Source organism: Frateuria sp., assembly GCF_035944355.1.
Classification (GTDB): domain Bacteria; phylum Pseudomonadota; class Gammaproteobacteria; order Xanthomonadales; family Rhodanobacteraceae; genus Frateuria_A.
Genome location: NZ_DASZBH010000008.1, coordinates 221,814 through 334,585, shown reverse-complemented (window position 1 = coordinate 334,585; position 112,772 = coordinate 221,814). Strand labels below are relative to the sequence as shown.

The following is a 112,772-nucleotide window of genomic DNA, read 5'->3' as shown; positions in this document are numbered from 1 at the left end:
TTCGGGTCCAGCCGGCTGATCAGGTCGTAGGCGGCCTGGCCGTCGACGTTGGTGAGGAAGTGGCTGCGTAACCGTGGCGTGCGGAACGGCGCCAGCGCGGCGACCGCCAGGCGCGGCCCCAGGTCCGAGCCGCCGATGCCGATGTTGACGACGTCGGTCACGGTGTCGGGCAGGCCAAGCGCCGCCTGCTTGCCGGCGTGGACCGCGTCGACCAGTTCGCCGATGCGTTCCAGCGTCGATTCGATCTCGCGCCGCGCCTCGGCCGGCGCGGGCGAGGCCAGCGACGAGCCGCCCGCGCGCAGGGCGGTGTGCAGCACCGCGCGGTCCTCGGAGGTGTTGATCGCCTCGCCGGCGAACATCGCATCGCGCGCCGCCTGCCAGCCGCTCGCCTCCAGCTGCGCGCCCAGCGCATCGAGCGCCTGCACGTCGAGCTTCTGCCGGCTCAGGTCCAGCAGCAGAGACCCTGCGCGATGGCGCAGCCGCGCGCCGCGCGCCGGGTCGGCGATCAGCGTGCGCAGGTGGGTCTGCGCGAGGCGGCGGTGATGGTCGGCGAACAGCGAGGCATACGTCGGGACGTTGGCGGGCATGGGCTGGCGCGTCGGCTGGGTAAGCCTTGCATCTTAAGCCGAGCGGACGTTAGGAACACGTCGGTTGACCACACGGACAAGGCGGTCCCCGAGGCCCTCCCTGCGGCGCAGGAGGGTGAGCCGAGGACGGGCATTGCCGCGCCGCTCGTCGCACATGCCTCCCCCAGCGAACGCGGGGGAAGGTGCCGATAGGCGGATGGGAGCGCTCTTGGGCGGATATAAGGTGGGCCTTTCGCAAGGCCTCCCCGTCCGCCCTTACTCGCCTCGGGCCGGCTTCGCCGTTCCGCCGGAGCTCCTGCGCCGGCGGTCAGGGTCCTTCCCGTCAACGGGGAAGGACCAGGATCAGGCCGCCGCCATCTGCTTGGGGATCGAGCGGTTGGTGTGCGAGATGCGGTTGGCCGCATCCACGTACACCAGCGTGGGCTGGAACTTCTCCAGCTCCGCTTCGTTCAACTGGGCGAAGGCGGCGATGATGACCAGGTCGCCCTTCTGCACGCTGCGCGCGGCGCTGCCGTTGACCGAGATGATCCCGGAGCCTTCCTCGGCGCGCAGCGCGTAGGTGACGAAGCGCTGGCCGTTGTTGATGTCCCAGGCGTGGATCTGCTCGTACTCGCGAATGCCCGCGGCATCCAGCAACAGGCCGTCGATCGCGATCGAGCCCTCATAGTGCAGCTCGGCATGGGTGACCGTAGCGCGGTGGATCTTGGCCTTGAGCATGTTCAGGTGCATGACGGATGTATTTCCAGCAGGAACAGCCTGCGAGCGCCAATTATCGAGCCGGCGACGCTGCATCGCAACATCGAGCTCCGTGGCCGCGTTGGTCCTTACTTCGGGTCGGGTGTCCCGGCCGCCGCAGCCCGATCGTGGCCTTGCGTTTCGGCCATCCAAACACCGAGCGGCACGGCGCCGCATGCCATAATGCGCGATCCCGTCGCAACGCCCGTCTCCCATGACCCGCCGTCTCCTCGTCACCAACGCCCTGCCCTACGCCAACGGCCCGCTGCACCTGGGCCACCTGCTGGGCTACATCCAGGCCGACATCTGGGTGCGGGCACAGCGCATGGCGGGCAGCGAGGTGGCCTACGTCTGCGCGGACGACGCCCACGGCACACCGATCATGCTGGCGGCCGAGAAGGCCGGCATGACCGCCGAAGCGTTCATCGAGGTCGTGCGCGCCGACCACGAAGCCGACTTCGCAGCCTTCGGCGTGGCCTTCGACCACTACCATTCGACCCACTCGCCGGAGAACCGCGAGCTCGCCACACTGATCTACACGCGCCTGCGCGACGGCGGCTTCATCGCGCGACGAGACATCAAGCAGCTGTTCGATCCGGAAAAGCAGATGTTCCTGCCGGACCGCTACATCAAGGGCACCTGCCCGCGCTGCGGCACGCCCGACCAGTACGGCGACAACTGCGAGAACTGCGGCGCCACCTATGCGCCCACCGACCTGATCGAGCCCTATTCGGTGGTCTCCGGCGCGGCACCCGTGCTGCGCGATTCGGAGCACTACTTCTTCGAGCTGTCCAAGTTCGAGGCGCTGCTGCGCGACTGGTTCGCCGGCCGCCACACCGAAGGCCGGCCGGTGGCCAACGCCGGCGTGGCCGCCAAGCTGCGCGAATGGCTGGACGGCGGCCTGAAGGACTGGGACATCTCGCGCGACGCGCCCTACTTCGGCTTTCCGATCCCCGACGCGCCGGGCAAGTTCTTCTACGTGTGGCTCGACGCCCCGGTCGGCTACCTGGCCAGCTTCAAGGCGCTGTGCGACCGCACTGGCCTGGAGTTCGACGACTTCCTGGCGCCCTCCAGCCGCGCCGAGATGCATCATTTCATCGGCAAGGACATCATCAATTTCCACGGGCTGTTCTGGCCGGCGATGCTGCACGGCGCCGGCTTGCGCACGCCCACGGCGCTGCACGTCAACGGCTACCTGACCGTCAACGGCGCCAAGATGTCCAAGTCGCGCGGCACCTTCATCCAGGCGCGCACCTACCTCGACGCCGGCCTGAATCCGGAATTCCTGCGCTACTACTTCGCCTGCATGCTGAACGACGCGCCGGTTGACGTGGACCTTGACCTGAAGGCCTTCGAGGAACGGGTCAACTCGCACCTGGTCGGCAAGTGGGTGAACATCGCCAGCCGCACGGCGGGCTTCGTCCACAAGTTCTTCGGGGGCCGCCTGGCCGAGCGCTTCGGCGCCGCCGAGCAGGCGCTGTGGCACACGCTGCTGGAACACTACGACGGCGTCGAAGCGCTCTATGACGCGGGCGACTTCGCCGAGGTCAGCCGCCGTTTCGTGCTGATGGCCGACCTGGTCAACGGCCACATCGCGGCCACCGCACCGTGGGCGATGGCCAAGGACGAGTCGCGCCGCGGGGAGCTGCACCAGGTGTGCTCCTTCGCCATCGCCGCGTTCCGCTTGCTGGCCGGCCTGCTCAAGCCGGTGCTGCCGGCCACCGTCGCCGCGGCCGAAGCCTTCCTCGACGCGCCGATCGCCAGCTTCGACGATGCGCGCGCCGAACTGCACAACCACGCGATCGGTCCCTTCGAGCCTTTGCTCGGCCGCATCGATCCCAAGCGCATCGAGGCGATGGTCGAGGCCTCCAAGGAATCGCTCGCGCCCGTCCCCGCGACCGCCCCCAAGTCCATCAAGGAAGCCCGCAAGCCCATGACCGAACCCGTCCCGCCCGCAGCCGACGCCTCCGCCGCCGCCACCGTTTCCATCGACGACTTCGCCAGGCTCGACCTGCGCGTCGGCAAGGTGACCGCCTGCGAGTTCGTGGAAGGCTCCGACAAGCTGCTGCGCTTCGAGCTGGACGCCGGCCCGCTGGGCACGCGGCAGATCTTTTCCGGCATCCGCGCCGCCTACGGCGAGCCGGACAAGCTGGTCGGCCGCAACGTGGTGTTCATCGCCAACCTGGCGCCGCGCAAGATGCGCTTCGGCCTGTCCGAGGGCATGATCCTGTCCGCCGGCGACGGCGGCAGCGACCTGTTCCTGCTCGATGCCGACCAGGGCGCCAGGCCCGGCGCCACGGTGCGCTGAGCCGTCAAACCCGCGACGTTCCAGTGGCTGATCGCCCCACCCTCGCCGACCGCATCGATGCCCTGCTGCCGCAGACGCAATGCGAGCAGTGCGGCTTCCATGGCTGCCGCCCCTATGCCGAGGCCATGGCGCGCGGCGAGGCGCCGATCAACCGCTGCCCGCCGGGCGGCGCGGCAGGCATCGCGAAGCTGGCCGCGTTGCTGGGCACGCCGGTGCTTGCGCTCGATCCCGACCACGGCGTGGAAAAGCCGCGCATGCTGGCGCGCATCGTCGAAGCCGACTGCATCGGCTGCACCAAGTGCATCCAGGTTTGCCCGGTCGACGCCATCGTCGGCGCGGCCAAGCTGATGCACACCGTGTTGCCCGACGACTGCACCGGCTGCGAGCTGTGCGTGCCGGCCTGCCCGGTGGACTGCATCGTGCTCGAGCCGATGCCCGCCGGGCAGGTTCAGAGTACGGCGCACGCCGATGCGGCCCGCACGCACTTCGAGCGCCGCGAGGCGCGCCTTGCACGCGAGCGTGCCGAACGCGAAGCGGAGCTGTCCGCCCGCAAGGCGGCGGTCGACGCGCCGGCCTCGCCGCAGAATCCGGTACTGGCCGCGCTGGCCCGCGCCCGTGCCAAGCAAGGTGCCGGGACATGAAACGCGCCGACGTCGTCGAGCTGTTCACGCGCCTGCGCGAGCTCGACCCGCATCCGACCACCGAACTCGAATACCGCACGCCGTTCGAGCTGCTGGTCGCCGTGGTGCTCTCCGCACAGGCCACCGACGTCGGCGTCAACAAGGCCACGCGCAAGCTCTATCCGGTCGCCAACACGCCGCAGGCGATCCTCGCGCTGGGCGAGCAAGGTCTCAAGCGCTACATCAGCACGATCGGCCTGTACAACGCCAAGGCGAAGAACGTGATCGCGCTCTGCCGCATCCTGGTCGAGCAGCATGGCGGACAGGTGCCGCGCACGCGCGAGGCGCTGGAGGCGCTCCCTGGCGTGGGCCGCAAGACCGCCAACGTGGTGCTCAACACCGCCTTCGGCGAGCCCACCATCGCGGTGGACACGCACATCTTCCGTGTTTCCAACCGCACCGGCCTGGCGCCCGGCAAGGACGTGCGCGCGGTGGAGGACAAGCTGGAGAAGGTGGTGCCGGCGGAGTTCAAGAAGGACGCGCACCACTGGCTGATCCTGCACGGCCGCTACGTGTGCAAGGCACGCAAGCCGGACTGCCCGATCTGCCCGATCCGCGACCTGTGCCGGTACAAGCACAAGACGCCGCCGGCGCCGTAGCCGTCCATCCGGGGCTACCCCCGCAAGGCCTGCGCCGAACGGTAGAGCATGTAGATCGCCACCAGCACGATCACACAGGCAAAGACCAGGTTGAGCGCGCCGCGCGTGCGCGACAGACGGTGCGCCCCCAATGCGCCGAGCCAGCCGCCGATCACCCCGCCGCCGATGAACTCGGCCGCGATGCGCCATTCGACCAGGCCCGAGGCGGCGTAGTTGCCGGCCGTGGTCAAGGCGAAGGCTCCCACCGAAAACAGCGAGGTGCCGATCGCGTTGATGATCTCCATGCCGCTGGCGAACATCAGCCCCGGCACGATGAGGAAGCCGCCGCCGATGCCGAAGAAACCCGACAATCCGCCCGCGGCGAGGCCCACCGCACCCAGCCGCGGGACGGCGTGGGGCAAGGGATAGCGATCCGGCCCGCCGCCGCGGCGCCCGCGCAGCATCAGGAACGCCACCAGCAGCATCAGCAGCGCGAACAGGGCCAGCAGGCGATGCCCGTCGATCGCCTTGCCCACGCTGGAACCCAGCCAGGCGCCGGCCACGCCGGCGGCGGCGAACACGAACGCCGCGCGCCAGCGCACGTGGCCCGAGCGCGCGTGCGGCCACAGGTTGGCGAAGGCATTGGCCGACACCGCCAGCGCGCTGGTGCCGATGGCCATGTGCGGATCGCGCACGCCCACCACGTAGAGCAGCAGCGGCGTGGCCAGGATCGAGCCGCCGCCGCCGATCAACGCCAGCGAAAAACCCACGGCCGAGCCGCACACCACCGCCAGCAGCTCGCCGGCCTCGGCGGAAAGGATCATGCCGCCACCCGTGCTCGACCCGATGCGCAGGCCAGGGCCGGGGTGGTCAAGCGCCCTGCTCCGCGTGCAGTTGCGGCACGAGGCCGGCAAGGTCGTAGCCCGCTTCGCCGGCGATACGCACCAGGTCGTCCACCGGGGCGTGCCGGGCGGCCTGCAGGGCCCATAACGACGTCGAGCGCGTGCCGGTACGGCAGAAGGCCAGCACCGGTGGCGGCATCTCTCCTAGCGCCTGCGCCATGGCGTCGATGGCGGCCTGGTCGTACCGGCCGGGCACGACGGGAACGTAGCGATAGGCCAGACCCTGCCGGGAGGCGGCTTCGGCCAGCGCAGCGTGCGTGGGTTGGTCGTCCGCTTCGTGGTCAGGACGATTGTTGATCACGCTGCGGAAACCGGCGGCGGCGATGGCAGGGAGTTCCTCCGGCCGGATCTGCGGCGCGACACTGACCTGGGCGGTGAGCTGGCGGATGGGCATGGCGGCGGCCTCCAACGGGACCGGCCGGACAATAGCAGTACTGCCGTGTGCGCCGCAGGGAATCCGCAGCAGCCCAAAAAAAATAACGGCGGGCCTATGGCCCGCCGTCGTCCCTCCCTGGGTAGAACTCCTTTCCGATAACCGCTCCTTGACGCGGAGCAAATGATCCATGCTCCGCGTGAAGGTTTGCTCAAGGCTCGGCGGATGCCGTCTCCACCTTAGAACGCGACCTCGCCGTAAACGCCGATCTCGTTGGTCTTGACGTTCTGTACATGCGGCGGCACCGGCGTGGTGACCGAGTGGTCGGCCTTCTCGTGCTTCCACACGCCGGCCAGCTTGAAGCCCTTGGTCACCTGGTACTGCAGGCCGAGGTTGTAGTAGACGTCCTTGGACTGGCGATCGATGTCGCGGCTGAGCTTGGCGTTGTCGTAGCGGGCGAAAAGCGCCAGCTCGTCGGTGAGCGCCACCGAACCCCACAGCGAGTAGCCGTCTGCCTTGTCCGCCACCGGGCTCAGCACCAGGCTGCCCCAGTCCTTGGCGGTGAAGTACTCGGCACCCACGCGCACGGTCTTGTCGGCGTAGGCGACCATCACGTCGCCGCGCTGCGCGGTATGCGGCGCGCTGATGTTCTGGGTTTCCTTGCCGAGATGGCCGCTGTAGCCGCCGACCGCGACGATCATGCCCTCGAACGGCACGAAGCCGACGCGGCCTTCGACGTCCACGCCCTTGCTGCGGCTGGGGTTCTTGTAGCCGCCGCCGTTGACCACGGACACCGCATAGTTGGCGTACTTGCTCTCGCCGATGTCGCCGCCCAGGTGCAGGCCCCAGTCGGCCGAGTTGGCGTACTTCAGGCGGTCAGTGGTGGTCGGCTCGACGTAGCGGAAACCGTAGAAGCTTTCCACGAACGGGATCCACGGCATGTCGGCCGAACCGATGCGCAGCACCGCGGCCTGGTCGAACTTGCCCTGCACGTAGGCCTTCTTGATGAACAGGTTGGTCTCGCCGTCGTTGGCCGCGTAGTTGAAGTCGGTGGTGAGGTTGGCCGACCAGATGTCGTTGAACTTGTGGTCCACGCCCAGGTAGAAGCGCTTGACGTCGATGCCGGTGCCCGAGGCGTCGGTCTTGCCGGTGTCGCTGTTCTTCTGGTTGATGTTGGAGAAGTCGAAGTACATCTTGCCGGAGACGGTGGTGTTGGCCAGCGCCTTGTCCAGCGAAGAGGAGGCGGTGGTCTGCGCCTTCTGGATCGCTTCGATGTTCTGCCCGGTGCTCACGTTGATGTCGGACTGCGCATCGGTGCGCTGTTCCAGTTCAGCCACCTTGGCCTGCAACGCGGCCAGCTGGGCCTTGAGCTGCTCGACCTCGGCGTTGCGCGCAGCCGACGACTGCGCATCCTGCGGGGCCGGTGCCGCATGCACACCGGCGCCTGCCAGGCCCAAACCGGCGGCGATCGCCACCACGAGCATCTTCGAACGCATGTAATTCTCTCCACTGTTGGTAGAAACCACTCGACCGCCCCCTTCGATCCTGGATGGCCAAGCAGGGACGGGCGGCAGGATGCGGCACGCTTTTTACGGTTCGATGCCGTTTGCGTTACAGAAATTTGACACCCCGTCATGAACGGCGGCCATGCCATCGGCGGGCAACGCCGTAGCGCCGTACGTCTACACGTTCTGCCTTCATTAGCCCCACGCCTGCGACTGGCTGGCCAATGCCCGGTCAAGGAGAACCTTCGCCGACGACGCCTGCAGGGTGACCCTCGCGGCATGGGCCGGTCTGGACCTGATGCGTCGGGGCAAAATCCATGCGCTTGGCGTGACGCCGGGCCCGCTTGGGCACGGGCGGGCGCCTGCGCCCAGCATACGGATGCAAGGCGACGCTTACGTCAAGACCGCTGTTATCCTTCCCGGATGGATTTTCCCAGCAACAGCATGGCCGCCCGCATGTGCGAGCGGTTTCGCGGCTTTCTGCCGGCCATCGTGGATGTGGAAACCGGCGGCTTCGATGCCGAGCGGGACGCGCTGCTGGAGATCGCGGTGGTGACGCTGGCGATGGATGGCGATGGCTATCTGCACCCCTGCCCGGCGGTGTTCACCCATGTCGAGCCCTTTCCCGGCGCACGCATCGACCCGCGCTCGCTGGAGATCACCGGCATCGACCCGGACAACCCGCTGCGCGGCGCCCTTTCCGAGCGCCAGGCACTGGATCACGTGTTCGCGCCGGTGCGCCGGGCAATGCGCGAAAGCGGATGCCAGCGCGCGGTGCTGGTCGGCCACAATGCCGCCTTCGACCTGGCCTTTCTCAATGCAGCGGTACGTCGCTGCGACTACAAGCGCAATCCGTTCCATCCTTTCAGCTGTTTCGACACGGCAACGCTGGGCGGCCTGGCCTACGGCCAGACCGTGCTGAGCAAGGCGGTGCAGGCCGCCGGCCATGCCTTCGATGGCCGCGAAGCGCACTCGGCCATCTACGACGCGGAGCGCACCGCCCAGCTGTTCTGCTCTATCGTCAACCGCTGGCGCCGACTGGAAACGCTCGAGCGCGGCCAGGCCGGAGTGACGCTGCCTTGACGGGTGCCGGATGACGCTTGCAGGCGGCGTGTCATCAGGCTGAAACATTCATCTCATTTCATTGCAACACGCCTGACCTCAAATTGCGCCCGCCGGGAATCCGCCCGCGACGCATCCCTTCGAGAGGACCGACCGTGTTGAACGCAACCACTACCGTTACCCGTCTCGGCACGGCCGCCGTGCTGGCCGCCGCTACGCTGCTGGGCGCCAACGCCGCGCAGGCCACCGACATCACCGGCGCCGGTTCGAGCTTCGTTTATCCGGTACTGTCCCGCTGGTCGGCGCAGTACGCGCAGGCCACCGGCAACCAGCTCAACTACCAGTCGGTGGGCTCGGGCGCCGGCATCGCGCAGATCAAGGAAGGCACCATCGACTTCGGCGCCTCCGACGCGCCGATGAAGGCCGATGACCTGGCCAAGTTCGGCCTGGGCCAGTTCCCGGTGGTGGTCGGCGGCATCGTGCCGGTGGTCAACATCGCCGGCGTGCAGGCCGGCCAGATCAAGCTCGACGGCGCCACGCTCGCCGACATCTTCCTGGGCAAGATCAAGAACTGGAACGACCCGAAGATCGCCGCGCTGAACAGCGGCCTGGCCCTGCCGGCCGGCAAGATCACGGTCGTGCACCGTTCCGACGGCTCGGGCACCTCGTTCAACTTCACCAACTACCTGTCCAAGGTGAGCCCGGAGTGGGCCTCCAAGATCAAGTTCGGCACCGCCGTTGACTGGCCGGCCGGCGTGGGCGGCAAGGGCAACGAGGGCGTGTCGCAGTACGTCAAGCAGATCAAGGGCTCGATCGGCTACGTCGAATACGCCTATGCGGTGAAGAACAAGATCAGCTGGGTGGACCTTAAGAACGCCGCCGGCAACGTCGTGTCGCCCAGCGCCGACAGCTTCGCCGCGGCCGCCAGCACCGCCGACTGGGCCAGCGCGAAGGACTTCAACCTGATCATGACCAACGCCCCGGGCGCCAAGGCCTGGCCGATCACCGCCACCACCTGGGTGATCATGTACAAGAAGCCCAAGAACGCCGAGCACAGCAAGGTCGCCTTCGACTTCTTCAAGTGGGCGCTGGAGCACGGCCAGGCCCAAGCCAGCGCGCTCGACTACGTGCCGCTGCCTTCGGCCCTGGTGCAGAAGATCGAGGCCTACTGGGCCGCGGAATACAAGCACTGAGCGCCATCACCCGGCTTCCCCGCGCGGGGAAGCCGGGCCCGGCTCGCCATCACCCACCGCCGTCATTCCCGTTTTCGCGGGAATGACGTCCGGTTTTCTACGGCTCCTTTTTGATGTCGACGCTTCCAGTCACTGCCGTCACCGAACAGCGCGCCGCGCGCGACGCCCGCCACGACCGCCTGTTCGCCGGCCTGCTGAAGACCTGCGCGCTGATCGTGCTGGCGGCGCTGCTGGGCGCCGCGTTCGCCACGCTGTGGGGTGGCCGCGGCGCCTTCGGCACCTTCGGCTGGCATTTCCTGGTCAGTTCCGCCTGGGACCCGGGCAACCAGAACTACGGCGCGCTGGTGCCGGTCTACGGCACGCTCGCCACCTCTTTGATCGCGCTGCTGATCGCCGTGCCGGTGAGCTTCGGCATCGCGCTGTATCTCTCGGAAGTCGCGCCGCGCTGGCTGCGCACGCCGGTGGCCTCGGCGATCGAGCTGCTGGCCGGCATCCCCTCGATCATCTACGGCATGTGGGGCCTTTTCATCTTCGCCCCGTTCTTCGCCGACCACATCAAGCCCTGGCTGACCAACTACCTGGGCAATAGCCCGGACGACGGCCATCCCTCGTGGGTGGCCACGCACGTGCCGTTCGTGGGCAAGCTGTTCGCCAGCGACTATCCCTTCGGCGCCAGCATCCTCACCGCCGGCATCGTGCTGGCGGTCATGATCATCCCGTTCATCTCCTCGGTGATGCGCGAGGTGTTCCAGACGGTGCCCACGCGCCTGAAGGAGTCGGCCTATGCGCTGGGCTCGAGCACCTGGGAGGTGGTCTGGGACATCGTGCTGCCCTACACGCGCTCGGCGGTGATCGGCGGCGTCTTCCTGGGGCTGGGCCGCGCGCTGGGCGAGACCATGGCGGTGACCTTCGTGCTGGGCAACGCCATGGAGCTGTCTGCCTCGTTGCTCGATCCGGGCGCATCGATCGCCTCGACCATCGCCAATCAGTTCAGCGAGGCGGTGGGCCTGCAGAAATCCGCGCTGATGGCGCTGGCCTTCCTGCTGTTCGTGGTGACCTTCATCGTGCTGCTGATCGCGCGGCTGATGCTGCGCCGGCTGGCCAGCCGGGAGGGCCGCTGATGAACGCGCTGTACCTGCGCCGCCGCGCCACCAACGCCATCGCGTTGGCGCTCGGCACTGCCGCCACCCTGTTCGGACTGGCCTTCCTGGCCTGGATCCTGTGGGCGACCCTGCGCCAGGGCATCGCGGCGCTGGACTGGAAGCTGTTCACCAAGATCACCGCCTACGGCGACCAGGGCGGCCTGTCCAACGCGATGGTCGGAAGCCTGATCATCAATCTGCTCGGCATCGTCATCGCCACGCCGATCGGCGTGCTGGCGGGTACCTGGCTGGCCGAGTACGCCCACCGCACCAGGCTGGGCGAGAGCATCCGTTTCTTGAACGACATCCTGCTGTCGGCGCCCTCGATCGTGATGGGCCTGTTCGTCTACACCATCATCGTGCTGCCGAGCACGGTGCTGACCCACGGCAACACCACTTTCTCGGGCTTCGCCGGCGGCGTGGCGCTGGCGCTGATCGCGCTGCCGGTGATCGTGCGAACCACCGACGAGATGCTGCGGCTGGTGCCCTCGACCCTGCGCGAGGCGGCACTGTCGCTGGGCATACCGCAATGGAAGCTGACCTCGCAGGTGCTGCTGCGCGCGGCGCGCTCGGGGATAGTCACCGGCGTGCTGCTGGCGCTGGCCCGCATCAGCGGCGAAACCGCGCCGCTCTTGTTCACCGCCTTCGGCAACAACTTCATGACGCTCAACCCGCTGGATAAGATGTCCACCCTGCCCCAGGTGATCTACCAGTACGCCAACGATCCGGGCGAGACGATGCACGCGCTGGCCTGGGCCGGCGCCTTCGTGGTTACGCTGTTCGTGCTGCTGCTGAGCCTCGTCTCCCGCCTGCTGCTGTCCCGCAAGGTGTCCCATGATTGACCGCTCCATGAATGCAGCCGCCCTTGCCCTGGCGCCGTCGATGGCCCCGCCCGCCACCGAGCCCAAGCTCAAGGTGCGCGACCTGCATTTCCACTACGACGGTTTCCATGCGCTCAAGGGCATCGGCATGGACGTGCCCGAGCGACAGGTGACCGCGATCATCGGCCCCTCCGGCTGCGGCAAGTCCACGCTGCTGCGCGTGTTCAACCGCATCTACGCGATCTACCCCAAGATGAAGGCCACCGGCTCGATCGAGCTGGACGGCGAGAACATCCTCGACCCGGGCTACTCGCTCAACCGCCTGCGCAGCAAGGTCGGCATGGTGTTCCAGAAGCCGGTGCCGTTCCCGATGACCATCTTCGAGAACGTGGCCTACGGCATCCGCCACCACGAGCGCCTGTCCAAGGCGGACATGGAGGCCCGCGTGGAGCAGGCGCTTAGCGGCGCGGCGCTGTGGGACGAGGTGAAGGACAAGCTCAAGCAGAACGCGCTGGGGCTCTCCGGCGGCCAGCAGCAGCGCCTGTGCATCGCCCGCGCGATCGCGCTCAAGCCCGAGGTGCTGCTGCTGGACGAGCCCACCTCCGCGCTCGACCCGATCGCCACCGGGCGCATCGAGCAGCTGATCGAGGAGCTCAAGAGCCAGTTCACCATGGTGATCGTCACCCACAACATGCAGCAGGCGGCGCGCGTGTCCGACCGCACCGCCTTCATGTACCTGGGCGAGCTGATCGAGTTCGACGACACCGAGAAGATCTTCACCAAGCCGAGCAAGAAGCAGACCGAGGACTACATCACGGGGCGGTTCGGGTAAGCGTCGATGGGAGATTCGGGAGTGGGGATTCGAAAAGCCGCTCTCCCGCAAGCCCACACCGACTACCGACTACCGATCTCCGATCCGCAATCTCCAATCCGAATCCCGAATCCCATGAGCGCCAAAGACCACATCATCAAGAGCTACGACGGCGAACTGGCACGCCTGACCCGCGAAATCGTTCGCATGGGCGAACTGGCGGCGACGCAGCTGGAAGCAGCCATCGACGTGGTCGAGCGGCGTGACGACCGCGCTGCACAACGCGTGGTCGCCAACGACGAAGCCATCGATGCGCTGGAGCACGAGATCAGCCATGACGTGGTGCGCCTGCTGGCACTGCGCGCGCCGATGGCCGGCGACCTGCGCAACGTGTTCGCGGCGCTGCGCATCGCCTCGGACATCGAACGCATGGGCGACTACGCGGCCAACGTGGCCAAGCGCTCGATCCCGCTCTCCATGGTCGCACCGGTCGCCCCCACCACCGGGCTGGGCTACCTGGCCAAGCTGGCGGCGGCGGAGGTGCGCGAGGTGCTGGCCGCCTATGCCGAGCAGGACGCCGAACGCGGCTACAACGTATGGAAGAGCGACGCGGAGCTGGACGAGGCCTATACGGGCTACTTCCGCCAACTGCTGACGTACATGATGGAAGACCCGCGCAACATCACGCCCTGCACGCACCTGCTGTTCATGGCCAAGAACATCGAGCGCATCGGCGACCACGCCACCAACATCGCCGAGAACCTGTGGTTCCAGGTGTATGGCGAGCCGCTGGACAAGCAGCGCACCAAACGGGACTTCACGGCGAATCCGGAGATGCCCAAGCTGGGCGACTGACGCCGGGCCGCCCCATCCGCCTGCGGCAACCTTCCCGTGACGGGGGAAGGCCCGAACGCGCGGATCTTGGTCCCCGAAGGAGCGAGCGCCACGGAGGCGCGAGTAAGGACGGAGGGCAGGCCTTGCGGGCTACCTACACGTCCTGCCGCGTCGCCCGTCGCTTCGTGCCGCGCACGATGCCGAAGATGCCGATCGCCATCCACGCCACCTCCAGCGCGAACGCCGAGACGTTGAAGCTGCCGAACAGCAGCGAGAGCGTCACGCCGAAGGCACCGAGCACGTTCATCAACTGGTAGGTCAGCCCATTGCCGTGCAGCCGGTGCGCCTGCAGCAGCAGGAACGCCAGCAGCACCAGCAGCACGCCGATGAAGCCGGCCCAGTCGTACCAGAACAGGTGGCTCATCGCTTCTCCCGTTGGCGCAGCGCCTCGAACAACACCACTCCCGTGGCGACCGAGACGTTCAGGCTTTCCATCGCCCCCGGCATCGGAATCTTCGCCACGAAATCGCACAGCTCGCGGGTGAGCCGCCGCATGCCCTCGCCTTCGCTGCCGAGCACCAGCGCCACCGGGCCGCGGAAGTCGACCTCGTAGACGGATGTCTCAGTATCACCGGCCAGACCGGTGATCCACACGCCGGCGTCCTTCAGCTCGCGCAGCGTGCGCGCCAGGTTGGTCACCGCGACCAGCGGCACGCGGTCCGCGCCGCCGGCCGAGGCGCGGCGCACCACCGGCGTCAGGCCGACTGCGCGGTCCTTCGGCACCACCACCGCGGTCGCCTTGGCCGCCGCCGCCGAGCGCAGGCAGGCGCCGAGGTTGTGCGGGTCGGTCACGCCGTCGAGCACCAGCACCAGCGTTTCCATGCCGTCGCGCTCGATCAGGCCGGCCAGCGCGTCCTCGTGCGTCATCGGCGGCGGCTCGTACAGCGCCACGATGCCCTGGTGGCGCGCCTGCCCGGCGAGCTTGTCCAACTGCTCGCGCGGACGGTGGTGCACCGGGATGTGGCGGGCACGGGCCTGGTCGATCAGCTCCTTGATGCGCGTGTTGCGCTGCGCGGTGGCGATGTCCACCAGCAACTCGCGCACGCGCGAGGCATCGTTGGCCAGCGCACCCTCGACCGGGTTGATGCCGACGATCCAGCTTTCGCTCATGCCTTGCCCTTCGGTTTGCGTTGCCGGCCCGGCCGCTTGGGAGCGGTGGACGCGGCCTCCAGGGCCTTGCGCTTGCCGCCGCTCCTGCCCGGCCCGCTCGGGTTGCTCTTCGCGCGGTCGCCCTTCCGGTTGCCCGCCTGACCGCCGCGGGCCTGGTCGCTCCGGGCGGGCGACCTGAATTCGGGCGGGATTGCCGGCCGGCCGATCGCTTCGGAAGCGGTCTTGGTTGCCCTGCTGCGCAGTTCCGGCAGGCCGGATCCGGACGGAACCGCGGGCCGTCCTGCCGCCTCGGACACTACCTTGGCCTTCCCGCGAAGCGCGCGATTATCGCCCACGGCGGCGCCGGCCGCCGACTCTGACGGCGCCGGCGCGCCGCGCCCGAACACCCGGCCCACCGCCCTCGCCGCGCGTCCGAACATGCCGGGCGGCTTGGCCGCCGGCGCGCCGGACGGCGGCCTGGGTAGCGAATAGCGTTCCCCGCTGGCGCCGTAGTCGTAGGCCTTGCGCGGCGGCTTGGGCGGCGGCGCCTGCTCGCGCCGCGGCACCAGCCGGAAATCGATCTTGCGGTCCTCCAGGCTGGCGCGCAGCACCTGCACGCGCACGTGGTCGCCCAGGCGGAACTGCTCGCCCGTGCGCTCGCCCTTGAGCAGTTTGCGGACGGGATCGAAGTGGTAGTAGTCGTTGGCCAGCTGGCTGATGTGCACCAGGCCTGACACGCGCGACTCGTCCAGCTCCACGAACAGGCCGAACGAAGTGACGCCGGTGATCACGCCGTCGAACTCGCTGCCCACGTGCTTGGACATCCACGCGGTCTTGAAGCGCTCGTCGACATCGCGCTCGGCCTCCTCGGCGCGCCGCTCGCGCTGCGAGCAGTGCACCGCCATCGCCGCCATCTCCGCCGGCGTGTAGACGTAATCCTTGGGCTTGCCGCCGGTCAGCGCGTAGCGGATAGCGCGATGCACCAGCAGGTCCGGATAGCGGCGGATCGGCGAGGTGAAGTGCGCGTAGGCCTCCAGCGACAGGCCGAAGTGCCCGCGGTTCTCCGGCTGGTAGGCGGCCAGGCTCTGCGCGCGCAACAGCACCGACTGGATCAGCTCGCGCTCGGGGCGGTCGTGCACCATGCGCAGGACGTCGGCGAAGTCGCCGGGCGTGACCTCCTCCACCGGCGGCATGCGCAGCTTGAACTCGCGCAGGAACTGCTGCAGATCCTCGTACTTCTCCGCCGGCGGCGGCTCGTGCGCGCGGAACAGCGCCGGGATCTTCTTCTTGCTTAGGAAGGTGGCCGCCTGCACGTTGGCGGCGATCATGCATTCCTCGATCAGCTTGTGCGCGTCGTTGCGCTCGGTGGCGCCCATGGCCTCGACTTCGCCGCGCTGGTCCAGGCGGAACTTCACCTCCGGCGTCTCGAAGTCGATCGCGCCGCGGCGCTTGCGCTGCGCCGCCATGGCCTTGTAAAGCGTGTGCAGGTGTTCGAGCTGGGGCAGCACGTCGGCGACCTGGTCGCGCGCCTCCGGATCGAGCAGGCCCACCGCCTGCCACACGATGTCGTAGGTCAGCCGCGCGTGCGAGCGCATCACCGCGTCGTAGAACTTCGACTTCACCACCTCGCCGTCGGCGTCGACCACCATGTCGCAGACCATGCACAGCCGCTCGACCTTGGGATTGAGCGAGCAGATGCCGTTGGACAGCGTCTCGGGCAGCATCGGCACCACGAAGCCCGGGAAATAGGTGGAGGTGCTGCGCTCGTACGCTTCGCGGTCCAGCGCGCTGCCGACCTTGACGTAGTGCGAGACGTCCGCGATCGCCACCACCAGCCGCCAGCCGCCGCCGCGGCGCGGCTCGGCATACACCGCATCGTCGAAGTCGCGCGCGTCGGCGCCGTCGATGGTCACCAGCGGCAGCTTGCGCAGGTCGGTGCGGCCCGCGCGCTCGGCGGCGGTCACTTCCGGTTCGACCTGCGCGGCGTCGCGCAGCACGTCGGCCGGCCATTCGTGCGGCAGGTCGTGGCTGGCGATCGCCATCTCCACCAGCAGCGAGGGCTGCAGGCGCTCACCCAGCACCGAGACGATCCGGCCCAGCGGACCGCGATGCTGGGTCGGCGGGTCGGTGATCTCGGCCACCACGATCTGCCCGGCGCGCGCGCCCTGTTCTTGTCCGGGCGGGATCATCACGTCCAGATGCAGGCGCCGGTCGTCCGGCGAGACCACCGTCACCCCGTTTTCCACCACTACCCGGCCGACCAGCCGCGAGGAGCGGCGCTGCAGCACTTCGGCGATGGCACCCTGGCGACGGCCGCGGCGATCGATGCCGACCACGCTGGCGAGCACGCGGTCGCCGTGCATCACCATCCGCATCTGCTGCGGCGAGAGATACAGGTCGTCGCCACCCTCGTCGGGGCGCAGGAAGCCGTAGCCCTCGGCATTGGCCAGCACCACGCCGGGAATAAGGTCCAGCTTGCGCACCGGTGCGTAGTCGCCACGGCGGCCCTGCAGCAACTGCCCATCGCGGACCATCGCACCCAGACGCTTGCGCAGGGCGCTGATGTCCTGCTCGTCGTGCAACTCCAGCCCTTCGGCGATGCGCGCCTCGCTGAGCATCTCGCCGCGCTCGTCCAGCAGCGCAAGGATCGCCTCGCGGCTGGGGATCGGCCGCTCATAGCGCTGGGCCTCGCGCTCGGCGAACGGATCGCGCCCGCCTCTGGGCGTCGCGGCGGTCGGCGGTGCGCGGCGCGCGCGCGGTTTGGGCGCGCGGGTGTCGCGGGTATCGCCGCCCTTGCCGGTGCGGGATGTCTTCTTTCGGGTCACGTAGTGTCCTTGTGTCTTGAGCGCCGCGCAGCATGCCGCGCATCGCGATGAATTTCCTATCAACGAAGTGTTGACAAGCTTGGGGGAGGTGCCTACTCTACGCGGCTCGCGCAGCCCGAATGGCTCGCGCGACACCTGCCCAGGTGGCGGAATTGGTAGACGCACTAGTTTCAGGTACTAGCGGGTAAAACCGTGGAGGTTCGAGTCCTCTCCTGGGCACCAATTGTAGATGAAGCCCGCCGCAAGGCGGGCTTTTTCATTTCCACTTTCACGCACGAGCTTCCCGCTTCTGCTCCCTCTTCCCAAAGAGGAGAGGGCTCAGACTGCGGCGACCGGCGGGCCTTTGAGCTCCACCATGTTGCCCTGCGGGTCATAGCAGTAGATCGACGGCCCTTCGCCCTGCGCGCCGTAGCGCGATCCGATGTCGCCCATGCGCACGCCGTGCGCCTTAAGGTGCGCGACGATGGCCGCCTCGTCGTAGCCTTCCACGCTCAGGCACAGGTGGTCCATGTTGTGCCCCTCCCTGCCCGGCCCCGCGCCGCCCAGGCGGCCGAGCTTGCCATCCAGCGGCACCAGGTCGATCAGCGAGGCGCCGGCACGCAGCTGCACCAGGCCGATGGCGTCCTGCCGCCGCTCCTCGGTACAGCCGAGCACGCCGCAATAGAACGCCTGCATCGCCGCAAGATCGTGCACGCGCAGTACCACATGGTCGATCTGCTGCAGCCGGAACGGGGGCATCGGGATGCTCCGCAGGGATGGGAGAACGCCATCGTACAGGCGCCAGCCAGCGGGGCGGCCCCGGCTTTCGCGTCAAGCCGAACCGCACTGCGGACCGGTGGGCACCTGTATAATCGACCCTTCGCACGCGGCGGGAGAAGCGGGGAACAGCCCGCTGCCGAAGACGCAACGCCCGTAATCGCTCAGGCCCGATACCGCCGCGTGCAGACACTCTGGAGAGACCGGTTCAATCCGGCGCCGAAGGGGCACGAAGCAGTAGCTTCCAAACTCTCAGGCAAAAGGACAGAGGGGCGCCCCGCGTGCGGCACGCACGCGATGCTTTCGGACGCCCGTCATGAGCCAGACCAAGAACCCCACGCTGCGCGACCTGGAACACCACGACGCCTTCATTGCGCGCCACATCGGCCCCAACGACGCCGAGATCGCGCAGATGCTGCGCACGATCGGCTACGACTCGCTGGACGCGATGACCGACGCGATCGTGCCGGGCAAGATCAAGTCCTCCCGCCCGCTCGACCTGCCGCCCGCCATGAGCGAGGTCGACGCGCTGACCAAGATCCGCGCCATCGCCGACAAGAACCAGGTGTTCCGCAGCTTCATCGGCCAGGGCTACTACGGCACGCACACGCCCAACGTCATCCTGCGCAACATCCTGGAAAACCCGGCCTGGTACACGGCCTATACGCCCTACCAGGCGGAGATCTCGCAGGGCCGCATGGAGGCGCTGATCAACTTCCAGACCATGTGCGCCGACCTGACCGGCATGGAGATCGCCAACGCTTCGCTGCTGGACGAGGCTACCGCGGCGGCCGAGGCGATGACGCTGGCCAAGCGCTCGGGCAAGTCCAAGTCCAACGTGTTCTTCGTTTCCGAGCGCGTGCATCCGCAGACGCTCGAAGTGATCGCAACCCGCGCCGAGGCGATGGGCATCGAACTGCACGTGGGCAATGACCAGGACGCGGCCAGCGTCGACAGCTACGGCGTGCTGCTGCAGTACCCCGACACCTTCGGCCACATCGGCGACTACAAGGCGCTGGCCGATGCGGTGCACGCGCGCGGCGGCATCGTCTGCGTGGCTACCGACCTGCTGGCGCTCACCCTGATCGCCGCGCCCGGCGACTGGGGCGCGGACATCGTGGTCGGCAACACCCAGCGCTTCGGCGTGCCGTACGGCTTCGGCGGCCCGCACGCGGCGTTCATGGCCTGCCGCGATGCCTACAAGCGCTCGATGCCCGGCCGCCTGATCGGCGTCTCCATCGACACCGAGGGCAAGAAGGCCTACCGCCTTACCCTGCAGACGCGCGAGCAGCACATCCGCCGCGAGAAGGCCACCTCCAACATCTGCACCGCCCAGGTGCTGCTGGCGGTGATGGCGAGCATGTACGCCGTCTACCACGGTCCCGAGGGGCTGACCCGCATCGCGCGCCGCGTGCACCGCCTGGCCGCGATCCTGGCCGCCGCGCTGCGCCAGGCCGCAGTGGAGGTGGGCGACGGGTTCTTCGACACGCTGCACGTCACCGGCGTCGACGCCAAGGCCGTCCTGGCCAAGGCCGAGGCGGCGCACATCAACCTGCGTCGCGTCGACGAGGCGAGCGTCTGCATCAGCCTGGACGAAACCACCACCCGCGACGACGTCGTGGCGCTGGCGGGCCTGTTCGGCGCCAAGGCGGACGTCGATGCGCTCGATGCCGTCTGCCAGGACGCGCTGCCGGTCAAGCTGCTGCGCCGGAGCGCCTTCCTCACCCATCCGGTGTTCAACAGCCACCACAGCGAGCACGAACTGCTGCGCTACATGCGCGCGCTGGCGGACAAGGACCTGGCGATGGACCGCACGATGATCCCGCTGGGCTCGTGCACCATGAAGCTCAACGCCACCGCCGAGATGATCCCGGTGACCTGGCCCGAGTTCGGCCAGATCCATCCGCTGGCGCCGGCCTCGCAGACCCGGGGCTACAAGGAGCTGATCGACGGCCTGGAAGCGATGCTGGTGGAGTGCACCGGCTATGACGCGGTGAGCCTGCAGCCCAACTCCGGCGCGCAGGGCGAATACGCCGGCCTGCTCGCGATCCGCGCCTACCACCGCTCGCGCGGCGAAGGCCACCGCGACATCTGCCTGATCCCCGAATCGGCCCACGGCACCAACCCGGCCTCCGCGCAGATGTGCGGCATGCAGGTGGTGGTGACCAGGTGCGACGCCAACGGCAACGTGGACGTGGAAGACATCCGCCGCAACGCGGAGAAGTATTCCGACCGCCTCGCCGCGCTGATGATCACCTACCCCTCCACGCACGGCGTGTTCGAGGAGGACGTGGTCGCCATCTGCGACATCGTCCACCAGCACGGCGGCCAGGTTTACACCGACGGCGCCAACATGAACGCGCTGGTGGGCGTGGCCAAGCCCGGCAAGTGGGGCTCGGACGTGTCGCATCTGAACCTGCACAAGACCTTCTGCATCCCGCACGGCGGCGGCGGCCCCGGCGTGGGCCCGTGCGCCGTCAAGTCGCACCTGGCCCCCTTTCTGCCTGGAAAGCTGGCCGAGGACAGCCCGGTCGGCATGGTGGCGGCCGCCAATTTCGGCAGTGCGAGCATCCTGCCGATCAGCTGGATGTACATCACGCTGATGGGCCGCGAAGGCCTGCGCCGCGCCACCCAGGTCGCGCTGCTCAACGCCAACTACATCGCCAAGCGCCTGGCCGATCATTACGAGACGCTCTACACCGGCCGCAACGGGCTGGTGGCGCACGAGTGCATCCTGGACCTGCGCCCGCTCAAAGACAGCACCGGCATCAGCGCCGAGGACGTGGCCAAGCGCCTGATCGACTTCGGCTTCCACGCTCCGACGCTGAGCTTCCCGGTCGCCGGCACGCTGATGGTCGAGCCGACCGAGAGCGAATCGCAGCAGGAGCTGGACCGCTTCATCGACGCGATGATCCAGATCCGCGACGAGATCCGCGCGGTGGAAGACGGCCGCCTGGACCGCGAGGACAACCCGCTCAAGCATGCCCCGCACACCGCCACCCAGGTGTCGGCCAGCGAGTGGACCCACGCCTACCCGCGCGAACTGGCCGCCTTCCCGCTGCCCAGCCTGAAGCTGCAGAAGTACTGGTCGCCGGTGGCCCGGGTGGACAACATCTACGGGGACAAGAACGTGTTCTGCAGCTGCGTGCCGATCAACGACTTCAAGGAAGACATCGAGGCTTTCAGCGAACCGAACGTCTCCTGATCCACCGGTCATCTGGACAGCAAGAGCCCCGCCGATGCGGGGCTCTTGCGTTTTGAAGCCTCGCCGCGTTCACGCCATGGCGACACGCCAAAACCGTGCGCAAGCGGCGCGGCTGCGGCACATGGCGCCGCGCCTCTACGCGTTTTGCACACATGTCGGCTGGCTAAATCCGCGCCTCGCCGGTGTCACGGACATTCCGGCCCCCACGAAACGGACCACCGGAGCTTCCATGTTCGCGATGCCTGCCCTTCCCGCCCACGTTCCTGCGTCCGCCGAGCTTGCGGCGCGACAGGCTCCGCTGGCGCTGCAGAGCCACGGCTACCGCTACACGGTCGATGGCAACACCTTGCTCGGCGACGCCGAGATCCGTTCCGTACTGCTTGCTGCCGACACGCCGGAAGCGGCCGTCGCCGCGCTCAGGCGTGCGTATACGGACAAGGGCTACTTTCTGGTGGCGGTGGTCGCCGGCGTGCAGGGGCACGAGGTACGGATCGGAGTAACGCAGGGGCGGCTCGCGCACGTGGAGGGGCCGCCGGAACTGGCGGCCTACTTCGACGGCCTGATCGGCCGCGATACGCTGCGCACGCCGGAAGTGGTGCGTCGCAGCTTGCTGGCGCAGGCCGATGCCGCCACCAACGGCGAGCAGCCCAAGATCAGCTTCGAGCCGGCCACCGAGCACGGCGCGAGTACGCTGCGCATCGACGCCACGCCGCTCAAGGACAGCCATGCCGCCAGCGGCAGCGTGACGGTCGGCAACCTCGGCAACCGCTATGCGGGGCACGACCTGGCGCAGGTGCAGGGCCAACTGCAGGGCCACGGCTATACGCTGCAGGCCACCCACACCCGCGCCCTGACCGGCATCGACCAGGACAGCCGCGGCGCCTACTACGCGGCGACCGGCGCGACCCTCTCCAAGGTCACGCCGGCCGGCTGGTTCCAGCTCGACGGCAGCACTACCCGCTACCGCCTGGGCGTCGCCTTCGCACCGCTGGATCCGGGCGGCACGGTGAAGGTGTACGGCGCCGGCGCCACGCAGCTGCTGTTCGCCGACGATACGCGCCGCTGGACGCTGGCCGAGGGTCTGCATCGCGTCCGCGATCGCCAGACCGTATTCGACGGCGCCTTCGCATTGCGCGATCAACGCTACGACGTGTTCGACCTGGGCACGCAAGCCTCCTGGCGCATGGGCGGACTTGCCGGCCGCAACGCGACGATCAACCTCGGCGGCGGGCTGAAGTTCGGTGGCCTGGGCTCGAGCCGGGGCCTCGGCGGCGGTCCCGGCACCGCCGCCGAACACTTCACCATCTACACCGCGCGCGCCGGCGTGGAGCAGGCGCTGGCGGGTGGCTACACCGTGCAGTTGGACCTCGGTGCGCAGACCTCGCCCAAGACCCTGCCGTCCTACGAGCAATGGGTGCTCGGCGGCTGGAACGCGCTGTCCGCCTGGCTGCCCGGCACGCTGGTGGGCGACCGCGGCTACCAGGGCCGCCTCACCTTGCAGGCGCCGGCGTGGCGACTGGGCGCATTGAAGCTGCAACCGGCCGTGTTCGCCGAACATGGCGCGGCGCGCTATCACGTCGACGCCGGCCAGGGCTGGCAGCGGCTCAGCGATGCCGGCGCCAGCGTCGGACTGGACCTGCCTGGCCTGGGCGCCCATGCCCTGCTCGCCTACGCCCATCCGCTGGACAGCTCGCGCGTGTCGCCCGAACAGCGCCGGCGGCAGCGGGCGCATGCGTTCTTCTATCTGCAACTGGGGATCTGACCGCGCGGCACTTCACGCCGCCACGACAAGAAAATTGTGCGGCCACCCGGGTCCGCGCCACTCACGAGTCCGCTACGAACGCATGCGTAGCCTGCCGCGCGCAGTACCCACAACACCCACCCAACTTCATTCGAGGGTTTCCTTCATGCACAGGATCAATGGCTTTACTGTGGCCGCCTTGGCCGCTGCGGTTTCGCTTGCCCTCGCCTCCTCGCCGGCCCGCGCCAATGTGAGCCAGGGCCAGATGCCAGGCCAGGGCACCATCGTCAGCGGCCACGTGTCGGCAGGAACGGCCGGCGTCGGCACGCAGACCATCGTGATCGGCAACGCCAGCGACACGTCCGGCGCCAATGCCGTGATCAATTGGGGTTCGGGCGGCCCCATCAATCCGACGAGCCCCGCGGGCTTCAACCTGGGCCCTGGTTCGCAGCTGACCTTCAACGACGGTACCGGCGGCCACGGCGCCGCCGTACTCAACATCGACAGCAGCGGCAATCCCTCGCAGATCTACGGCCAGCTGGTCGGCAACGGCACCAGCATCTTCGTGGCCAATGCCAACGGCATCATCGTCGGCGCCGGCGCGAAGATCTCCTCCACCGCGAGCGTGGGCCTGATCGGCAACACCACGCTGTCGGGTACGGGCAGCGATTTCGGCGGCACCGCCGGCTCGATCGCCTATACCGGCACGGGCGGCGACGTCACCGTGCTCAAGGGCGCCAGCATCAGCGGCACCAGCGTGCTGATCGCCGGCGGCGGCAACGTCAACGTGGACCTCAGCGCGTTCACCGGCACCAGCGGCGGCACCAGCCTGAGCGCGGGCCTGGCCTCGTCCAACGCGGGCGCTGCCGGCGTGAACAACGCCAACGCATCGTTGACCACCAGCGGCGCCATGCCTTCCGGCCGCACCCTCGGCGGCTTCGGCTCGGGCGGCTCCGCCCTGAACACCGGCACGCTGGTGCTGGGCAACTACAGCGTGGCCGGACTGTTCACCAACCAGGGCAAGCTGACCATCCCCACCACCAACGGCGCGATGTGGAACCAGGGCACGCTGACCAGCACGGTGTCCACCACCTTCACCTCGCTCACCAACGACGGCACCTTCAACACGCTGCACGGCATCACCGTGCAGGGCGGCGGCAACCTGGTCAACAACGGCACCATCACCGGCGCCCAGCTGATCAACGTGATCGACGGCAGCATCAACAACACCGGCAACATCAGGGGCGTGGTGGGCCTCAGCACTTCCTCGGACAAGAACTGGCAACCAGGCGCGTACTACTCGATCACCAACAGCGGCACGCTCACCAGCTACGGCCAGATGACCATCGACGCCAACCGAGCCAGCCACTACGGCGGCGGCACCAACACGTCCACCGGCAGCATGATCAACACCGGCACGCTGCAGCTGGCGCAGGGCTCCAAGCTGCAGGTCAAGGGCTGGCAGGACGTCTATCTCGGCGGCCAGGTGCAGACCGGCTATGGCAGCAACGCGGCCGACCTCTCGGCAACCAACACCATCGGCCAGCTGGTGAGCTCCTCCGGTGGCTACAACGCCACCGACCCGACCCCGACCTTCAGGACCGACGGCGTGCTGACCCTGGCCACGCCGTTGTACGTGACCGGCGCGATCGTGCACGGCCGCCAGGTGAAGATTCTCAGCAACCTGATGAGTGTTGCCAGCACCGGCGCGCAGTCGGGCAACATCACCATCGTCGGCGGTAGCGAGATGGCCAACGACTACGCGGTCACCGTCGGCAGCGGCGCCACGGTTTCCGCCCATCTGGTCAGCATCAAGGGGCCGACCTACACCGTCCTGCCCACCGACGGCCGCGTGGTCAATCCCAACGTGCTGCTCAACGGCACGCTGTCCGCCGGCTGGATCTACCTGGGCGACTCGGGCCAGCCGCTCAGCAGCGTCTACAGCGGAGCGGGCGGCAACCTGAACTTCACCGGCACCGACCCGCGCCTGACCGTCGCCTTCACCGGCACCGTCGGCGCGCTGCCTTCGGCCGGCACCGACTTCCGCTACGCCTATCTGTCGGCCCGCTCCGTGCGGGCGCCGCTGCAGCTCTCGCTCAAGCCGGTGACCTACAACAAGGCCGCCGGCTCGGTGAACCTGCTGGTCAACGGCAGTGTCCTGCTGGTGCCGCCGGGCTACACCAGGTCGCCGGCGATCTACGGCAACGGATCGGCCGCCGTTTCCTCGGGCCTCCCCAACACGCACCTGGTACTACAGGCCTCGGGCAACATCGCCACCGGCACGAACAACTTCTACTGGCCCGGCTATGTCTATCTCGGCACCGTAGGCAAGAACGCTGACGGCACGGCCGCGCCGGCGACGCTGGGCAACGGCACCATCACGCTGGGCGGCAACTTCAGCAACGTGCTGCCGGGCAGCACGGCCAGCGACGGCGGCATCGAATTCATCACCGCCAACGCGCTCAACCTGGGCGGCCACACCGTCACCACCAACGCCAACAGTCCGATCAGCTTCGGCTCCGGCGCGCTGAGCCAGCAGTACACCAGCGGCGCGCTGGGCGCGGGGTCCTTCTACGGCGGCCAGCAGAACGGCAGCAAGGTGGTCTACGCCGCGCTCGATCCGTCGATGTACCAGACCGATACGCCGCCGGCGGCGAACTAGGCGCCCTGGTCCGGGCGATGCCGGCCGTCACCGCGGCCGGCGTCGCCCTCCAGGAAGCGGTAGCCCACTCCCGGCTCGGTCTTCAGCCAGCGCGGCGCGGCCGGGTCGTCGCCCAGTTTCTGGCGCAGCTTGGCGACGACGATGCGCAGGTAGTGCGTGTCCTGCACGTGGGTCGCGCCCCAGATGTCGCGCAGCAACTGCTGCTGGCTCACCACGCGGCCTGAATAGCGCAGCAGCATCGACAGCACGGCGTACTCCTTGCGGGTCAGCGCGACCGGCTGGCCGTCCAGGCTGACCTCGCGGCGCAGCAGGTCCACCGCGAGGCGGCCGTCGTCGTAGTGCGGCGCGCGCTCGGCGGAAGCCCCGACACGGCCCCGCAGCAGCGCGCGCAGGCGCGCCATCAGCTCCTGGATGCCGAACGGCTTGGTCATGTAGTCGTTGGCGCCGGCATCGAGCGCGCGCACCTTCTCGTGTTCCGCCTCGCGCACGGAAAGCATCAGCACCGGCACCTGGCTCCACTGGCGCAGCTCGGCGAGCACCTCGTGGCCCTCGCGGTCGGGCAGGCCCAGGTCCAGGATCACCACGTCCGGCGGGTGCGTGGCCGCCAGCGCCAGGCCTTCGGCGGCGGTGGCCGCGAGCGATACCTGGTAGCCCTCGGCGCGCAGGCCGATGTCGAGGAAGCGGCGGATCTGCACCTCGTCGTCGATCACCAGTACACGCGGCGCGTTGCTCATGGGTCGGTATCGGGCGCAGGTGGCAGCGGCAGGGAGACGCGGATGGTCGTGCCTGCGCCCTGGCCGGGCAAGGCTTCCACGCTGCCGCCGTGGGCGCCGACCATGCCGCGGCAGATCGCCAGGCCCAGGCCGGTGCCCTGTGGCGCGCGGTCGCCGCGCGCCACCGAGTAGAACATGTCGAAGATGCGGGCGCGCTCTTCCTCGGGAATGCCGGGGCCCTGGTCCACCACGTCGATCAGCAGCTGTCCGCCCACGCGGCGCACGCTGACACGGACCGGCGCGCCGGGCGGCGAGAACCGCGCGGCGTTCTCCAGGATGTTGAACAGGGCCTGCTCCACCAGCGCCGGATGCACGTACAGCAGCACGGTGTCCTCGGGACCGGCGATGTCCACCGTCACGCCGGGGAACAGCTTGCGCAGGCGCGCGACCGCCGCACCCACGATCTCGCCCGCGTCGACCCAGTCGCGGTTGAGCTTGAGCGTGCCGTGGCCCAGGCGGGTCATGTCCAGGAGATTCTGGATGTAGCGGTCCAGGCGCTGGCCCTCGGCCAGGATCGCCTCCAGCAGCTGGCGCCGCTCCTCGCGCGGCAGCTGCTCGTCGTAGCTGGCCAGCGTGCCGGCCGAACCGATCATGGAGGCCAGCGGCGAGCGCAGGTCGTGGGATACGGACGAAAGCAGCGCGCTGCGCAGCCGCTCGGTCTCGCCCTGCACGCGGGCACCTTCCAGCGCCTCGGCCAGCCGCGCGCGTTCGAGCGCGAAGCCGATGTCCTGCGCCATCGCCAGGGCCAGGCTGCGCTGGTCCGGGTCAGGCTCGCCCGCGCCGTGGTCGAAGCGCAGTGCCGCCACGCCCAGCGGGTTGTCCTCGCCGCCCAGCGGCAAGGTCCAGCAACTGGCTGCGTTGATGGTGTCGGTGTAGCGCCCGGCCGGCTGCGCGTGCCGATCGCTCCAATCGGCCGCCGCCAGGTCCCGCGGGGACAATTCCAGTCCCGGCGGCGACGACGCGGCCGGCTCCAGCTGTTGGGACGGCCCGCGAGCCAGGATGGCGGCGCGCACGCCCAGCGCCCGCGCCAGCGCCTGTGCGCCCACCTGGCGCACGGCCTGCGCATCGGTGCTGACGGAAAGCTGGTGCCCCAGGTCCAGCAGCGCCCTCGACCGCAGCTGCGCCGCACGCAACGATTCCACCTGGCTCGCCAGCCGCGTCGCCAGCCGCCCGCACACCAGCGCGACGACGAGGAACAGCACGACGGCCAGCAGGTCGTCCGCATTCGCCACCGCCAGCGTGTAGCGCGGCGGGGTGAAGAAGAAGTTGTAGCCGAGGAAGCACAGGATGGCCGTATAGATGGCCACCGCCATGCGGGTGCGCACCGCCACCACCAGTACCGCCGTGAGGAAGATCAGCGACAGGTTGGCGACCGAGAGGAAGCGGTCGCCCACGAAGGCCAGCGCGAAGGCCACCAGCGTCGCCAGCGTGGCGAACACGTACTGGCGGCGGCCGCCCCACCAGCCGCCGGATGCCAGCCAGCGGCGGGCCCGCGCGCGCTCCATCGGCGTGGCGACGATGGCCAGTTCAAGGTGCGCGCCCCGGCGCAACAGTTGCTGGGTCAGGGAACGCCCGAGCATGCGCGCGAGCGGCCGCTCGCGCGTGCGGCCCAGGATGATCTGTCCGACGCCTTCGCGATCGGCGTGGGCCAGCAATTCGTCGGCCACGGCGTAGCCGCGCAGCATGACGGCGTCGCCGCCCAGCCGGCGCGCCAGGCGCATGGCGGACTCCACGCGCTCGCGCCGCACCGCGTCGGCCGCGCCCCCGGTGTCGACGTAGGCGACGCTCCACGGCGCGCCGCGCCGCTCGGCGATGCGCCGGGCGACGCGCACGAGGTATTCGCTCTGCGCATGGCCGTCGATCGCGGCCAGCACGCGCCGTCGCACCGGCATGGTGCTGCCGCGCGCCAGCATCTGCTCGCGCAGATCGCTTTCGACATGGCTGGCGACCGTTTCGACGGCCAATTCGCGCAGGGCCGCCAGATTGCCGGGCGAGAAGAACGCATCCAGCGCGGCCGCCGCGGTTTCGGGAACGTAGACCTTGCCCTGCCGCAGGCGGTCGATCAGTTCGCGCGGCGGCAGGTCGACCAGCATGATGTCGCGCGCGCGGTCCAGGAAGGCGTCGGGCACGGTCTCGCGCACGGTGATGCCGGTGATGCGACGCACCTGGTCATTGAGGCTTTCCAGGTGCTGTACGTTGAGCGCGGTATAGACCTCGATGCCCGCATCGAGCAGTTCGGCGACGTCCTGCCAGCGTCGCCCATGGCGCCCGCCCGGCAGGTTCGTGTGTGCGAGCTCGTCCACCAGCATCACGGCGGGCTTGCGCTCGAGCGCGGCATCCAGATCGAACTCGGCGAACTCGCGCCCGCGATGGCGCACCGCCCGCGGAGGCAGCACTTCCAGCCCTTCCATCAGCGCCGCCGTTTCGGCGCGCCCGTGCGTTTGCGCGAGGCCGACCACCACGTCGACGCCACGCCGCTTGAGCTCGCGCGCCGCCGAAAGCATGGCGTAGGTCTTGCCCACGCCCGGGGCGGCGCCAAGGAACACCTTGAGCCTGCGATGCGCGGCCTCCTGCGTCGTGCCAAGGAGCGCATCCGCGCGCGCTTGCCGCGGGTCGACCAGCGATGGGGCCATCGGGGCCGACGCACTCGGCGCAGTGCCAGTCGGAGCTGGCCCGATCGGAGCTGGGTCAGTAGGAGCTGGGTCAATCGGACGTGGATCGGTCATGCTGCTGCCGCCGACAGGGGACGGCCTACGTTAGCGCGCCTGCAGCCCATCCAGTGCGAGATTGAGCTCCAGCACGTTCACGCGGCGCTCGCCGAAGATGCCCCATTGGCGGCCCGCGGTGTGGGCCGCGACCAGGGCCTGCACCTGGCCCGGCGGCAGGCCGCGCGCCCTGGCCACGCGCGCGACCTGGTATTGCGCTGCCGCGGGACTGATGTCCGGATCCAGGCCACTGGCGGAGGCGGTCACCAGGTCCACCGGTATCGGCGCGGGATTGCCCGGATCGGCCGCACGCAGCTGCCTGATGCGCTGCTGCACCGCCTGCCGCAGCACCGGATTGGCCGGCCCCAGGTTCGAGCCGCCGGAGGACGCGCCGTCGTAGGGACGGGGCTGAGTCGCCGACGGGCGCCCCCAGAAATAGCCGGGCGCCGTGAACGCCTGCCCGAGCAGGGCCGAGCCGACCGGCCTGCCGCCCTTGAGCACCAGGCTGCCGTTGGCCTGTGCGGGAAAGAGCAGCTGCGCGATGCCGGTCACCAGCATCGGATAGATCACGCCGGTGACGAGCGTCATCACCAGCAGCATGGCCAGCGCGTTGCGTAATGTTCTGCCCATGACCGTACCCTCAGAAGTGCACGATGGCATCCACCAGCGCGATGAGCTGGTGTTTCTTCTTGCCGCCGTCGTAGGCATTCGCCTCGTAGGAGCGCTCGTAGCGCAGCTCCGGTCGGATCTCGATATCCGATGAAACCCAGTGCGTGAGCCCCAGCGTATGGCTGCTGTATCGCGTGGCGTAGCCTGTACGCTGGCCTTTGGTGTCGTCGTAGAACTCGTTGCGGAACGACAGCATGTTGCGCGAGTCCATTTCGACGTTGAGGTAATTGACCACGCCGTACTCGGCCGCCTTGCCCGGATAGGGCGAGGAGCCCGGCACACCGGGCTCGCCGCCGGGACCGAAGCCGGCGATGTTGCGGCCATACATGTAGTAGGCCTCGGTCTGCGTGTGCACGTGCGCACTGAAGCGGTGGCCCCAGGTCGCCACGTACATCTGCACGTTGTTGTAGTTGTAATCGAAGGTGTTCCAGCTGTTGAGGCACGGATAAAGCATGTCGTTGCCGCTTGCCGATACCCAGCGCACGCAAGCCTGCAGCGTGGGGCGTGCCGAACGGTTCCAGGGCGCGGTGTCGTTGCCGGCGTTGAGGCCCAGTTGCAGCGTCCACTGCCTTCCCAGCCGCGTGGTGGTCAGGATGCCGGTCTGGGTATATGGATCGACCGTGTACAGGATCGAATGCGTGACCAGGTAGTTCTGCGGCGAGAATTGCGCCTCGATGTCCGGCAACGACAGGTAGCGCCCCACGCGGATCACCATGCCCTGCGCGATCGCCGGCAGGTACAGATCGACGTAGAACAGCATCGGGTCGATACCGTAGACCTTGCCCGGCAAGGGTTGGCTCGGGTCCGGATGGTCCAGCAGCTGGCCGCTGAAGACGCCCTTGGTGACGGTGTAGTGGTAGTCGTAGCCGTACAGCGTGGAAAGGTTGAAGCCCCAATCCACGTGGTCTTGTTGCACGGTGTCTTCGACGCGCGTGATGTTGAACACCAGCTGGTCGAACTCCGCGCGATTGGGGCGCGTCGCATAGGCCAGCGGGTAGTTGCTGAAGCTCGACGAGCTCAGGTTGACCGAAGGGTTGATCCAGCCGTTGACCTCGATGCGCTTGCGCTGCATCCAGGCACCGAGCCGGGTGCACGACAGCGCTTTCTGCAGCGGATATGGGCCATACGCCACCGGCACGCCGATGGGCGCGGCCACGCCGCCGAGCTGCCACTCGCCGTTGGGAAAAGGCGGCGAATCGAGCGGAGAAGCCATCGCCCGGCGCGGCGGTTCGGCCGCGTTCGGATCGGCCGGGCGCGCATCTTCTCGGTAGGCGGCCTGCAGACGCGTCAGGAATCCCTGCGGGCAGCCGAGGTTCCCGGCAGGCGCCGGTGCGCTGCCCTGCAGGCCCGAACCCGACGGTCCGGCCGATGCCAGCGCCGTGCCCGGCAATGCCATCGCGAACAGGACCACAACCGGAAGACTGTTCCTTTGCATCATGGGTCGTTCCTGAGTGTGTATCGGCCGACCGCGGCCATCGCCGCGGCGTCGCAGCCGGATCATGCAAGACCGCCCAGAACCAGCAGCAGGTCGATGAGCTTGATGCCGACGAAGGGCGCGATCACGCCGCCCAGCCCGTAGATCAGCAGGTTCCGCCGCAGCAGCGCGCCGGCACCCAGCGGGCGGTACTTGACGCCCTTCAGCGCCAGCGGGATCAAGGCGACGATGATCAGCGCGTTGAAGATCACCGCCGAGAGAACCGCGCTCTGCGGCGTCGCCAGGCGCATCAGATTGAGCGCGTCCAGCGCGGGATAAGTGGTGGCGAACGCGGCCGGGATGATCGCGAAGTACTTGGCGATGTCGTTGGCGATCGAGAACGTAGTCAACGCGCCACGCGTGATCAGCATCTGCTTGCCGATCTCCACCACTTCGATCAGCTTGGTCGGGTTGGAATCCAGGTCGACCATGTTGCCGGCCTCCTTCGCCGCCTGCGTGCCGGTGTTCATGGCCACCGCGACGTCCGCCTGCGCCAGCGCCGGTGCATCGTTGGTGCCGTCGCCGCACATCGCGACCAGGCGGTTCTCCGCCTGGATCTGGCGGATCAGCTTCAGCTTCGCCTCCGGCGTGGCCTCGGCCAGGAAGTCGTCCACGCCGGCCTCGGCGGCGATGGCCGCCGCGGTGAGCGGGTTGTCGCCGGTGATCATGACGGTCTTGATGCCCATCCTGCGCAGCTGCGCGAAGCGCTCCTTGATGCCGCCCTTGACGATGTCCTTCAGCTCGATGACGCCCAGGCTGGCCGCGCCATCCACCACCACCAGCGGCGTGGCGCCCCGGCGGGCCACCTCTTCGGCCGCGCGCCTGACCGGCGGCAGCAGCTCGCTGCCCTGGGCCTGCAGATGGCGTTCGAGCGCGTCCACCGCGCCCTTGCGGATCTGCCGGCCGCCGGTGTCCACGCCGCTCATCCGGGTCTGTGCGGTGAACGGCACGAACTGCGCCTGCAACGCTTCCAGCGAATGTTCGCGCAGGCCGAAGCGTTCCTTGGCCAGTACCACGATGCTGCGGCCTTCAGGCGTCTCGTCGGCAAGCGAGGCCAGCTGCGCCGCCTCGGCCAGCGCGCGTTCGTCCACGCCCGGCGCCGGGTGGAACGCGACTGCCTGCCGGTTGCCCAGGGTGATCGTGCCGGTCTTGTCCAGCAACAGCACGTCCACGTCACCGGCGGCCTCCACCGCGCGGCCGGAAGTGGCGATCACGTTGGCGCGGATCATCCGGTCCATGCCGGCGATGCCGATCGCCGAGAGCAGCGCGCCGATGGTGGTGGGGATCAGGCACACCAGCAACGCCACCAGCACTGTCAGCGTGATCGGCCGGCCCGCGCCGGAGATGTGCACGCTATAGATCGAGTACGGCAGCAGGGTGGCGCAGGCGAGCAGGAAGATCAGCGTGAACTTGGCCAGCAGGATGGTCAGCGCGATCTCGTTGGGCGTCTTGCGCCGCGAGGCGCCCTCGACCATCGCGATCATGCGGTCCAGGAAGCTCTCGCCCGGGTTGCGGGTGATGCGCACCACCAGCCAGTCCGACAGCACGCGGGTGCCGCCGGTGACCGCGCTGCGGTCGCCGCCCGACTCGCGGATCACCGGCGCCGACTCGCCGGTGATGGCGCTCTCGTCCACGCTGGCCGCGCCTACGACCACCTCCCCGTCGCCCGGAACGACTTCGCCCGCCTCGATCAGCACATGGTGGCCCGTGCGCAGCTCGTTCGACGGCACGTAGCTGGCGAAGGCCGTGCGCTCCGGCGCCGAGAGCTTCCGCGCGAGTACGTCCCGGCGCGAGCTGCGCAAGGCCTGCGCCTGCGCCTTGCCGCGTCCTTCGGCCAGCGCCTCGGCAAAGTTGGCGAACAGCAGGGTGAACCACAACCACAGACCGATCCAGAAGATGAAGGCGGCAGGCGCCTCGCCGCGGCCGGCCAGCGCCTGGCCCCAGAGCAAGGTGGTCAGCACGCTGCACACGTACACCACCAGCATCACCGGGTTGCGCAGCTGCAGCCGCGGCGAAAGCTTGCGAAGCGCGTCGGCGGCAGCCTTCAGGATCATCCCGCGGTCGAAGCTGCGCACGGCGGATGTCTGCGACGTCATGGCTCAGGGTCCCCCGGAGGTCATCAGGCCGGATATCGTCGGGCTGGACGTCATCAGGTATTCCGCGATCGGCCCCAGCGCCAGCGCGGGCAGGAAGGTCAGCGCGCCGACCACGATCACCACGCAGGCCAGCAGGCCGATGAACAGCGGCGTATGGGTGGGCAAGGTGCCGGCCGAGGGCGGTACGTGGCGCTTGGCGGCCAGCGAGCCTGCCATCGCCAGCATCGCGATGGCCAGCGGGAAGCGCGCCAGGAACATGCAAACCGCCAGCAGCACATTCCAGAACGGCGTGTCGGCGGACAGTCCGGCGAAGGCGCTGCCGTTGTTGTTCGCGGCGGAGCTGAGTGCGTAGAGGATCTCGCTGAAGCCATGCGGTCCCGGGTTGGCCACGCCGGCGACACCCGCCGGCGCCGTCACCGCAATCGCGGTGCCGACCACCGCCAACGCGCACGGCAGCAGCACGGCCAGGGCGGCCATCTTCATCTCGTAGGCCTGGATCTTCTTGCCCAGGTATTCGGGCGTGCGCCCGACCATCAGCCCGGCGATGAACACCGCCACCACGGCAAAGGCGAGCATGCCGTACAAGCCGCTGCCGACGCCGCCGAAGACCACCTCGCCAAGCTGCATGAGCCACATCGGCACCAGCCCGCCCAGCGGGGTGAAGGAGTCGTGCATGGCGTTGACCGCCCCGCAGGAGGCCGCCGTGGTGACGGTGGCGAACAGCCCTGACGAGGCGATGCCGAACCGCGTCTCCTTGCCTTCCATGTTGCCGCCCGCCTGCAGCGCCGAGGCCTGCGCGTCCACCGCCAGGCCGTGCAACGCCGGGTTGCCAGCCTGCTCGGCGGCGATCGTCGCAAGCGCCAGCGGCACGAAGATCAGCAGCATCGTGGCCAGGATCGCCCAGCCCTGGCGCCGGTCTCCCACCTGCTCGCCGAACATCAGGCACAGCCCGCCGGGGAGCAGGAAGATCGCCAGTACCTCGATGAAGTTGGACAGCGGCGTGGGATTTTCGAACGGATGCGCCGAGTTGGCATTGAAGAAGCCGCCGCCATTGGTGCCCAGCTGCTTGATGGCGACCTGGGAGGCGGCCGGCCCCATCGGCATCACCTGTACCCGATCCGCCGACTTGGGCTCGACGTGCTCGGTCGCCTGCACCGGCGGCACCGTGGCATACGGCCTGAAGTTCTGGACCACGCCTTGGGAAACCAGCACCAGTGCGATCACCAGGGCGAACGGCGTCAGCACGTACAGCGTGCCGCGCGTCAGATCGACCCAGAAGTTGCCCACGCCCCGTGCGCTGCCGCGGCTGAAGCCGCGCACGACGGCCACCAGCACGGCGATGCCGGTGGCCGCCGAAAGAAAGTTCTGCACGGCCAGGCCCAGCATCTGGGTCAGATAGCTCATCGTCGACTCGCCGGCGTAGGCCTGCCAATCGGTATTGGTGACGAAGCTCATCGCGGTGTTGATCGCCAGGTCCGGCGGCACCGCGCCGAGATGTCCCGGATTCAGCGGCAGCCACGCTTGCAGCCGCTCCAGCGCGTATAGCCACAACACGCCCAGCAGGTTGAACAGCAGCATGGCCGACGCGTAGCGTACCCAGCCCATGTCCTCGTCGGGATGGATTCCGCACAGGCGGTAGACCGCGCGTTCGACCGGTCCGCCGAAGCGGATGACGCGGTTGGGCCGGTCCGCGAACACGCATGCCAGGTAGCTGCCGACCGGCCGGACCAGCAGCAGCAACACGCCCACGAAGAGCGCCACCTGGAGCACGTCGTTGGTGGTCATTCGAACCACTCCGGCTTGAGCAGGGCCACGCACAGGTAGCCGGCGAGCGCTACCGCCACGACCAGGGCAAGGGCATGGATGAGGCTCATGGCACGCACTTTTCGCCAGGACCGCCGGAGCGGGGTTCCCGCTGGCGGCCTAGCCGGTCGCACAACCGCAGGAAGCCCGCGGTGATCAGGGCCAGCACAAGCGCCAGCAACAGATAGACGATGTCCACGCCAGGCTCCGTGTTCCGTACGGAGCGCACTCTAGGAATCGGCCCATAAAAAAGGGGCAAGGAATTTCCCCGCCCCCGTATAGAGCCCGTAAAAATTGCCGCGCGCGTGGAAAGCGGCGCCTAGATTTCCAGCTGCGCGCCGAGCTCGATCAGCCGGTTGCCGGGAATGCGGAAGAAAGCGGTGGCCGGCAACATGTTGCGCGCCATGAAGGCGAACAGCTTGTCGCGCCAGGCCGCCATGCCGGGCCGCTGCGCCGCGACGATGTTTTCGCGCGAGATGAAGAAGGTCGTGTCCATCATGTCGAACGAAGGGCCGCCGTGGCCGGCGCAATACGCCAAGGTGCGGGGCACGTCCGGGTCCTCGGCGAAACCGAAGCGGAACAGCAGCCGCCCGAAGCCGCCGTCCAGGGCGTGCCATTCGAAACGCTCCTCGGCATCGGCCACCGGCGTCTCCAGCGTCTCGACCGTCAGCAGCACGTTGCGCTCGTGCAGCACCTTGTTGTGCTTGAGGTTGTGCAGCAGCGCATGCGGCACCGCACCGGGGTTCGCGGTCAGGAACACCGCCGTGCCCTGCACGCGCACGGGCGGGTACTCGACCATGCTGCGGATGAACGGCGCGAGCGCCAGGCCGCCGTGCTTGAGCTCCAGCACCACCAGCTCGCGGCCGCGCCGCCAGGTGGTCATGGCCACGAAGATGCTCAGGCCCAGGACCAGTGGGAACCAGCCGCCGGATTCGATCTTGATGACGTTGGCGCTGAAGAAGCCCAGGTCCACCGTCAACAGGCCCAGCCCGGTGGCCAGCACGGCGGGCAGGCTCCAGCGCCACTGGTAGCGGGCCACGATCAGCGCCAGCAAGGTGGTGATCACCATCGTGCCGGTCACCGCGATGCCGTAGGCGGAGGCCAGGTTGTTGGACGAGCGGAAGCCGAGCACCGCCGCCAGGATCAACACCAGCAGGACGCGGTTGATCCACGGCACGAAGATCTGCCCGGACATCTCGCGCGAGGTGTGCACCACCCGCATGCGCGGCACGTAGCCCAGTTGCATGGCCTCGCGCGTCATCGAGAAGGCGCCGGAGATCACCGCCTGCGAAGCGATGACGGTGGCCGCACAGGCCAGCGCGATCATCGGATAGAGCAGCAGCCGCGGCACCAGCAGGTAGAACGGGTTGGCCACGGCGGCCGGATCGCGCAGCACCAGCGCGCCCTGGCCGAAGTAGTTGAGCACCAGCGCCGGCAGCACGAAATTGAACCAGGCCAGCTGGATCGGCCGCTTGCCGAAATGGCCCATGTCCGCATACAGCGCCTCGGTGCCGGTGACCGCCAGCACCACGGCGCCCAGCGCGAAGAACGCCTGCGCGTGGTTGTGCAGGAAGAAGCCGATCCCGTAGGTGGGGCTGAGCGCCGCCAGCACCGCCGGGTCGCGCACGATCCCGTGGATGCCCAGCGCGGCGATGGCGATGAACCACAGCCCGCAAACCGGCCCGAACAGCGCGCCGATGCGGTCGGTGCCGCGCTTCTGCAGCCAGAACAGCGCCAGGATCACCACCACGGTGATCGGCACCACCCAGGGTTCCAGGCGCGGCGCGGCCACTTCCATGCCTTCCACCGCCGACAGTACTGAGATCGCCGGGGTGATCACGCCGTCGCCGTAGAACAGCGCCGCGCCGAAGATCGCCAGCAGCGCGATCACCAGGCGCAGGCGCGGGATCGAACGCACGCTGCGCTGGGCCAGCGCCATCAGCGCCATGATGCCGCCCTCGCCCCGGTTGTCCGCACGCATGATGAACAGCACGTACTTCACCGACACCACGATGATCAGCGACCAGAAGATCAGGCTCAGCGCGCCCAGCACGTTCGCCGGGTCCGGCGCCACGCCGTGCTCGCCGAAGACCTCCTTGAGCGTGTAGAGCGGACTGGTGCCGATGTCGCCGTACACCACGCCCACGGCGCCCAGCGCCAGTGCCGCCAGCCGCGACTTGGAATCGGAAGTGGCCATGGCGGCTCAGCAGCGGCGGCGCAAGGCCGACGGCATGCCGGCCGGACGCGCGGCGGCGGAAAGATAAACCCGGGGATGGTTGTGCACGGAGATGGCAGGCATGGAAACGAAGACGCTCATTTTAGTTGCGCGGATGGCACGCGTGTCGCCGCGGCGCGGACGGCAGCGTAAATTCTACGTAAAAACTTCGTGCGCTCCAGCTGGCGGCCATGGGCTGCCCCACGGCTAGGCCGCCGCCCCGGCCAGGCAATGCCGCTCGAACTCCACCGCAGGCATTGGCCGCGCCAGCAAGTAGCCCTGCACCTGGTCGCAGCCGAGCTCGCGCAGCACGTGCGCCTGTCCGGCGGTTTCCACGCCCTCGGCCACCACTTCCATGCCCAGCGTGTGGGCAAGTTCGATGATGGCGGCAATGATGGCGCGCGGTTCGTGGCCGCCCTCGTCCAGCGCCTGCACGAAGAACTGGTCGATCTTCAGTTGGCGCACCTGGAACTTCTGCAGGTAGGCCAGGCTGGAATAGCCGGTGCCGAAATCGTCGATGGCGAACTCGAACCCGTGCGCGCGGAAGTCGCGCAGGATCGCGGTGGTGCGCTCCGCATCGCGCATGGCCATGCTTTCGGTCACCTCGAACATGATCTGCGAGGTGTTCAGGCCGGCTGCGCCGACGATGCCCGCGGCCACGTCCACCAAACCCGTCTGCTGGATCTGCAGCGGCGAAAGGTTGATGGCGATGCGCACGGTGGACAGCCCGCGATCGCGCCATTCGCGCAGCTGGCGGCAGGCCTCGCGGATCACCCATTCGCCCAGCCGCGCGATCTGCCCGCTGCGCTCGGCGACAGTAATGAACTCCAGCGGCGGTACCGCACCCAACTCGGGATGGCACCAGCGCAGCAGGGCCTCCGCGCCGACCAGCGCGCCGGTGTTGCCGCAATGTTTGGGCTGGAAGTGCAGCGACAGGCTGCCGTCCTCCACCGCCGTCTGCAGGCCGCGCTGGATGGTCAGTACGCGCACCGCCCGCTCGCGCATCGAGGCGTCATAGCAACGGTAGCCGTTGCGGCCGCCGTCCTTGGCTTCGTACATCGCCGCGTCCGCGTGTGCGATCAGGTCCTCCACGCTTTCGCCGTCGCGCGGGTGGAACGCCACGCCGATGCTGGGCGTCACGCGCAGCTCGATGCCGCGCACGGCGAAGCTTTCCTGCATCAGTCCGATCAGTTGCCGGGCGATGCGCAGTGCCGAGTCCGGACTGCGCATGTGCTGGAGCACCGCCACGAACTCGTCGCCGCCCATGCGGGCCAGGCTGTCGATGTGCAGCACGCCGGCGAGCCGTTCGGCCACCCCGCGCAACAGTTCGTCGCCGAAGGAGTGGCCCAGCGTGTCGTTGATGGTCTTGAAGCCGTCCAGATCGATGTACAGCACCGCCAGGTGCCCGTGGCCGGCGCGCGCACGCGCCAGCGCGCGCTCCATGCGTTCGGCCAGCAGATGCCGATTGGGCAGGCCGGTCAACGGGTCATGCGTGGCCAGATGGTGCAGCTGGTTGTTGAGTTGGTCCAGGGAGCCGGACAGGCGCTGGGTGCGCACGTACAACCGCACCACCAGCTCGGACAGCGCCAGCCCCGCGCCCATCGACAGCACCGCGGCCAGGCTGACTACGCTGCCCAGCCAGAGCGCTCCCGGCGAGGTCTCTGCCGGCAGTACGGTGCCGCTGCCGTGCGACAACCGCGTGGAAAGTTCCAGCAACACGCAGATGAGCGCGCCCATCGCAACCGACAGCGACGCCCGCAGGCCCCACCGTCGCCTGGCGCGCGAGCGGAACGCGTGCATCAGGCGCAGGCCGCTGGCCACCCCGAAGGTGCACAGCAAGACCCACCATAGCCACACCTTCGGCTGGTAGCGGGTGCCGCCGGCGACGTGCATCGCGCCTTCGCTGAACATGTGGATGAAGGCCACGCCGACGCCCAGCGCCAGCGAGCCTGCCAACCAGCGCAAGCGTCCCAGCGACGGGCAATCGGCCACCCACAGCAGGCCCAGCCCCACCGCCAGGGCGGCCAGCCCCGAGGCGACGCTCAGCACCGGATCGAATGCGCCCGCTTCCTGCGGCAGCCACGCGAGCATGCCGACGAAGTGCACCGACCAAAGACCCACACCGATCATCCAGCCGCCGACGCCGTACCAGATCCAGCGATGCACGGCCAGACGCGATGCCGCGATGCGGCCGGTGGCGTCGATCGCCTGGTACGCGATCAGGCTCCCGATCACCAGCGAGAACAGTTCCAGGCTGAGGCGGTAGCTGCCGACCATGAGTTATCCGCAGCCGCCCCCCATGACGGCCATCCTGGGCGCTATCGGCCGCGGCTGGTCGTCCTTTAGGTGCTGTGCACGCATGGCAGAGGACGCGGCCCGCTCAGGGCTCGCCCTTGCCGCCGGAGGCTCCGAACACCTGTCCGGTCACGTAGCTGGCCTCGCTGGAGGCGAGGTCGACGTAGACATGGGCGATTTCCGCCGGCTGCCCGGGGCGCTCCATCGGGGTGTTGGCGCCGAATTGCTTCACCTTTTCCTCGGTCTGCCCGCCGCTGATCTGCAGCGGCGTCCAGAACGGCCCGGGCGCCACCGCATTGACGCGGATGCCCTTGCTGATCACCTGCTTGGCCAGGCTCTTGGTGAAGGCCACGATACCGGCCTTGGTGGTGGCGTAGTCGAGCAGGTTCTGGTCGGGGCTGTAGGCTTCCACCGAGGCAGTGTTGATGATCGCCGCGCCGGCCGGCATGTGCGCCAGCGCCGCCTTGGTGATCCAGAACATCGCATAGAGATTGGTCTTGAGCGTCCAGTCGAACAGCTCGGTCGTGAGCTCGTCGATCGAGTCGTGGCTCTGCTGGCGGCCGGCGTTGTTGACCAGCAGGTCCAGCCCGCCAAGGCCTGCGACCGCCTTGTCGACCAGCGAACGGCAGAAGCCCTCGTCGCGGATGTCCCCGGGCAGCGCCACGCCCTTGCGGCCGGCGGCACGGATCAGCTCGATCACTTCGCGCGCGTCCTCTTCCTCGGCGGGCAGGTAGTTGATCGCCACGTCGGCGCCTTCGCGCGCGAAGGCGATCGCTGCGGCGCGGCCGATGCCCGAATCGCCGCCGGTGATCAGCGCCTTGCGGCCGCTCAACCGCCCGTGGCCCTGGTAACTCTGCTCGCCGTGGTCGGGCTTCGGGTGCATGCGCATGGCCAAGCCCGGCCAGGGTTGCGGCTGCGCATCGAACGGGGGCTTCGGATAGCGTTTGGTCGGGTCGAACATGGGCGGCACGCCGCCCTTGGTCGCCGTGGCGCCGGCAGCCCTGGCCCAGGCCGGCGCCGCCAGCGTGGCGGCCAGGCCCACGGACGCGCCCTGCACCAGGCGGCGCCGCGAAGAGGAGAAATCGTCTTTGTGCATAACGGACCTCGCGCAAGCCGGGGCCAGCGGCGCACCGGCGACAAGTCGCCGGACTATGCAGCGCTGCGGGTGCATCTGGCGTGTGCGCGAAGGCAAGGGAACGCCATGGTCGTATCCAGCCGCCTCGCCCCTGCGAGAGAGAGGGAACTAAAGAACAGGGGAACCGCTACTCCGGCTCTGGCTTTCCCACCGCGGCGTCATCCGCGTGATGCCCGGTGTCGTCGGGTCGTTCGAAGCCGCAACGCGACGGAGCGGCTAACGCCCACCACCGGAGGGCGCACCCGGCGGCGGATCGAATCCACCGCCCTGCCCGTCCACGCCGTGGCCCTTGGCCGAACCCACGCCGCTTTCGCGATGCTTGCGCTCCTGGATGTGCTGCGCGCGGTCCAGGCCGACGCCGCCGGTCTGGTAGGTGGGGCCGTTCTCGGGCATCGGCAGAACGGCGTCCGGATCGTCCGGCTCGCCCAGCGCACCCTGCCCGCGCCGATCACTGAAGCCATGGTGCGGCCGCATCTGGCCGGTGCCGCTGGCGCCGCCCGTGCCGCCGGCCGGCTCGATCGCTTCGCGCTCCTCGCCCTCGAGCCCTGATTGCCCGGCCCGCTTGCCGATGGCGTCCTGGAGGTTGGCGTTGGTACGCCCGCGCGGATCGTCGATGCTGCCCATGGAATTCTCCCGTTCCGGTTGGCCGTGCTCGATCCTGCCGCAGCGAAGGTCAGCGGCGCGTGCAGCGGCGATTCGGGGCGCGTTAGAGGCGCGGCGATCAGCGCCTCGTACACATGGGGCGGCGCAAGCTCGGTCGGCGGTCGCCCATGACGGAGCCCGACACCATGCGAGTACAAGCCTTCCTGCTCTCACCCCACGACTGGGTTCCCAACCATCCCAGGCTGCCCGTGCTGCTCTATCGCCAGGCGCTTGCCGGCCGGAGCGGCGAAGACGCCACGGTGACTTTCGAGCTGTGCTTCCGCTCCAACGGCTGGCCGCCGCAGTGGCGCTCCGGCATCTACGATTTCCACCACTACCATTCCACCGCCCACGAGGTACTGGGCGTGGCAAGGGGAACGGCGCGCCTGATGCTGGGCGGGCCAGGCGGCCGCGAGGTCGAGGTCGAGGCCGGCGATGCGGTCTTGCTTCCGGCAGGCACCGGCCACCGCAGCCTGGAGTCGAGCAACGATTTCCTGGTGGTGGGCGCCTATCCGCCCGGACAGGAGTGGGACGTGTGCCGCGATGCGCCCGATGCGCAGATGCTCAAGCGCATCGTCCAGTTGCCCTTCCCGCACAGCGATCCGGTGGCCGGCGAACACGGCCCGCTGACCACGCGATGGAGCCCGCCCTAGCCGGCGCACGCGCGCAGGCACTAGCCGCGGATGCGGTCGAGGATGCCGGGCACCCCGTCGGCGATCTCGCGGGCGAGAAAACCCAGCGAGCCGACCGAACCCTCCAGCAGGCGGCCGGCCTGGGCGTGCGCGAACACGCCCCACAGCGCGGCCTGCAGGGCATCGGCGCAGCGCGCCGCGAGCCCGGCGATGAGACCGGCCAGCACGTCGCCGGAACCGGAAGTGCCCAGCCCGTGGCAGCCGCCCGGGTGGATCCACAGGCGTCCGTCCGGCGCGGCGACGAAGGTGGTCTCCCCCTTGAGCACCAGCACGCTGCGCGTACGCCGCGCGAAAGCCAGCGCCAGCTCGTGCGGCTCGCGCTGCACGCGGGCCTTTTCCATGCCCGACAGCTCGGCCATCTCGCCCACGTGGGGCGTGAGCACGAAGGGTGCGCCAGGACGCGCGCGCAGCTCGGGCACGAGCGCGCCGGCGTCGATCACCAGCGTGCACCGTGCGTGCCGGATGGCCCGCTGCACCAGCGAGGTGGTGGCCGGCGCCGGACGCATGCCCGATCCGATGAGCACCGCGTCGGCGCCTTGCAGCGCGTGGTCCAGGGCAGCGGTGCCGCGCACGATCTCGCCCTGCGCATCGGCAGGCAGGCCCAGCACCAGCGCCTCGGGCACCGCCAGGGCCAGGCCCTGCGCCACCGCCTGCACGGTGGCCAGCTGCAGCTTGCCGGCGCCGGCCCGCAAGGCCGCGACGCCGGCCAGCAGCAATGCGCCGGGCACCGTGCCGGACCCGCCGATGGCCAGCACGCGGCCGCGCTGCTCCTTGCCGCCCCCGGGCGCGGGCAGCGGCACACCGCGCAACAGCCGCGCGGTCAGGCGCTGCGGCGCGGGCGGGGCTTTCACCGCGCCCCCTTGGGCTGGTCCGACTCCAGCGTCACCGGCGAGCCGGCCTCCACCAGCGGCGCGACGAAGTTGGTGCGCTCCAGCAGCAGGCCGCAACCGTCGGGCGCCAGGCGGTACTCGGTGATGCCGCAGTTAGGCACGTCGCCCTCGCGGTCGATCGCAAGGATGGTGCCCTCGTCCATGCGCTCGAGCAGGTAGCGGAAGCAGTTGACGATCACCTGGTGGCCGACGATCACCACCCGCTCGCCCGCATGGTTGCGCTGCAGGTCGCCGAGCATGCTGCGCAGGCGCAGCACCACGTCGCACCAGCTCTCGCCGCCGGGTGGGCGGAAATAGAACTTGCCCACCAGCCGCCGCTGCTCGGCCAGCTCCGGAAACTTCTCGCGGATGCCGGCGCGCGTGTAGCGGTCGAGCACGCCGAACTCCTTCTCGCGCAGGCGCTCGTCCACCAGCACGTCGTCGTCGGTGCACCCCATCGCGGTGGCCACCGCGTAGCTGGTCTGGCGCGCCCGCTTGTAGGGCGAGGCGAGGAACGTGGTGGGCCGGCTCTCCTCCGGCAAAGCGCTCATCCAGGCGCCGAGCGCCTGCGATTGCTCCAGCCCCAGTGGCGACAGCGGCACGTCGGCATCGCGGTGCTCCAGCTCGATCAACGCCGCGCCGGAGGCCTCGGCATGATCGCGTGCCAGGTTTCCCGCGCTCTCGCCGTGGCGGATGATCCACAAGCGTTGTGGCCAGCCCACGTTGGCTTGCCTGATTGCCGCTTTCGCCACGAAAGCTCTCCTGCTTCGCAAGAAACGAGCTTTCGCACGCCTGGCGTGAATGACCGGTCGACCGGGCCGGGACGAGCGAAGCGGGTCCTGGAGGCCGACCTCCAACGCGCGCGCCTGAGCTTTTTGCTAGCGACTGCTAGACGGCGGCCTCACGGTCGCCAGGCCAACATCACCACCGGCGAAAGGCGACGCATCGCCGATCACTCGCCCCCGCGTGTCCTTCCCCATTCCGCGACCGACTGCAGACCGAGAACGCCCGCCATGCCAAACGCACTGAAACTGCGCTGCAACCAATTGGAGCGCTCCGTGCGCACTCTCCATGACGAATGCGAGCGCCTGATGCGCGAGAACGCGATGCTGCGCGAACGCGCGCAGGGCTACGGGAGCGGCCAGACGGCACAGCGCATCGATGACGAACTGGCCCGTATCGCTGCCGGCCCGGGGCACGACGCCGATCCGTACGTCATTCGCGCCTCGTCGGTCCGGATGTACTAGGACGCGAGCCCTTTCGCTCCGCTAGCGCCAGCCGGCATCACGCGCCGCGCGCTCCTGCCGCGCGTCGAAGACCTCGCCGCGCAGGCGCGCATCCACTGCGGCCTGCAGCTGCGGCGACAAACCGCTCGCGGCCTGGCGCAGCTCGCCACCCGGCGGCTGGGCGGCCGGGCCGAGCACCGGCAGCGACCAGCCCGCGTCACCGTGACAGGCGAGCCCGGCACGCGCTGGCCGGGTGCGCAGGACGAACGTGCGGCAGACGTGGCCATCGGCGCCGCGGAAGCTCAGGCCGATGGCGACCGTGGCGCGTGCGTCCGGCTCGCTCGCCAGCGCCTGGTCGAGCGCGCGGTCCAGTTCGCCGGCGGCGAACGCGCGGCCGTCCTGCATGCGCACCATCGCGCCGCCGGCCCGCCACCACCACAGGATCGCGGCGGCCAGCACCACCGAGGCGGCCAGCGCGACGCCGGCCGCGCGCCAGCGGTGTCCGCGCCGACGCGCCGCATCGGCGCGTTGCACGCCCGCGGAACGGGTGCGTGGCCTGGGCGGCTGCAACAGCGCCGACAGCCGCTCCGGCACCGGCTCGTCCAGCACCGGGTCGAACGCGGCGCGCAAACGCGCGCGCACGGCGCGCGCCTCGCGCACGCGGCGGGCCAGTGACTCGTCGTGCGCCAGCGCGGCGTCGATGCGCGCCGTCGTCGGCGCGTCGAGTTCGCCGTCCACGTAGGCCTGCAGGGTTTCCTCGTCGATCCGGTTCATGCTTCTTTTTCCAGATGGGCCTGCAAGGCGGCGCGGGCGCGCGCCAGGCGGCTGGTGACCGTGCCCACCGGCACCTCCAGCAAGGCCGCGGCCTCGCCGTAGGACATGCCCTCGACCAGCACCAGGGCCACCACTTCGCGCTGGTCGGGCGGCAGCGTGGCCAGGGCCATCGCCAGTTCCAACTGCTGCGCGGGCTGGGAGCCGGCGCCGTCGGCCACCCGCTCGCCTTCGTCCTCCGGCACGAACAGCTTCTGCGAACGGCTGCGCGCGCGTAGTTCGTCCCGCCAGGCGTTGCGCGCTATCGCGAACACCCATTTGTCCAGCGCGTCGCTCGGGCGCCACTGCGCGGCGCGGGCCAGCGCGCGTTCCAGCACCAGCTGCACCAGGTCGTCGGCGTCGGCGCCCTGGCCTGCCAGCGCGCGCGCCAGCCGGCGCAGGCGCGGCAGCAGCAGGATCAACCCTTCGCGCAAGGCGTCGCCCGAAGTCACGCATCACCTTCCATTACGTCCGAGGGAACCGATTCCTTCCCTCGCTCACGTCTGCGCGGTTCGAGGGCGTAAAGACCGGCAATGCTAGCATCCGGCCCCACCGTTCCCGGGGCCGCCCGTGCACACGTATCGCCGTTTCGTCATGCTCGTCCTGCTGCCGGCCATTGCGATGGGGGCGACGCACCCGCAGCCCGCGCAGGCGCAGGTGCGCGGCGTGCTGCGCGATCTGCCGGGCGCGCAGGGCATGCCGTTGCCCGGCGCACTTCCCGGACCCGGCCTGCAGGGCGTCGACGACTTGCTGCGCCATCCGCTGGCGGCCACACGGCGCCTGCAGATCGATACGCTGCTGCGCAAGCAATCCGGGCGGGTCGATGTCGATGCGCATGGCGCACCCGTGCTGCGCGGGGAGTTCCTCGCCATGGGCCTCTCCGGACCGCAGCTCGATGCGGTGCAGGCACAGGGCTTCACGGTGGCTCGCCAGACCTCGGCCGGCGCGATGCTCGGATTGGACCTGGTGGTGCTGCACGACACCCGCGAACGCGGCACGGCCAAGGCCATGCGCGCCCTGCAGCAGGCCGCGCCAGGCGCGACGTTCGCCTACCAGCACCTGTACCTGCCCGCGGGCACGGACGCGCCGGTGCAGGCGCCGCCTTCCCCGTCGCCCTATGGCAACGCGCCCCGGCGCATCGGTCTGGTCGACGCGGGCATCGACCCGGCCGATCCTGCCCTGATCCACGCGCGCATCGAACAGCATGGCTGCAAGACGGCGAACGTCTCGCCACACGGCACCGCGGTCGCCGCCCGCCTCGTCGCCGGCGACACGGACACGCTGTACGCCGCCGACCTGTGGTGCGGTGACGCGGTCGGCGGCGCCACCTCGAACCTGGTGGAGGCGTTGGCGTGGATGGCGCGCGAGCAGGTGCCGGTGATCAACATCAGCCTGGTCGGCCCGGACAACCCGGTGCTGGCGCGCGCGGTGCAGGCGATGCTCGCGCGGGGGCACGTGCTGGTCAGCGCGGTCGGCAATGACGGGCCCGCCGCGCCGCCGCTGTATCCGGCGGCCTACCCGGGCGTGATCGGGGTCGGCGGCGTCGACGCGCGCGGCCGCGTGCTGCCCGAATCCGCCGCCGGCGATCAGGTCGACTTCTGCGCGTCGGGCGTCATCGGCGAGGGCCGCAACGCGCTGCGCGGCACCTCGTTCGCCTCGCCGATCGTGGCGCGCATGGCCGCCCGGCTGCTCGATGCGCCCCACGCCGGCGCGGCCGCCGAGGCCCAACGGCAGTTGATCGGGCAAGCCCGCCATCGGGGCACGCCGGGCCGTGACCCCCGCTGCGGCTACGGCCTGCTGTCGCCCTGAAGCTGAACGAACGCCGAGGATCGGCGGACGCCAGGGAAGGATCTGCCCGCCGCGGTCGTACAGGACCCTGGAAGCCGCGGATCGGCCGCAGGCAGGAGGTCCACCATGCGCAACACGACCCTCAGCAACACGACCCTCAGCAGCTCGACCCTCAGCAGCAGGCCCCTCGTCACGGCCCTGGTCGCCGGGGTGTTCGCCCTCGCCGCGACGGCGTCGGCGCACGCCCAGGTGCTGGGCCGCGGCTCGCTCGCCGGCGGCCTCGCCGGCGGGCTGGGCGGCCAGGTCCGATCCACCATGGGCCAGATGGATGGCCAGATCGGCGGCTCCATGCACGGCACCGGCATGGGCGACATCGGCCCCGGCTTCGACCCGCGGGCCGCCGAGCGGCGCACGGAGCGCCTGCACAAGCGGGCCGCCGCCACGGCCGCTTCGGCGACCGGCGTCGCCGCGCACGCTACCCGCCCGCTCGATGACCAGACGGCCGCCCACGCCGCCGCCGGACTCGCCGGCGCCACCGGAGCCGATGCAGGCGACCAGGCCAAGTTGGATGGGGCGGCGGAACTCGCTTCGTCCGCGGCCGGCGCAGTGGATGCCTCAGGCGCGCGCCGGACGCTGACGGACACCGCAGGACAGGCAGCCGGCCAGGCGCGTTCGGCCGTCTCGACGGCCAAACGCGATGCTCATGGCGCCCTGGCCAGCGCGAGCGAAGGCGCCGGCAACGCCACCGCCGCAGCCAAGGGTTCGGCCGAACGTGCCGCCGATGCCGGCCTGGGCGCAGTTCGTCACGCCGCTGACGTTGGCGCGCAGCCGACCCGGACGGCCGGCGCGGATCTCGCGGGCGATGCATCCGGAACGGCATCGGCCGGTCGGCCGGCCAGCAAGCCCGGCTCGCTGCCGAAGCTCTCGGGCATGACGCGGGATGCGGGCGATATCCCGCTCGGCGCATCGGGGGCGGCCAACGGCGACGCGAACGCCCAGGCGGCCTCAGGCGGCTCGACCCGCTCGACCCGCGCCGGTGGTAACGCGGCTGCCCAGGCCAGCGCCCAGGGTTCGGGCCGCGACGGCCTCGCCACTTCGGCCCACGCCGGTGGCGAAGGCAACGCCAGCGTGAACGCGCGAGGTCATTGACCGCGGCTTGCGCAAGTCGTCGGCCGGATGCCAAGGACGGCGCCGGCCCCCGCGCGACGGTAAAAAGAAGGCCCCGCTGAGCGGGGCCTTCTTCGTCGCTTGCGATCAGGCGAATGGATCGTCCAGCACGATGGTGTCGTCGCGGTCGGCGCCGGTGGCCACGATGGCGAGGCGGCAGCCGGACAACTCCTCCACCGCGCGCAGGTAGGCGCGCGCCGCGGCCGGCAACTTGTTCCAGTCGCGGATGCCGGCGGTGGATTCCTCCCAGCCCGGGAACTCCAAGTACACCGGCTTGCACTCGGCCCAGCCGTCGGCGTCCAGCGGAGCCAGCTCGCGGCGCTTGCCGCGGTACTCGTAGGCCACGCAGACCTTGATCGAGGGCAGGCCGTCGAGCACGTCCAGCTTGGTGATGGCCAGGCCGTTGATGCCGTTGATCTGCACGGCGCGTTTGAGCGCCACCAGATCGATCCAGCCGCAGCGGCGCGGACGACCGGTGCTGGCGCCGAACTCGTTGCCGACCTTGCGCAGGCGCTCGCCCATCTCGTCCTCGAGCTCGGTGGGGAACGGCCCCCCGCCCACGCGTGTGGCGTACGCCTTGCAGATGCCCAGCACGTAGTCGATGTCGCCCGCGCCCACGCCGGTGCCGGCCAGCGCACCGCCGACGGTGGTATTGGACGAGGTGACGTACGGGTAGGTGCCGTGGTCGATGTCCAGCAGCGCGCCCTGCGCGCCCTCGTACAGGATGTTGCCGCCTTCGCGACGCACGTCGTGCAGGATGGTGGCGACGTCGTCGACCAGCGGACGGATGTACTCGCCCCAGGCCAGCGCGTCCTCGAGCACCTTGCGGTAATCGACCGGCTCGGCCTTCAGCCACTGGGTCAGGATGAAGTTGTGGTACTCGACCGCGGCCTTGATCTGCGCCGGCAGTTCGTGCGGGTACATCAGGTCCGCCACGCGGATCGAGCGGCGGGCGACCTTGTCCTCGTAGGCCGGGCCGATGCCGCGGCCGGTGGTGCCGATCGCGCTCTTGCCCGCGGCGGCCTCGCGCGCCTTATCGACCGCGATGTGGTAAGGCATGATCAGCGGCGTCGCCGGGCTGATCTTCACGCGCGAACGCACGTCCACGCCCTGCCCCTCCAGCTCGGCGATCTCGTTGATCAGCGCCTCGGGGGAGAGCACCACGCCATTGCCGATCAGGCACAGCGCGTCGTCGCGCAGGATGCCCGAGGGGATCAGGTGCAGCACCGTCTTCTTGCCCTTGATCACCAGCGTGTGGCCGGCGTTGTGGCCGCCCTGGAAGCGCGCCACCGCGCTGACCCGCTCGGTCAGCAGGTCGACGATCTTGCCCTTGCCTTCGTCGCCCCACTGGGCTCCAAGGATGACGACTGACTTGCCCATGAAAGTTCTCGCTGGTTGGGTGCTCCGCGCGGGAGCCGTGGGTTAGGAAAAATCAGCGCATCAGCTGCAGCGCGGCCAAACCGGCGGCGACCGCGACCGCGCCGCACGCGCGCAGCGTGCGCGGCTTCAACTCCAGCGCCTGGCGCACCATCGACTGCCAGTGGCGAGGCGCCGCGAACAGCACCAGGCCCTCGAGCACCAGCACCAGGCACAGCGCGACGGTGAGGTCGTGCGGCATGGCTTTCAGCGCTTGCTGGCGCTGTCGTTGAAATAACGCAGCAGCTCCGAGTCGGGCTTGAGCACGAGCGTGCCGTTGCCGTCGGCGAAGCCCTTCTTGTACGCCGCCAGGCTTCGATAGAACGCGAAGAACTCCGGATCCTGGCCGTAGGCCTGCGCGTAGACCGCCGCCGCTTCGGCATCGCCCTGGCCGCGCACCGTGGCCGCATCGCGCTCGGCGTCGGCGCGCAGCACCTGGCCCTGGCGGTCGGCGTCGGCGCGGATCTTTTCCGCCTGTTCCTGTCCGGTGTAGCGCAGTTCGTTGGCCAGCTGCAGGCGCTCGGCGCGCATGCGCTTGTACACCGACTCGCTGACCTCCTCGGGCAGATCGATGCGCTTGATGCGCACGTCGACCACGGCGATGCCCAGGTTCTTGCGCGCGGCGGCGTCGGTCTGCCTGAGCACGCGCTCGGTGATGTCCTTGCGGCCGCCGGCGATCAGGTCCTGCAAGGTGCGCGAGTTGAACTCGAAGCGCAGCGCATCCTTCACCACCGGCGCGAGGCGCTGCGCCGCCTGGTTGGCGTCGCCGCTGGTGGCTCGGTAATACGCGGCGTTGTCGGCCACGCGCCACTTTACGTAGAAGTCGACGTTGACGCTCTTCTTCTCAGAGGTGAAGTAGCGCTCCGGCGGCGCGTCCAGGCCCTGGATGCGGCTGTCGAAACGCACCACCTGCTGGATCAGCGGCGCCTTCACGTGCAGGCCGGGCGCGTAGTCGGTCTGCACGATGCGGCCGAACTGCAGCAGCAGCGCACTCTGCCCTTCGCGCACCACGAAGGCGCTGTTCAGGCCCAGCAGCAGCACCAGCACGGCGATCACGAGCCAGACGTACTTCATGGCTGGTTCTCCTTGCCGGCGCCGTCATCGGTCGCGGCGGTGGCGGCGGTCGCCGGGCTGGCCGCCGGAGCCGGCGGCAGGTTGACGATGGTGCGGCCGTTGGAGCCGTCGATCACCTTGCGGTTGCCGGCCATCACCTGCTCCATCGTTTCCAGCCACAGGCGCTTGCGGGTGACTTCCGGCGCCGCCTTGTACTGCGCCAGCAGCAGTTGGAACTGCTGTGCGTCGCCCTGCGCATGGGCGATGCGCGCGGCCTTGTAGCCGGCCGCTTCCGCGGCGATGCGCGCGGCGTCGCCGCGGGCCACCGGCACCACCTTGTTGGCGTAGGCCAGCGCGCCGTTCTCGATGCTCTGCTTGTCCTCGCGTGCCTTGTTGACGTCGTCGAAGGCGTCCTTGACCTCGGCCGGCGGCGCCACGTTCTGGAAGCTCACCGCGGTCACCTGCAGGCCGCAGTGATAGCTGTCGAGGGTCTTCTGCAGGGCCTTGCCCGCCTCGTCGACGAGCGCGGCGCCTTCGCCGGAAAGGATGGTGTCCATGTCGCTGCGGCCGATCACCGAGCGCACCGCGGCCTCGGCGGCCGCGGCGATGGTGCTGTCCACGTCGTCGACCGCGAACAGGTAGGCGCGAGCGTCGTTCACCTGGTACTGCACGGTGAAGTCGATGGTGATGATGTTCTCGTCCCGCGTGAGCATGCGCACGCTGTCCTGCAGCGAGCGCACGCGCGTGGTTTCCACCTTGGTCACCGTCTCGACCGGCTGGGGCAGCTTGAAGTGGAAGCCGGGCGGCAGCGTGCGTGCGTACTGGCCGAAGCGCAGCACGACGCCGGCCTGGCGGGCATCGACGATGGTGTAGCTGCTCAGCAGCAGCCAGGCGAGCACCAGCGCCAGCACGATGGTGACGATGCCACCGGGGCCGCCGTGCTTGCCGAGGCGGGCGCGCAGGCGCCTGAGCGCATCCTCCAGGCCGGGCTTTTTGCCGCTGGGGCGCTTGGTGTTCCACGGATCGCGCTGGCCGCTGCCGGGCTCGTTCCAGGCCATGTCAGTCTCCTTGGGACAAGGGGCGGGCCGGCTGCGGGCGCCGGGAATCGCGTTGCAGGGGATGGGGCATGGAAGGCGTTCGTCCGGTCGTTGGGCCGCGGCGCTGGCTGGCGCGCGCGGTGTGGCCACGTGCGCGCGTTGACGCCGCACAAACGCTGCGTAGTCTAGCAGAGGCTGTTGCGCCGGGCTTCCCGCAAGACCGAGCCGTTCGCCTTCGGGGACATCGACGCAGCGTCCGATATGGATCCTGCCATCGGAGCGCGCGCAAGACGCGCCGACACACGCGGCGGAGCCGGTTTCGCTAGGGCGAGTCCGGCGAGCCCAGCAATTCGCGCAGCAAAGCGGCCTCCTGCGGGCTGCCGCCGCCCAGCGGGGCGATCACGCTGCGCGGTGCGTCGATTTGCAGGTGCCAGCCATGTTCGTCGACCGATTCCCCGGCGATGGCGCCGGCAGCGCGCAGGCGCGCGTGCAGGCGCCCGGCCGACAGCGGCAGCTGCAGCTCGGTGCGCACGCGCTCGCCGCCCAGCAGCTCACCCAGCGCCTGGCGCAGCAGATCCAGACCCTCGCCGGTGGCCGCGCTGAGCCAGACCTGCGCCGGCCGGCCTTCGCCGTCGCGCACGATCTTCGGAGTCGCGCCAGCCAGGTCGATCTTGTTCATCACGTGCAATTGCGGCACCTCACCGGCGCCGATCTCGTCCAGCACGCTGTCGACCACGCGATGCAGGCGCTCGCGCTCCTCGTCGGCGGCATCGCTGACGTGCAGCAGCAGATCGGCATCGCGGGCCTCGGCCAGGGTCGCGCGGAAGGCCGCGACCAGATCGTGCGGCAGCTCGCGGATGAAGCCCACGGTGTCGGCCAGCACGGCCGGTCCGCAGGACAGGTCCTCGATCTTGCGCACGGTCGGGTCGAGCGTGGCGAACAGCAGGTTGGCGGCGAACACCTCGCCTTCGGTCAGCGCGTTGAACAGCGTGGACTTGCCGGCATTGGTATAGCCCACCAGCGCGACGCGCGGCACCGTGTTGCGCAGGCGCGCGCGGCGTTGCTGGGTACGCTGGGTCTGCACCTTCTCCAGCCGCTTGGTGAGCATCTTCACGCGCTCGCCGAGCAGGCGGCGGTCGGTCTCCAGCTGGGTCTCGCCCGGGCCGCGCAGGCCGATGGCGCCGCCGCGCTGGCGCTCCAGGTGGGTCCAGCCGCGCACCAGGCGGGTGGCCAGGTGCTTGAGCTGGGCCAGCTCCACTTCCAGCTTGCCTTCGTGCGAGCGGGCGCGCTGGGCGAAGATGTCCAGGATCAGCCCGGCACGGTCGACCACCCGTACGGCCAGCAGCTTCTCCAGGTTGCGCTCCTGCACCGGAGTCAGCAGGTGGTCGACCAGCACCACGTCCGCCTCGGTGGCGCGCACGGCCTCGGCCACTTCCTCCGCCTTGCCGGTGCCGATGTAGTAGCGGGGGTTGGGGTCCTCCGCCCGGGCGCTCACGCTGGCGAGCACTTCGGCGCCGGCGGAGCGCACCAGCTCGGCGAACTCCTGCGCACGGCGGACCGTGTCGCCGTCGCCCCGACTGTGCGGCAGGACCAGTACGGCGCGCTCGCCCTTCTTTTGTCTATCGAACACTAGGTAGGAATGGCCTGGCAGGGACGATTCAGGCCGCCGGCGCGATGCCCGCGGCGAACAGGCGGCATTGTATGCCGATCAGCGTGTGCGCAAGGCATGCGCCCAGGTACGGGGCGACGGCCGCCGGCGGACCAGGCGGCCCGCCGACGGCGCGGCGTGCGTATACCTTCAGTCGTCGCCCTCGGCGTGCTCGGCATGCGCGTCGGCGTGCGCGTCGTGGCCATTGCCCATACGCACGTTGCGGCTGGGCACCACGGTGGAGATGGCGTGCTTGTAGACCATCTGGCTCACCTGGTTGCGCAGCAGCACCACGAACTGGTCGAACGATTCGATCGTGCCCTGCAGCTTGATGCCGTTCACCAGGTAGATGGCGACCGGAACGCGCTCGCGGCGAAGCGCATTGAGAAACGGATCCTGCAAAGACTGCCCTTTGGACATGTTGTTTTACCCCCTCGCGAACCATCGCGGGCCGGAGAAAAGACGCGCTAGCGCGACCGGCCCAAGTCGACGGGATATTAACCGCTTTTAAATGGCGGGCGGAAGCCGGGAGCCGGGACCTACATCGCAGTTGGCGGGCTCTACAGGAAAAGCTCCAGGGCATCGCTCGCGCGCTCGAGCAGATCGGGAAGCTCCGGGTCCAGCACGCGCGCGTCCATCTCTGCACGCAGCCAGGTGATTTGCCGCTTGGCCAACTGGCGGGTGGCGAAGATGCCCTTGTCGCGGAACGCCGACGTGCCGGTGGCGCCCTCCAGATGCTCCCAGGCCTGGCGGTAGCCGACGGCGCGCAGGGCTGGCAGGTCCGGATGCAGGTCGCCGCGCCCGCGCAACGCGCGCACTTCGTCCAGGAACCCGGCGGCCAGCATGGCATCGAAGCGCCGCGCGATGCGCGCGTGCAGTTGCTGCCGCTCGGCCGGCACCAGCGCGAGCTTGAGCACGCGCCATGGGAACGGCCCGCCGGTGCCGCCGGTCTGCTGCTCCGACAACGGCCGGCCAGTCAGTTCGATCACCTCGAGGGCGCGCTGAAGGCGCTGGGCATCGTTGGGTCCGATGCGGGCAGCGGCAGCCGGATCGAGCTCCGCCAGCCGGGCATGCAAGGCCGGCCAGCCACAGGCGGATGCCTCGGCGGCCAGCCTGGCGCGGATGGCAGGCGCGGCGTCGGGCAGCGCCGAGAGGCCGCGCTGCAGCGCGCGGAAATACAGCCCAGTGCCGCCGACCAGCAGCGGCACACGGCCTTGCGACCGGATGCGCCCCATCGCCTCGAGCGCATCGGCCCGGAAATCGGCGGCCGAGTAGGGTTCGGACGGATCGCGCAGGTCGAGCAGCGCGTGCGGATGCCGTGCCAGCGTTTGTGCATCCGGCTTGGCCGCGCCGATGTCCAGTCCGCGGTAGACCAGGGCCGAGTCCACGCTCACCAATTCCAGCGCGAAGCGCTCGCGCAAAGCGCAGGCCAGCGCGGTCTTGCCCGACGCCGTCGGGCCCATCAGGAATACGGCGAGGGGGCGCGCATCGGCAGGCATCGGTCCATTGTAGGCGGCACGGCCGCGCGCTCGAGCGCGAGGCGGCCGCGGCAGGCGGCTCGAATCGGGTGACCCCGATCACGTTCCGGGGGATACTTCGCCCCCAGCTCCGGCGGCGGCTTGCCTGCGCACCGCCACAGGCGCACCATCGACATACAGCGACCACATAGAATTCACGCGATGGCGCATCGTATCGACGCCGAACACGACCAGGAAGGTGGATCAGGGGCCATCATCAGCCTGCGACCACAAACCGCCCAGCCCACGCCACGTACGCGCCCGGCGTCGCAGCCGGCTCCCACCCATCCTGCGCAGGAAGCGCCGGAGGGCGACGGCAAACGCTTCTGGGACAAGAACAATTTCGGCTTCTGGCTGGCGGTGTGCATCGCGATCAGCCTGGTTTTTTCCATCGTCTATCGCGCACTGGCCTGAGCCCACGCGCAACCAAGCAAGCCGTGCCTCGCGGGGCGCGGCTTTTTTGTGTCCGGTGAACGCTCGCGGCCTGGAACCATGGCTTACGGCATCGCACCCAAGCCGCCGCCGGATGCACGGGCATATAATTGCCGTTTCTCCTACCGCAGCCGGCCCGTGGCCGATGGATAACCCATGCAGCAGACGATGAAGGCCCTGGTCAAGCGCAAGCCCGAGCAGGGCATCTGGATGGAAGAGGTACCGGTCCCGCAGATCGGCCCCAACGAGGTGCTGATCAAGGTGGAGAAGACCGCCATCTGCGGCACCGATCTGCACATCTACAAGTGGGACGAGTGGTCCCAGCGCACGATCAAGCCCGGCCTGACCATCGGCCACGAATTCGTCGGCCGCATCGCCGAACTGGGCAGCGCCGTCACCGGCTACAAGGTCGGCGACCGGGTTTCCGCGGAGGGCCACATCGTCTGCGGGCATTGCCGCAACTGCCGCGCCGGGCGCCAGCACCTGTGCCCCAACACCGTGGGCATCGGCGTCAACCGCAACGGCGCCTTCGCCGAGTACGTGGCGGTGCCGGCGTCCAATCTGTGGCCGATCCCGGACCAGATCCCCAGCGAGCTGGCCGCATTCTTCGATCCCTATGGCAACGCGGCGCACTGCGCGCTGGAGTTCGACCTGATCGGCGAGGACGTGTTGATCACCGGCGCCGGCCCGATCGGCGTCATCGCCGCGGGCATCGCCAAACACGTGGGCGCGCGCAACGTGGTGGTCACCGACGTCAACGATTACCGCCTCAAGCTCGCCGCCGACATGGGCGCCACCCGGGTGGTGAACGTGTCCAACCAGTCGCTCAAGGACGTGGTCAAGGACCTGCACATGGAAGGCTTCGACGTGGGCCTGGAGATGAGCGGCAACCCACGCGCCTTCAACGACATGCTCGAGGTGATGTACCACGGCGGCAAGGTAGCCATGCTCGGTATCATGCCGCGCGGCGCGGGCATCGACTGGGACAAGGTGATCTTCAAGGGCCTCACCCTGCAGGGCATCTACGGCCGGCGCATGTACGAGACCTGGTACAAGATGACCCAGATGGTGCTGACCGGCTTCCCGCTGCAGAAGGTGCTGACCCACCAGATCGCCATCGACGATTTCCAGAAGGGCTTCGACCTGATGGATGCGGGACAGTGCGGCAAGGTGGTCTGCTGCTGGACCTGATTCCGGCATCACCTTCGCCCCGGCCCCTACCTTTTTAGCCGGGCGTCATCCCCAATTTCGCGGGAATGACGCCAAGGCCGGCTTGCGGCATGCGCCTTGCCGCCTTCGAGACTGGAGACCCACCGTGACCTACACCGCCCGCGACCGTTACGCCACCGAACTGGACGCCATCCGCGACCAGGGCTTGTTCAAGGGCGAGCGCATCATCGTTTCGCCGCAATCCTCGGAAATCGAGCTGGCGGACGGCCGCAGGGTGCTCAACTTCTGCGCCAACAACTACCTCGGCCTGGCCGATCACCCGGACGTGATCGCGGCTGCCAAGGAGGCGCTGGACACGCACGGGTTCGGCATGGCCTCGGTCCGCTTCATCTGCGGCACGCAGGACCTGCACAAGCAGCTGGAGGCGAAGATCGCCGAGTTCTTCGGCACCGAGGACACCATTCTTTACGCCGCCTGCTTCGATGCCAACGGGGGCCTGTACGAACCGCTGCTGGGCGAGGAGGACGCGATCATCTCCGACGCGCTCAACCATGCCTCGATCATCGACGGCATCCGCCTGTGCAAGGCCAAGCGCTTCCGCTACGCCAACTGCGACATGGCCGACCTGGAGAAGCAGTTGCAGGCGGCCGACGCCGCCGGCGCGCGCACCAAGCTGATCACCTCCGACGGCTCGTTCTCGATGGACGGCTTCATCGCGCCGCTGGACAAGATCACCGCGCTGGCCCAAAAGTACGGCGCCATGGTGCACATCGACGAATGCCACGCCACCGGCTTCCTGGGCGCCACCGGCCGCGGCTCGGCCGAGGTGCATGGGGTGATGGACAAGGTCGACATCTTCACCGGCACGCTGGGCAAGGCGCTCGGCGGCGCCCTGGGCGGCTTCACCACGGGGCCGGCGGAGGTGATCGAGCTGCTGCGCCAGCGCTCGCGGCCGTATCTTTTCTCCAATTCGCTGCCGCCGCACGTGGTGGCCGCGGCGATCAAGGTGTTCGACATGCTGGTCTCCGCCGGCGAGCTGCGCACCCGCGTGCAGGAGAACACGGCCTACTTCCGCGAACGGATGACCGCCGCCGGCTTCGACATCAAGCCGGGCGTGCACCCGATCGTGCCGGTGATGATCTACGACGCGCCCAAGGCGCAAGCGATGGCCACCGCGCTGCTGGAGGAAGGGATCTACGTCACCGGATTCTTCTATCCGGTGGTGCCGCAGGGCCAGGCGCGTATCCGCACGCAAATGAGCGCGGCGCACACCCGCGAGCACCTGGACCGGGCGATCGCAGCGTTCACCAAGATCGGCAGGCAGCTTGGCGTGATCTGAACTCCCGGCTCCCTTCCGCTCCGGAAGGGAGCCGATCCGGCGGGCCTGCGGATCAGCGCGCAGCGCGCAACGCCTCGACCTCGTCCGCGGCAAGGTGGCGCCATCGGCCCTTGGCGAGGTCGCCAAGGCGCAGTTCGCCGATGGCCACGCGCACCAGCCTCAGTACGCCGATGCCGTTCGCAGCGAGCAGGCGCCGGATGTGCCGGTTGCGCCCCTCGTCCAGCACGATCTCCAGCCAGGCGTTCTTCTCGCCGGCACGCAGCAGGGCCACCCGACGTGCGGCCAGCCATTCGCCCTGATCGGACACGCCTTCACCGAGCCTGGCCAACAGCCGCGCGTCCGGCACGCAATCCACCTGCACGTGATAGGTCTTCTCGCGGTGCGCGGCCGGGTCGGTGATGCGCGCCGCCCATACGGTGTCATTGCTGAGCAGCAGCAGCCCTTCGCTGGCCTTGTCCAGCCGCCCGACCGGCCCCAGCCACGGCATACCCGCCTCGGCGAGGGCGTCATAGACGGTGGCGCGGCCGCGCTCGTCGGCCGCGCTGACCACCAGGCCCCGTGGCTTGTTGAACATCAGGTACACCGGCGCGGTCTCGCCGACCGGCTGGCCATCGACGGTGATGCCGCCCTGCCCTTGCGTGACCGGGTGTTCGGGATTGCGCACCACACGCCCGTCCAGGGCCACACGGCCTGCCCGGATCCACTGCTCGGCCTGGCTGCGCGAGCACACGCCCCGCTTGGACAGCACGCGTGCCAGGCCGTGGCGTGCTGCGGGAACGGATGAGGGGCGGCGCGGCGTAGGCATCGGGCAAGCGTATCGGCCACGCCCGAACTGCGGCAAGCGCGTACCACCGATGCACCGCAAGCTTGCCAATCGCCTGGATCCCGACAAAGAAAAAGCCCGGCCGGAGCCGGGCTTTTTGGTGTTGCTCGTGCGGGTCCGGTTACTGCTGGACCTGCAGCTCCGTGCGGCGGTTGCGCGCGCGGCCCGAGTCGGTGTCGTTGCTGTCGATCGGGTCGGCCTTGCCGTGGCCGATGGGGCCTTCCAGGCGGCTGGCGTCGATGCCGTGCGAGGTCAGGTAGTCGTACACGATCTTCGCGCGACGCTCGGACAGCGACTGGTTGTAGGCATCCTTACCCACTGAGTCGGTGTAGCCGGCGACGGTCACGTGCACCTGCGGGTAACGCTGCAGGGTGTCGACGGCCTGGTCCAGGATGGCGATCGAGTCGGAGCTCGGCTCGGCAAGGGCCTTGCCGATCTCGCTCGCAGCCACGTGGCCCTTCTTCGGATAGTCGAACTTGAAGTTCACGCCACGCAGGTCGATCACGACCTTCTGCGGGCAGCCGTCCGGACCGACGATGGTGCCTTCGGGCAGGTTCGGGCACTTGTTCTCGCAGAGGTTCACGCCGTTGCGGAACTGCTTCGAGCAGTCGTTGGCGGGCGCCGGCGCCGGCGCCGCGGCAGGCTGCGGGGCAGCAGCCGGCTCGCCGAAGCGCGAGACGATGCTGAAGCCCAGGAACCAGTCGCCGTAGCCGCTCTTGGCCGGCTGGCTCTTGTTGTCCCAGTCGTAGCGGTAGCCGGCTTCGACGCGAAAGTCAGAGCTGTCGGTGATGGTCTTGGACACGCCGCCGCCCAGCTCGGCCGCCGGGGCCCAGCCGTGATCAGCCGAGTTCTGGTGATGGCTGCCCATCACGCCGGCGAGCAGGTACGGACGCCAGGCATTCCAGTCACCCGCATAGAAACGGGCGGCCACGCCGACATTGTTGTTGGACCACTTGCCACCGCCCACCGCGGTGTCGCGCTTGCGCTTGGTGCGATCGACGAACAGGTCGATCGAGGCATTCGGAGCGATGAAACGGCCGACACCCAGGCCATAGTAGAACTGGCGGCTGTTGGTGTTGCGATCGGTATCGTTGTAGTAACCGCCGATCGTCGGAGCGATGTACCAGCGGCCGTCATAATTGCCGGTGCTGGTGGTGGCGGCAGTGTCGCTGGCCGGAGCAGGAGTGGCGTCCTGCGCGTGAACGGCACCTACGCCGCCCAGGGCCAAGGCAATAAGAAAATACAAGCCCTTACGTTTCATCAGGTGTCTCCTTCATTTATTGGTGTTCGCAGCCGTTTCACCTCGCACGGACCGCGCGTCAAACTCACTTTGACTCTCGGAAGCTTGAGCCGCCCCCTCGCTTTCGTCCCTACGGGCAAGCGGCGAGAGTGTAGCAAAACCGTTAAGTCGTTCACGAGCGTCCGGGTTCCCTGGTGAGGCCTTGTTCAGCAAAGCCCTGTCTTCCATTGCCGCCCGAACGGCGTGGAAACAACGTGAAAACGAGAAAACCCGGCGTGGTAGCCGGGTTTTCTCGCGACAATTGCAAACACCGGCCTGGCTGCATTGCAGGCGGCGGTTTGTGCTTATTCGTGTTTATAGCGTGAATAAGCCCAGGAAGCGCTGGATGGGCATGGCGTCCAAAGCGGCAGGGTCCGCGGTCGCTTCCAGGATCGCCTTGACCCGCTGCGCCGGCAGATGGCCTCGCAGCGCAGTCTCGAATTTCTTCAACAGCACCGGGATGCCTTCGGCGCGGCGCTTGCGGTGGCCGATCGGGTAATCGATCGAGACCTTTTCGGTGGAAGACCCATCCTTGAAGAACACCTGCACCGAATTGCCGATGTAGCGCTTGTCCGGGTCGAAATAATCCTTGGTGAACTGCGGGTTCTCGCGTACTTCCATCTTCTGGCGCAGCGCATCGATGCGTGGATCGGCGGCGACGTCGTCGTTGTAGTCCTCCGCGGTCAGGCGGCCGAAGAGCAGCGGCACGGCGACCATGTACTGGATGCAATGATCGCGGTCGGCGTAATTGGCCAGCGGGCCGGTCTTGTCGATGATGCGCACGCCCGCTTCCTGCGTCTCGATCACGATCTTCTCGACCTGATCGAGCTTGCCGGCGACCTGCGCATGCAGCTGCATGGCGCACTCCACCGCGGTCTGCGCGTGGAACTCGGCGGGAAAGCTGATCTTGAACAGCACGTTCTCCATCACGTAGCTGCCGAAGGGCCGCTCGAACTCGAACGCGTGGCCCTTGAAGGCGACGTCGTAGTAGCCCCAGGTCTTGGCGCTCAGCGCCGACGGGTAGCCCACCACGCCGCGGTAGACCGCGTTGATCGCGTGGATCACCGCACGGCGGCAGGCGTCGCCCGCGGCCCAGCTCTTGCGCGGCCCTGTGTTGGGCGCATGGCGGTAGGTGCGCAGCGCGCCGTTGTCGATCCAGCTGTGCGACACAGCCGTAGTGATCTGCTCCTTGCTGCCGCCGAGCATGGCGGTGGCCACCGCGGTGGAGGCCAGGCGAACCAGGATCACGTGGTCCTGGCCGACGCGGTTGAAGCTGTTCTTCAACGCGTAGCAGCCCTGGATCTCGTGCGCCTTGATGGCGTAGCCGAGCACGTCGCGCACGGTGAACGGCTGGCCGCCTTCGCGTTCGGCCTTGCGGCTGAGGTAGTCGGCCACCGCGAGGATCGCGCCCAGGTTGTCCGACGGGTGGCCCCACTCGGCGGCCAGCCAGGTGTCGTTGAAGTCCAGCCAGCGGATCTGCGTGCCGATGGCGAACGCGGCCTGTGCCGGATCCAGTTCGTGGCTGGTGCCGGGCACGCGCGCACCACCCGGCAGCGTGGCGCCCGGCACCAGCGGGCCCAGGTGTTTGACGCACTCGGGGAACTTCATCGCCATCATCGCGGTGGCCAGCGAATCCAGCAGCATGTATCGCGCGGTGTCGTATGCCTCGCTGGAATCGACCCGGTAGTCGACCACGTAGTCGGCGATGTCGACCATCGGCTGGTCGGGATCGGGACGCTTGGCGGAGCGGATGTCGTACGTATTCACGAGGCTTGTCTCCCGACGGTATGGGTAACCGCTACTGTGCGCGGCCGCTCCCCGCTTGACGCAAACCTTGTCGACGTTAGCTGACCGCGGCGTTGCGGCAAGAGAAAATCGCCCCCTCCTCTTGCAGACTTACTCCGCAGGCACGCGCACCCAGCCTTCCATCAGCACGCGCGCGCTACGACTCATGATCGCCTTGGTGACGGTCCACGTGCCGTCAACCAGCGCGGCTTCGGCACCCACCCGCAAGGTCCCCGACGGATGGCCAAAACGCACTGCCTGGCGCTCGCCGCCACCGGCCGCGAGGTTCACCAGCGTGCCCGGGATGGCCGCAGCCGTGCCGATGGCCACCGCCGCCGTCCCCATCATGGCGTGATGCAGCTTGCCCATCGACATTGCGCGCACCAGCAGATCGACGTCGCCCGCCTGCACCGGCTTGCCGCTCGATGCGACGTAGTCGGCCGGCTTGGCGACAAAAGCGACCTTGGGGGTATGTTGGCGCGTGGAGATCTCGTCCAGCGACTTGATCAGGCCCATGCGCAGTGCGCCATGCGCGCGGATGGTCTCGAACATCGCCAGCGCCTTGGCATCGCCGTTGATCGCGTCCTGCAGCTCCGTGCCGGTGTAGCCGATCGCGGAGGCCTCGACGAAGATCGTGGGAATGCCGGCGTTGATCATGGTCGCCTTGAGCGTGCCGACGCCCGGCACCTCCAGGTCGTCGACGAGGCGCCCGGTCGGGAACATCGCGCCGCCCGCGCCATCTTCCTCGGCGGCCGGGTCCATGAATTCCAGTTGCACTTCAGCGGCAGGAAAGGTCACGCCGTCCAGCTCGAAATCGCCGGTTTCCTGCACTACACCGTCGGTCATCGGCACGTGGGCGATGATGGTCTTGCCGATATTGGCCTGCCAGATGCGCACGACGGCGACGCCGTCGCGCGGTACGCGCGCGGGATCGACCAGACCACCGGCGATGGCGAACGGACCGACCGCCGCCGACAGGTTGCCGCAGTTGCCGCTCCAGTCGACGAAAGCCTTGTCGATCGCCACCTGGCCGAATAGGTAGTCGACGTCGTGGCCGGGCCGCGTGCTCTTCGACACGATCACCGTCTTGCTGGTGGACGACGTCGCGCCGCCCATCCCGTCGATCTGCTTGCCGTACGGATCGGGGCTGCCGATCACGCGCATCAGCAAGGCGTCGCGCGCCGCGCCTGGTACCCGTGCCGCCTCGGGCAAGTCCTCAAGGCGGAAGAACACGCCCTTGCTGGTGCCACCGCGCATATAAGTGGCGGGAATGCGGATCTGTGCAGCATGCGACATGGGAATCTCCGGAAGTGTTCGCCGCCGCCTCAGAACAAGCCGGTTTGCGTGGCGGGTGAATCGATTTCAGGCAGCAATGGCCAGCGCCCAATGATGTCGTAGCGGTACGGATTGCCGCCACCGATGGCGAGGCACAGCTCGTCGATGGTCCATGCGACGGGTGGGTCGAGCACGACCTTGTCCAGCGGCTCGCGTGCGCAATAGCTCAAGGTCATGTGCGGCGTCACGCCGGTGGCGATGCGACCGCATCCCGCCTCGCCAAGGCGGCCACGCACCTCCTGCAACAAGGCGGCAAACGCCTTCGGCACGCCGCGCGCACGCATCGTCCAATGGATCCGGCCCGGCATGTCGGTCGGCCCGTCGATGCGGCTGAAATGCAGCGTGCAGGCAGGTGCGGAAACGGCCGAGCCCACCTGCGGCAGCGCCGCGCATTCTTCCCCGGTCGGCGAAAAAATGCGCTCGGAAAACGACTGATGCCAATTCTCCGGTGCAAACAAAGCGCTTCGCAGACGCTTGTCCAGCCCAAGCCGCACCAGCAGAGCGAGCGTGTCATCCACCCATGCTGGCGTAGGCATGGCCATGAAGAACAAACGCGGCTCCGCTATCCGGCTCATGCCGCCTGCGACGACTCGATGAAATCCTGCGCGAAGCGCTGCAGCACGCCGCCCGCCTCGTAGATCGACACTTCCTCGGCCGTGTCGAGCCGGCACGTGACGCTCACCTCGACGCGCTCGCCGTCCTTGCGGTGAATCACGAGCAAGAGATCAGCGCGCGGCGTGCGCTCGCCGATCACGTCGAAGGTCTCGGTGCCGTCGATGCCCAGCGTCTTGCGGTTCGTGCCCGGCTTGAACTCCAGCGGCAGCACGCCCATGCCGATCAGGTTGGTGCGGTGGATGCGCTCGAAGCCTTCGGCCGCGATGGCTTCCACGCCCGCCAGTCGGACACCCTTCGCGGCCCAGTCGCGCGAGGAACCCTGGCCGTAGTCGGCGCCGGCGATCACGATCAACGGCTGCTTGCGATCCATGTAGGTCTCGATCGCCTCCCACATGCGCATGACCTTGCCTTCCGGCTCCACGCGCGCCAGCGATCCCCTCTTCACTTCGCCGTCGACCACGGCCATTTCGTTGACGAGCGTGGGGTTGGCGAAGGTGGCGCGTTGCGCGGTGAGGTGGTCGCCGCGGTGCGTCGCGTACGAATTGAAGTCTTCTTCCGGCAAGCCCATTTTTGCGAGGTACTCGCCTGCCGCGCTGTTGGGCAGGATCGCGTTCGACGGCGACAGGTGGTCGGTGGTGATGTTGTCGCCCAGCACCGCCAACGGACGCATGCCCTTGAGCGTGCGCTCGCCCGCGAGGGCGCCCTCCCAGTACGGCGGACAGCGGATGTAGGTGCTCTGCGCGCGCCAGCCGTACAGCGGAGCGGCGCGCGTGCCGTTGCGGCCGGTGCGCGCGAACATCGGCTCGTAGACCTTGCGGAACTGCTCCGGCTTCACGCTGGAGGACACGATCGCGTCGATCTCCTCGTCGCTGGGCCAGATGTCCTTCAGCGTCACCGGCTGGCCGTCGGCGTCGTGGCCGAGCACGTCCTTCTCGATGTCGAAGCGGATGGTGCCGGCGATCGCGTAGGCCACCACCAGCGGCGGCGAGGCCAGGAACGCCTGCTTGGCATAGGGATGGATACGTCCGTCGAAGTTGCGGTTGCCGGACAGCACGGCGGTGGCGTACAGGTCGCGCTCGACGATCTCCTGCTGGATCTTGGGATCGAGCGCGCCGGACATGCCGTTGCAGGTGGTGCAGGCGAAGGCGACGATGCCGAAGCCGAGCTTTTCCAACTCCGGCAGCAGATTCGCCTCCTTCAGGTACAGCTCCACCGCCTTGGAGCCGGGCGCGAGCGAACTCTTCACCCACGGCTTGCGCGTGAGGCCGCGCGCGTTGGCATTGCGTGCCAGCAGCGCTGCCGCGATCACGTTGCGCGGATTGCTGGTGTTGGTGCAGCTGGTGATGGCGGCGATGATCACCGCGCCATCGGGCATCTGGCCCGCCTGTTCCTTCCACTCGCCGGCAATGCCGCGTGCGGCGAGATCGGCGGTGGGCAGGCGCTTGTGCGGGTTGGACGGACCGGCCATGTTGCGGACGACCGAGGAGAGATCGAACGTCAGCGTGCGCTCGTACTGTGCATTGGCCAGCGTGTCGGCCCACAGACCGGCGGCCCTGGCGTAGGTCTCCACCAGCCTGACCTGCTCGTCGCTGCGGCCGGTGAGGCGCAGGTAGTCGGTAGTCTGGCCGTCGATGAAGAACATCGCGGCGGTGGCACCGTACTCGGGCGCCATGTTGGAGATGGTGGCGCGATCTCCCAGCGTGAGGCTGGCTGCACCCTCGCCGCGGAATTCCAGGTACGCGCCGACCACCTTCTCCCTGCGCAGGAACTCGGTGAGCGCCAGCACGATGTCGGTGGCGGTGATGCCGGGCTGGCGCTTGCCGGTGAGCTCAACGCCCACGATGTCGGGCAGACGCATCCACGAGGCCCGGCCCAGCATCACGCTCTCCGCCTCCAGGCCGCCCACGCCGACGGCGATCACGCCGAGCGCATCCACGTGCGGCGTGTGGCTGTCGGTGCCCACGCAGGTATCGGGATAGGCCACGCCCCTGCCTTGATCATCGTGTTGCACCTGGATCACCGGTGACATCTTCTCCAGGTTGATCTGGTGCATGATGCCGTTGCCCGGCGGGATCACGTCGACGTTCTCGAACGCCTGCTTGGTCCACTCGATGAAGTGGAAGCGGTCCTCGTTGCGGCGATCCTCGATCGCGCGGTTCTTCGCGAACGCGTTCGGATCGAAGCCACCGCACTCCACCGCCAGCGAGTGGTCGACGATCAGCTGCACCGGCACCACCGGGTTCACCTTGGCCGGGTCGCCGCCGCGCTCGGCAATCGCGTCGCGCAGACCGGCCAGGTCCACCAGCGCCGTCTGGCCGAGGATGTCATGGCACACAACGCGCGCCGGAAACCATGGGAAATCGCGCTCGCGCTTGCGCTCGATGATCTGCTTGAGCGACTCGGTGAGGATCGCCGGATCGCAACGGCGCACCAGGTTCTCGGCAAGCACGCGCGAGGTGTACGGCAGCGCGTCATAGGCGCCCGGCTGAATCGCCTCCACGGCGGCGCGCGCATCGAAATAATCCAGCGGCGTGCCGGGGAGGGATTGGCGGTAGACGTTGTTCATGGATATCAGGAACCCTTGGTTGGAACGCCCGGCTGACGTGTTAACGGCACATTTTAGCCGGTGCGGGCCGCTTCCTTAAGGGCCTTGGCTTGACTGACATGCATGAAGGCACCGACCATAGTCGGATACTGATCCCAAAAGGGAGTAGTTCCGGACACCGGCTTCATCAGGTGTCCTTGCAGTGGTCGTCATCACGGGCGGAGCACCGCCCCGGTCGCTGCAGCGGCTCGGCCGCGAACGAGACTTTTGCGGTAATCACGGGGTTGCGTGCGCCCGTGGTTGCTGCATCTGTCCCGCACGCAGGAACCGAGCCGCATGGATTTCCTCGCCCCCCCATTCTTCTCCGGCCTGATCACCATCGTGCTGCTCGATCTGGTGCTGGCCGGCGACAACGCGATCGTGATCGCGCTGGCCGCACGCAAGTTGCCGAAGACGCATCAGAGGCGCGCCGTGCTCTGGGGCAGCTTCGGCGCTGTCGTGGTGCGCATCGCGCTCACCACTGCCGTGGTCTGGCTGCTGGAACTGCCGGGCCTGATGCTGGCCGGTGGCCTGTTGCTGCTGCCGATCGCCTGGCAGCTGCTGAAACGGGACGATGCGCCACACGATGTCGCCGCCGCCGGCAACCTCTGGGCCGCGCTGCGCACCATCGTCGTCGCCGACGCCTTGATGGGGCTGGACAACGTGCTGGCGATCGCCGGCGCGTCGCACGGCGACCTGCTGCTGGTGGTGCTGGGCCTGCTGATCAGCGTGCCGCTGGTGGTGTGGGGCTCGACCCTGATCCTGAAACTGATCGAGCGCTTCCCCGTCATCGTCTACCTCGGCGCCGGCGCGATCGCCTGGACGGCCGGCCGCATGATCACGCACGACCACCTGCTGCACGCCCGGTTCGCCTCACGCACCTGGATGGGCTATCTGCTGGACGTCGTGCTGGTCGCCGGCGTCTGCGGCGGAGGCTGGTGGAGACGGCGGCGACGCAGCTGAGCGCCAGCCCAATACGTCATCGGCAGGCGCACCGTCACGGTGGCATCGGGCGTATCGCGCGTCACGCCTACACAAGCGAGAAATTCGGCGTACGCTTGTCGCTCAGGCGGTGGGAGCCGCCGACCAGCAAGGTGCCGAGCACGGTTCTGGCGGATCCAGCCACGGTCTGGCCGTTCTGCTTGGTGATGCCCACGAAGCTGCGGTCGCAACCCATCCGCGCCCTTCGGCACGGATTGCTGCCGAGCCCACGAAAAAGGGAGCCTCGCGGCTCCCTTCGCGCTTCGGTTTTCCGGCGGCTCAGCGCTTCTCGATCGGCACGTAGCTCTGGTCTTCCGGACCGGTGTAGTTGGCGCTCGGGCGGATGATCTTGCCGTCCTGGCGCTGCTCGATCACGTGCGCGCTCCAGCCGGAGGTGCGCGCGATCACGAACAGCGGCGTGAACATCGCCGTGGGCACGCCCATCATGTGGTAGGCGCTGGCCGAGTACCAGTCGAGATTGGGGAACATCTTCTTCAGTTCCCACATCAGCTTCTCGATGCGCTCGGACACTTCGAACAGCGTCGGGTTGCCGCCTTCGGTGCAGAGCTTGCGCGAGATCTCCTTGATGATCTCGTTGCGCGGATCGGACACCGTGTAGACCGGGTGGCCGAAGCCGATGATGATTTCCTTCCTCTCCACCCGTGCGCGGATGTCCGCCTCAGCATCGGCCGCGCTGCGGTAGCGGGCGATGATCTCCATCGCCACTTCGTTGGCGCCACCGTGCTTGGGACCGCGCAGCGCACCGATCGCGCCAGTGATGGCCGAATACATGTCCGAGCCGGTGCCGGCGATCACGCGCGCCGTGAAGGTGGACGCGTTGAACTCGTGCTCGGCATAGAGGATCAGCGACTTGTCCAATGCCTGCGCGTGCAGTTCGCTCGGCGTCTTGCCGTGCAGCACGTGCAGGAAGTGCGCGGCGATCGAGTCGTCGTCGGTCTGCGTCTCCACGCGCTTGCCGTTGTGGCTGAAGTGGTACCAGTACAGCAGCATGGAGCCGAAGCTCGCCATCAGGCGGTCGGCGATGTCGCGTGCGCCGGTGAGGTTGTGGTCTTCCTTCTCCGGCAACACGGTGCCCAGCACCGAGCAGCCGGTACGCAGCACGTCCATCGGATGCGTCGCGGCCGGCAGCAGTTCCAGCGCGCCCTTGACCGGCGCCGGCAGGCCGCGCAGGCGCTTCAACCTGGCCTTGTAGTTCTGCAGCTCGGTCCAGTTGGGCAGCCTGCCGTACACCAGCAGATAGGCCACTTCCTCGAAGCAACCCTTGGCGGCCAGGTCATGGATGTCGTAGCCGCGGTAGTGCAGGTCGTTGCCGCTGCGGCCGACCGTGCACAGCGCGGTGTTGCCGGCCGGCACGCCGGACAGCGCCACGGATTTCTTCGGCTTGGGGAGGGTTTGCTCGCTCATCGGGAATCTCCTTGAAGACTTGCGGATGCGGGCGGAGCCTGCGGCCCGTCCACGCGAATGGCTGCAGGCCGGCTGACGGCCTGCGGGTGAATGGCCGGTCAGCCCTTGCCGTCGGCGAACAGCGCGTCGAGTTTGTCCTCGTAGGCGTGGTAGCCGAGAAAGTCGTACAGCTCCTCGCGCGTCTGCAAGGTATCGATGATGCCCTTCTGCGTGCCTTCGCGGCGCACGGTCTCGTAGAAGTTGAGCGCCGCCTTGTTCATGGCGCGATAGGCGCCGCAGCAGTACAGCGCGATGCCCACGCCGGCCGAGCCCAGCTCCGCGGTGGTGAAGAAGGGCGTGGAGCCGAATTCGGTGAGGTTGGCCAGGATCGGCACCTTCACCGCCGCCTTGAAGCGTCGGTAGTCCTCCAGCGTCTTCATCGCCTCGGGGAAGATCATGTCGGCGCCGGCCTCGACGTAGGCGCAGGCGCGCTCGATCGCCGCGTCGATGCCTTCCACCGCCGCCGCGTCGGTGCGCGCCATGATCACGAAGCCGGGGTCGGTGCGCGCGTCGACCGCGGCCTTGACGCGGTCGACCATCTCCGCCTTAGGCACCACTTCCTTGCCCGGCCTGTGGCCGCAGCGCTTCTGGCCGACCTGGTCCTCCATGTGCACCGCGGCCACGCCGATGCGCTCGAAGCTGCGGATGGTGCGCGCGATGTTGAAGGCGCCGCCCCAGCCGGTATCGATGTCGACCAGCAACGGGAGCTGCGTGGCGTCCACGATGCGGCGCGCGTCGGTGAGCACGTCTTCCATCGTGCTGATGCCCAGGTCCGGCATGCCCAACGAGTTGGCGGCCACGCCGCCGCCTGAGAGGTACAGCGCCCTGTAGCCGACGCGCTTGGCCATCAGGCCGGCATAGGCGGTGATCGCGCCCATCACCTGCAGCGGCTGTTCGGCGGCGAGGGCGGCGCGGAAACCTGCGCCGGGGGATGCTTGGCTTGCCATGTCGCCTCCGGGAAAAAGGAGCATTTTAGCCTACTGGCGGGCCGGGCTCGTCCACGCGCGGCGCCTCGGCCGGCGCCAGCGAAGCCGCGGCGTTTCGTTGCCGCGGACACAACACCGCCGGCGATACCGTGCCCGGCGTGATGCTGCTCGCCACCGAAGCACGCTGACGCCCGGCCTCGTCACCGATAGCCTGCATCAATCATCACGATCCCGACAATCAATTGGATCGATCGTCGCGGGTACCCTATTCTTGCCCGGTCAACCACCCACCAAACGAGGAGACAGCGATGTCCTTGATCAACACCGAAGTCAAACCCTTCAAGGCGCAGGCCTTCAAGAACGGCAAGTTCATCGAGGTGACCGATGCCGACCTGAAGGGCAAGTGGTCCGTCGTGTTCTTCTACCCCGCCGACTTCACCTTCGTCTGCCCCACCGAGCTGGAAGACCTGGCCGACCATTACGCCGAGTTCCAGAAGCTGGGCGTGGAAGTTTACTCGGTGTCCACCGACACCCACTTCTCGCACAAGGCCTGGCACGACACGTCGGAGGCGGTGAAGAAGATCCAGTACACCATGATCGGCGATCCGACCCACGCGATCTCGCGCAACTTCGACGTGCTGATCGAGTCCGCTGGCATCGCCGACCGCGGCACCTTCGTGGTCGACCCGTCGGGCAAGATCCAGATCGTCGAGATCAATGCCGGCGGCATCGGCCGCGACGCCTCCGAGCTGCTGCGCAAGGTCAAGGCCGCGCAGTACGTCGCCTCCCACCCGAACGAGGTCTGCCCGGCCAAGTGGAAGGAAGGCGAGAAGACCCTGGCGCCGTCGCTGGACCTGGTCGGCAAGATCTGATCGGGCTGCTCTGATCGGACTGCTCTGATCGGTCTGCTCTGACCCACTCGATCGACCGGCACGTTCTGGTCGACCGCACGACCGGAATCCGGGCGTCCGCGCCCGGATTCCCCAAGCGGCACCCGACCGGGTGCTTGCAGCAGCGGCCTGGACCGCAGGGCGCCGGTCCCGGCGCCCCTCCCCGCCCGTGACTCAAGGCCGCTGCTGCAAGCGCCTTCTTTACATCCCATTCGACGTCTGGAGCCCGCCATGCTCGACACCCACCTCAAGACCCAACTCCAGGCCTACCTCGAAAAGCTGGTCCAGCCGATCGAACTGGCCGTCTCGCTCGACGACAGCGCCAAGTCCGCCGAATTGAACGAACTGCTGACCGAAATCGCCTCGCTGTCGGACAAGATCAGCCTCGTGCGCCGCGATGACGAGGCCCGCAAGCCCTCGTTCGCGATCAACCGCCTCGGTTCGGACGTGAGCGTGCGCTTCGCCGGCATCCCGCTGGGCCACGAGTTCACCTCGCTGGTGCTGGCGCTGCTGCAGGTCGGCGGCCATCCGTCCAAGGCTGCGGCCCAGACCATCGAGCAGGTGCGCAATCTCGACGGCGACTACCGCTTCGAGACCTATTTCTCGCTGTCCTGCCAGAACTGCCCGGACGTGGTGCAGGCGCTCAACCTGATGAGCGTGCTCAACCCGCGCATCCGCCACGTGGCCATCGACGGCGCGCTGTACCAGGAGGAGGTCGAGGCCCGCCAGGTGATGTCCGTGCCCACCGTGTTCCTCAACGGCGAACTGTTCGACCAGGGCCGCATGAGCCTGGAGCAGATCGTGGCCAAGCTCGACACCGGCTCGAGCGAGCGTGAAGCCGAGAAGATCAAGGCCAAGGAGGCCTTCGACCTGCTGGTGGTCGGCGGCGGCCCGGCCGGCGCCGCGGCGGCCGTCTACGGCGCGCGCAAGGGCATCCGCACGGGACTGGCGGCCGAGCGCTTCGGCGGCCAGGTGCTGGACACCATGGGCATCGAGAACTTCATCTCGGTCTCCTACACCGAGGGCCCCAAGCTCGGCACCGCGCTGGAGCAGCACGTGCACGACTACGACGTCGACGTGATGAACCTGCAGCGCGCGCAGGCGCTGATCCCGGCCAGCGACGAAACGGACGGCCTGATCGAAGTGCAGCTGGCCAACGGCGCCACGCTCAGGTCCAGGACCGTGGTGCTTTCCACCGGCGCGCGCTGGCGCCAGATGGGCGTGCCCGGCGAGGACGAGTACCGCAACAAGGGCGTGGCCTACTGCCCGCACTGCGACGGCCCGCTGTTCAAGGGCAAGCGCGTGGCGGTGATCGGCGGCGGCAACTCCGGCGTGGAGGCGGCGATCGACCTGGCCGGCCTGGCCAGCCACGTCACCTTGATCGAGTTCGACGGCAAGCTTCGCGCGGACGACGTCCTGCAGCGCAAGCTGCGCAGCATGCCTAACGTCGACATCGTCGTCAGCGGCCAGACCACCGAGGTACTGGGCGATGGCAAGCGGGTGACCGCGCTGATCTACAAGGACCGCGTGAGCGGCCAGATGCGCACGCTGGAGCTGGAAGGCATCTTCGTGCAGATCGGCCTGCTGCCGAACACCGAATGGCTCAAGGGCACGCTGGAGCTGTCTGCGCGCGGCGAGATCGTGATCGACGATCGCGGCCAGACTTCGCTGCCGGGCGTGTTCGCCGCCGGCGACGCGACCACGGTGCCGTACAAGCAGATCGTCATCGCCATGGGCGCCGGCTCGACCGCCGCGCTGGCGGCCTTCGACCACCTGATCCGCACCTCGGCGCCGGCGGCCGTGGCGGCCTGAACCCGATCCTTCCCCCGCATGCGGGGGAAGGTGGCCTCGCGGCGACCCCGCGTTACTTGCGCTGGTCGGCCGTCTTCTCGCGCACCGCGCGGAACTCCGAATCCTTCGACCACTCCGGCCACGCGCCGGAGTTGGCCAGCTCGTCGCCCAGCTGGTAGAGCATGGCCAGGTCGTGCGCCATGCCGGCGAAGGTCCAGCTGGCCTGCCATTCGTCGGAGGGCTGGTGGTAGTGGTCGCGGGTGTATTCCCTGGCCGCGGCCTCGCCGGCCGCCTTGCCGCCCTTGACCAGGTCATCGCCGGACTCGTAGGAGATCGCCGGCACGCCCTGCTTGGCGAAGGAGAAATGGTCCGAGCGGAAGAAGCTGCCCGCCTCCGGATGCGGATCGGGCGCATAGCTCATGCCGTAGGTCTTGGCCAGCGCGATCAGGCGATCGAGCAGGCCCAGCTTGGCGTTGCCGGAGATGGTGAAGTTGCGCGCCGGACCGTTCGGATCGAGCGCGTCGAGGTTGATGTCGGCCACCGTCTTGGCCACCGGGTAGAGCGGATGCGTGGCGTAGTACTCCGAGCCGAGCAGGCCCTTCTCCTCGGCGGTGACGTTGAGGAACACCACCGTGCGCTCTGGCCTGGGCGCATGCGCGAAGGCGCGGCCCAGCTCGATCAGCGCGGCGGTGCCGGTGGCGTTGTCGACCGCGCCGTTGTAGATGCGGTCGCCTTTGGCGTCCGGCGCGCCTATCCCCAAGTGATCCCAGTGCGCGCTGTAGATCACCGTCTCGTCCGGGCGCTTGCTGCCCTCGACGCGGCCGACGACGTTCTGCGAGGTGATCACCTTGGAATCGACGTCGTACTTCGCCGAGAAGGTCACGCCCTTCAGCTCCACCGGCTTGAAGGCGCGCGTCTGCGCCTGCTTCTTGAGCGCGTCGAAATCCAGCCCCGCGGCCTTGAACATCTGCACGGCGAGGTCGCGCTGGATCCAGCCTTCCAGCGTCGGATGCGCGGCGGCGGGCTTCTCGCGCACGATGTCGAACTGCACGTTGGTGTTGGAGTTCTTCACCGTGGCCCAGCCGTAGGAGGCCGGCGCGGTCTCGTGCACCACCAGCATGCCCAGCGCGCCCTGGCGCGCGGCCTCTTCGTACTTGTAGGTCCAGCGGCCGTAGTAGGTCATCGCCTTGCCGCCGAAGTCGCCGTGGCCGGTCTCGAAATCGGGATCGTTGACCAGCACCACGCCGATCTTGCCCTTCAGGTCCACGCCCTTGAAGTCGTCCCAGTGGCGCTCGGGCGCCTCGACGCCGTAGCCGACGAACACCAGCGGCGCGTCCTGGATGTCGACCTTGCGGCTGCCGTCCATCGCCGCGCGTACGGCGATCTGCTCGCCCTGGGTCAGCGGCTCGCGCTTGCCGTGCTCGGTCAGCGCGAAGCTGGGCGCGCCGACGATCTCGAAACGGCCCAGCGGCACCGGCTGCGTCCAGGTGCGCTTGCCATCGACGACGGCGCCGCCGGGCTCGAGGCCGGCGGCCTTGAACTGCGCGATCACGTAGTCGACCGTCTTGGTCTCGCCCGGCGTGGCCGGCCCGCGCCCCTCGAAGGCATCGGAGGACAGCGTCTTGACCTCCTGCGACAGCCGGTGCGGATCGAACCTGGGCCGCTCGACGGCGGCGGCCAGGACGGGAACAAGCAGGGCCGCGGCGATGGCGGCGGCGAGCGGTCGGTTCACGGGGGCACCTCGGTTTGGGGCAACCCCCGCATGGTAAGCATGGGGCCGCCGGTTTCCCAACACGTCACGCGGGGTGGCTTATCCGCCGGCGGCCGCCAGCACCATGCGTTCGAGTTCGTCGTCGCGGAAGGGCTTCTGCACCACGCGCTCGTCGCCTACGGCGGCCAGCGCGGCCTGGTCGGCGTAGCCGGTGACGAACAGCACGGGCAGTTCCGGCCGGCGCAGGCGCACCTGGCGCGCGACCTCGGCGCCGTTCATGCCCGGCATGGCGAAGTCCGCCACCAGCAGGTCGACCTGCGGCGCCCGGTCGAGCAGGTCCAGCGCGGCGCCGCCGGAGCCGGCCTCGAGCACGTCGAAGCCCAGGCGCCGCAGCCGTGCGGCGGTGACCTCGCGCACGGCGACGTCATCGTCCACCAGCAGCGCAAGCCGGCGCGCGCGATGCGTCGAAGGCGAGTGCCGGGGCGCCGGCTCGACGTCCTCGGCCACGGCCCCGGTACGGGCGCGCGGCAGGTAGACGTGCACCGTGGTGCCGGCGCCCGGCGTGCTCTGGACGCGTACGCCGCCTCCGGACTGCTGCACGAAGCCGAGCACCTGCGCCATTCCCAGTCCCGATCCCTTGCCGACCTCCTTGGTGGTGAAGAAGGGCTCGAACACCCGCGCGCGCACCTCGTCGGTCATGCCGGTGCCGGTGTCGGCCACCGCGATGGCGACGTAATCGCCCGGCACCGGCTCCCCCGGCTGTTGCGGCTCCTCGGTCAGGCTGACGTTGGCGGTCTCGATCGTGAGGCTGCCGCCGACCGGCATGGCGTCGCGCGCGTTGATCGCCAGGTTGAGGATCACCAGCTCGATCTGGGTCGGATCCACCAGCGCGCTCCACAGCCCCGGCTGCAGCCGCGTGGCTACCGCGACACTGCCGCCCATCGTGCTCTGGAGCAGTTCGCTCATGCCCTGCACGGTGCCATTGAGGTCGAGCGCCTTCGGCTCCAGACGCTGGCGGCGCGAGAACGCGAGCAGCTGCGAGGTCAGCGTGGCGCCCCGCAGGGCGGCCTGGCGCATCAGTTCCAGCCGGCGGCGCACCTTCGGCTCCTGCACGACCATCTCCAGCAGATCGATGTTGCCCAGCACGATGGTCAGCAGGTTGTTGAAGTCGTGCGCCACGCCCGAGGTGAGCTGGCCGACCGCCTCCAGCCGCTGCATCTGGCGCAACGTGGCCTCCACCCGCTCACGGCCTTCGATCTGCTGGCGCAGCTGCCGGTTGGCCGCCTCGAGTTCCTGTGCGGCGAGCTTCTCGTGAGTAACATCGCGTCCGACCAGATAAACCAGTTCGTCCTCGGCCACGGCCGTCCAGGCGATCCAGCGCCAGCCGCCGTGGCCGGCCTGCATGCGGCTTTCGAACGGCGGCGCCGGCTCGCCGCGTTGGAGCCCGTCCATGACCGCGGCAGCGCCGGCGCGGTCTTCGGGATGGATCCATTCCAGGAACGGGCGCGCGAGCAGGGACGGCGCGTCGTGGCCCAGGGTGCGCGTCCAGGCCGGGTTGGCAGCCCTGAGGCTGCCGTCGAAGCCGAGCACACCGAACATGTCGCGGCTCAGTTCGAACAGCCGCTCGCGCTCGCGCCCGATCTGCACGGCCTCTTCCTGCAGCACGCGGTTGCGGTTCTCCAGCGCGATCTTCTGGCGATGCGCGCGGGTCACGTCCTGGTTGACGCCGATCATGCGGGCGCGGCCGCCGGGGGTGGTGACCGGCGTGCCCTTGGAGCGCAGCCAGCGCGTCTCGCCTCGGACGCGGATGCGGAACTCGATGTCCATCGACCAGCCGCCCTCGGTGCTGCGACGCACCGCTTCATCGACGGCGACGCGGTCCTCCGGCCAGACCCTTTCCCTCCAGACCTGCTCGGGACTGATCCCGGCCTGCGGGTCGACACCGAACAGCATGTACATCTCGGGCGACCAGCTGGCGTTGCCCGAAGGCAGATCCCACTCCCACACGCCGATGTCGCCCACCCGCTGGGCCAGCTTCAGTCGGGCCTCGCTGGTGCGCAGTTTCTCTTCGGCACGGCGGCGCGCGGTGATGTCCATCAGCACGCCGACGGCGCGCGACGGCTGACCGTCCTCGAACAGGGTCTGCGCGCGCAGCAGCAGCCAACGCAGCTCGCCGCTGGGCCGGCAATAGCGATATTCGGTCTCGAAAAAATGTTCGCCCCGAGCGAGCGCAGCCCGGCCTTCCCGCTCGATGCGCTCCCGCTCGCCCGACGGATAGCCGGCGCGGATCTGCGCCATGGTCGGCCTGGCGTCCTCGGGAAAACCCAGCAGGCGGTTGAACTGGGCCGAACCGTGCATCACGTCGTTGCGCAGGTCCAATTCCCACACCGCCATCCGGCCGGCATCGAGCGCCAGCTGCAGCCGCGCGCGGCTCGATTCCAGCGCCTCGCTCAACTGACGCTGCTCGGTGACGTCCTGCAGCGTGCCGATGTAGCGCACCGCGCGCTCGGCGCCATCGACGGGCGCGAACTCCACGGCGCCGTGCGCCAGCACGCAGCGTACGGTGCCATCGGCGTGCACCACGCGGTACTCGTAGGGCGTGCACTCGCGGATCGCCGGGTCGAGCGCGCGCAGGAGCATGGCGTGGGTGCGCGGCAGGTCGTCCGGGTGGGTGCAGGCCTGCACCTGCTCCAGCCGCAACCGCCCTTCGCCCGGCGGCAGGCCGCAGATCTCGCGGGCGCGGGCCGAGTAGACCAGGGTGCCGTCCAGCAGGTTCCAGTCCCAGATGCCGAGCCTGGCCGCGTGCGTGGCCAGCTCCAGTCGCGCCTGGCTGGAGGGCGCCCGTGCCGGGGGCGGCGTAGAGGAATCCGCGGGTTGCTGCATGCAACGTCCCTCGATCCTGCATTGGACGGGGCGGCACTGTAACCCTGCGGATGTGTCGCACCCATGCATGCGCACGGTATCGCCGGCAGGCAGACGGCGCGTGAGGAGGCCGCCGCGGCCGGGCTCAGCGGGAGTCGTCGGTAACGCCCTCGCGCGCCAGCGACTCGTCGATGGCGCGCCGGAGCTCGCGCCGGGTGAAAGGCTTGCCCAGCCGCACCAGCCCCGGCACGGGCAGACCGGGCAGCTCGGCATAGCCGGACGCCAGCACGATCGGAAGCGTAGGACGGCATTCGCGCAACAGGCCGGCCAGGCGCGCGCCGGTCATGCCCGGCATCGCCTGGTCGGTGACCACCACATCGACCTTGCCGCCATCCTGGACGTACGCCAGAGCCTCCTCGGCCGAAGTCACGCCGTGCACCCGACAGTCCAGGTCCTCGGCCATCGCCATCGTGCTCATCAGCACCAATTCGTCGTCGTCGACCACCAGCACGAACAGCGGCCCGTCCGTGTGCAGGTGTGTGTCGGAGGCGTCCTGTTCGGGCGCGGCCGGCGGCGCGGCGGCGGCGACCGCGGCGGCGGAGGCGACCGGCAACCAGATCTCCACCGTGGTGCCCTTGCCCGGCTGGCTGTGGAGCAACAGGCGCCCGCCGGATTGTTCGGCCAGGCCATAAGCCATCGACAGGCCCAGCCCGGTGCCCTTGCCCACGCCCTTGGTGGTGAAGAACGGCTCGGTCGCGCGCTGGATGGTTTCCTCGTCCATGCCATGGCCTTCGTCGGCGATCCACAGGCAGACGTATTCGCCCGGCGCCAGCGCGGTGGCATGCCCCGCGGCTACGTGCTCGGCCTGTGCGCCGATCTCCAAACGGCCGCCCTGGGGCATCGCGTCGCGGCCGTTGACCGCCAGGTTGAGCAGGGCCAGCTCCAGCTGGTTGGCATCGATCAACACGTGCGGCAGCTGCAGCGGGAAGCGCGTGCCCACTCTCACTTCCGGACCCAGCGAACGCCTGAGCAGGTCGGCCATGCCGTGTACCAGCAGCGGCACGTCCACCGGCCGCGGATAGAGTTCCTGCCGTCGAGCGAATGCCAGCATGCGCCGTGTCAGCGCCACGCCGCGCTGCGCACCGGCCATGGCGTTGTCCAGCAGCGACTGCGGCCGCGGCGCATCCGGCAGCCATTTGCCCAGCAGCTCCAGGTTGCCCATCACGGCCATTAGCAGGTTGTTGAAGTCGTGCGCCACGCCGCCGGTGAGCTGGCCGATCGCCTCGGTCTTCTGCGCCTGGAGCAAGGCCTCGCGCGCCACCGCCAACTCGTGCTCGGCACGCTTTTTGTCGGTCACGTCGCGGGTGATCTTGGCGAAGCCGACGATCCGGCCATGCTCGTCGGTGAGCCGATCGATCACCACGTGTGCCCAGAAGCGCGAACCGTCCTTGCGCACGCGCCAGCCCTCGCCCTCGTACATGCCCTCCTTGCGCGCGATCTCCAGGTTGGTGGCCGGCCTGCCCGCTTCCGTATCCTCTTCCGAATAGAACTGGCTGAAGTGCCTGCCCAGCACTTCGTGCTCGCGGTAGCCCTTGATGCGCTCGGCGCCGGCGTTCCAGCTGGCCACGTAGCCCTGCGGATCGAGCATGTAGATCGCGTAGTCACGCACGCCCTGCAGCAGCAGGCTGAATTGCTTCTCGTTGCTGCCGCGCGTCTCGTCGTCCCGGCTCGGCCAGGGAATGTCGCGAGCCATGTAGGCGTAGCCGATCCGGCTGCCGGCATCGTCACGCACGGCTTCCAGGACGGTCCGCGCCCACACCCGCCGGTCCTGCTTGCCCAGGAGCCAGCCGGTTTCCTCCACGCTGCCCTTCTGCCTTGCGGCGTCCAGGGCCTGCGCCGGGCGACCGGCCGCGCGATGCTCGGGCGTGAAGAGGCTTTCGAGCGGCTGGCCGACGATCTCGTCGGCGGCGTAGCCGAAAATGCGCACGGCGCCCGCATTCCAGCTGCTGATCCGCCCTTCCAGATCGACGGAGACCATCGCGAACGTATCCAGCGCCTGCACCATCCGGCCGTAGGTGCTTTCCTCGCCTGTCGGCATGTCCACCTCTTCAAGGAGCGATCGCCCGCAGCGAAGGCGGGCAGGCGACGATTATGCGAACGGCCCCCCATCGGCGCCGTGAATGCCTAGGCCGCGACCTGCGCGCGCTCCAGTGCTGCGACGTGCCGCTCCAGCCGCGGACCCAGGTAGCCGTGCGAGCCGCAGGGAAGCAGGCCGGCCTGCGCGAACCGGCGAAGGTACCAGGAAGGCGGGCGCGAGAAAAACCCTTCGCAGTCGCCCACCACGTCGTCGTGGCTGGTGAACGCCTCGAGGAAGGCCACGCCTTCCAGCATCTCGCCGATGCCTACCAGGCCGGCGCGAATCTCCGCCGGCTTGAGGTAATGCAGCACGTCGGTGCAGACGATCAGGTCGAAGCGCGTGTCGAAGCGCAGGTGTTCGAGCTGCCCGAAGCGCGCCAGCCCGATGTTGCGGCTGCGTCCGTAACGGGCGACCACGTACGGGCTCGCATCCAGGCCACGGTAGGCCACGCCCGGTCGCAACGCGCGCAGCGGCGCGCGCCAGGGCGCCTCGCCGCAGCCGACGTCCAGCACGTTGCGCAGCGGCCGGCCCAGGTAGTACTCCGCCTGCGCCACCGCCAGGGCGACCTTGCGCTTGAGCTCCGCCGGAGAAGCCACGGCGTGGCGCGGGTCGCGGTACCACTTGTCGAAATAGGCGCGGTCGTAGGACTTGGGCATGGCGTGCTTCCGCAAAAGGCCATGGTAAGCCCTCGCGGCCCGCCGCCCGACGCGCCAGGCCACCGCGTTCGATCACCGAGTGCACACATGGCCGGCCCCAGCATTTTCCGGACGCCCCCAACCGGAGCCCGCCATGTCCATGATCCGCCTTCGCCTGATCGGCAACCGCGAGACCGCCGACTCCATCATTTCCGTGCTGCACGGCATCGACGGCATCGAGCACGTCGAGGAAATCGAAGACTTCATGCTGGGCGTGCGCGACGACTCCAGCTCCGCCCAGCTCGTCGACGACAACGAGGGCCGCGTGTTCATGGTGGAAGTGGACGCGCCCGACGACATGCGCGCGGACGCCGTACGCGCGGTCGCCGAAACCGAGGCCCGCCGCCTGGATGCCGGCCTGGAAATCGTCGACGGCGAGGACTTCTAGCACGCGCATTGCGCGCACCCGCCGGAGGTTCAGCTCCCGCGCACCAGCAAGTGCCGCGCCAGGTGCCCATGCATGCGGCCCAGCCCGCGCGCCAGGTGCAGCGTGGCGAACAGCAGCAGCACGCCCAGCACGCACAGCACGATCGCGTCGCCCCAGCCAGGCAGATGCTGGCCGAAGCCCCAGTCGATCATGGGCTGGCCGTTGACGTATGCGTCCGACATCCAGCGCGGTGCGAACGCCCAGGCGACCGGCGCGCCGATGAAGCCCACCGACAGGCTGACCAGCACCACAGCCACGGTGAAGTAGAGAATCCCCAGCGGCAGCATCAGCAGCATGTAGAGCAGCGTGGTCCAGGTGCGCGCATCGGTGAACATCGCCCCGATGCGTTTCATCAGCGTCAGCCCCTGAGTGGGATACGGCGGGCGCCGCGGCATGCGCGCGCCGAGCATCGCCTCGACGATGCGTCCCTCCACCAGCGAGAGCACGCGCACCGAGCCGAAGAACAACACGATGAAAGGCAGCCCGACGATGAGTACCGAAAGCCCGGCCGACAGCGAGATGCCGGTCACCGCCCAGGTGAAGTAGAAGATGCCGGTAGCCAGCGCCAGCACCATGTAGAACAGCGCGCCATAGGTGCGCGGGTCGGCCGCCACACCGAAGAAGCGCCCGGCCAGCGAGCGGCGCTTCGGCGGCGGCGGCGGGCGCAGCGCGCGCTGGATCCTGATCTCCTGGTCGCGGTAAAGCTCGGCCACCTCGTCCGGCGCGCCGTAGCTGCCGACCACGTGCGCCAGCATGTCCGCCTCGCTGCGTCCGGGCTGATCGGCCAGTTCCGCGCGCAGGTGCTCCTCCGCGTCGTAGAGCGCGTCCTGCACCAGCGCAGGATCGGCGCCGCGCAGGGCCTCCCGCAGCTGGTCCAGGTATTGGTTGATCGTGCGCGGTGCGTTCATCACACCTCTCCTTGAAGGACCTTGTCGACGGAATCACGCGTGGCGTTCCAGGCCGCGACCCATTCGCGCAGCACTTCCCGCCCCGGCTTGGTAACGCGGTAATAGCGGCGCGGTGGCCCGCTCACCGACGGCTCCACCTCGCTGGCCAGCAGCCCGGCCGCCTCCAGGTTGCGCAGCACCGGGTACAACGCGCTCTGCTTGCCCGCCAGCACGCCCTCGCCCAGTTCTTCCAGCCGCTTGGCGATCTGGTAGCCGTACAGCGGCTGGCGCGATTGCCCCAGCACCGCCAGCAGCACCAGCGAGACGGTGCCCGCGGAGAGCTCCTTCTGGAACTTCTTCAGATGGCCGACGCGATCGTCCACTTGAGCTCGCCTGCACTGCCGCCTGGGTCGAGCTGAAGGTTAGTGCGAAGTTCGTACTAGTACATGGGCCTGAAGTCACGCGTAGCGGCAGGAACCGCTGAGAGGCCGAACGGACGCCCCCACGCTACCGCCGCGCCACCCGAGGGCGTTGACATCGTCTAGATATCGCGACGCAGGGAATGTCGGTCATGCTAGCCGGCAGTCATCTCCACGGAGCCACGAATGAAGCGTTCCAGCCTCTGCGCAAGCGCCCTGGTCCTCGGCAGCGCGTTCTTCCTTCGGCCTGCCATGGCCGACGAGCAACCCCGCCTGTGGGCGCCCCAGCTGCTGGGCGCGCAGTACACCTTCATCGACCAGCACCAGGGCCGCGTGCACTCGCCCTATGCCGGGCCGCTGAGCCTGCGCGCGCAAGCCAACCAGGCGCGCTCCCACACCTTCGGCGTGTACTTCGGCATGCCGGTGGCGCCGCATGCGGCGGTGTACCTGGACGTGGAGATGTTTCGCGGAGAAGGCGTCAGCAACGCCACCGGCCTGGCCGGCCTGACCAACGGCGACGTGATCCGCGGCGGCGGCTCGCTGAGCCGCAATGCCTACGTGGCGCGGGCGTTCGTCACCTACGACATCCCGCTCGGCGACGCCACCACCGAGATCAAGCGCAAGATGGACCAGTTGCCCGGGCAGCAGGCAGACCATCGACTGGGCTTCAAGTTCGGGCTGCTCGCCGTCAACGACGACTTCGACCAGAGCCGCTACGCGAACTCCACCCGCACGCAGTTCCTCAACTGGGGGCTGTTCAACAACCTCGCCTGGGACTTCGCGGCCGACACGCGCGGCTACACGGTCGGCGGCGTGGCGACCTATGCGAACGGACCATGGATCTGGCGCTACGGCGTGTACCAGATGCCGGTGCAGGCCAACGGGCAGAAGCTGGAAGGCCCCATCTGGCGCGCCCGCAACGAAAACCTGCAGCTCACCTGGCAGGCCGACGCCAACGGTCCCGCCGTGTGGCTGCTGGCCTTCCGGAACAAGGCACGCATGGGCATCTACCGCACCGTGCTCGCGCGCGCGGCGCAGCAGGGAACCACGCCGGACATCCGCTCGGACGACCGCGACGGACGACACAAGTACGGCATCGCGGCGGGCTTCGATCTGCCGCTGGCCGACGACGGCGACACGGGACTGTTCGGGCGATGGGGCTGGAACGACGGCAAGACCGAATCGTTCGTCTTCACCGAGGCGGACCGCAACGCAAGCTTCGGCGGACAGATGGCCGGCGCGCGCTGGAACCGGCCCCGCGATCGGATCGCTCTGGCCTTCGTGGTGAATGGCCTCTCGCCCGACCACCGGCGCTATCTGGCCGCGGGCGGCTCTGGCTTCGTACTGGGCGACGGGCGCCTGAACTATGGCGAGGAGCAGATCGCCGAGGCCTACTACGAACTCGCCGCGACGTCGTTCGCGTCCGTCACGGCGGACGTCCAGTTCATTCGCCATCCGGGCTACAACCGCGACCGCGGACCTGCCCGTTTCGTGGGCCTGCGCGTGCACCTGGAATATTGAGCGGCGCCCGTTTCACGGCTCCCATGCGCGGGTACCCGGATGCTTTTTGCATCGTCGGTTGGGAGGTTGAAGCGGCATGGCCAGGCAAGCCGGTAGCGATCGTCCATCCACCCCGCCCCCCCTCTGGCGCCGGTTCAGCGCAGGCCTGATCACCGGCGCCGCCGATGACGATCCGAGCGGTATCGCGACCTATTCCCAGGTCGGTGCCGCCTTCGGCTACGGGACGCTGTGGTGCATCCTGCTGACCATCCCGCTGATGATCGCGATCCAGGGGATCAGCGCGGGCATCGGCCGCGTGACCGGCCACGGATTGATGGACGGCATCCGCCGGCATTACCCCAAGCCGCTGGTCTACGGCCTGGTCGTATCCATCGTCGTCGCCAATGTGATCAATCTGGGCGCCGACATCGGCGCCATGGGAGCGGCGCTGCAGCTCCTGATCGGCGGCCCGGCGCTGGTGTATGCGATCCTCTTCGCGGTGCTTTCGCTGCTGCTGCAGGTGTTCATTCCCTTTTCGCGGTATTCGCCGATCCTGAAGATCCTCACGCTGAGCCTGTTGGCCTACGTGGCTACCGTGCTGGTGATCCACGTGCCCTGGCGGGATGTCCTGCTGAGCATCGTGCACCCGCCGATCGCCTGGAACGCCACATATGCCGTCGGCCTGGTCGCGTTGCTGGGAACCACCATCAGTCCTTACCTGTTCTGCTGGCAGGCAGCCCAGGAAGTGGAAGAGATCCGCGCCAGCCAACGGCGCATCCCGCTGAAGAAGGCCCCCTGGCAGGCGCCGCAGGCGCTCAGCCGGATCGGCATCGATACCACCGTGGGCATGCTGTTCTCGAACCTGATCGCGTTCTTCATCATCCTGACCGCCGCCGTCGTGCTGCATGCGCACGGCAAGACCGACATCCAGTCCTCCGCCGAGGCCGCCGAGACCCTGCGCCCGTTGGCGGGGCGGCTGGCGTTCGCGCTGTTTGCCGCCGGCATCATCGGCACCGGCCTGCTGGCCGTGCCGGTGCTGGCGGGCGCCACCGCCTATGCCGCCGCAGATGCGATCAAGAAGCCGGCCGGGCTCGAATACACGCTCACGGAGGCCAAGTTTTTCTACGGCGTGCTGGTGGCGGCCAGCGTCATAGGCGTCGCCCTCAACCTGACGCCGCTCGACCCGGTCAAGGCGCTGTACTGGAGCGCCGTCATCAACGGGGTGGCCGCCGTCCCGCTGATGGTCGTGATGATGCTGATGGGTTCGCGGCGCAAGGTCATGGGCCAGTTCACGATGCCCTGGGCGTTGAAGATTGCCGGCTGGGCGGCGACGGTGGTGATGGCGGCCGCCGCGATCGTCATGTTCGCAACGTGGGGCCAGTGAAATCTTCCGCGGCGGCGGCCCCCAAGGCGCCCGCCCGCTGCCGGCCGAGCACGCTCCTGCCGGCCATCGTGGCCAACGCGGCCATGCCCAGGGCGCCAACCATGTCGCTCGGGTAGTGCACGCCCAGGTAGACGCGCGCCCACGCCATGGGCAGCCCCAGCAAGGCGATCGCCGCACCCCACGGCCGCGTGCGCCCCTCCAGCAGCAACATGCCGGCGACGGTCCATTGCAGGGTCAGGTGGTCGCTCGGAAAGCTTCCGGTCGCCGCATGGGCGATCCACGCCTGGCCGACGCCCGCCACGAAGGGCCTGGGCCGATCCCAGACCAGGCCGATCAGGCCATTGGCCGCGAGGACCAGCATGGCCGCGGCGAGCGCCCGACAGGCGGACGTACGCATCGACAGGCGAGGCAGCAGGATCAGCATGCCCAGCAAGCCCGCCGTCAGCACCAGGGGAGCGTCCGCCAGCGCGCGGGCCCATGCCAGCATGGCATGCGAGGGCGGCGCGGCGGCATGGATTGCATGGAAGAGGCCGAGGTCCCAGCGGTACGGGTCCATGGGAGCCGTCATGGTGTGATCCAGTGGAGAGAAATTACACAAAGCATGGCGTCCTGCACCGCAGTCACGCGGTGAAGGCCAAGCTGAAGCCGCATTCAACGGCCCTCGCGCATGCGCCTGCGCAAGGGCCGGGTGTAAGTCCAGGCTAAGTGTGCCGGCACAGCATGCCGACGCCGGGCCCTGGCCCAGGCGACATCGGCCACCCCTGCCGAGCGATAACGTCCCCCGTAGCCCATAATGGGCGCTTATGGACTCTACCCACCCCCTGCCCCGGCCATGCGCGTTCTGATAGCGGAAGACGATGCGGCGATCGCCGCCGGTGTCGCGGCGGCGCTGCGCGATGGCGGGCACGCCGTGGACGTGGTCGAGGACGGCGCGCGGGCCGACGCCGCCCTGCACGACACGCCCTATGACCTGCTGGTGCTGGACCTGGGCCTGCCCAAGCTGGACGGCAGCGAGGTGCTGCATCGCCTGCGCAGGCGCGGCGGCGAGATCCCGGTGCTGGTGATCACCGCCCGCGAGGGCCTGCACGAACGCGTGCGCGTGCTCGACCTGGGCGCGGACGATTACCTGATCAAGCCCTTCGCGCTGGACGAATTCAAGGCGCGCGTGCGCGCGCTGCTGCGCCGGGTGACCAGCAAGGGCACGCCGGAACTGAAGCTCGGCCACCTCCGCGTGGACCTGCCCGGACGCCGTGCCTGGATCGACGAGACGCCGCTGGAACTGACCGCCCGCGAATTCGGCGTGCTCGCCGCGCTGGCGACCCGGGTCGGACGGCTGACCAGCCGCGCGCAACTGGTGGAGTCGCTGTGCAGCTGGGACCAGGAACTGACCGACAACGGCCTGGACATCGCCGTGCACCGCCTGCGCCGCAAGTTGCACGGCTGCGGCACCGGCGTGCGCACGATCCGCGGATTGGGCTACATGCTCGAAGAGGAGCAGGACGGTGGCTGAGCCGTCAACACCCCCCAAGCGCTGGGCGCAGCCGAGCCTGCGCCGGCGCCTGCTGGCCTTCCTGCTGATCCCGGTGGGATTGCTGCTGGTGCTCGACGCGCTGCTCACCTACGGTGTGGCGCTGGCCTATTCGAACCGCGTGCACGACCGCGACCTGAGCGACAACGCCCTGTCGCTGGCGCAGATGCTGCGCAAGGGCAGCATCGAGGGCCACTTGTCGCGGCAGGCGCGGTTCCTGCTCGAATACGACCCGGAAGGCCCGAGCTATTTCAGCGTGGACAGCCAACGGCACGGCCGGCTCGCCGACAATGCGCAGTTCCACCAGATCGCCGCCCCGGCGGCGGATGGGCCGCCGGTGCTCTACAAATCCACGCTCGGCGCGCACACCCTGCGCGTGGCAACCGCCAGCATCCATCCGGACGCCGACCCGACCGACACACTGACCGTGACCGTGGCCGAAACCCTGGCCGACCGCCGCCGCCGTGCGCGCGAAATCCTGCTGATGGCGGTGCCGCTGCAGACGCTGCTGCTGCTGGGCGTGCTCTCGCTGGTGTGGTTCGGCGTGAACTACGGGTTGCGCGTGCTGCAGCCGCTCACCGCGCGGCTGGCCGCGCGCGAGCAGGAAATCACGCCCATCGGCGAGGCCGACGTGCCGGAGGAGATCCTGCCGCTCACGCGCACCATCGATGCGCTGTTCGCGCGCCTGCGCGATGCGCTGGCGCTGCAGGAGCGCTTCATCGCTGACGCCGCCCACCAGTTGCGCACGCCGCTGGCGGGCCTGAGCCTGCACGTGGAGCGTGCGCTGGCGGACGACAGTCCGCAGAACCTGCGCGACGCGCTCACCCACATGCGCAAGCTCACCCTGCGCACGGCGCGCACCTCGGCGCAACTGCTCGCGCTGACGCGGGCGCAGTCGCCGCTGGCCACCCCGACCCGGCATGCGCCGGTGGACCTGGCCCGGCTGGTGCCCGAAGCGGTGAGCCTGCGCGTGCCCGAAGCGCTGGCGGCGGGAATCGACCTGGGCTACCAGGGCGCACAAGGCCCGTTGCGGGTGATGGGCGACGCCGCGAGCCTGCACGAGCTGCTCGACAACCTGGTCGACAATGCCCTGCGCTACGCGGGCCGCGGCAGCAACGTGACGGTGAGCCTGGCGCCGCTGCCGGGCGGCGGCGCCCGACTGCGGGTGGAGGACGATGGCCCGGGCGTGCCCGACGAATGGCTCGCGCGCCTGGGCGAACGCTTCTTCCGCGTGCCCGGCAGCGCCGAGGCGGGCACCGGACTGGGGCTGGCGATCGTGCAGCGTATCGCCGAGCGCCATGGCGCAAGGATCCAATACCGGCGCGCCGCACAGCACGGCCTAAGTGTGGACGTGCACTTTCCCCCCACGGCGGTAAGCTGAACCGCCGTGCCCTGCCCCTATCGCCACATGCCTCCAGCTTTCCTTTCCCGCAACCCGGCGCCACGGCGCGGCCGCAGCCCGCGAGGGTTCGCGCTCGCCGCCCTGTGCACCCTCCTGGCCGGCTGCGCCACCGCGCCGCTGCCGGACCTGCACGCACCCGCGCCCGCCCAGTGGCGCCATGCGGCCGCCGATACCGCAGGCGCCGCGCCGGTGGACCTGCACGGCTGGTGGCACGCGTTCGGCGATCCGCAGTTGGACGCGCTCGTCGACAAGGCGCTGGCGCGCAACCTCGACGTGGCGCAGGCGGTGGAACGCCTGCGCGCCGCGCGCGACCTGCATCGCAAGGTCGGCGCACGCTACCTGCCCCAACTGCATGCCCGGACCGAGGATGCGTTCGACCCCGATGCCAGCGCCTCGTTCTTCCTGGCCGGTTTCGACGCGATGTGGGAATTGGACTTCTTCGGCCGCGGCGCCGCCGACAAGCGCATGACGCGCGGCGACCTGGATGCCGCCGCGGCCGACCTGCGCGGCGCCCGCGTCTCGCTGGTGGCCGAAGTGGCGCGCGACTGGCTCGACCTGCGCGCGGCCCAGCAGCAGGTGCTGTGGCTGGAGCGCATCCGCGACGCGCGGCGCGGGCAATCGGACGCCGCGCAGGCGCGCCAGCGCCTGCGGCTGGCCAGCGCACTGGACGTGGAACAGGCCAGGGCCGCCCTCGCACAGGCGGAAGCGGCGCTGGCCGAACCGCGCCAGGCGGTGGACGCCAACGCGCAACAGCTGGCGATCCTGCTCGGCCAGGCCGAGCCTGACCCGGCATGGCTCCAGGCCGGCCCCATGCCCTCGCTCGGCGCCTGGCGCCTCGAGTCCGCGCCGGCCGACCTGCTGCGCTCGCGCCCGGAAATCCTGCGCGCCGAGGCCGAGGTCCTGCACGCCGCCGGCGAGGCCGGGATGGCGCGTGCCAACCAGTACCCCAGCCTGGCCATCGGCGGTTCGCTGACCTGGTCCACCAGCCTGCTGGCACATCGGCCCACCAATGACAACGCGATCTTTTCGACAGGTCCTTTGATCGACATTCCGCTGTTCGACTGGGGCATGCGCAGGGCGCAGGCGCACGCCAAGCAACACGAGCTGCGGGCCAGCGTGCTGGCCTATCGGCAGTCGGTGCTGCAAGGCGTGGCCGAAGTGGAAACCGCGCTGGGCAAGCTCGAACAGCAAGCCGACTACGAAAGCCGCTGCGCCGATGCGGCAAGCGCGCTGGAGAAGGCCGATGCCGCCGTCGAACGCCGCGTGGCGCTCCGGCTGGCCGGGCCCGCGGACCGCACCGACAGCACGATCGCCCGCGACCAGGCGGCGCTGGCGCTGGCCCAGGCCCGCGCCGGCCGCGGACTGGCCTTCGTCGCCCTGTTCAAGGCCCTGGGCGGCGCGCCGCTGCCGGCCGGCGACCAGGGCGCGCTTGCGCAGGGCCACGACTGATGGTCGCCCTGGCCCGCAAGACACTGGTGCACGAATGGCGGCGCTTCCTGCCGGCGATCCTGGCGGTCGGTTTCGCCGGCCTGCTGCAGCTGCTGCAGGCGGCGCTGGTGCTGGGCATCTTCGGCAGCGCCAGCGTCTACGTCACCGGCTCGGCCGCCGACCTGTGGGTCGGCTACCCGGGTACGCAGAGCGTCAACCTGGGGCGCCCGATCGATCCGAACATCGAAGCGCGCCTGTTGATGGACCCGGCGGTGGCGGCGGTCGAGCCGTTCCTGTGGCTGGACGCGGACTGGCGCGGCGGCGGCGGCACCGGCGGCGAGTCGGTGTATGTATCAGGGATCGACGCTTCGCCAACGGGCATGATGTTCGCGCATGCGCTCTCGCCGGCGCTGCGCGCGCGGCTGGAGGAGCCCGACGCGGTGATCGTCGACCGCGCCGACATCGGCAAGCTCGGCGTCGCCGTCGGCGGCACCGCCGCGATCAACGGGCATACCGTGCGCGTGGTCGGCGTGAGCAGCGGCCTGCGCGCACTGGGCGGCGTCAACGTGGTCAGTTCGCTGGCCACGGCGCGGGCGCTGGACACCGATCCGACCGACACCGGCCGCCCGACCTACCTGGTCGCCCGCCTCAGCGACCCGACCCAGGCCGACGCGGTGGCGCAGCGCCTGCGCGGCGACGGTGCGTTCGGACCCTACGAAGTGTGGACCGCCCGTGCCTTCGCGCGGCGTTCGGTGCTCTATTGGATGCTCGACACCGGCGCCGGCGCGGGCGTGCTGTTCCTGGCCGGCATCGTGTTCCTGGTCGGCGCGGTAATCACCAGCCAGACCCTGGTCGCGGCGGTGGCCGGCTCGGTGCGCGAGTACGCCACCCTGAACGCGCTCGGCGTGGGCGTGGGCGCGCTGCGCTGGGTGGTGCTGGAGCAGGCGTTCTGGGTCGGCGCGCTCGGCCTGCTCGGCGCCACGCTGCTCGGCACGCTGTTGCTGGTGCTGGCCCGCGGCCAGGACGTGCCGGTGGTGCTCAACCTGCCGGCCACGCTGGCCTGCGTGGTGCTCGCGCTGGGCCTGGCCGGCGTGTCCGGCCTGGCGGCGGTCCGCAGCCTGCGCCACGCCGATCCTGCGAGCTTGCTGCGATGAACGCGCAGGCCAACCCCGCCCCTGCCCCCGCCACCCTGCGCGCCGAACACGTCGCCAAGGCGTTCGTGTCCGGACGCGTGCGCACGCAGGTGCTCGACGACCTCTCGCTCTCCATCGACCCGGGCGAACTGACCCTGATCTCCGGCCCGTCCGGCTGCGGCAAGAGCACCCTGCTGGCGATCATGAGCGGCCTGCAGAAGATCGATACGGGCCGCGTCTTCGCGCTGGACAGCGAGCTGAGCCGGCTGGATGCCCGCGCGCTGGAGCGCTTCCGGCTGCTCCATACCGGCTTCGTGTTCCAGGGCTTCAACCTCTTTCCCGCGCTGAGCGCGCGCGAGCAGGTGGAGCTGCCGCTGCACTACCTGGGGCTGACCCGCCGCCAGGCGCGCGAGCGTGCCGAGCGCTCGCTGGAGGAAGTGGGCCTGGCGCACCGCATGGGGCTCAAGCCGGCCGAACTTTCCGGCGGCGAGAAACAGCGCGTGGCGATCGCCCGCGCGCTGGCCAAGCAGCCGCAGCTGCTGTTCGCCGACGAACCGACCAGCGCACTGGACGCAGCCAGCGGCCAGGTCATCATCGACATCCTGCACCGCATCGCCCGCCATCACGGCACCACGGTCCTCTGCGTCAGCCACGACCCGCGTTTGATCGGCCACGCCGACCGCGTGCTGGCGATGGAAGACGGCCGCATACTGAGCGACCTGCGGATGCCCTCCACCCTCGATTTCACCCAAGGAACCGCTCCATGATCTTTTCCCACCGGCACGCCTGCCTGCTCGCGTTGCTGGCGACGCTGCCGCTGGTTGCCTGCACCCGGCACGAGGATCCGGCCGCCGCGCCGTCCAGACCGGCGTATGCCGCGGTGGCGCGGGGGCGCATCGACGTCGAGGGCGGCCTGCTTAAGATCGGCATGCCGCGCGAAGGCACCCTGGCGCAGGTCGACGTGCACGAAGGCGAACAGGTCCGCCGCGGCCAGCCGCTGGCGTCGCTGGATCTGCAGCCGGCCCGCCTGGCGGTGGCCTCCGCGCAGGCCGAGCTGGACCAGGCCAAGGCACAGCTGGCGCTGCTCGGCGGCAAGCTCGCCGCCGCGCGTTCGCGCGCCAGCCGCCTGGCCGCTGCCGAACAGGCCGGCGCCGGCGACGGACAGAGCGCGGACGATGCGCGCAACGCGGCCGCCGAGCTGGATGCGCAGCAGACCGCCATGCGCGCCGGCGTAAGCCTGGCCGAGCAGAAGCTCGCCGGCGCACGCTTCGAGCTGGAGCAGCGCACGCTGCGCGCGCCCCTGGACGCCGACGTGATCCGGGTCACCGCGCAGCCCGGCGCCAGCGTCTCGCCGCAGTCCGGGGCGCTGTTCGTGCTGCTGCCGCGCACCCCGCGCATCGTTCGCGCCGAGCTGAGCGAGGCCTACGTCAATGCGGTCAAGGTCGGCATGCCGGCGCTGGTCAGCGCCGACGGCGCGCCCCAGGCGGCGCCCTGGCATGCCCACGTGGTGCGCATCGGCAACGTGATCGGCCCCTCCGCGCTGGAGGACGATCCGCAGCAGCGCGCCAACAACCGCACGGTCGAATGCGTGCTCGCGCTCGACGACGCCCAGACGCCGCGCGTGGGCCAGCGCGTGCTGGTGCGCCTCGGCGGCGAGCCGCCGCAAGAATCCACGAAAGCCCGATGAAACGGGCCTGTGCGAGGCTAGCCCCATCCACCATGGGGTAGATTCGTGATTCGCCAGGCTGATTTTTTTCTCGAAGGCAACCGTAGCGGCGTGCTGCTGATCCATGGTCTGACCGGCACGCCGATGGAGATGCGGCTGCTCGGCAAGGGCCTCAACAACGCCGGCTTCACCGTGCACGGCATGCAGCTGGCCGGGCACTGCGGCGACACCGACGACCTGCTGGCGACCGGCTGGCGCGACTGGTACGCCAGCGTTGAGCGCGCCGCCGACGCGATGCTGGAGAAAGTCGACCACCTGTTCGTCGGCGGCCTCTCCATGGGCGCGCTGCTGGCGCTCAAGCTCGCCGCCGACCGGCCGCAGCAGGTATCCGGTGTGGGCGTGTACGGCGCCACTTTCCGCTACGACGGCTGGAGCATTCCCTGGTCGGCGCGGCTCTCCTTCGTGCTGCCGCTGCTCAAGAAGCTGGGCCTGGGCCGCGAGCGCGTGTTCCTGGAGCAGCCGCCCTACGGCCTGCGCGACGAGCGCCTGCGCGCGCAGGTCAGCGCCGCCATGCACTCGGGCGACAGCACCATCGCCGGCCTGCTCGGCAACCCCTGGCACGCGCTGGCCGACCTCTACCAGCTGGCCCGGCAGGTGCGCCGCCAGCTGCCGCAGGTGACCGCGCCCTGCCTGGTCGCGCACGCCAGCGAGGACGACGTGGCCAGCGTGCGCAACGCCGAGCTGGTGATGCGCAACGTCAGCGCGCCGGCCAAGCTGCTGCTGCTGGAAGACAGCTACCACATGATCACCATCGACAAGGAGCGGCGCACGCTGATCGAGCATTCGGCGCGCTTCTTCGGTGGCATCGCCGCTACGAGTTCGCCGCTGGCGGCGGCCGCCTGAGCATGCCGCTGCTGACCATCGGCCTGTGGCTGGCCAACGTGGTGGTGGATACCGGCGGCCAGCTCGCCTTCAAGGCGGCCGCCGGCGACCCCGATGCGGGCGATGGCCTGGCGCGCTGGCGGCACATGGCCAGCCGGCCGTGGCTGTGGATCGGCGTGGGCTGCTACGTCATCGAGTTCATGGTGTGGATCGCCTTCCTCTCGCTGGTGCCGCTGTCCGAGGGCGTGCTGCTGGGCTCGATCAACATCGTGGCGATCATGGTGGCCGGGCGCTTCCTGTTCGGCGAGAAGCTCACCCGCCTGCGCGTGGCCGGCATCCTGCTGGTGAGCCTGGGCGTGGCCATCGTGGGAGCGGGCGGATGAAGCGTTTCTACCTGGTCGGCTTCCTGCTGCTGATGGCGTTCGACACGCTGGCGCAGGTCTCCTTCAAGCTCGCCGGCACCCACGCGCTGCCGGTGGCGGCGGACCTGGCCTGGGTGCTGCGCGTGTTCGGCGCGCCCTGGATCTACGGCGCGCTGGTCGGCTACCTGGGTGCGTTTTTCACCTGGATGAGCCTGCTCAAGCACGCGCCCATCGGCCCGGCCTTCGCCGCCTCGCACCTGGAGGTGGTGAGCGTGATGCTGCTGTCGGTGTGGCTGTTCCACGAGCCGCTCACCGTGCCGCGGGTGCTGGGCGCCGTGGCGATCGTGGCCGGCATCGTCTGCCTGGGCCTGGCCGAGTCGGACGATGCGGGGCATGCCCCGGCGGATGGCGCCGGGCACGCGTGAGCCCCGCGATGCCGCGCACGCGCCTGCACGAGGTTCCGCCGACGGCCGGCCTGCCGCTGCGTCTGCCCGATCTCCTGCCTGGCCGCACGGACCTGGCCGCGCGCATCGCCACCCTGCTGGATACGCCGCCGCTGCAGTTGGAGTGCTCCGGCACCGCCGCGCTGCTGCTGACCCTGCGCGTGCTGAAGGCGCGTTCGCCGCAGCGCCCGGTGGTGGTGGTGCCGGCCTACACCTGCCCGCTGGTGGCCATCGCCGTGCACTGCGCCGGGCTCCGCCTGCGCCTGTGCGACCTCCGGCCTGGTCACTACGACATGGACCCGCAGGCGCTCGCCGAGGCCTGCCGCGAGGACACCCTCGCCGTGTTGCCGACGCACCTTGCCGGGCGCGTGGCCGATATCGATACCGCCGTGACAGTGGCGCGCGGAGCCGGCGCCTACGTGATCGAGGATGCCGCGCAAGCCCTCGGCGCACGCGACCGCGGCGCCAGCGTGGGCCTGCGCGGAGACGTCGGCTTCTTCAGCCTGGCCGCCGGCAAGGGGCTGTCGATCTACGAGGGTGGCCTGCTGCTGGCGCGCGACCCCGAACTGCGCGAAGCGTTGCGGCGCACCCATGCCGAGGTACCGCGCAGCCTCGGCTGGGAACTGCGCCGCAGCCTGGAACTGCTCGGGCTGGCCGCGCTGTACCGGCCGCTCGGCCTGGGCCTGGCCTATGGCCGGCCATTGCGCGCGGCCTTGCGTCGCGGCGATCCGGTGGCCGCGGTGGGCGATGACTTCGCGCCGGCCATCCCCTTCCACCGCGTCGGCGCCTGGCGGCGTGCGGTGGGCGCGCACGCCGCCGCGCGGTTGCCGGCCTTCCTTGCCACGCTCGCTGCACAGGCGGCGTCCCGGGTGTCGCGCCTGGGACACATCGCAGGCGTCGAGGTGCTGGGCGACCCGCCCGGCGCGCAGGGCACCTGGCCGTTCCTGCTGCTGCGCCTGCCCGATACGCGCATGCGCGACGCCGCGCTGGCACGGCTCTGGCAGAAGGGCCTGGGCGTCAGCCGCCTGTTCATCCACGCCCTGCCCGATTACGCCTACCTCGCCGACCGCGTGCCGCGCCAGGACGTACCCAACGCCCGCGACTTCGCCGCCCGCACGCTGACCGTCAGCAACAGCCCATGGCTGGACGACGCGGCATTCGGGCTGATCGCCGACGAAATCGCGCGAACCGTGGCCTGAACCGCTCTGCCGCGCGCGGTAAGCGTGATCTAAGTCGGACGGGGGATGCTGCCCAAGCGGACCGACCCGTCCGCGCCTGCCCCTTTCCAGGAGACCCCTCATGCGCAAGTGGATTCCCTTGACCTCCCTGCTGGTTCTCGGCACCGCCGCGCTCGGCGCCCAGGCCAGCCGCGTGACGCCCGCGGCCAATCCGCACATCAGCATGGCCGAGGCCCGCGCGATCGCGCTGAAAGCTTCCCCAGGCAAGATCACCAAGGAAGAGCTGGAAAAGGAAAAAGGCGGCAGCGGCCTGCGCTATTCCTTCGACATCGCAGCCAACGGCGTCACCCATGAGGTCGGCGTGGACGCCATGGACGGCAAGGTGCTGGAAAACTCGATCGACAACGACAAGGACTGAACGAGCTCAGCCCGCACGGCCGATAGCCGCCAGCAATCGCTGGTTGAGGGCGTGCTGCTGCGCCTGCCAGGCGGCGAGTTCGTCCGGATCGACCGCAGGCTGTTCGTCGATCGCCGAGAGCCGCCGCTTGAGCCAGCTGCGGTAGCGGTAATGCGAAATCTCGCCGGTGATGTCGCTGCCGACCAGGCCGCCCCGCAGGCCGTCGATCAGCGCCAGCCCGTGCTCCAGCCGCAGCCGGCCCTGATCCCAGTTGGTGCGTGCCACCTCGGGCGCGAACACATCCTTGTCGATCGAAAGGTAGGTCGGTAGCGGGCGCTGGCGCTGGGCGGCGCGGAACTCGGCCACCAGCGCCTGCGGGTCGTCGAAGCGATGGAACGCCTGCGCAAGCCCCAACCGCCGCGCCCAACCCACGTCCACGTCCATGCACCAGTAGCTGAGCTTGCCCTTGCGCAACGGAGCCAGGTAGTTCTCCCAGGCATGCGCACGGCCGATGTCGCCCGAGGTGATGCCCACCACATGCACGTGGCTGACCTGCGGCAGCATCGCCACACGGCGCACCCACGAGCCGCAGTGCACGCCGAAGGCGTAGCGCATGTTGTCCGGGTGGTTGTCCAGCACCACCACCTGGAACGGCGTACGTGCGCGCGTGCGCTCGATCAGCGGCCAGCTCAGGTGGTGGAAGTCGCCGCTGCCCAGCAGCACCGTGCCGTGCGTGGCCGGCAGCGTGTCGTCCAGCACGCGGCGGAACCGCGCCAGCGTGGACAGCGTGCAGCCGAAGCGCAGCGCCTCCTGCCAGTGCTCCAGCGGCACCACCAGGCGATCGGCCAGCGGACCGACCGAGTGGTCGATGTCCAGTACCACCGGGTGACGGTTCATCGCGCCGCCCCGCTCGTCGCTTCGCCCTCGAACCAGTGCGCGCATCGGCGCAGCAGCGCGCGCAGCAGAGGGTTGCGCAGGTACACCGCGTGGCGCGTCATGCTCAGCGTGGCGCCGAGGTAGCTCTTGATGGCCGCGTCGGTCCAGCCGGCGACGTAGTGGCTCAGGTTGCGCTGGCGGGCGTACTCGAGGTTGTGCATCCAGCTCACGGCGTACAGGTTGTGTTCGCGCGCTTGCGGATAGGCGAAGCCCACGTACTTGTCCACCAGCATGCCGCCGTATTCGTAGCAGAGGTTCCAGCCGATCAGCCGGCCCTCGCTGCGCCACGCGAAGACGACGCCGCCGCTGGCGGCATCCTGCAGCACCGCACCGAAGAACGTCTGGTCGAGCAGGTCGAAATGGATCTCGCTCTGCGCGTGCACGTTGGCGTAGAGCGCGTAGAACTCCTCGACGACGGCCGGGTCGGCGAACGCGGCGCCGGTGGCAAGCGCATCGACCTGCAGCCGCTCGCGCGCGCGCAGCTTGCGCCGGATGTCCTTGCGGCGGGAGGCCGACAGCCGCGCGAGATAGTCGTCGACGGAATCGAAATCGATCGGCACCCAGGCCAGCGGCATGCCTTCGAGCAGCACGAAGCCGCGCGCGACCAGCGCCGCGGCGAAGGCGCGGGCCTGGGCGTTGGCGTGCACGTCGAGCAGGGGCGAGTCCTGCGGCAGGTCCTTGACGATCAGCAGCGCGCACTCGCGGCCGTAGGCGGCCAGCAATTCCTCGGCCAGCGCCGCCGGCGCAGCGCGCGAGGGCAGCGGGGCGTACTCGGTCACGGTGCAGCCGGCAAAGCGCGTGCGCCAGCGCAGCAGGCCTCCCCACCGGCGATACAGCGGCAGGCCGGCGATGCGCCGGCGCAGCGCGTCGTCCATGGTGGTCAGCAGGTCGAAGCGTGCCTGGAACACCGGCATGCCCGACGCCGAGCGATGCGCGGTGAAGTCCTGCGGCGGATGGGCGAGGAAGTGCTCGACCAGCGATTCGGGTTCGAGCGCGGTCGAGAACGGCATGGCGGCGTCAGGCCTTGGTCAGTGCGAGCACCGCGTTGAGGCCGCCGAAGGCGAACGAGTTGCTGAGCGCCGCGCGCACCGGCATCTCGCGCGGTACGTTGGGTACGTAGTCCAGGTCGCAGGCCGGGTCGGGAACATCGAAATTCGCCGTGGGCGGCACCACGCCCTCGCGCAGCGCGCCGATCACCGCCACCAGCTCCAGTGCGCTGGCCGCGCCCAGGGCGTGGCCGTGCATGGACTTGGTGGAGGACACCGCCAGACGGTCGGCATGGGTGCCGAACACCTGCCGGATGGCGCGCGTCTCGGTAGGGTCGTTGGCCGGCGTGCCGGTGCCGTGGGCGTTGACGTATTCCACGTCCTGCGGGTTCAGGCCCGCGTCGGCCAGCGCCAGCGCCATCGCGGCGCTGCCGCCGGCCGGGTCGGGCGACACGATGTCGCCCGCGTCGGCGCTCATGCCGAAGCCCGCCAGCTCGGCCAGCACGGTCGCGCCGCGAGCGCGGGCGCGGTCCATCGACTCGAGCACGAAGATGCCCGCGCCCTCGCCCAGCACCAGGCCGCGGCGGTCGGCGCTGAACGGGCGGCAGGTGTCGTCAGCCAGCACGCGCATGGCTTCCCAGGCACGCAGCACGCCGTAAGACAGGCAGGCCTCGGCGCCGCCGGTGACCGCCACGTCCGCCAGGCCGGCGCGGATCATCAACGCGGCCTGCGCGATGGCATGGTTGGCGGAGGCGCAGGCGCTGGAGACGGCGAACACCGGCCCGCGCAGGCCATGCGCCATGCTGATCTGGCTGGCCGGCGCATTGGCCATCACCCGCGCGATGGTGAGCGGATGCAGCCGCTGCGCGTTCTCGGCGTAGAGGCGCCGGCTGGATTCGTCCTGCGTGGTCTCGCCGCCCACGCCAGTGCCGATGACCACCGCGGTACGGTGGCCCAGCCCGTCGGCGCCGAAGTCCAGCCCCGACTGCGCGATCGCTTCGTTCGCGGCATACAGCGCGAACTGCGAGGTGCGGTCGAGCATGGGCAGCACGCGCTCGTCGAACAGGCGCGCGGGGTCGAAGCTCTCGGGCACCTGGGCGGCCACGCGCACGCGCAGCCGGCCGGCGTCCGCGTGGCGCAGCGGGCGGATGCCGCTGGCGCCTTCACGCAGGCCCTGCCACAACGGTTGTGCCCCTTCACCGAAGGCGCTGATCGCGCCCATGCCGGTGATCGCGATGCGGGTCCTGCTCAAGCCGTGGCCTCCGACCCGCCCGACTTCGCCTGCAGCGCCGTGCGCACGGCGTCGATCAGGCTCTGCACGGTGTCGGTGTCGAAGTTGGCGTGCTCGTCCGGGAAGGTGATGTCGAAGTCTTCCTCGATGTCGAAGATGAGTTCGATCGCCTCCAGCGAAGCGATGCCCAGGTCCTTGAGCGTCGCTTCCGGCTTGAGCAGCGCCGGGTCGATCTTCGCCTGCTTGGCGATGATCGCGTAGAGGCGTTCGCGGATGGCTTCGTCGGATTGCGGAGCATTCATGGTGAGGTCCTCCACGGCAGCCGCCACGGGCGGGTTCAAGGGCCGCGCTCAGCCGTTCTTGGCGCGGGTCAGCAACTGGTCCAGCAGCGCGATGGCCAGGTCGATCTCCTCGTGCGTGATGTCCAGCGACGGCGCGAGCGTGATCACGTTCTTGTACCAACCGCCGACGTCGAGCACCAGGCCGATCGGCTTGCCATTGTGCTTCAGATCGCCGGCCAGGCCGATGTCGACCATTTTGTCCAGCAGCGCCTTGTTCGGGGTGAAGCCGTCCTCGGTGCAGATCTCGGCGCGAAGGGCGAGGCCGAGGCCGTCGACGTCGCCGATTTCCTTGTGCTTCTTCTGCAGCTCGCGCAGGCCTTCGAGGAAGTGCGCGCCCTTCTTCGGCACGGTGGTCTCGTAGTCCAGCTCGTAGCCCATCTTGATGACTTCCAGGCCCAGCGAGGTGCCCAGCGGGTTGGAGTTGAACGTGGAGTGGGTGGAGCCCGGCGGGAAGATGGTCGGATTGATCAGCTCCTCGCGCGCCCACAGGCCGGACAGCGGGTTCAGGCCGTTGGTAAGCGCCTTGCCGAAAACGATCACGTCCGGGGTCACGCCGAAGTGCTCGATCGACCACAGCTTGCCGGTGCGCCAGAAGCCCATCTGGATCTCGTCGGACACCATCAGGATGCCGTACTTGTCCAGCACCCGCTTCAGGCCCTTGAAGAAGCCCATCGGCGGCACGACGTAGCCGCCGGTGCCCTGGATCGGCTCGACGTAGAACGCGGCGTACTCGCACTGGTTGGTCTTGGGGTCCCACACGCCGTTGTATTCGGTCTCGAACAGGCGCTCGAACTGGTGCACGCAGCTGTCGGAATACTCTTCCGGCGTCATGCCCTTGGGGCGGCGGAACGGGTACGGGAACGGCAGGAACATCGCGCGCTCGCCGAAGTGGCCGAAGCGGCGGCGGTAGCGGTAGCTGGAGGTGATCGACGAGGCGCCCAGGGTGCGGCCGTGGTAGCCGCCCTCGAAGGCGAACATCAGGCTCTTGCCGTTCTTGTAGTTGCGCACCAGCTTCAGCGAATCCTCGATCGCCTGCGCGCCGCCCACGTTGAAGTGCACGCGGCCGTCGAGGCCGAACTTCTTCTTCGCGTCCAGCGCCACCGTCTTGGCCAGCTCGATGCGGGTCTGGTGCAGGTACTGGCTGGCCACCTGCGGCAGCACGTCGATCTGCTTCTTCAGCGCGTCGTTGAGGCGCTTGTTGCCGTAGCCGAAGTTGACCGCCGAGTACCACATCTGCAGGTCGAGGAACGGCGTGCCCGCCGTGTCGAACATGTAGCTGCCTTCGCCGTGGCGGAAGATCTTCGGCGGATCCACGTAATGGACGGTGTCGCCGAAGGAGCTGTACTTGGCCTCGTCGGCGAGCAGCTGCGCGTCGTCGATCACCACGGAGGTGCGCTTGTCGAATGCGTTCATGGGTAGTCCGGAAACTTAGGCGGGGGTGCCCAGCGGGGCGGGCGACACGGGGTGCTCGAGCAGGCTGCCGTCGAGCAGGGCCGGCAGCAATTCCAGCGCGTCCTCGAAGCCGGTGATCGGCACGTAGGGAATGCCCGCGGCGCGGCAGTGCTCGATCAGACGGTGCTTGGCGAAGACGAAGTCGACGTGGTCGGCCACGCAGAAGTCCGAGGCGCCGTCGCCGATCAGCAGGGTCTTGCCGGCGCCCTCGGCGCGCGCCTGCTCCGCGCAGGCGCACTTGCAGGTGCCGCTGCTGCAACCGTCGACCTGGAACGGCGAACTCAGCTGCCAGCGTTGCGGCGGGACGCCCGGCGCCAGGTGGTTGGCGCGGACCGGCAGGTCGGCCAGGCCATGGCGGCCCAGGATGCGGCCGATCGCGTAGTCCAGGCCGTCGCTCACCACGCGGATGGGCACGTTCAGTTCGCGCGCCCTGGCGACGAAGCCGGGGAAGGCGTGGTCGATCCACACCTCGGCCAGGTGGCTGTCGAGCTCTTCGCGGCTCATGTCGAGCAGGGCCACCTGCCCGCTCATGCATGCGCGCGAGCCGATGCGGCCTGCGCGCCAGTCACGCTCCAGTTGCTTCCAGCCCGGGCGTCCGTAGCGGTCCAGCAGGGAGTCGATCACGTCCTCGACGGAAATGGTGCCGTCGAAGTCGCACAGAATGGTCCAGCCAGTTGGGTTCATTGGGTCGCAGGTGTCGGTCGGGCAGGCATCGAATGTATCGATGCGATCTTTCTCGCTCCTTTCCGGCGCCCTGCCGCGCCCGCCCGCTTCAGCTGCCCAGCGCGGCCGCGATCGTGCCTGGCAGGGCCTCCAGCGAGAAGGGCTTCTGCAGCACGCGGTACACCACCGGCTCCAGTGCCGGCGGCAGCGGCGAGGGCGCGTAGCCGGTCATCAGGATCACTTTCAGCCCCGGGCGTAGCGCGGTGCCGGCCTCGGCGACGCGGTAGCCGTCGATGTCGGGCAGCTTGATGTCGCTCAGCAGCAGGTCGATCTCCAGGTCCGATTCGAGCGCCTGCAGCCCGCTGCTGCCGTCGCTGGCTTCGAACACGCGGTAGCCCGCGTCCGTGAGGCCCTCGGCCACCAGTTCGCGCAGGAAGGCTTCGTCTTCGACGAGCAGGACACGGGGGGCGGGGGTCATCGGGGTTCCTCGCGTGGGGATTCGGCCGGTGCGCGCGGCAGCAGGATATGGATGGTGGTGCCGCGTCCTGGCTCGCTGTCGATGCTGGCCGCACCGTGGGATTGCACGACGTAGCCCAGGATGGTGCTCAGGCCCAGGCCGGTGCCCTGGCCGACCGGCTTGGTGGTGAAGAACGGATCGAAGGCCTTGCCGCGAACGTCCTCGCTCATGCCTACGCCGTGGTCGATCACCTGCAGGTGCACGTAGTCGCCTTCGTGCAGCTCGCCCATCGGATGGGCGGCATCGACCCGGACGTCTCGGGTCCGCACGATGATCCGCCCGCCTTCGGGCATGGCGTCGCGCGCATTGATGACCAGGTTGAGGATCGCGTTCTCCAGCTGGTGGGAGTCGCATGCCACCGGCCAGCGCGAATCGAGCTGGTAATCCACGTTCGCGCGGGAGCCGACCGAGTGGTCCAGCAGCGGCTGGATGCCCTGGATCAGCCCGTCCAGCGGCAGCACGCGCATCGACAGGGGCTGGCGGCGCGCGAAGCTCAACAGGCGGTGGGTCAGGCTGGCGGCCCGTTCGACGCCGCCCTGCGCCATCTCCAGGTAGCGCCCGTTCTGGCGGTGCCACGCCTCGCGGCGCTCCAGCAGCTCGAGCTCCTGCGCCGGCACTTGCGTGCCCTGCCCGCCCTCCCGGGCATCGATGCGCTCGCGCGCGGACTGGGCCACGCGCTCGATCAGCGGATCGCCCTGCTGCAGCTTCTTCTGCAGCAGCCCGAGGCTGCTCTTGATGATCATCAGCAGGTTGTTGAAGTCGTGCGCGATGCCGCCGGAAAGCTGGCCGATCGCTTCCATCTTCTGGCTCTGCCGCAGCGCTTCCTCGGTGCGCGCGCGTTGCTCCATCTCCGCGCTCAGCCGTTCGTTGGCGTCGGCCAGCTCCCAGGCACGCTGGCGCAGCTCGACGTTGGCGCGGGTCAGCACGCGCTGGGCCACGGCCAGCGCCGAGATCATCAGCACCGCCATGATCGTCAGCAGCGCCACGCCGCTGTAGCGGGCCAGCTGCACGATCAACGGCGCGTCCGCGGCGCGCAGATAGACCATGCCGATCGGCGTGGTGCCCTGGCGCGCGGGTACCGCCACCAGCAGATGGTCGCGCGGCAGGCGCCCGCCGTTGCCCAGGCTGTCGGCGATGGGCTCGCCGCCCTCGCGCTGGAACCCGGCTACCTCGCGGTGCGAGTCGCCGTACACGGCGGCTGCATCCAGGCGTGGATCGAGCATCAGCGCGTTGACGTATTCCTGGGCCGCGGCGCGGTCGTTGAAGGCGATCGCCGCGGTCACGCTGGCGGCCAGGATCCGGGCCTGCACGGTGAGCTGGCGGCGGTGCTCGGATTGCGCCCAGTGATACTGGTAGCCGGCGGCAAGCGCGCTGGCGAGCAACAGCAGCGCGGCCGCCACCAGGGTCAGCACCGGGCGGAACGCGAATCGCTGGCGGTTGCCGTCGCGCTTGCTCATGGCCGGTCCTTGACCGCCAGCGCCAGGTTGAGCAGCTTCGAGCTGATCGTGATGTGGTTGCGCGCGGCAGCGGCGGTGTCGATCTCGAAGCGCACGCGACCGCTCTCGATGACGAACTGCACGATGCCGCCCACATGCGGCGTGGCCGAGTCGACCACCGTCAACACCGGCTTGCCGCTGACCGCGTCCAGTACCTGGCCGGCGCCCTGCGCCGGCAGGCGCCCGAGGAACAGGATCTGGCACCCGGTGGCGGACGCCGCCGCATCGAGCCGCTGCACCTGGAACCGGTGCCTGCCGAGCCCACGGCCGGCCACCGCGTTCTTCAGGTAGTCGCCGAACGGATCCTCGCCGGCCACGCAGATGCGAAAGGGCGCATCCGCCGTGGCGAACTCCGACGGCGGCCAGTTGACGAAAGGCGCGAGCTTGTAGAGATACGTCGCCTTGACCGCGTACTCGAGCGAGATCGCCGCGGCGCCCTGCTGCACCGGCTGCGCCAGCGACTGGCCGGTGGCGCAGGCCAACAGCGCGAACAGGCCACCGCGCCACCACGGCGCGCGGGATCGCGCGATGGCGGAGAGGGGTCTGCATACGAACCGGTTCGGCGACTTCTGGGTAACCCAACGCATGCGTCAGAATCTCAGCTGGGTGTCGAACGACACGCTGCGCGCGATGCGATCGCTGCCGGGAAACACGTATTCCTGGTGCCATGGATGCAACAGGTTGAAGCCGGAGAGGGAGAACTCCAGCCGGTCGCTCACCCGCCAGCCCAGCCGCGCGTCGAGCTCCACGTAGCCCGGCACCCTGGGATCAGGCAGGGCCGAAACCCCGCGCAGGTCGGCCGACAGCGTCCAGCGGCCGGCAAAGTTCCATACCGAGCGGATGAAGCCCTGCCTGGCCGGGTCGTTGCCGGCCTGCGACAAACCCAGCAGTCCGCTCGCGCCCGGCTTGAAGCGCAGGCGCTGGTGCCGGCTGGTGAAGCCGGCGCCCAGCCGCCATCCATCGTCGATCGCGTAACTGCCCCAGGCCTCCAGGCCCCAGGTGTGCCCTTCCATGCCGTTGCCCCAGACCAGCGGCAACCCCGTGGACGAGGGCTCGATCGTCCTCAGGTCGTCATAGGCGTTGTAATAGACCGACACCGACAGCATGGCCCGCGTGGCCATCTGGGTGCGCCAGCCCGCTTCGTAGGCGGTCAGCTTCTCGCTGCGAAAATCCCGGTTGCCGGTCAGGAAAGTGACGTCGCCCAGCTTCTCGATGACGTCCTCGTCGAACGGCGTGGGCGTGCGCATCGCGCGCGAGACGGCGGCCCACAGCAGCGTGTCGTCGCCCGGCTTCCACGAGAGCCTGGCGTTGGGCATCAGCGACAGGCCGGAATAAGGGTCGTCCTCGGCCTTGAGGCCCAGCGTCAGCTGCGTGCGCGGACCGAGCGCGACCTGGTCCTGCACGAAGGCGTCGGCGAGATTGCCGGTGTGCGCCGCCGGATTCCACAAGAGCGAACTGGCCGCGCTGATGCGCGGCTTGATGACGTAGTGATTGATGCGGTCGCCCGCGCCCCATACCACCTGGTTGCGCTCGCCCAGAAGCAGGTTGTGCTGAACTTCGGCGTCCCAGGTATCCAGGGTGAACCCCGAGCCGTTGGCGTCGTCCCAGCGGCGCACGCGGTCGTAGTAGGTCTGCACCTGCAGGCTGGAGTCCTGGCTGAGCGTGCGCTGCCAGCGCGCCAGCACGTCGGCCTCGCTGCTGCGCGAATCGGGCGCGCCGGCCTGCTCCATGCGTCGTTCGTGCAGGTCGCCCTGCAGGCTCAGTACATCGCCCGCGCCGCCGTCCCAGTCCACGCGGAAGCCCGCCTGCGGACTGCGCCAGCCGTCGCGCGCGTCCTTTCCGGCGCTGTCGTCGAAGGACTCGCGCCGGATCTCCCGCGCGTAGACCCGGTAGTGTGCGTGCTCGCCGAGCGCGCCGCCGTACTGCGCGGCCGCGCTGCGCTCCCGGTTGCCCACGCTCACGTCCAGCAGGCCGCCGGGGGTGGCAGCCGCCTCGCGCGTGATGATGTTGATTACGCCATTGACCGCGTTGGCGCCCCACAGCGTGCCGCCGGGTCCGCTGATCACCTCGATGCGCTCGATGTCTTCGGGCATCACGTACTGGTCCTCCCAGTACATGCCCGAGAAGATCGGCGAATACACGCTGCGCCCGTCGATCAGCACCAGCAGCTTGTTGGGGAAGTTCTGCGCCGCGTTGTTGCCGCTGAAGCCGCGCGCGGTGATCGTGTAGCCGCCAGGGCTGGTCTGGAAGACCTCCAGGTTCGGCGCCAGCCGCAGCACGTCAGGCAGGGTGCTGGCGCCGGAGCGCACGATGTCGTCATGGGTGATCACGTACACCGCGGCGGCCGCATCGGCCAGCGGCTCGGGACTCTTGGCCACCGAGGACACCAGCACGTTACCCAGGTCCTCCAGCGAAAGCTTGCCGAGGTCCTGCGGCACGGCGGTGGTTCCGGCGGCATCGAGCGAGAGCGCCAGCAAGGCCAACGCCATGGCGCTCCCCAGACACGCGCGCGTCCCGGCGCTCACACGACCATTTTTTTGCAAGGCAACCTCGGCAAGAGCATGGATTCCATCCCCCCAGGATCGTGGCATGGCGGCGGGATGCCGGGAACCCGAAGTCGGGCCGCAACACTTCCCGCCCGTCTTTCCGGCTTCCTCGAGTGCCGGAAAACAGTCCGGCGAGTGTAGCGGCTCGGCGAGAAAATCGCGCGCGGCGTACCGGCACCGGAACGTGCCGCCCGCAGCTCATCCCGCGGCGGAACCTGCGAAGGCGCGCACGAACCAGTGGATCGACGGCGCGCCGATGTAGTGCGCCCAGGTGTCGATGTCGCGCACCAGCGCTTCCTCGTCGCCGAACGAACGCAGGCAGGCCAGCGCGCTCCCGTGCCGCGCGGCCAGCGCCCCGAGGTCGCCCGCATTGCGCAGGGTGGCCAGGATCTTCTTGCGGTTGCGGATCATGCCCTGGCGACTGCCCACGGCGGGCCGGAAGCGCGCCTGGAAGACCGCCGCCGTCGGCATTTCGAAGAGCTCGTCGTCGCTTGCCGCCGGCCGCCCGAACAGCAGATTCCAGCCTTCGACGACGAGCAAGCTCACGGGACGGGCGGCACCTTCCCCCGCGCCGCGGAGGAAGGCCCGACGGAGGGCCTATCGGCCCAGCGAAGCATTGTCGATGACGAAGCGGTACTTCACGTCGCTGCGCTGCATGCGGTCGTAGGCCTCGTCGATCTGCTGCACCGGGATCATCTCGATGTCGGCGACGATGCCGTGCTCGGCGCAGAAGTCGAGCATCTCCTGCGTCTCGGCGATGCCGCCGATGAGCGAGCCGGCGATCGAGCGGCGGCCGAAGATCAGCGTGCCGACGTTCGGGCTCGGGTGCGCATGCTCGGGCACGCCGACCAGGCACAGCGTGCCGTCGCGCTTGAGCAGGCGGGTGTAGGCGTCGAGGTCGTGGCTGGCCGCGACCGTGTTGAGGATGAAGTCGAAGCTGCCGGCGTGCTTGGCCATGTCGTCCGGGTTCTTCGAGATCACCACCTCGTCGGCGCCCAGCTCGTGCGCATCCTGGCGCTTGGACTCGGAGGTGGTGAACGCCACCGTGTGCGCGCCCATCGCATGGGCGAGCTTGATGCCCATGTGGCCCAGTCCGCCGATGCCGACGATGCCCACCTTCTTGCCGGGACCGGCGCCCCAGTGGCGCAGCGGCGAATACGTGGTGATGCCGGCGCACAGCAGCGGCGCCACCGCGGCGAGCTGGTCTTCGGGGTGGCGGATCTTCAGCACGAAGCGGTCGTTGACCACGATGCGCTGCGAATAGCCGCCCAGCGTGTGCCCGGGCGCATCGGCGGTCTTGCCGTTGTAGGTGCCGACGAAGCCGTTCTCGCAGAACTGTTCCAGCCCCTCGCCGCAGGAGGCGCAATGCTGGCAACTGCCGACCATGCAGCCGACGCCGACGGTGTCGCCGACCTTGAAGCCGCTCACCTCGCTGCCGACCGCGCTGACGTGGCCGACGATCTCGTGCCCGGGCACGCAGGGGTAGAGCGTGCCGGCCCATTCGGAACGCACCGTGTGCAAGTCCGAATGGCACACGCCGCAATAGGCGATGTCGATCTGCACATCGTGCGGGCCCGGCTGGCGGCGCTGGACGTCCAGCGGTTCGAGCGGCTTGTCGCTGGCGAGGGCGCCATAGGCTTTGGTGTTCATGGGAGCTCCTTCGGGTCGGGGAAACGCATCCGGGCATTGAACTCCATGCGCGCGCGGATGGATAGCCGCGCTGGGACGCGCTTGACGGCAATGCATATATTTCCATATTCTTGGAATCATGGAAACAACGACCGCCCTCGCCGCCTTGAGCGCCATCAGCCAGGAATCCCGCCTGGCCGCCTTCCGCGAGCTCGTGCAGGCCGGACCGGACGGGCTCTCGGTCGGCGAACTGCGCGAGCGGCTGGGCCTGCCGCCGGCCACGCTCAGCGCGCACCTCAACGTGCTGCGCGCCGCCGGGCTGGTGACCGACCAGCGCGAAGGGCGGGTGATCCGCGTCCGCGCCGACTACGCGCAGATGGACGCGCTGATCGGCTACCTCACCGAGAACTGCTGCGCCGGGTCTGCCTGCGCGCCCTCGACCGCCTGCAAGCCACGCCCCAAGGGAGCCAAGCGATGAACCGATTCCACGTGCACCTGAATGTTGCCGATCTGGCGACCAGCATCCGCTTCTACACCGCGCTGTTCGGCGCCGAACCGAGCGTACGCAAGGACGACTACGCCAAGTGGATGGTGGAGGACCCGCGCATCAATTTCGCCATCTCCAGCACCGGCCGCGCGCCGGGCATCGACCACCTGGGCATCCAGGCAGAGACCGGTGAGGCGCTGGCCGCGCTCGGCCAGCGGCTCGATGCGGCCGGTGGCGCGCTCATGCCGGAGGAAGCCGCGGTCTGCTGCTACGCGCGATCGGACAAGCTGTGGACGGAAGATCCGCAGGGCACGCGCTGGGAAACCTTCCACACGCTGGGCGAGGCGACCACCTACCACGCCGCCGAAGCCGCCTGCGCCACCGACGGCGCAAGCTGCAGCCCGGACCTGCACCCGTTCAAGCCCAGGGTGGACAAGGGCGCATCCTACTGCGCGCCGCAGTCCGGCTGCTGCTGAACGTGGACATGAAGAAGCGCATCCTTTTCGTCTGCATAGAGAACGCCAACCGCAGCCAGATGGCCGAGGCCTTCGCGCGCATCCACGGCGGCGAGGCGGTCGAGGCGCTGAGCGCGGGCTCCGCACCGTCGGGCCGGATCAATCCGCGCGCGGTGGAGGCGATGGCCGAACTGGGCTACGACCTTCGAGCCCACGCCTCCAAATCGCTGGACGAGGTCGAGGGCGAGTTCGATGCGGTGGTCACCATGGGTTGCGGCGACCGCTGCCCGTGGCTGCCCACGCGCCGCCGCGAGGACTGGAACCTGCCCGACCCCAGGCACCTGGACGATGCCGGCTATCGCGCGGTGCGCGACGAGATCTCCGCGCGCGTGCGCAGCCTGCTGGCCTCGCTGTGACGCTGCCACGCCGACTGCTGGCCGAGTTCGTCGGCACCGCGTTGCTGCTCGCCGCCGTGGTCGGCTCGGGGATCATGGGAGTGATGCTTGCGGCCGGCAACGCAGGCGTCGCGCTGCTCGCCAACGCCGCGGCGACGGCGGGCGTGTTGTACGTGCTGATCGTGGTGCTCGGCCCGGTCTCGGGCGCGCACTTCAACCCGGCGGTCACCCTCGTGGCATGGCTGCGCCGCCAGTTGCGCGCAAGCGAGGCGCTGGCCTACGTGCTGGTGCAGGTGCTGGCGGCGATCGGCGGCGTGCTCCTGGCGCATGCGATGTTCGACCTGCCGCTGCTGCAGCCGGGCACGCATGCACGCACCGGCGCCGCCCAATGGCTGAGCGAAGGGGTGGCGGCATTCGGCCTGCTGCTGACCATCCTGCTGGGCAGCCGGCGGCGGCCGTCGGCCGTGCCCGCGCTGGTCGCCTGCTACATCTTCGCCGCCTACTGGTTCACCGCCAGCACGTCCTTCGCCAACCCCGCGGTGACGCTGGCGCGCTCGCTGACGCAGACCTTCGCCGGCATCCGTCCGGGCGACGTCGCCGGCTTCGTGGCCGCGCAGCTGCTCGGCGCGTTGGTCGCGGTGCCGGTCGCGGCCCTGCTCGCACCGCGAGCGCCGCTTGCCGGCGACCGCTGACGCACGCGCTTCGATCGTTCGAAAAGGCAAGTTTTCGCTCGGCGACGACGACGAACGCCTAGCGGATGCTTAACGGTTGCTGTGCTGGACTGATTTCCCCGAGTACGCCGCTTCCCGAGGTGGACCATGCACGACGCACTCGACATCGTCCCACCCTTCCCGCACCCGGCGGTGCGGCCGCCGGCGCTTGGTGCCGTGCCACGGCCGCACGGCCGCCGCCTGTTCCAGCGCGAGGCCTTCGACGATAGGGACGGCGCCTGCCGCAGCATCGCGCCGCGAGGCTGATCCCGCCCTCCATCCCAGGGAATCGCACCACCCCACGACGCCGGCCCCGCCCATCCTGGCGCAGGCCACGGCGTCCGCGCCGCATCGTCCGTTCAGACCACTGCAGCACGACCCACGGAGACGTCATGAGAAAGCTGATTGCCTTGTGCGCCGCCCTCGCCATGCTCGCCGCCGCCGCGGCCCAAGCCGGCACTGCGATCCTGCTCAACGCCTCCTACGACCCCACGCGCGAGCTCTACCGCGACGCCAACGCCGCCTTCGCCGCGCAATGGAAAGCGCAGCACGGCCAGAGCGTGGCCATCCGCATGTCCCACGGCGGCTCGGGCAAGCAGGCGCGGGCGGTGGTCGACGGGCTGCCGGCCGACGTAGTGACGCTGGCGCTGGCCTACGACATCGACGCGCTGGCCGACCGCAAGCTGCTCGCCGCCGACTGGCAGCAGCGCCTGCCGGACAACAGCGCGCCCTACACCTCGACCATCGTGTTCCTGGTGCGCAAGGGCAATCCGAAGCACATCCGCGACTGGTCCGATCTGGTGCGGCCGGGCGTGCAGGTGGTCACGCCCAACCCCAAGACCTCCGGCGGCGCGCGCTGGAACTTCCTGGCCGCCTGGGGCTACGCGCTCAAGCAGCCGGGCGGCGGCGAGGCCAAGGCGCGCGCCTTCGTGCACGAGCTGTACAAGCACGTGCCGGTGCTGGACACCGGCGCGCGCGGGGCCACCAACACCTTCGTCCAGCGCGGCATCGGCGACGTGCTGCTGGCGTGGGAGAACGAGGCCATGCTGGCCAAACAGGAGATAGGCGGCGCGAACGTGGAGATCGTCGTGCCTTCGGTGAGCATCCTGGCCGAGCCGCCGGTGGCGGTGGTCGACGCCAACGTCGACAAGCACGGCACCCGCGCGGTGGCCGAGGCCTACCTTAAGTTCCTCTATTCGCCGCAAGGCCAGGCGATCGCGGCGAAGCATTACTATCGCCCTCGCTCGGGGCAGGTCATGGCGCAGTACGCGCATCAGTTCCCGAAGGTGAACCTGTTCACCCTGAAGGACACCTTCGGCGATTGGCGCCAGGTGCAGGCGAAGTTCTTCGCCAACGGCGCGGTCTTCGACCAGATCGGGCCGGGGACGTGACATGCGGCGACGAGGCATTCTCCCCGGCTTCAACCTCAGCCTCGGCTACTCGCTCGCCTATCTGGGGCTGATCGTGCTGCTGCCGCTGGCGGCGCTGGCCTGGAAAGCCTCCGGCCTGGGCTTCGCCGGGCTGGTGCGGCTGCTGCGCGTGCCACGCACGCTGGCGGCGCTCGAGCTCAGCTTCGGCGGCGCCACGCTGGCGGCGGCCATCAACGTGGTGGTCGGCCTGCTGGTGGCGTGGGTGCTGGTGCGCTACCGCTTTCCGGGGCGGCGCCTGTTCGACGCGGTGGTCGACCTGCCCTTCGCGCTGCCCACCGCCGTGGCCGGCATCGCGCTCACCGCGCTGTACGCGCCCAACGGCTGGATCGGCCAGTGGCTCGCCGCCGTCGGCGTCAAGGTCGCCTACACGCCCCTGGGTGTGCTGGTGGCGATGGTGTTCGTGGGCTTTCCGTTCGTGGTGCGCACGCTGCAGCCGGTGCTCGAATCGCTGGAACGGGATGTCGAGGAAGCCGCCGAGACGCTGGGCGCTCGGCGCTGGCAGGTGTTCCTGAAAGTGATCCTGCCGATGCTGGCGCCGACCTTGCTGACCGGCTTCGCGCTGGCCCTGGCGCGCGCGGTGGGCGAGTACGGTTCGGTGATCTTCATCGCCGGCAACATCCCGATGAAGTCGGAGATCGCGCCCCTGCTGATCGTGCAGAATCTCGAACAGTTCGACTACGCCGGCGCGGCCGCACTGGGCGTGGCGATGCTGGCATTCTCCTTCGTGCTGCTGCTGGCGATCACGCTGCTGCAACGCTGGAGCCATCGCTGGGCGGAGACCGCGCCGTGAACCCGCGCAGCCCTCGTGCGCCCGGCTGGCCCCGCCTGCTCGGCCGCGGCCTGCTCACGCTCGCCGCCGTGGCGTTCCTCACCGTGTTCCTGCTGCTGCCGCTGGCGACGGTGTTCGTCGAGGCGCTGCGCCAGGGCATGGGCGTGTTCTTCGCCAGCATCGGCCAGGACGAGGCGCGCTCGGCGATCGCGCTCACCTTGCTGGTGGCGGCGATCGCGGTGCCGCTGAACCTGGTCTTCGGGGTGGCCGCGGCCTGGGTGATGGCGCGCTTCGAGTTTCGCGGCAAGGCGCTGCTGGGCGCCTTCATCGACCTGCCCTTCTCCGTTTCGCCGGTGGTCTCGGGCCTGGTCTACGTGCTGCTGTTCGGCGCGCAGGGCTGGTTCGGGCCGTGGCTGGATGCCCACGGCATCAGCATCATCTTCGCCGTGCCCGGCCTGGTGCTGGCGACGATGTTCATCACCCTGCCGTTCGTGGCGCGCGAGCTGATCCCGCTGATGCAGGCGCAGGGCAACGAGGAGGAGGAAGCGGCCCGCGTGCTGGGCGCCAGCGGCTGGCAGATGTTCTTCCGCGTGACGCTGCCGAACATCCGCTGGGCGCTGCTCTACGGCGTGCTGCTGTGCAATGCGCGCGCAATGGGCGAATTCGGCGCGGTGTCGGTGGTGTCCGGGCACATCCGTGGCCTGACCACCACCATCCCGCTGGAAGTGGAGATGCGCTACAACGAGTACGACTACGTCGGCGCCTTCGCCGTGGCCTCGCTGCTGGCGCTGCTCGCGCTGCTGACGCTGGTGGTCAAGAGCCTGCTGGAGTGGCGCTACGGCGGCGAGCTCGCGTCGCATGCGCCGGGCGGACATTGAGCCATGCCGATCCGGCCGCCCCGGTCGCCTTCTCTGTGTCCTCGCCGCCCCGCGAAGGAAGCGAACCCATGACGCTCGAACTGTCCGGACTCAACCGCCGCTTCTCCGACTACCCGGCGCTCAACGACGTCAGCCTGAGCATCGCGCCGGGCGAATTCCTCGCGCTGCTCGGTCCCTCCGGCTCGGGCAAGACCACCTTGCTGCGCATCCTTGCGGGCCTGGACTATCCCGAGAGCGGGCGCGTGTCGTTCAACGGCGAGGACTTCCTCGCCATCGCCCCGCGCCAGCGCAACGTGGGCCTGGTGTTCCAGCACTACGCGCTGTTCCGCCACCTCACCGTGGCCGACAACGTGGCGTTCGGGCTGCGCGTGCGCCCGCGCCGCGTGCGGCCCAAGCGCCCGGAGATCGAAGCGCGGGTCGAGCAGTTGCTCAAGCGCGTGCAGTTGGAGGGCTTCGGCAAGCGCTATCCCTCGCAACTGTCCGGCGGCCAGCGCCAGCGCGTGGCCCTGGCGCGCGCGCTGGCGGTGGAGCCGGACCTCTTGTTGCTGGACGAGCCCTTCGGCGCGCTCGATGCGCAGGTCCGCGTCACGCTGCGCCGCTGGCTGCGGCGACTGCACGAGGAGCTGGGCCTGACCACGGTGTTCGTCACCCACGACCAGGAGGAAGCGCTGGAGCTGGCCGACCGCATCGCGGTGATGAACGGCGGGCGCATCGAGCAGGTCGGCACGCCGCGGGAGATCTACCAGCAGCCGGCCACGCCGTTCGTCTGCCAGTTCATCGGCAAGGCCAACCACCTGGCGCTGCACCGCGAGGGCGAACGCTATACCGCCGGCGGCTGGATCTTCGCCGACACGCCCTGGCTGGGCGAACACGCGCAGGCGATCGCCTACGTGCGGCCCGAACACCTGACTCTGTCCAGCACGCCGGCGCCTGGCACGTGGCGGGCGCATCTGCGCCATGTCTACCTGGCCGGCGCCGTGGCGCACCTGGACCTGGACGTGGCCGCGCTGGACCAGTCGCTGGAGGTGGACATCGCCAGCGAGGATCTCGCCCGCATGGGGCTGCACGCCGGCGCCGGCCTGTACGTCTGGCCGAGC

104 protein-coding genes, 1 tRNA gene, 1 pseudogene and 2 riboswitches (2 of these 108 cut by a window edge) are annotated in these 112,772 nt (G+C 69.2%); of the genes and pseudogenes, 46 read left to right on the top strand and 60 right to left on the bottom strand.

Going from position 1 to position 112,772, the window contains the following annotated elements; all coding sequences use genetic code 11:
- Positions 1–587: the 5' end (the start) of a glucose-6-phosphate isomerase gene (gene pgi / locus VGU03_RS06315; RefSeq protein ID WP_327479472.1), read on the bottom strand. The gene continues 1,042 nt to the left of window position 1, outside the view; the window shows 587 of its 1,629 coding nt (coding positions 1–587); its start codon is at positions 585–587; the stop codon falls past the left edge of the window.
- 342 nt (positions 588–929) lie between these two features.
- Positions 930–1,316, bottom strand: coding sequence for an aspartate 1-decarboxylase (gene panD, locus VGU03_RS06310; RefSeq protein WP_327479470.1), 387 nt, complete (start codon positions 1,314–1,316; stop codon positions 930–932).
- 220 nt (positions 1,317–1,536) lie between these two features.
- Between panD and metG the strand changes: the two genes are divergently transcribed.
- The 3 genes from metG to nth are packed head-to-tail and all read left to right on the top strand — an operon-like array spanning position 1,537 to position 4,909.
- Complete coding sequence (gene metG, locus VGU03_RS06305) at positions 1,537–3,630, top strand: methionine--tRNA ligase (RefSeq protein ID WP_327479468.1); 2,094 nt, start codon at positions 1,537–1,539, stop codon at positions 3,628–3,630.
- 23 nt (positions 3,631–3,653) lie between these two features.
- On the top strand, positions 3,654–4,271 hold the full coding sequence (locus VGU03_RS06300; RefSeq protein WP_327479466.1) for an RnfABCDGE type electron transport complex subunit B: 618 nt from the start codon (positions 3,654–3,656) through the stop codon (positions 4,269–4,271).
- On the top strand, positions 4,268–4,909 hold the full coding sequence (gene nth, locus VGU03_RS06295) for an endonuclease III (protein ID WP_327479464.1): 642 nt from the start codon (positions 4,268–4,270) through the stop codon (positions 4,907–4,909). Before VGU03_RS06300 ends, nth begins: the two co-directional genes overlap by 4 nt.
- Before the next feature lie 14 nt (positions 4,910–4,923).
- Here the strand turns inward: nth and VGU03_RS06290 are convergent, their stop codons facing one another.
- From VGU03_RS06290 to VGU03_RS06280, 3 genes are all read right to left on the bottom strand, one after another.
- Entirely contained in the window at positions 4,924–5,712 is a 789-nt protein-coding gene (locus VGU03_RS06290; protein WP_327479462.1) for a sulfite exporter TauE/SafE family protein, read from the bottom strand.
- A 46-nt stretch (positions 5,713–5,758) separates the two neighbouring features.
- Positions 5,759–6,184, bottom strand: a complete 426-nt coding sequence (locus VGU03_RS06285; protein WP_327479460.1) for a TIGR01244 family sulfur transferase — start codon at positions 6,182–6,184, stop codon at positions 5,759–5,761.
- A 218-nt stretch (positions 6,185–6,402) separates the two neighbouring features.
- On the bottom strand, positions 6,403–7,659 hold the full coding sequence (locus tag VGU03_RS06280; RefSeq protein ID WP_327479458.1) for a porin: 1,257 nt from the start codon (positions 7,657–7,659) through the stop codon (positions 6,403–6,405).
- 432 nt (positions 7,660–8,091) lie between these two features.
- Between VGU03_RS06280 and rnt the strand changes: the two genes are divergently transcribed.
- The 6 genes from rnt to phoU all read left to right on the top strand — a co-directional run bounded on the left by rnt (position 8,092) and on the right by phoU (position 13,552).
- A complete protein-coding gene (rnt, locus tag VGU03_RS06275) occupies positions 8,092–8,751 on the top strand; it encodes a ribonuclease T (protein ID WP_327479456.1) in 660 nt (219 codons plus the stop codon).
- A gap of 137 nt (positions 8,752–8,888) precedes the next feature.
- Positions 8,889–9,923 carry a phosphate ABC transporter substrate-binding protein PstS gene (gene pstS, locus VGU03_RS06270; RefSeq protein WP_327479454.1) on the top strand — a complete coding sequence of 345 codons (1,035 nt, stop codon included), beginning with the start codon at positions 8,889–8,891 and terminating at the stop codon, positions 9,921–9,923.
- Positions 9,924–10,036: 113 nt separating this feature from the next.
- Complete coding sequence (pstC, locus tag VGU03_RS06265; protein WP_327479452.1) at positions 10,037–11,044, top strand: phosphate ABC transporter permease subunit PstC; 1,008 nt, start codon at positions 10,037–10,039, stop codon at positions 11,042–11,044.
- Positions 11,044–11,907, top strand: a complete 864-nt coding sequence (gene pstA / locus VGU03_RS06260) for a phosphate ABC transporter permease PstA (RefSeq protein WP_327479449.1) — start codon at positions 11,044–11,046, stop codon at positions 11,905–11,907. Before pstC ends, pstA begins: the two co-directional genes overlap by 1 nt.
- Before the next feature lie 7 nt (positions 11,908–11,914).
- On the top strand, positions 11,915–12,718 hold the full coding sequence (gene pstB, locus VGU03_RS06255; RefSeq protein WP_414655940.1) for a phosphate ABC transporter ATP-binding protein PstB: 804 nt from the start codon (positions 11,915–11,917) through the stop codon (positions 12,716–12,718).
- 114 nt (positions 12,719–12,832) lie between these two features.
- A complete protein-coding gene (gene phoU / locus VGU03_RS06250) occupies positions 12,833–13,552 on the top strand; it encodes a phosphate signaling complex protein PhoU (protein ID WP_327479447.1) in 720 nt (239 codons plus the stop codon).
- Between the two features lie 133 nt (positions 13,553–13,685).
- On the opposite strand, the gene VGU03_RS06245 is transcribed toward phoU, so the two are convergent.
- Genes VGU03_RS06245 through rnr form a run of 3 tightly spaced genes read right to left on the bottom strand, consistent with a single transcriptional unit; the run spans position 13,686 to position 17,505 of the window.
- Positions 13,686–13,955 carry a CBU_0592 family membrane protein gene (locus VGU03_RS06245; protein ID WP_327479445.1) on the bottom strand — a complete coding sequence of 90 codons (270 nt, stop codon included), beginning with the start codon at positions 13,953–13,955 and terminating at the stop codon, positions 13,686–13,688.
- Complete coding sequence (gene rlmB, locus VGU03_RS06240; RefSeq protein WP_327479443.1) at positions 13,952–14,701, bottom strand: 23S rRNA (guanosine(2251)-2'-O)-methyltransferase RlmB; 750 nt, start codon at positions 14,699–14,701, stop codon at positions 13,952–13,954. The genes VGU03_RS06245 and rlmB overlap by 4 nt, the downstream gene beginning before the upstream one ends.
- A complete protein-coding gene (rnr, locus tag VGU03_RS06235) occupies positions 14,698–17,505 on the bottom strand; it encodes a ribonuclease R (RefSeq protein WP_414655939.1) in 2,808 nt (935 codons plus the stop codon). Before rnr ends, rlmB begins: the two co-directional genes overlap by 4 nt.
- A 137-nt stretch (positions 17,506–17,642) precedes the next feature.
- Between rnr and VGU03_RS06230 the strand changes: the two genes are divergently transcribed.
- A tRNA-Leu gene (locus VGU03_RS06230) sits at positions 17,643–17,727 on the top strand.
- Positions 17,728–17,823: 96 nt separating this feature from the next.
- On the opposite strand, the gene VGU03_RS06225 is transcribed toward VGU03_RS06230, so the two are convergent.
- Entirely contained in the window at positions 17,824–18,243 is a 420-nt protein-coding gene (locus VGU03_RS06225; protein WP_327479441.1) for a VOC family protein, read from the bottom strand.
- A 121-nt stretch (positions 18,244–18,364) separates the two neighbouring features.
- Positions 18,365–18,450: riboswitch (glycine riboswitch) on the top strand.
- A gap of 1 nt (position 18,451) precedes the next feature.
- A riboswitch (glycine riboswitch) is annotated at positions 18,452–18,533 on the top strand.
- A gap of 44 nt (positions 18,534–18,577) precedes the next feature.
- On the opposite strand from VGU03_RS06225, the gene gcvP reads away from it, so the two are divergent.
- The 3 genes from gcvP (at position 18,578) to VGU03_RS06210 (ending at position 25,869) form a co-directional block, all read left to right on the top strand.
- On the top strand, positions 18,578–21,466 hold the full coding sequence (gene gcvP / locus VGU03_RS06220) for an aminomethyl-transferring glycine dehydrogenase (RefSeq protein WP_327479439.1): 2,889 nt from the start codon (positions 18,578–18,580) through the stop codon (positions 21,464–21,466).
- A gap of 229 nt (positions 21,467–21,695) precedes the next feature.
- Positions 21,696–23,228 (top strand): ShlB/FhaC/HecB family hemolysin secretion/activation protein, encoded by a 1,533-nt coding sequence (locus tag VGU03_RS06215; protein ID WP_327479437.1) that lies wholly within the window; start codon positions 21,696–21,698, stop codon positions 23,226–23,228.
- A gap of 145 nt (positions 23,229–23,373) precedes the next feature.
- Positions 23,374–25,869 carry a filamentous hemagglutinin N-terminal domain-containing protein gene (locus VGU03_RS06210; protein ID WP_327479435.1) on the top strand — a complete coding sequence of 832 codons (2,496 nt, stop codon included), beginning with the start codon at positions 23,374–23,376 and terminating at the stop codon, positions 25,867–25,869.
- On the opposite strand, the gene VGU03_RS06205 is transcribed toward VGU03_RS06210, so the two are convergent.
- The 12 genes from VGU03_RS06205 to VGU03_RS06150 all read right to left on the bottom strand — a co-directional run bounded on the left by VGU03_RS06205 (position 25,866) and on the right by VGU03_RS06150 (position 41,658).
- Complete coding sequence (locus VGU03_RS06205) at positions 25,866–26,603, bottom strand: response regulator transcription factor (protein ID WP_327479433.1); 738 nt, start codon at positions 26,601–26,603, stop codon at positions 25,866–25,868. The genes VGU03_RS06210 and VGU03_RS06205 overlap by 4 nt on opposite strands.
- Positions 26,600–29,263, bottom strand: coding sequence for an ATP-binding protein (locus VGU03_RS06200; protein WP_414655943.1), 2,664 nt, complete (start codon positions 29,261–29,263; stop codon positions 26,600–26,602). The genes VGU03_RS06205 and VGU03_RS06200 overlap by 4 nt, the downstream gene beginning before the upstream one ends.
- Positions 29,264–29,398: 135 nt before the next feature.
- Positions 29,399–29,977 carry a potassium-transporting ATPase subunit KdpC gene (kdpC, locus tag VGU03_RS06195; protein WP_327479429.1) on the bottom strand — a complete coding sequence of 193 codons (579 nt, stop codon included), beginning with the start codon at positions 29,975–29,977 and terminating at the stop codon, positions 29,399–29,401.
- Positions 29,978–29,987: 10 nt separating this feature from the next.
- Positions 29,988–31,454: an outer membrane beta-barrel protein gene (locus VGU03_RS06190; protein WP_327479428.1), complete on the bottom strand. Its 1,467-nt coding sequence runs from the start codon at positions 31,452–31,454 to the stop codon at positions 29,988–29,990.
- Positions 31,455–31,513: 59 nt separating this feature from the next.
- On the bottom strand, positions 31,514–33,586 hold the full coding sequence (gene kdpB / locus VGU03_RS06185) for a potassium-transporting ATPase subunit KdpB (protein WP_327479426.1): 2,073 nt from the start codon (positions 33,584–33,586) through the stop codon (positions 31,514–31,516).
- Positions 33,587–33,589: 3 nt separating this feature from the next.
- Entirely contained in the window at positions 33,590–35,371 is a 1,782-nt protein-coding gene (gene kdpA / locus VGU03_RS06180) for a potassium-transporting ATPase subunit KdpA (protein ID WP_327479424.1), read from the bottom strand.
- Positions 35,368–35,460 carry a K(+)-transporting ATPase subunit F gene (kdpF, locus tag VGU03_RS06175; protein ID WP_327479422.1) on the bottom strand — a complete coding sequence of 31 codons (93 nt, stop codon included), beginning with the start codon at positions 35,458–35,460 and terminating at the stop codon, positions 35,368–35,370. The genes kdpA and kdpF overlap by 4 nt, the downstream gene beginning before the upstream one ends.
- A complete protein-coding gene (locus VGU03_RS06170) occupies positions 35,457–35,588 on the bottom strand; it encodes a hypothetical protein (RefSeq protein ID WP_327479420.1) in 132 nt (43 codons plus the stop codon). The genes kdpF and VGU03_RS06170 overlap by 4 nt, the downstream gene beginning before the upstream one ends.
- Positions 35,589–35,708: 120 nt before the next feature.
- Positions 35,709–37,586: a potassium transporter Kup gene (locus VGU03_RS06165; protein WP_327479419.1), complete on the bottom strand. Its 1,878-nt coding sequence runs from the start codon at positions 37,584–37,586 to the stop codon at positions 35,709–35,711.
- A gap of 225 nt (positions 37,587–37,811) precedes the next feature.
- Positions 37,812–39,881, bottom strand: a complete 2,070-nt coding sequence (locus tag VGU03_RS06160) for a putative bifunctional diguanylate cyclase/phosphodiesterase (RefSeq protein ID WP_327479418.1) — start codon at positions 39,879–39,881, stop codon at positions 37,812–37,814.
- Positions 39,882–39,984: 103 nt separating this feature from the next.
- Positions 39,985–40,860, bottom strand: a complete 876-nt coding sequence (locus VGU03_RS06155) for an SDR family oxidoreductase (RefSeq protein ID WP_327479526.1) — start codon at positions 40,858–40,860, stop codon at positions 39,985–39,987.
- 390 nt (positions 40,861–41,250) lie between these two features.
- Positions 41,251–41,658: a hypothetical protein gene (locus VGU03_RS06150; RefSeq protein WP_327479416.1), complete on the bottom strand. Its 408-nt coding sequence runs from the start codon at positions 41,656–41,658 to the stop codon at positions 41,251–41,253.
- Positions 41,659–41,822: 164 nt separating this feature from the next.
- On the opposite strand from VGU03_RS06150, the gene VGU03_RS06145 reads away from it, so the two are divergent.
- Complete coding sequence (locus tag VGU03_RS06145; RefSeq protein WP_327479414.1) at positions 41,823–42,329, top strand: cupin domain-containing protein; 507 nt, start codon at positions 41,823–41,825, stop codon at positions 42,327–42,329.
- Positions 42,330–42,349: 20 nt separating this feature from the next.
- Here the strand turns inward: VGU03_RS06145 and VGU03_RS06140 are convergent, their stop codons facing one another.
- Both VGU03_RS06140 and VGU03_RS06135 read right to left on the bottom strand, forming a co-directional pair.
- Positions 42,350–43,219: an NAD(P)H-hydrate dehydratase gene (locus tag VGU03_RS06140; RefSeq protein ID WP_327479413.1), complete on the bottom strand. Its 870-nt coding sequence runs from the start codon at positions 43,217–43,219 to the stop codon at positions 42,350–42,352.
- A complete protein-coding gene (locus VGU03_RS06135) occupies positions 43,216–43,989 on the bottom strand; it encodes a histidine phosphatase family protein (protein WP_327479411.1) in 774 nt (257 codons plus the stop codon). Before VGU03_RS06135 ends, VGU03_RS06140 begins: the two co-directional genes overlap by 4 nt.
- Positions 43,990–44,295: 306 nt before the next feature.
- Between VGU03_RS06135 and VGU03_RS06130 the strand changes: the two genes are divergently transcribed.
- Positions 44,296–44,484, top strand: coding sequence for a hypothetical protein (locus tag VGU03_RS06130; RefSeq protein ID WP_327479409.1), 189 nt, complete (start codon positions 44,296–44,298; stop codon positions 44,482–44,484).
- 21 nt (positions 44,485–44,505) lie between these two features.
- On the opposite strand, the gene VGU03_RS06125 is transcribed toward VGU03_RS06130, so the two are convergent.
- On the bottom strand, positions 44,506–45,237 hold the full coding sequence (locus tag VGU03_RS06125; RefSeq protein ID WP_327479407.1) for a hypothetical protein: 732 nt from the start codon (positions 45,235–45,237) through the stop codon (positions 44,506–44,508).
- Positions 45,234–45,725 (bottom strand): RNA polymerase sigma factor, encoded by a 492-nt coding sequence (locus tag VGU03_RS06120; RefSeq protein WP_327479405.1) that lies wholly within the window; start codon positions 45,723–45,725, stop codon positions 45,234–45,236. Before VGU03_RS06120 ends, VGU03_RS06125 begins: the two co-directional genes overlap by 4 nt.
- A 142-nt stretch (positions 45,726–45,867) precedes the next feature.
- On the opposite strand from VGU03_RS06120, the gene VGU03_RS06115 reads away from it, so the two are divergent.
- Together VGU03_RS06115 and VGU03_RS06110 are read left to right on the top strand one after the other, a co-directional pair.
- Positions 45,868–47,082, top strand: a complete 1,215-nt coding sequence (locus tag VGU03_RS06115) for a S8 family serine peptidase (RefSeq protein ID WP_327479403.1) — start codon at positions 45,868–45,870, stop codon at positions 47,080–47,082.
- Between the two features lie 105 nt (positions 47,083–47,187).
- Positions 47,188–48,210, top strand: a complete 1,023-nt coding sequence (locus tag VGU03_RS06110; RefSeq protein WP_327479401.1) for a hypothetical protein — start codon at positions 47,188–47,190, stop codon at positions 48,208–48,210.
- Between the two features lie 105 nt (positions 48,211–48,315).
- Here VGU03_RS06110 and VGU03_RS06105 read toward each other — a convergent pair whose 3' ends face one another.
- The 7 genes from VGU03_RS06105 to miaA all read right to left on the bottom strand — a co-directional run bounded on the left by VGU03_RS06105 (position 48,316) and on the right by miaA (position 54,881).
- Positions 48,316–49,608, bottom strand: a complete 1,293-nt coding sequence (locus tag VGU03_RS06105) for an adenylosuccinate synthase (RefSeq protein WP_327479399.1) — start codon at positions 49,606–49,608, stop codon at positions 48,316–48,318.
- Positions 49,609–49,660: 52 nt separating this feature from the next.
- Positions 49,661–49,846 (bottom strand): DUF2065 family protein, encoded by a 186-nt coding sequence (locus VGU03_RS06100; protein WP_327479397.1) that lies wholly within the window; start codon positions 49,844–49,846, stop codon positions 49,661–49,663.
- 5 nt (positions 49,847–49,851) lie between these two features.
- The gene (hflC, locus tag VGU03_RS06095; RefSeq protein ID WP_327479395.1) at positions 49,852–50,718 is read right to left on the bottom strand and encodes a protease modulator HflC; all 867 of its coding nucleotides are present in this window, start codon (positions 50,716–50,718) and stop codon (positions 49,852–49,854) included.
- The gene (gene hflK, locus VGU03_RS06090) at positions 50,715–51,755 is read right to left on the bottom strand and encodes an FtsH protease activity modulator HflK (protein ID WP_327479393.1); all 1,041 of its coding nucleotides are present in this window, start codon (positions 51,753–51,755) and stop codon (positions 50,715–50,717) included. The genes hflC and hflK overlap by 4 nt, the downstream gene beginning before the upstream one ends.
- 301 nt (positions 51,756–52,056) lie before the next feature.
- Positions 52,057–53,364, bottom strand: a complete 1,308-nt coding sequence (hflX, locus tag VGU03_RS06085) for a ribosome rescue GTPase HflX (RefSeq protein WP_327479391.1) — start codon at positions 53,362–53,364, stop codon at positions 52,057–52,059.
- Positions 53,365–53,532: 168 nt separating this feature from the next.
- Entirely contained in the window at positions 53,533–53,802 is a 270-nt protein-coding gene (hfq, locus tag VGU03_RS06080; protein ID WP_327479389.1) for an RNA chaperone Hfq, read from the bottom strand.
- Between the two features lie 140 nt (positions 53,803–53,942).
- Entirely contained in the window at positions 53,943–54,881 is a 939-nt protein-coding gene (miaA, locus tag VGU03_RS06075; protein WP_327479387.1) for a tRNA (adenosine(37)-N6)-dimethylallyltransferase MiaA, read from the bottom strand.
- Between the two features lie 180 nt (positions 54,882–55,061).
- Here miaA and VGU03_RS06070 point away from each other — a divergent pair, with 180 nt between their 5' ends.
- From VGU03_RS06070 to kbl, 3 genes are all read left to right on the top strand, one after another.
- Positions 55,062–55,313 (top strand): hypothetical protein, encoded by a 252-nt coding sequence (locus VGU03_RS06070; RefSeq protein ID WP_327479385.1) that lies wholly within the window; start codon positions 55,062–55,064, stop codon positions 55,311–55,313.
- A 174-nt stretch (positions 55,314–55,487) separates the two neighbouring features.
- Entirely contained in the window at positions 55,488–56,522 is a 1,035-nt protein-coding gene (gene tdh, locus VGU03_RS06065; protein ID WP_327479383.1) for an L-threonine 3-dehydrogenase, read from the top strand.
- A 124-nt stretch (positions 56,523–56,646) separates the two neighbouring features.
- Complete coding sequence (gene kbl, locus VGU03_RS06060; RefSeq protein WP_327479381.1) at positions 56,647–57,840, top strand: glycine C-acetyltransferase; 1,194 nt, start codon at positions 56,647–56,649, stop codon at positions 57,838–57,840.
- Positions 57,841–57,892: 52 nt separating this feature from the next.
- Here kbl and VGU03_RS06055 read toward each other — a convergent pair whose 3' ends face one another.
- The 6 genes from VGU03_RS06055 to acnD all read right to left on the bottom strand — a co-directional run bounded on the left by VGU03_RS06055 (position 57,893) and on the right by acnD (position 66,243).
- Positions 57,893–58,645: a pseudouridine synthase gene (locus tag VGU03_RS06055; RefSeq protein WP_327479379.1), complete on the bottom strand. Its 753-nt coding sequence runs from the start codon at positions 58,643–58,645 to the stop codon at positions 57,893–57,895.
- Between the two features lie 139 nt (positions 58,646–58,784).
- Positions 58,785–59,924, bottom strand: a complete 1,140-nt coding sequence (locus tag VGU03_RS06050) for an OmpA family protein (RefSeq protein WP_327479377.1) — start codon at positions 59,922–59,924, stop codon at positions 58,785–58,787.
- 333 nt (positions 59,925–60,257) lie between these two features.
- Entirely contained in the window at positions 60,258–61,709 is a 1,452-nt protein-coding gene (locus tag VGU03_RS06045) for a bifunctional 2-methylcitrate dehydratase/aconitate hydratase (protein ID WP_327479375.1), read from the bottom strand.
- Between the two features lie 129 nt (positions 61,710–61,838).
- Entirely contained in the window at positions 61,839–63,023 is a 1,185-nt protein-coding gene (gene prpF, locus VGU03_RS06040) for a 2-methylaconitate cis-trans isomerase PrpF (RefSeq protein WP_327479373.1), read from the bottom strand.
- Between the two features lie 29 nt (positions 63,024–63,052).
- Positions 63,053–63,637 (bottom strand): hypothetical protein, encoded by a 585-nt coding sequence (locus VGU03_RS06035; protein WP_327479371.1) that lies wholly within the window; start codon positions 63,635–63,637, stop codon positions 63,053–63,055.
- A complete protein-coding gene (gene acnD, locus VGU03_RS06030; protein ID WP_327479369.1) occupies positions 63,634–66,243 on the bottom strand; it encodes a Fe/S-dependent 2-methylisocitrate dehydratase AcnD in 2,610 nt (869 codons plus the stop codon). Before acnD ends, VGU03_RS06035 begins: the two co-directional genes overlap by 4 nt.
- Positions 66,244–66,558: 315 nt before the next feature.
- On the opposite strand from acnD, the gene VGU03_RS06025 reads away from it, so the two are divergent.
- Positions 66,559–67,224: a TerC family protein gene (locus VGU03_RS06025; protein WP_327479367.1), complete on the top strand. Its 666-nt coding sequence runs from the start codon at positions 66,559–66,561 to the stop codon at positions 67,222–67,224.
- A gap of 67 nt (positions 67,225–67,291) precedes the next feature.
- Here VGU03_RS06025 and VGU03_RS06020 read toward each other — a convergent pair whose 3' ends face one another.
- The 3 genes from VGU03_RS06020 to prpB form a co-directional block, all read right to left on the bottom strand.
- Positions 67,292–67,438: a hypothetical protein gene (locus tag VGU03_RS06020; RefSeq protein WP_327479365.1), complete on the bottom strand. Its 147-nt coding sequence runs from the start codon at positions 67,436–67,438 to the stop codon at positions 67,292–67,294.
- A gap of 83 nt (positions 67,439–67,521) precedes the next feature.
- Positions 67,522–68,667: a bifunctional 2-methylcitrate synthase/citrate synthase gene (gene prpC / locus VGU03_RS06015; protein ID WP_327476860.1), complete on the bottom strand. Its 1,146-nt coding sequence runs from the start codon at positions 68,665–68,667 to the stop codon at positions 67,522–67,524.
- Between the two features lie 98 nt (positions 68,668–68,765).
- Positions 68,766–69,653 carry a methylisocitrate lyase gene (prpB, locus tag VGU03_RS06010; RefSeq protein WP_327479363.1) on the bottom strand — a complete coding sequence of 296 codons (888 nt, stop codon included), beginning with the start codon at positions 69,651–69,653 and terminating at the stop codon, positions 68,766–68,768.
- Between the two features lie 287 nt (positions 69,654–69,940).
- Between prpB and ahpC the strand changes: the two genes are divergently transcribed.
- Positions 69,941–70,504, top strand: coding sequence for an alkyl hydroperoxide reductase subunit C (gene ahpC, locus VGU03_RS06005; RefSeq protein WP_327479361.1), 564 nt, complete (start codon positions 69,941–69,943; stop codon positions 70,502–70,504).
- Positions 70,505–70,753: 249 nt separating this feature from the next.
- Positions 70,754–72,334: an alkyl hydroperoxide reductase subunit F gene (gene ahpF / locus VGU03_RS06000; protein WP_327479360.1), complete on the top strand. Its 1,581-nt coding sequence runs from the start codon at positions 70,754–70,756 to the stop codon at positions 72,332–72,334.
- A gap of 52 nt (positions 72,335–72,386) precedes the next feature.
- Here the strand turns inward: ahpF and VGU03_RS05995 are convergent, their stop codons facing one another.
- The 4 genes from VGU03_RS05995 to VGU03_RS05980 form a co-directional block, all read right to left on the bottom strand.
- On the bottom strand, positions 72,387–74,045 hold the full coding sequence (locus tag VGU03_RS05995) for a M28 family metallopeptidase (RefSeq protein WP_414655938.1): 1,659 nt from the start codon (positions 74,043–74,045) through the stop codon (positions 72,387–72,389).
- Between the two features lie 78 nt (positions 74,046–74,123).
- Positions 74,124–76,907 (bottom strand): PAS domain-containing hybrid sensor histidine kinase/response regulator, encoded by a 2,784-nt coding sequence (locus VGU03_RS05990; protein WP_327479358.1) that lies wholly within the window; start codon positions 76,905–76,907, stop codon positions 74,124–74,126.
- A 124-nt stretch (positions 76,908–77,031) separates the two neighbouring features.
- Positions 77,032–78,984, bottom strand: a complete 1,953-nt coding sequence (locus VGU03_RS05985; RefSeq protein WP_327479357.1) for a PAS domain S-box protein — start codon at positions 78,982–78,984, stop codon at positions 77,032–77,034.
- 86 nt (positions 78,985–79,070) lie between these two features.
- Positions 79,071–79,679: a class I SAM-dependent DNA methyltransferase gene (locus VGU03_RS05980; protein WP_327479355.1), complete on the bottom strand. Its 609-nt coding sequence runs from the start codon at positions 79,677–79,679 to the stop codon at positions 79,071–79,073.
- A gap of 133 nt (positions 79,680–79,812) precedes the next feature.
- Here VGU03_RS05980 and VGU03_RS05975 point away from each other — a divergent pair, with 133 nt between their 5' ends.
- On the top strand, positions 79,813–80,106 hold the full coding sequence (locus tag VGU03_RS05975) for a hypothetical protein (protein ID WP_327479353.1): 294 nt from the start codon (positions 79,813–79,815) through the stop codon (positions 80,104–80,106).
- A 29-nt stretch (positions 80,107–80,135) separates the two neighbouring features.
- Here VGU03_RS05975 and VGU03_RS05970 read toward each other — a convergent pair whose 3' ends face one another.
- Positions 80,136–81,053, bottom strand: coding sequence for a sensor domain-containing protein (locus VGU03_RS05970; protein WP_327479351.1), 918 nt, complete (start codon positions 81,051–81,053; stop codon positions 80,136–80,138).
- Positions 81,053–81,415, bottom strand: coding sequence for a PadR family transcriptional regulator (locus VGU03_RS05965; RefSeq protein WP_091333000.1), 363 nt, complete (start codon positions 81,413–81,415; stop codon positions 81,053–81,055). Before VGU03_RS05965 ends, VGU03_RS05970 begins: the two co-directional genes overlap by 1 nt.
- Before the next feature lie 222 nt (positions 81,416–81,637).
- On the opposite strand from VGU03_RS05965, the gene VGU03_RS05960 reads away from it, so the two are divergent.
- Both VGU03_RS05960 and VGU03_RS05955 read left to right on the top strand, forming a co-directional pair.
- Positions 81,638–82,972 carry a carbohydrate porin gene (locus VGU03_RS05960; RefSeq protein WP_327479348.1) on the top strand — a complete coding sequence of 445 codons (1,335 nt, stop codon included), beginning with the start codon at positions 81,638–81,640 and terminating at the stop codon, positions 82,970–82,972.
- Between the two features lie 76 nt (positions 82,973–83,048).
- Positions 83,049–84,335: a divalent metal cation transporter gene (locus VGU03_RS05955; RefSeq protein WP_327479346.1), complete on the top strand. Its 1,287-nt coding sequence runs from the start codon at positions 83,049–83,051 to the stop codon at positions 84,333–84,335.
- Here the strand turns inward: VGU03_RS05955 and VGU03_RS05950 are convergent.
- Positions 84,310–84,903, bottom strand: a complete 594-nt coding sequence (locus VGU03_RS05950) for a phosphatase PAP2 family protein (RefSeq protein WP_327479344.1) — start codon at positions 84,901–84,903, stop codon at positions 84,310–84,312. The genes VGU03_RS05955 and VGU03_RS05950 overlap by 26 nt on opposite strands.
- Positions 84,904–85,167: 264 nt before the next feature.
- Here VGU03_RS05950 and VGU03_RS05945 point away from each other — a divergent pair, with 264 nt between their 5' ends.
- The 11 genes from VGU03_RS05945 (at position 85,168) to VGU03_RS05895 (ending at position 94,775) form a co-directional block, all read left to right on the top strand.
- Positions 85,168–85,845 carry a response regulator gene (locus VGU03_RS05945; protein ID WP_327479343.1) on the top strand — a complete coding sequence of 226 codons (678 nt, stop codon included), beginning with the start codon at positions 85,168–85,170 and terminating at the stop codon, positions 85,843–85,845.
- Positions 85,838–87,244, top strand: coding sequence for a sensor histidine kinase (locus VGU03_RS05940; RefSeq protein ID WP_327479341.1), 1,407 nt, complete (start codon positions 85,838–85,840; stop codon positions 87,242–87,244). Before VGU03_RS05945 ends, VGU03_RS05940 begins: the two co-directional genes overlap by 8 nt.
- Before the next feature lie 27 nt (positions 87,245–87,271).
- Positions 87,272–88,714, top strand: a complete 1,443-nt coding sequence (locus VGU03_RS05935) for an efflux transporter outer membrane subunit (protein WP_327479339.1) — start codon at positions 87,272–87,274, stop codon at positions 88,712–88,714.
- Positions 88,714–89,847 (top strand): ABC transporter permease, encoded by a 1,134-nt coding sequence (locus VGU03_RS05930; RefSeq protein WP_327479337.1) that lies wholly within the window; start codon positions 88,714–88,716, stop codon positions 89,845–89,847. The genes VGU03_RS05935 and VGU03_RS05930 overlap by 1 nt, the downstream gene beginning before the upstream one ends.
- Positions 89,844–90,593, top strand: coding sequence for an ABC transporter ATP-binding protein (locus VGU03_RS05925; RefSeq protein WP_327479335.1), 750 nt, complete (start codon positions 89,844–89,846; stop codon positions 90,591–90,593). The genes VGU03_RS05930 and VGU03_RS05925 overlap by 4 nt, the downstream gene beginning before the upstream one ends.
- The gene (locus VGU03_RS05920; protein WP_327479333.1) at positions 90,590–91,513 is read left to right on the top strand and encodes an efflux RND transporter periplasmic adaptor subunit; all 924 of its coding nucleotides are present in this window, start codon (positions 90,590–90,592) and stop codon (positions 91,511–91,513) included. The genes VGU03_RS05925 and VGU03_RS05920 overlap by 4 nt, the downstream gene beginning before the upstream one ends.
- A gap of 45 nt (positions 91,514–91,558) precedes the next feature.
- Entirely contained in the window at positions 91,559–92,395 is an 837-nt protein-coding gene (locus tag VGU03_RS05915; protein WP_327479331.1) for an alpha/beta hydrolase, read from the top strand.
- Positions 92,396–92,397: 2 nt separating this feature from the next.
- A complete protein-coding gene (locus VGU03_RS05910; protein WP_327479330.1) occupies positions 92,398–92,757 on the top strand; it encodes an EamA family transporter in 360 nt (119 codons plus the stop codon).
- Complete coding sequence (locus VGU03_RS05905; RefSeq protein ID WP_327479329.1) at positions 92,754–93,161, top strand: DMT family transporter; 408 nt, start codon at positions 92,754–92,756, stop codon at positions 93,159–93,161. Before VGU03_RS05910 ends, VGU03_RS05905 begins: the two co-directional genes overlap by 4 nt.
- 8 nt (positions 93,162–93,169) lie before the next feature.
- Positions 93,170–94,378 carry a DegT/DnrJ/EryC1/StrS family aminotransferase gene (locus tag VGU03_RS05900; RefSeq protein WP_327479522.1) on the top strand — a complete coding sequence of 403 codons (1,209 nt, stop codon included), beginning with the start codon at positions 93,170–93,172 and terminating at the stop codon, positions 94,376–94,378.
- A 100-nt stretch (positions 94,379–94,478) separates the two neighbouring features.
- Entirely contained in the window at positions 94,479–94,775 is a 297-nt protein-coding gene (locus VGU03_RS05895) for a PepSY domain-containing protein (RefSeq protein ID WP_327476904.1), read from the top strand.
- Between the two features lie 6 nt (positions 94,776–94,781).
- Here the strand turns inward: VGU03_RS05895 and VGU03_RS05890 are convergent, their stop codons facing one another.
- The 12 genes from VGU03_RS05890 to VGU03_RS05835 form a co-directional block, all read right to left on the bottom strand.
- Positions 94,782–95,651: an arginase family protein gene (locus VGU03_RS05890; protein WP_327479328.1), complete on the bottom strand. Its 870-nt coding sequence runs from the start codon at positions 95,649–95,651 to the stop codon at positions 94,782–94,784.
- Positions 95,648–96,700, bottom strand: coding sequence for a peptidogalycan biosysnthesis protein (locus VGU03_RS05885; protein ID WP_327479327.1), 1,053 nt, complete (start codon positions 96,698–96,700; stop codon positions 95,648–95,650). Before VGU03_RS05885 ends, VGU03_RS05890 begins: the two co-directional genes overlap by 4 nt.
- Before the next feature lie 7 nt (positions 96,701–96,707).
- A complete protein-coding gene (locus tag VGU03_RS05880; RefSeq protein WP_327479325.1) occupies positions 96,708–97,928 on the bottom strand; it encodes a beta-ketoacyl-[acyl-carrier-protein] synthase family protein in 1,221 nt (406 codons plus the stop codon).
- A complete protein-coding gene (locus tag VGU03_RS05875; RefSeq protein ID WP_327476909.1) occupies positions 97,925–98,209 on the bottom strand; it encodes an acyl carrier protein in 285 nt (94 codons plus the stop codon). Before VGU03_RS05875 ends, VGU03_RS05880 begins: the two co-directional genes overlap by 4 nt.
- 48 nt (positions 98,210–98,257) lie before the next feature.
- A complete protein-coding gene (locus VGU03_RS05870; RefSeq protein WP_327479323.1) occupies positions 98,258–99,661 on the bottom strand; it encodes an aspartate aminotransferase family protein in 1,404 nt (467 codons plus the stop codon).
- A 15-nt stretch (positions 99,662–99,676) separates the two neighbouring features.
- Positions 99,677–100,384 (bottom strand): MtnX-like HAD-IB family phosphatase, encoded by a 708-nt coding sequence (locus VGU03_RS05865; RefSeq protein WP_327479321.1) that lies wholly within the window; start codon positions 100,382–100,384, stop codon positions 99,677–99,679.
- 88 nt (positions 100,385–100,472) lie between these two features.
- Positions 100,473–100,841 (bottom strand): response regulator, encoded by a 369-nt coding sequence (locus VGU03_RS05860; protein WP_327479319.1) that lies wholly within the window; start codon positions 100,839–100,841, stop codon positions 100,473–100,475.
- Positions 100,838–102,337, bottom strand: a complete 1,500-nt coding sequence (locus VGU03_RS05855; RefSeq protein ID WP_327479317.1) for an ATP-binding protein — start codon at positions 102,335–102,337, stop codon at positions 100,838–100,840. Before VGU03_RS05855 ends, VGU03_RS05860 begins: the two co-directional genes overlap by 4 nt.
- Positions 102,334–102,963 (bottom strand): YfiR family protein, encoded by a 630-nt coding sequence (locus VGU03_RS05850; protein ID WP_327479315.1) that lies wholly within the window; start codon positions 102,961–102,963, stop codon positions 102,334–102,336. The genes VGU03_RS05855 and VGU03_RS05850 overlap by 4 nt, the downstream gene beginning before the upstream one ends.
- A 3-nt stretch (positions 102,964–102,966) precedes the next feature.
- Complete coding sequence (locus tag VGU03_RS05845; protein ID WP_327479313.1) at positions 102,967–104,865, bottom strand: TonB-dependent receptor plug domain-containing protein; 1,899 nt, start codon at positions 104,863–104,865, stop codon at positions 102,967–102,969.
- A gap of 255 nt (positions 104,866–105,120) precedes the next feature.
- Positions 105,121–105,468, bottom strand: a complete 348-nt coding sequence (locus tag VGU03_RS05840) for a hypothetical protein (RefSeq protein WP_327479311.1) — start codon at positions 105,466–105,468, stop codon at positions 105,121–105,123.
- Between the two features lie 51 nt (positions 105,469–105,519).
- Positions 105,520–106,572: an NAD(P)-dependent alcohol dehydrogenase gene (locus VGU03_RS05835; protein WP_327479309.1), complete on the bottom strand. Its 1,053-nt coding sequence runs from the start codon at positions 106,570–106,572 to the stop codon at positions 105,520–105,522.
- A gap of 118 nt (positions 106,573–106,690) precedes the next feature.
- Between VGU03_RS05835 and VGU03_RS05830 the strand changes: the two genes are divergently transcribed.
- From VGU03_RS05830 to VGU03_RS05790, 9 genes and pseudogenes are all read left to right on the top strand, one after another.
- Entirely contained in the window at positions 106,691–107,029 is a 339-nt protein-coding gene (locus VGU03_RS05830) for a metalloregulator ArsR/SmtB family transcription factor (protein WP_327479307.1), read from the top strand.
- Positions 107,026–107,514: an ArsI/CadI family heavy metal resistance metalloenzyme gene (locus VGU03_RS05825; RefSeq protein WP_327479305.1), complete on the top strand. Its 489-nt coding sequence runs from the start codon at positions 107,026–107,028 to the stop codon at positions 107,512–107,514. The genes VGU03_RS05830 and VGU03_RS05825 overlap by 4 nt, the downstream gene beginning before the upstream one ends.
- Before the next feature lie 8 nt (positions 107,515–107,522).
- Positions 107,523–107,909: an arsenate reductase ArsC gene (locus VGU03_RS05820; RefSeq protein WP_327479304.1), complete on the top strand. Its 387-nt coding sequence runs from the start codon at positions 107,523–107,525 to the stop codon at positions 107,907–107,909.
- Positions 107,906–108,580, top strand: a complete 675-nt coding sequence (locus tag VGU03_RS05815; protein WP_327479303.1) for an MIP/aquaporin family protein — start codon at positions 107,906–107,908, stop codon at positions 108,578–108,580. The genes VGU03_RS05820 and VGU03_RS05815 overlap by 4 nt, the downstream gene beginning before the upstream one ends.
- A 126-nt stretch (positions 108,581–108,706) precedes the next feature.
- Positions 108,707–108,865, top strand: coding sequence for a hypothetical protein (locus tag VGU03_RS05810; protein WP_327479302.1), 159 nt, complete (start codon positions 108,707–108,709; stop codon positions 108,863–108,865).
- 125 nt (positions 108,866–108,990) lie between these two features.
- Complete coding sequence (locus VGU03_RS05805) at positions 108,991–109,989, top strand: sulfate ABC transporter substrate-binding protein (RefSeq protein ID WP_327479300.1); 999 nt, start codon at positions 108,991–108,993, stop codon at positions 109,987–109,989.
- A gap of 1 nt (position 109,990) precedes the next feature.
- Positions 109,991–110,818, top strand: coding sequence for a sulfate ABC transporter permease subunit CysT (cysT, locus tag VGU03_RS05800; protein ID WP_327479298.1), 828 nt, complete (start codon positions 109,991–109,993; stop codon positions 110,816–110,818).
- Positions 110,815–111,675, top strand: coding sequence for a sulfate ABC transporter permease subunit CysW (gene cysW / locus VGU03_RS05795; protein ID WP_414655937.1), 861 nt, complete (start codon positions 110,815–110,817; stop codon positions 111,673–111,675). Before cysT ends, cysW begins: the two co-directional genes overlap by 4 nt.
- 68 nt (positions 111,676–111,743) lie before the next feature.
- A pseudogene (locus VGU03_RS05790) lies at positions 111,744–112,772 on the top strand (sulfate/molybdate ABC transporter ATP-binding protein) (its annotated part continues 18 nt past the right edge of the window); the annotation flags it as partial.

Excerpts from the sequence above, each read along its gene's own strand:
- VGU03_RS06125 (WP_327479407.1), bottom strand. The coding sequence starts at position 45,237 with ATGAACCGGATCGACGAGGAAACCCTGCAGGCCTACGTGGACGGCGAA.
- rlmB (WP_327479443.1), bottom strand. The coding sequence starts at position 14,701 with ATGAGCGAAAGCTGGATCGTCGGCATCAACCCGGTCGAGGGTGCGCTG.
- VGU03_RS06150 (WP_327479416.1), bottom strand. The coding sequence starts at position 41,658 with ATGGGCAGCATCGACGATCCGCGCGGGCGTACCAACGCCAACCTCCAG.
- kdpB (WP_327479426.1), bottom strand. The coding sequence starts at position 33,586 with ATGACGTCGCAGACATCCGCCGTGCGCAGCTTCGACCGCGGGATGATC.
- rnt (WP_327479456.1), top strand. The coding sequence starts at position 8,092 with ATGGATTTTCCCAGCAACAGCATGGCCGCCCGCATGTGCGAGCGGTTT.
- acnD (WP_327479369.1), bottom strand. The coding sequence starts at position 66,243 with ATGAACAACGTCTACCGCCAATCCCTCCCCGGCACGCCGCTGGATTAT.
- prpF (WP_327479373.1), bottom strand. The coding sequence starts at position 63,023 with ATGTCGCATGCTGCACAGATCCGCATTCCCGCCACTTATATGCGCGGT.
- VGU03_RS05885 (WP_327479327.1), bottom strand. The coding sequence starts at position 96,700 with ATGCCGTTCTCGACCGCGCTCGAACCCGAATCGCTGGTCGAGCACTTC.
- VGU03_RS06280 (WP_327479458.1), bottom strand. The coding sequence starts at position 7,659 with ATGCGTTCGAAGATGCTCGTGGTGGCGATCGCCGCCGGTTTGGGCCTG.
- hflC (WP_327479395.1), bottom strand. The coding sequence starts at position 50,718 with ATGAAGTACGTCTGGCTCGTGATCGCCGTGCTGGTGCTGCTGCTGGGC.
- VGU03_RS06055 (WP_327479379.1), bottom strand. The coding sequence starts at position 58,645 with ATGCCTACGCCGCGCCGCCCCTCATCCGTTCCCGCAGCACGCCACGGC.
- VGU03_RS05950 (WP_327479344.1), bottom strand. The coding sequence starts at position 84,903 with ATGACGGCTCCCATGGACCCGTACCGCTGGGACCTCGGCCTCTTCCAT.
- VGU03_RS06100 (WP_327479397.1), bottom strand. The coding sequence starts at position 49,846 with ATGCCGCACGACCTCACCGTCGCGCTGTGCCTGGTGCTGGTGCTCGAG.
- VGU03_RS06285 (WP_327479460.1), bottom strand. The coding sequence starts at position 6,184 with ATGCCCATCCGCCAGCTCACCGCCCAGGTCAGTGTCGCGCCGCAGATC.
- VGU03_RS06290 (WP_327479462.1), bottom strand. The coding sequence starts at position 5,712 with ATGATCCTTTCCGCCGAGGCCGGCGAGCTGCTGGCGGTGGTGTGCGGC.
- VGU03_RS05975 (WP_327479353.1), top strand. The coding sequence starts at position 79,813 with ATGTCCATGATCCGCCTTCGCCTGATCGGCAACCGCGAGACCGCCGAC.
- VGU03_RS05860 (WP_327479319.1), bottom strand. The coding sequence starts at position 100,841 with ATGACCCCCGCCCCCCGTGTCCTGCTCGTCGAAGACGAAGCCTTCCTG.
- VGU03_RS05865 (WP_327479321.1), bottom strand. The coding sequence starts at position 100,384 with ATGAACCCAACTGGCTGGACCATTCTGTGCGACTTCGACGGCACCATT.
- VGU03_RS05900 (WP_327479522.1), top strand. The coding sequence starts at position 93,170 with ATGCCGCGCACGCGCCTGCACGAGGTTCCGCCGACGGCCGGCCTGCCG.
- VGU03_RS05895 (WP_327476904.1), top strand. The coding sequence starts at position 94,479 with ATGCGCAAGTGGATTCCCTTGACCTCCCTGCTGGTTCTCGGCACCGCC.
- VGU03_RS06050 (WP_327479377.1), bottom strand. The coding sequence starts at position 59,924 with ATGAAACGTAAGGGCTTGTATTTTCTTATTGCCTTGGCCCTGGGCGGC.
- VGU03_RS05955 (WP_327479346.1), top strand. The coding sequence starts at position 83,049 with ATGGCCAGGCAAGCCGGTAGCGATCGTCCATCCACCCCGCCCCCCCTC.
- VGU03_RS05990 (WP_327479358.1), bottom strand. The coding sequence starts at position 76,907 with ATGCAGCAACCCGCGGATTCCTCTACGCCGCCCCCGGCACGGGCGCCC.
- ahpF (WP_327479360.1), top strand. The coding sequence starts at position 70,754 with ATGCTCGACACCCACCTCAAGACCCAACTCCAGGCCTACCTCGAAAAG.
- VGU03_RS06115 (WP_327479403.1), top strand. The coding sequence starts at position 45,868 with ATGCTCGTCCTGCTGCCGGCCATTGCGATGGGGGCGACGCACCCGCAG.
- VGU03_RS05985 (WP_327479357.1), bottom strand. The coding sequence starts at position 78,984 with ATGCCGACAGGCGAGGAAAGCACCTACGGCCGGATGGTGCAGGCGCTG.
- VGU03_RS05835 (WP_327479309.1), bottom strand. The coding sequence starts at position 106,572 with ATGAACACCAAAGCCTATGGCGCCCTCGCCAGCGACAAGCCGCTCGAA.
- kdpA (WP_327479424.1), bottom strand. The coding sequence starts at position 35,371 with ATGACCACCAACGACGTGCTCCAGGTGGCGCTCTTCGTGGGCGTGTTG.
- VGU03_RS05910 (WP_327479330.1), top strand. The coding sequence starts at position 92,398 with ATGCCGCTGCTGACCATCGGCCTGTGGCTGGCCAACGTGGTGGTGGAT.
- VGU03_RS05920 (WP_327479333.1), top strand. The coding sequence starts at position 90,590 with ATGATCTTTTCCCACCGGCACGCCTGCCTGCTCGCGTTGCTGGCGACG.
- hflK (WP_327479393.1), bottom strand. The coding sequence starts at position 51,755 with ATGGCCTGGAACGAGCCCGGCAGCGGCCAGCGCGATCCGTGGAACACC.
- VGU03_RS05945 (WP_327479343.1), top strand. The coding sequence starts at position 85,168 with ATGCGCGTTCTGATAGCGGAAGACGATGCGGCGATCGCCGCCGGTGTC.
- cysT (WP_327479298.1), top strand. The coding sequence starts at position 109,991 with ATGCGGCGACGAGGCATTCTCCCCGGCTTCAACCTCAGCCTCGGCTAC.
- VGU03_RS06105 (WP_327479399.1), bottom strand. The coding sequence starts at position 49,608 with ATGGGCAAGTCAGTCGTCATCCTTGGAGCCCAGTGGGGCGACGAAGGC.
- VGU03_RS06145 (WP_327479414.1), top strand. The coding sequence starts at position 41,823 with ATGCGAGTACAAGCCTTCCTGCTCTCACCCCACGACTGGGTTCCCAAC.
- VGU03_RS06155 (WP_327479526.1), bottom strand. The coding sequence starts at position 40,860 with ATGTTCGACCCGACCAAACGCTATCCGAAGCCCCCGTTCGATGCGCAG.
- nth (WP_327479464.1), top strand. The coding sequence starts at position 4,268 with ATGAAACGCGCCGACGTCGTCGAGCTGTTCACGCGCCTGCGCGAGCTC.
- hfq (WP_327479389.1), bottom strand. The coding sequence starts at position 53,802 with ATGTCCAAAGGGCAGTCTTTGCAGGATCCGTTTCTCAATGCGCTTCGC.
- VGU03_RS05930 (WP_327479337.1), top strand. The coding sequence starts at position 88,714 with ATGGTCGCCCTGGCCCGCAAGACACTGGTGCACGAATGGCGGCGCTTC.
- prpC (WP_327476860.1), bottom strand. The coding sequence starts at position 68,667 with ATGAGCGAGCAAACCCTCCCCAAGCCGAAGAAATCCGTGGCGCTGTCC.
- panD (WP_327479470.1), bottom strand. The coding sequence starts at position 1,316 with ATGCACCTGAACATGCTCAAGGCCAAGATCCACCGCGCTACGGTCACC.
- VGU03_RS05980 (WP_327479355.1), bottom strand. The coding sequence starts at position 79,679 with ATGCCCAAGTCCTACGACCGCGCCTATTTCGACAAGTGGTACCGCGAC.
- VGU03_RS05875 (WP_327476909.1), bottom strand. The coding sequence starts at position 98,209 with ATGAATGCTCCGCAATCCGACGAAGCCATCCGCGAACGCCTCTACGCG.
- kdpC (WP_327479429.1), bottom strand. The coding sequence starts at position 29,977 with ATGGGCAGAACATTACGCAACGCGCTGGCCATGCTGCTGGTGATGACG.
- kdpF (WP_327479422.1), bottom strand. The coding sequence starts at position 35,460 with ATGAGCCTCATCCATGCCCTTGCCCTGGTCGTGGCGGTAGCGCTCGCC.
- ahpC (WP_327479361.1), top strand. The coding sequence starts at position 69,941 with ATGTCCTTGATCAACACCGAAGTCAAACCCTTCAAGGCGCAGGCCTTC.
- VGU03_RS06215 (WP_327479437.1), top strand. The coding sequence starts at position 21,696 with ATGTTCGCGATGCCTGCCCTTCCCGCCCACGTTCCTGCGTCCGCCGAG.
- VGU03_RS06025 (WP_327479367.1), top strand. The coding sequence starts at position 66,559 with ATGGATTTCCTCGCCCCCCCATTCTTCTCCGGCCTGATCACCATCGTG.
- VGU03_RS06165 (WP_327479419.1), bottom strand. The coding sequence starts at position 37,586 with ATGGCCACTTCCGATTCCAAGTCGCGGCTGGCGGCACTGGCGCTGGGC.
- tdh (WP_327479383.1), top strand. The coding sequence starts at position 55,488 with ATGCAGCAGACGATGAAGGCCCTGGTCAAGCGCAAGCCCGAGCAGGGC.
- VGU03_RS05870 (WP_327479323.1), bottom strand. The coding sequence starts at position 99,661 with ATGAACGCATTCGACAAGCGCACCTCCGTGGTGATCGACGACGCGCAG.
- VGU03_RS06110 (WP_327479401.1), top strand. The coding sequence starts at position 47,188 with ATGCGCAACACGACCCTCAGCAACACGACCCTCAGCAGCTCGACCCTC.
- pstC (WP_327479452.1), top strand. The coding sequence starts at position 10,037 with ATGTCGACGCTTCCAGTCACTGCCGTCACCGAACAGCGCGCCGCGCGC.
- pstA (WP_327479449.1), top strand. The coding sequence starts at position 11,044 with ATGAACGCGCTGTACCTGCGCCGCCGCGCCACCAACGCCATCGCGTTG.
- phoU (WP_327479447.1), top strand. The coding sequence starts at position 12,833 with ATGAGCGCCAAAGACCACATCATCAAGAGCTACGACGGCGAACTGGCA.
- VGU03_RS06160 (WP_327479418.1), bottom strand. The coding sequence starts at position 39,881 with ATGGTCGGCAGCTACCGCCTCAGCCTGGAACTGTTCTCGCTGGTGATC.
- VGU03_RS06225 (WP_327479441.1), bottom strand. The coding sequence starts at position 18,243 with ATGCCCCCGTTCCGGCTGCAGCAGATCGACCATGTGGTACTGCGCGTG.
- VGU03_RS06035 (WP_327479371.1), bottom strand. The coding sequence starts at position 63,637 with ATGAGCCGGATAGCGGAGCCGCGTTTGTTCTTCATGGCCATGCCTACG.
- VGU03_RS05820 (WP_327479304.1), top strand. The coding sequence starts at position 107,523 with ATGAAGAAGCGCATCCTTTTCGTCTGCATAGAGAACGCCAACCGCAGC.
- VGU03_RS05855 (WP_327479317.1), bottom strand. The coding sequence starts at position 102,337 with ATGAGCAAGCGCGACGGCAACCGCCAGCGATTCGCGTTCCGCCCGGTG.
- VGU03_RS05890 (WP_327479328.1), bottom strand. The coding sequence starts at position 95,651 with ATGAACCGTCACCCGGTGGTACTGGACATCGACCACTCGGTCGGTCCG.
- VGU03_RS05830 (WP_327479307.1), top strand. The coding sequence starts at position 106,691 with ATGGAAACAACGACCGCCCTCGCCGCCTTGAGCGCCATCAGCCAGGAA.
- VGU03_RS06210 (WP_327479435.1), top strand. The coding sequence starts at position 23,374 with ATGCACAGGATCAATGGCTTTACTGTGGCCGCCTTGGCCGCTGCGGTT.
- miaA (WP_327479387.1), bottom strand. The coding sequence starts at position 54,881 with ATGCCTGCCGATGCGCGCCCCCTCGCCGTATTCCTGATGGGCCCGACG.
- pstB (WP_414655940.1), top strand. The coding sequence starts at position 11,915 with ATGAATGCAGCCGCCCTTGCCCTGGCGCCGTCGATGGCCCCGCCCGCC.
- VGU03_RS05805 (WP_327479300.1), top strand. The coding sequence starts at position 108,991 with ATGAGAAAGCTGATTGCCTTGTGCGCCGCCCTCGCCATGCTCGCCGCC.
- VGU03_RS06245 (WP_327479445.1), bottom strand. The coding sequence starts at position 13,955 with ATGAGCCACCTGTTCTGGTACGACTGGGCCGGCTTCATCGGCGTGCTG.
- VGU03_RS06190 (WP_327479428.1), bottom strand. The coding sequence starts at position 31,454 with ATGATGCAAAGGAACAGTCTTCCGGTTGTGGTCCTGTTCGCGATGGCA.
- VGU03_RS05905 (WP_327479329.1), top strand. The coding sequence starts at position 92,754 with ATGAAGCGTTTCTACCTGGTCGGCTTCCTGCTGCTGATGGCGTTCGAC.
- VGU03_RS05810 (WP_327479302.1), top strand. The coding sequence starts at position 108,707 with ATGCACGACGCACTCGACATCGTCCCACCCTTCCCGCACCCGGCGGTG.
- VGU03_RS06070 (WP_327479385.1), top strand. The coding sequence starts at position 55,062 with ATGGCGCATCGTATCGACGCCGAACACGACCAGGAAGGTGGATCAGGG.
- VGU03_RS05935 (WP_327479339.1), top strand. The coding sequence starts at position 87,272 with ATGCCTCCAGCTTTCCTTTCCCGCAACCCGGCGCCACGGCGCGGCCGC.
- prpB (WP_327479363.1), bottom strand. The coding sequence starts at position 69,653 with ATGGCAAGCCAAGCATCCCCCGGCGCAGGTTTCCGCGCCGCCCTCGCC.
- VGU03_RS05850 (WP_327479315.1), bottom strand. The coding sequence starts at position 102,963 with ATGCGTTGGGTTACCCAGAAGTCGCCGAACCGGTTCGTATGCAGACCC.
- VGU03_RS05825 (WP_327479305.1), top strand. The coding sequence starts at position 107,026 with ATGAACCGATTCCACGTGCACCTGAATGTTGCCGATCTGGCGACCAGC.
- VGU03_RS05960 (WP_327479348.1), top strand. The coding sequence starts at position 81,638 with ATGAAGCGTTCCAGCCTCTGCGCAAGCGCCCTGGTCCTCGGCAGCGCG.
- VGU03_RS06020 (WP_327479365.1), bottom strand. The coding sequence starts at position 67,438 with ATGGGTTGCGACCGCAGCTTCGTGGGCATCACCAAGCAGAACGGCCAG.
- gcvP (WP_327479439.1), top strand. The coding sequence starts at position 18,578 with ATGAGCCAGACCAAGAACCCCACGCTGCGCGACCTGGAACACCACGAC.
- metG (WP_327479468.1), top strand. The coding sequence starts at position 1,537 with ATGACCCGCCGTCTCCTCGTCACCAACGCCCTGCCCTACGCCAACGGC.
- VGU03_RS06205 (WP_327479433.1), bottom strand. The coding sequence starts at position 26,603 with ATGAGCAACGCGCCGCGTGTACTGGTGATCGACGACGAGGTGCAGATC.
- VGU03_RS05845 (WP_327479313.1), bottom strand. The coding sequence starts at position 104,865 with ATGGCGTTGGCCTTGCTGGCGCTCTCGCTCGATGCCGCCGGAACCACC.
- VGU03_RS05970 (WP_327479351.1), bottom strand. The coding sequence starts at position 81,053 with ATGAACGCACCGCGCACGATCAACCAATACCTGGACCAGCTGCGGGAG.
- VGU03_RS05925 (WP_327479335.1), top strand. The coding sequence starts at position 89,844 with ATGAACGCGCAGGCCAACCCCGCCCCTGCCCCCGCCACCCTGCGCGCC.